The organism is Reichenbachiella agariperforans, from assembly GCF_900142205.1.
In the GTDB taxonomy this organism is placed as follows: domain Bacteria; phylum Bacteroidota; class Bacteroidia; order Cytophagales; family Cyclobacteriaceae; genus Reichenbachiella; species Reichenbachiella agariperforans.
Genome location: NZ_FRAA01000002.1, coordinates 233,296 through 348,638 on the forward strand (window position 1 = coordinate 233,296; position 115,343 = coordinate 348,638).

General features: G+C 44.1%; 98 protein-coding genes and 2 tRNA genes (2 of these 100 only partly in view). 53 read left to right on the forward strand and 47 right to left on the reverse strand.

What is annotated here, in order from left to right; translation table 11 throughout:
- The 6 genes from feoB to BUB99_RS07415 all read left to right on the forward strand — a co-directional run.
- Positions 1-1,625, forward strand: partial view of a ferrous iron transport protein B gene (feoB, locus tag BUB99_RS07390; protein ID WP_073121049.1) — the 3' portion only. The gene continues 484 nt to the left of window position 1, outside the view; the window shows 1,625 of its 2,109 coding nt (coding positions 485-2,109); its start codon lies beyond the left edge, outside the window; the stop codon is at positions 1,623-1,625.
- A complete protein-coding gene (locus tag BUB99_RS07395; protein ID WP_073121051.1) occupies positions 1,625-3,424 on the forward strand; it encodes a MutS-related protein in 1,800 nt (599 codons plus the stop codon). Before feoB ends, BUB99_RS07395 begins: the two co-directional genes overlap by 1 nt.
- A gap of 59 nt (positions 3,425-3,483) precedes the next feature.
- A complete protein-coding gene (locus BUB99_RS07400) occupies positions 3,484-4,620 on the forward strand; it encodes a 5-(carboxyamino)imidazole ribonucleotide synthase (protein WP_073121053.1) in 1,137 nt (378 codons plus the stop codon).
- A 3-nt stretch (positions 4,621-4,623) separates the two neighbouring features.
- Positions 4,624-5,106: a 5-(carboxyamino)imidazole ribonucleotide mutase gene (purE, locus tag BUB99_RS07405; RefSeq protein ID WP_073121055.1), complete on the forward strand. Its 483-nt coding sequence runs from the start codon at positions 4,624-4,626 to the stop codon at positions 5,104-5,106.
- Between the two features lie 149 nt (positions 5,107-5,255).
- Positions 5,256-6,890 (forward strand): hypothetical protein, encoded by a 1,635-nt coding sequence (locus BUB99_RS07410; RefSeq protein WP_073121057.1) that lies wholly within the window; start codon positions 5,256-5,258, stop codon positions 6,888-6,890.
- A gap of 34 nt (positions 6,891-6,924) precedes the next feature.
- Complete coding sequence (locus BUB99_RS07415) at positions 6,925-8,364, forward strand: DUF5723 family protein (RefSeq protein ID WP_139280938.1); 1,440 nt, start codon at positions 6,925-6,927, stop codon at positions 8,362-8,364.
- Between the two features lie 22 nt (positions 8,365-8,386).
- On the opposite strand, the gene BUB99_RS07420 is transcribed toward BUB99_RS07415, so the two are convergent.
- From BUB99_RS07420 to BUB99_RS07440, 5 genes are all read right to left on the reverse strand, one after another.
- The gene (locus BUB99_RS07420; RefSeq protein WP_252737294.1) at positions 8,387-9,109 is read right to left on the reverse strand and encodes a 1-(5-phosphoribosyl)-5-[(5-phosphoribosylamino)methylideneamino]imidazole-4-carboxamide isomerase; all 723 of its coding nucleotides are present in this window, start codon (positions 9,107-9,109) and stop codon (positions 8,387-8,389) included.
- A gap of 61 nt (positions 9,110-9,170) precedes the next feature.
- Positions 9,171-9,860: a response regulator transcription factor gene (locus tag BUB99_RS07425; protein WP_073121064.1), complete on the reverse strand. Its 690-nt coding sequence runs from the start codon at positions 9,858-9,860 to the stop codon at positions 9,171-9,173.
- Positions 9,857-11,467: a sensor histidine kinase gene (locus BUB99_RS07430; protein WP_073121066.1), complete on the reverse strand. Its 1,611-nt coding sequence runs from the start codon at positions 11,465-11,467 to the stop codon at positions 9,857-9,859. The genes BUB99_RS07425 and BUB99_RS07430 overlap by 4 nt, the downstream gene beginning before the upstream one ends.
- A gap of 59 nt (positions 11,468-11,526) precedes the next feature.
- Positions 11,527-12,237 carry a YjjG family noncanonical pyrimidine nucleotidase gene (locus BUB99_RS07435; RefSeq protein ID WP_073121068.1) on the reverse strand — a complete coding sequence of 237 codons (711 nt, stop codon included), beginning with the start codon at positions 12,235-12,237 and terminating at the stop codon, positions 11,527-11,529.
- Positions 12,234-12,608: an ArsR/SmtB family transcription factor gene (locus BUB99_RS07440; RefSeq protein ID WP_073121070.1), complete on the reverse strand. Its 375-nt coding sequence runs from the start codon at positions 12,606-12,608 to the stop codon at positions 12,234-12,236. Before BUB99_RS07440 ends, BUB99_RS07435 begins: the two co-directional genes overlap by 4 nt.
- A 119-nt stretch (positions 12,609-12,727) precedes the next feature.
- On the opposite strand from BUB99_RS07440, the gene BUB99_RS07445 reads away from it, so the two are divergent.
- Together BUB99_RS07445 and lipB are read left to right on the forward strand one after the other, a co-directional pair.
- Positions 12,728-13,363, forward strand: coding sequence for a carboxypeptidase-like regulatory domain-containing protein (locus tag BUB99_RS07445; RefSeq protein ID WP_170863752.1), 636 nt, complete (start codon positions 12,728-12,730; stop codon positions 13,361-13,363).
- Between the two features lie 16 nt (positions 13,364-13,379).
- Positions 13,380-14,096 carry a lipoyl(octanoyl) transferase LipB gene (gene lipB, locus BUB99_RS07450; protein WP_073121072.1) on the forward strand — a complete coding sequence of 239 codons (717 nt, stop codon included), beginning with the start codon at positions 13,380-13,382 and terminating at the stop codon, positions 14,094-14,096.
- 178 nt (positions 14,097-14,274) lie between these two features.
- Here the strand turns inward: lipB and BUB99_RS07455 are convergent, their stop codons facing one another.
- Together BUB99_RS07455 and BUB99_RS07465 are read right to left on the reverse strand one after the other, a co-directional pair.
- The gene (locus BUB99_RS07455; RefSeq protein WP_073121074.1) at positions 14,275-15,018 is read right to left on the reverse strand and encodes a hypothetical protein; all 744 of its coding nucleotides are present in this window, start codon (positions 15,016-15,018) and stop codon (positions 14,275-14,277) included.
- A gap of 417 nt (positions 15,019-15,435) precedes the next feature.
- A complete protein-coding gene (locus BUB99_RS07465) occupies positions 15,436-15,843 on the reverse strand; it encodes a hypothetical protein (protein WP_073121079.1) in 408 nt (135 codons plus the stop codon).
- A 659-nt stretch (positions 15,844-16,502) separates the two neighbouring features.
- Here BUB99_RS07465 and BUB99_RS07470 point away from each other — a divergent pair.
- Positions 16,503-19,649, forward strand: a complete 3,147-nt coding sequence (locus tag BUB99_RS07470) for a SusC/RagA family TonB-linked outer membrane protein (protein ID WP_073121083.1) — start codon at positions 16,503-16,505, stop codon at positions 19,647-19,649.
- Positions 19,650-19,676: 27 nt separating this feature from the next.
- Positions 19,677-21,152 carry a RagB/SusD family nutrient uptake outer membrane protein gene (locus BUB99_RS07475; RefSeq protein WP_073121085.1) on the forward strand — a complete coding sequence of 492 codons (1,476 nt, stop codon included), beginning with the start codon at positions 19,677-19,679 and terminating at the stop codon, positions 21,150-21,152.
- A gap of 71 nt (positions 21,153-21,223) precedes the next feature.
- On the opposite strand, the gene BUB99_RS07480 is transcribed toward BUB99_RS07475, so the two are convergent.
- The 5 genes from BUB99_RS07480 to BUB99_RS07500 form a co-directional block, all read right to left on the reverse strand.
- Entirely contained in the window at positions 21,224-21,823 is a 600-nt protein-coding gene (locus BUB99_RS07480) for a NifU family protein (RefSeq protein WP_073121087.1), read from the reverse strand.
- An 84-nt stretch (positions 21,824-21,907) separates the two neighbouring features.
- The gene (locus BUB99_RS07485; RefSeq protein ID WP_073121090.1) at positions 21,908-23,314 is read right to left on the reverse strand and encodes a dicarboxylate/amino acid:cation symporter; all 1,407 of its coding nucleotides are present in this window, start codon (positions 23,312-23,314) and stop codon (positions 21,908-21,910) included.
- 130 nt (positions 23,315-23,444) lie between these two features.
- The gene (locus BUB99_RS07490) at positions 23,445-23,843 is read right to left on the reverse strand and encodes a hypothetical protein (RefSeq protein WP_073121094.1); all 399 of its coding nucleotides are present in this window, start codon (positions 23,841-23,843) and stop codon (positions 23,445-23,447) included.
- Positions 23,844-23,924: 81 nt separating this feature from the next.
- Positions 23,925-25,001 (reverse strand): chorismate synthase, encoded by a 1,077-nt coding sequence (gene aroC, locus BUB99_RS07495; RefSeq protein WP_073121097.1) that lies wholly within the window; start codon positions 24,999-25,001, stop codon positions 23,925-23,927.
- A gap of 83 nt (positions 25,002-25,084) precedes the next feature.
- Positions 25,085-26,530 carry a BatD family protein gene (locus BUB99_RS07500; protein ID WP_073121100.1) on the reverse strand — a complete coding sequence of 482 codons (1,446 nt, stop codon included), beginning with the start codon at positions 26,528-26,530 and terminating at the stop codon, positions 25,085-25,087.
- A gap of 334 nt (positions 26,531-26,864) precedes the next feature.
- Between BUB99_RS07500 and BUB99_RS07510 the strand changes: the two genes are divergently transcribed.
- Together BUB99_RS07510 and BUB99_RS07515 are read left to right on the forward strand one after the other, a co-directional pair.
- The gene (locus BUB99_RS07510) at positions 26,865-27,776 is read left to right on the forward strand and encodes a carboxylesterase family protein (protein ID WP_073121106.1); all 912 of its coding nucleotides are present in this window, start codon (positions 26,865-26,867) and stop codon (positions 27,774-27,776) included.
- A 33-nt stretch (positions 27,777-27,809) separates the two neighbouring features.
- A complete protein-coding gene (locus BUB99_RS07515) occupies positions 27,810-29,432 on the forward strand; it encodes a mechanosensitive ion channel family protein (RefSeq protein WP_073121109.1) in 1,623 nt (540 codons plus the stop codon).
- Here BUB99_RS07515 and BUB99_RS07520 read toward each other — a convergent pair.
- The gene (locus BUB99_RS07520) at positions 29,422-30,108 is read right to left on the reverse strand and encodes a TVP38/TMEM64 family protein (protein WP_084190432.1); all 687 of its coding nucleotides are present in this window, start codon (positions 30,106-30,108) and stop codon (positions 29,422-29,424) included. The genes BUB99_RS07515 and BUB99_RS07520 overlap by 11 nt on opposite strands.
- A 113-nt stretch (positions 30,109-30,221) precedes the next feature.
- Here BUB99_RS07520 and BUB99_RS07525 point away from each other — a divergent pair, with 113 nt between their 5' ends.
- The 4 genes from BUB99_RS07525 to BUB99_RS07540 all read left to right on the forward strand — a co-directional run bounded on the left by BUB99_RS07525 (position 30,222) and on the right by BUB99_RS07540 (position 35,279).
- Complete coding sequence (locus tag BUB99_RS07525) at positions 30,222-31,364, forward strand: trans-sulfuration enzyme family protein (protein ID WP_073121115.1); 1,143 nt, start codon at positions 30,222-30,224, stop codon at positions 31,362-31,364.
- An 8-nt stretch (positions 31,365-31,372) separates the two neighbouring features.
- Positions 31,373-32,335, forward strand: a complete 963-nt coding sequence (locus BUB99_RS07530) for a methylenetetrahydrofolate reductase (protein ID WP_216011783.1) — start codon at positions 31,373-31,375, stop codon at positions 32,333-32,335.
- 127 nt (positions 32,336-32,462) lie between these two features.
- Complete coding sequence (locus BUB99_RS07535) at positions 32,463-33,236, forward strand: phenylalanine 4-monooxygenase (RefSeq protein ID WP_073121119.1); 774 nt, start codon at positions 32,463-32,465, stop codon at positions 33,234-33,236.
- A 423-nt stretch (positions 33,237-33,659) separates the two neighbouring features.
- Positions 33,660-35,279 carry a M1 family metallopeptidase gene (locus BUB99_RS07540; RefSeq protein WP_073121121.1) on the forward strand — a complete coding sequence of 540 codons (1,620 nt, stop codon included), beginning with the start codon at positions 33,660-33,662 and terminating at the stop codon, positions 35,277-35,279.
- Between the two features lie 367 nt (positions 35,280-35,646).
- Here BUB99_RS07540 and BUB99_RS07545 read toward each other — a convergent pair whose 3' ends face one another.
- The 6 genes from BUB99_RS07545 to proS form a co-directional block, all read right to left on the reverse strand.
- Positions 35,647-36,261: a response regulator transcription factor gene (locus BUB99_RS07545; RefSeq protein WP_073121123.1), complete on the reverse strand. Its 615-nt coding sequence runs from the start codon at positions 36,259-36,261 to the stop codon at positions 35,647-35,649.
- Entirely contained in the window at positions 36,258-37,052 is a 795-nt protein-coding gene (locus tag BUB99_RS07550) for a sensor histidine kinase (RefSeq protein WP_073121126.1), read from the reverse strand. Before BUB99_RS07550 ends, BUB99_RS07545 begins: the two co-directional genes overlap by 4 nt.
- Positions 37,053-37,654: 602 nt before the next feature.
- Positions 37,655-38,263 carry a hypothetical protein gene (locus BUB99_RS07560; RefSeq protein ID WP_073121130.1) on the reverse strand — a complete coding sequence of 203 codons (609 nt, stop codon included), beginning with the start codon at positions 38,261-38,263 and terminating at the stop codon, positions 37,655-37,657.
- A 181-nt stretch (positions 38,264-38,444) separates the two neighbouring features.
- Positions 38,445-39,425 (reverse strand): flotillin-like protein FloA, encoded by a 981-nt coding sequence (gene floA, locus BUB99_RS07565; protein ID WP_084190472.1) that lies wholly within the window; start codon positions 39,423-39,425, stop codon positions 38,445-38,447.
- Positions 39,426-39,438: 13 nt separating this feature from the next.
- Positions 39,439-39,906, reverse strand: a complete 468-nt coding sequence (locus BUB99_RS07570; RefSeq protein WP_158584295.1) for an NfeD family protein — start codon at positions 39,904-39,906, stop codon at positions 39,439-39,441.
- Between the two features lie 105 nt (positions 39,907-40,011).
- Positions 40,012-41,496 (reverse strand): proline--tRNA ligase, encoded by a 1,485-nt coding sequence (gene proS, locus BUB99_RS07575; protein ID WP_073121134.1) that lies wholly within the window; start codon positions 41,494-41,496, stop codon positions 40,012-40,014.
- A gap of 117 nt (positions 41,497-41,613) precedes the next feature.
- Here proS and BUB99_RS07580 point away from each other — a divergent pair, with 117 nt between their 5' ends.
- Both BUB99_RS07580 and BUB99_RS07585 read left to right on the forward strand, forming a co-directional pair.
- Entirely contained in the window at positions 41,614-43,029 is a 1,416-nt protein-coding gene (locus BUB99_RS07580; RefSeq protein WP_073121136.1) for a hypothetical protein, read from the forward strand.
- Positions 43,030-43,075: 46 nt separating this feature from the next.
- On the forward strand, positions 43,076-44,644 hold the full coding sequence (locus BUB99_RS07585) for an OmpP1/FadL family transporter (RefSeq protein ID WP_170863753.1): 1,569 nt from the start codon (positions 43,076-43,078) through the stop codon (positions 44,642-44,644).
- On the opposite strand, the gene BUB99_RS07590 is transcribed toward BUB99_RS07585, so the two are convergent.
- From BUB99_RS07590 to BUB99_RS07610, 5 genes are read right to left on the reverse strand one after another with little or no spacing between them, the layout of a single operon-like run.
- Positions 44,641-45,150 carry a shikimate kinase gene (locus tag BUB99_RS07590; protein WP_255416145.1) on the reverse strand — a complete coding sequence of 170 codons (510 nt, stop codon included), beginning with the start codon at positions 45,148-45,150 and terminating at the stop codon, positions 44,641-44,643. The genes BUB99_RS07585 and BUB99_RS07590 overlap by 4 nt on opposite strands.
- Positions 45,151-45,153: 3 nt before the next feature.
- On the reverse strand, positions 45,154-46,923 hold the full coding sequence (locus tag BUB99_RS07595) for an ABC transporter ATP-binding protein (RefSeq protein ID WP_073121142.1): 1,770 nt from the start codon (positions 46,921-46,923) through the stop codon (positions 45,154-45,156).
- 15 nt (positions 46,924-46,938) lie between these two features.
- Positions 46,939-47,682 (reverse strand): tRNA pseudouridine(38-40) synthase TruA, encoded by a 744-nt coding sequence (gene truA, locus BUB99_RS07600; protein WP_073121144.1) that lies wholly within the window; start codon positions 47,680-47,682, stop codon positions 46,939-46,941.
- Positions 47,683-48,870: a glycine C-acetyltransferase gene (gene kbl, locus BUB99_RS07605; RefSeq protein ID WP_073121147.1), complete on the reverse strand. Its 1,188-nt coding sequence runs from the start codon at positions 48,868-48,870 to the stop codon at positions 47,683-47,685.
- A gap of 1 nt (position 48,871) precedes the next feature.
- Positions 48,872-49,120, reverse strand: a complete 249-nt coding sequence (locus BUB99_RS07610; protein ID WP_073121149.1) for a hypothetical protein — start codon at positions 49,118-49,120, stop codon at positions 48,872-48,874.
- A 111-nt stretch (positions 49,121-49,231) separates the two neighbouring features.
- On the opposite strand from BUB99_RS07610, the gene BUB99_RS07615 reads away from it, so the two are divergent.
- The 7 genes from BUB99_RS07615 (at position 49,232) to gpmI (ending at position 58,023) form a co-directional block, all read left to right on the forward strand.
- Positions 49,232-50,161, forward strand: coding sequence for an NAD-dependent epimerase/dehydratase family protein (locus BUB99_RS07615; RefSeq protein ID WP_073121796.1), 930 nt, complete (start codon positions 49,232-49,234; stop codon positions 50,159-50,161).
- Between the two features lie 136 nt (positions 50,162-50,297).
- Positions 50,298-51,083, forward strand: coding sequence for an enoyl-CoA hydratase-related protein (locus BUB99_RS07620; protein ID WP_073121151.1), 786 nt, complete (start codon positions 50,298-50,300; stop codon positions 51,081-51,083).
- A 15-nt stretch (positions 51,084-51,098) separates the two neighbouring features.
- Positions 51,099-52,616, forward strand: a complete 1,518-nt coding sequence (locus BUB99_RS07625) for a lipopolysaccharide biosynthesis protein (protein ID WP_073121154.1) — start codon at positions 51,099-51,101, stop codon at positions 52,614-52,616.
- A gap of 97 nt (positions 52,617-52,713) precedes the next feature.
- Positions 52,714-54,465: a tetratricopeptide repeat protein gene (locus BUB99_RS07630; RefSeq protein WP_084190435.1), complete on the forward strand. Its 1,752-nt coding sequence runs from the start codon at positions 52,714-52,716 to the stop codon at positions 54,463-54,465.
- Entirely contained in the window at positions 54,458-55,210 is a 753-nt protein-coding gene (locus BUB99_RS07635) for a DUF4292 domain-containing protein (RefSeq protein ID WP_073121158.1), read from the forward strand. The genes BUB99_RS07630 and BUB99_RS07635 overlap by 8 nt, the downstream gene beginning before the upstream one ends.
- Positions 55,194-56,402 (forward strand): murein hydrolase activator EnvC family protein, encoded by a 1,209-nt coding sequence (locus BUB99_RS07640; RefSeq protein ID WP_073121161.1) that lies wholly within the window; start codon positions 55,194-55,196, stop codon positions 56,400-56,402. Before BUB99_RS07635 ends, BUB99_RS07640 begins: the two co-directional genes overlap by 17 nt.
- Positions 56,403-56,502: 100 nt before the next feature.
- Positions 56,503-58,023, forward strand: coding sequence for a 2,3-bisphosphoglycerate-independent phosphoglycerate mutase (gene gpmI / locus BUB99_RS07645; protein ID WP_073121163.1), 1,521 nt, complete (start codon positions 56,503-56,505; stop codon positions 58,021-58,023).
- A gap of 27 nt (positions 58,024-58,050) precedes the next feature.
- On the opposite strand, the gene BUB99_RS07650 is transcribed toward gpmI, so the two are convergent.
- Positions 58,051-60,054: an ATP-binding protein gene (locus BUB99_RS07650; protein WP_170863754.1), complete on the reverse strand. Its 2,004-nt coding sequence runs from the start codon at positions 60,052-60,054 to the stop codon at positions 58,051-58,053.
- Positions 60,055-60,202: 148 nt separating this feature from the next.
- Positions 60,203-61,609, reverse strand: coding sequence for an MATE family efflux transporter (locus BUB99_RS07655; RefSeq protein WP_073121167.1), 1,407 nt, complete (start codon positions 61,607-61,609; stop codon positions 60,203-60,205).
- A 204-nt stretch (positions 61,610-61,813) separates the two neighbouring features.
- On the opposite strand from BUB99_RS07655, the gene BUB99_RS07660 reads away from it, so the two are divergent.
- On the forward strand, positions 61,814-62,239 hold the full coding sequence (locus BUB99_RS07660; RefSeq protein WP_073121169.1) for a hypothetical protein: 426 nt from the start codon (positions 61,814-61,816) through the stop codon (positions 62,237-62,239).
- 59 nt (positions 62,240-62,298) lie between these two features.
- Here BUB99_RS07660 and BUB99_RS07665 read toward each other — a convergent pair whose 3' ends face one another.
- Positions 62,299-64,341 carry a M3 family metallopeptidase gene (locus tag BUB99_RS07665; protein ID WP_073121171.1) on the reverse strand — a complete coding sequence of 681 codons (2,043 nt, stop codon included), beginning with the start codon at positions 64,339-64,341 and terminating at the stop codon, positions 62,299-62,301.
- Between the two features lie 143 nt (positions 64,342-64,484).
- Here BUB99_RS07665 and BUB99_RS07670 point away from each other — a divergent pair, with 143 nt between their 5' ends.
- Positions 64,485-64,991, forward strand: coding sequence for an outer membrane beta-barrel protein (locus tag BUB99_RS07670; RefSeq protein ID WP_073121173.1), 507 nt, complete (start codon positions 64,485-64,487; stop codon positions 64,989-64,991).
- 34 nt (positions 64,992-65,025) lie between these two features.
- Here the strand turns inward: BUB99_RS07670 and queG are convergent, their stop codons facing one another.
- On the reverse strand, positions 65,026-65,961 hold the full coding sequence (gene queG / locus BUB99_RS07675; RefSeq protein WP_073121175.1) for a tRNA epoxyqueuosine(34) reductase QueG: 936 nt from the start codon (positions 65,959-65,961) through the stop codon (positions 65,026-65,028).
- Positions 65,958-66,986, reverse strand: coding sequence for a Holliday junction branch migration DNA helicase RuvB (gene ruvB / locus BUB99_RS07680; protein WP_073121177.1), 1,029 nt, complete (start codon positions 66,984-66,986; stop codon positions 65,958-65,960). The genes queG and ruvB overlap by 4 nt, the downstream gene beginning before the upstream one ends.
- A gap of 179 nt (positions 66,987-67,165) precedes the next feature.
- On the opposite strand from ruvB, the gene BUB99_RS07685 reads away from it, so the two are divergent.
- A complete protein-coding gene (locus BUB99_RS07685; protein WP_073121179.1) occupies positions 67,166-68,185 on the forward strand; it encodes an FAD:protein FMN transferase in 1,020 nt (339 codons plus the stop codon).
- A 5-nt stretch (positions 68,186-68,190) separates the two neighbouring features.
- Here the strand turns inward: BUB99_RS07685 and BUB99_RS07690 are convergent, their stop codons facing one another.
- Positions 68,191-68,592 carry a globin gene (locus BUB99_RS07690; protein ID WP_073121181.1) on the reverse strand — a complete coding sequence of 134 codons (402 nt, stop codon included), beginning with the start codon at positions 68,590-68,592 and terminating at the stop codon, positions 68,191-68,193.
- A 199-nt stretch (positions 68,593-68,791) separates the two neighbouring features.
- On the opposite strand from BUB99_RS07690, the gene BUB99_RS07695 reads away from it, so the two are divergent.
- From BUB99_RS07695 to hisIE, 12 genes are all read left to right on the forward strand, one after another.
- On the forward strand, positions 68,792-69,544 hold the full coding sequence (locus BUB99_RS07695) for a class I SAM-dependent methyltransferase (RefSeq protein WP_073121183.1): 753 nt from the start codon (positions 68,792-68,794) through the stop codon (positions 69,542-69,544).
- The gene (locus BUB99_RS07700; protein ID WP_073121186.1) at positions 69,541-70,287 is read left to right on the forward strand and encodes a ZIP family metal transporter; all 747 of its coding nucleotides are present in this window, start codon (positions 69,541-69,543) and stop codon (positions 70,285-70,287) included. The genes BUB99_RS07695 and BUB99_RS07700 overlap by 4 nt, the downstream gene beginning before the upstream one ends.
- A gap of 268 nt (positions 70,288-70,555) precedes the next feature.
- Positions 70,556-71,413 carry an ATP phosphoribosyltransferase gene (gene hisG / locus BUB99_RS07705; protein WP_073121800.1) on the forward strand — a complete coding sequence of 286 codons (858 nt, stop codon included), beginning with the start codon at positions 70,556-70,558 and terminating at the stop codon, positions 71,411-71,413.
- A complete protein-coding gene (hisD, locus tag BUB99_RS07710; RefSeq protein WP_073121188.1) occupies positions 71,410-72,705 on the forward strand; it encodes a histidinol dehydrogenase in 1,296 nt (431 codons plus the stop codon). The genes hisG and hisD overlap by 4 nt, the downstream gene beginning before the upstream one ends.
- A 6-nt stretch (positions 72,706-72,711) precedes the next feature.
- The gene (gene hisC / locus BUB99_RS07715; protein WP_073121190.1) at positions 72,712-73,749 is read left to right on the forward strand and encodes a histidinol-phosphate transaminase; all 1,038 of its coding nucleotides are present in this window, start codon (positions 72,712-72,714) and stop codon (positions 73,747-73,749) included.
- A gap of 38 nt (positions 73,750-73,787) precedes the next feature.
- Complete coding sequence (gene hisB / locus BUB99_RS07720; protein WP_073121192.1) at positions 73,788-74,921, forward strand: bifunctional histidinol-phosphatase/imidazoleglycerol-phosphate dehydratase HisB; 1,134 nt, start codon at positions 73,788-73,790, stop codon at positions 74,919-74,921.
- Positions 74,918-75,505, forward strand: a complete 588-nt coding sequence (hisH, locus tag BUB99_RS07725; protein WP_073121194.1) for an imidazole glycerol phosphate synthase subunit HisH — start codon at positions 74,918-74,920, stop codon at positions 75,503-75,505. Before hisB ends, hisH begins: the two co-directional genes overlap by 4 nt.
- Positions 75,506-75,585: 80 nt before the next feature.
- Positions 75,586-75,819, forward strand: a complete 234-nt coding sequence (locus BUB99_RS20220; RefSeq protein ID WP_119845356.1) for a hypothetical protein — start codon at positions 75,586-75,588, stop codon at positions 75,817-75,819.
- On the forward strand, positions 75,801-76,085 hold the full coding sequence (locus tag BUB99_RS07730) for a type II toxin-antitoxin system RelE/ParE family toxin (RefSeq protein ID WP_073121196.1): 285 nt from the start codon (positions 75,801-75,803) through the stop codon (positions 76,083-76,085). Before BUB99_RS20220 ends, BUB99_RS07730 begins: the two co-directional genes overlap by 19 nt.
- A gap of 15 nt (positions 76,086-76,100) precedes the next feature.
- Positions 76,101-76,820: a 1-(5-phosphoribosyl)-5-[(5-phosphoribosylamino)methylideneamino]imidazole-4-carboxamide isomerase gene (gene hisA / locus BUB99_RS07735; RefSeq protein WP_073121198.1), complete on the forward strand. Its 720-nt coding sequence runs from the start codon at positions 76,101-76,103 to the stop codon at positions 76,818-76,820.
- Positions 76,810-77,565, forward strand: coding sequence for an imidazole glycerol phosphate synthase subunit HisF (hisF, locus tag BUB99_RS07740; protein ID WP_073121200.1), 756 nt, complete (start codon positions 76,810-76,812; stop codon positions 77,563-77,565). Before hisA ends, hisF begins: the two co-directional genes overlap by 11 nt.
- 72 nt (positions 77,566-77,637) lie before the next feature.
- Positions 77,638-78,231: a bifunctional phosphoribosyl-AMP cyclohydrolase/phosphoribosyl-ATP diphosphatase HisIE gene (gene hisIE, locus BUB99_RS07745; protein WP_073121202.1), complete on the forward strand. Its 594-nt coding sequence runs from the start codon at positions 77,638-77,640 to the stop codon at positions 78,229-78,231.
- A 54-nt stretch (positions 78,232-78,285) separates the two neighbouring features.
- Here the strand turns inward: hisIE and BUB99_RS07750 are convergent, their stop codons facing one another.
- The 5 genes from BUB99_RS07750 to BUB99_RS07770 form a co-directional block, all read right to left on the reverse strand.
- Positions 78,286-79,017: a GIN domain-containing protein gene (locus BUB99_RS07750; RefSeq protein ID WP_170863755.1), complete on the reverse strand. Its 732-nt coding sequence runs from the start codon at positions 79,015-79,017 to the stop codon at positions 78,286-78,288.
- A gap of 307 nt (positions 79,018-79,324) precedes the next feature.
- A complete protein-coding gene (locus BUB99_RS07755; RefSeq protein WP_073121206.1) occupies positions 79,325-79,774 on the reverse strand; it encodes a hypothetical protein in 450 nt (149 codons plus the stop codon).
- Positions 79,775-79,777: 3 nt separating this feature from the next.
- Positions 79,778-80,773, reverse strand: coding sequence for a WD40/YVTN/BNR-like repeat-containing protein (locus tag BUB99_RS07760; RefSeq protein ID WP_073121207.1), 996 nt, complete (start codon positions 80,771-80,773; stop codon positions 79,778-79,780).
- 412 nt (positions 80,774-81,185) lie between these two features.
- Positions 81,186-81,260 (reverse strand) — tRNA-Val (locus BUB99_RS07765).
- A gap of 142 nt (positions 81,261-81,402) precedes the next feature.
- Entirely contained in the window at positions 81,403-82,176 is a 774-nt protein-coding gene (locus BUB99_RS07770) for a class I SAM-dependent methyltransferase (RefSeq protein ID WP_073121208.1), read from the reverse strand.
- A 57-nt stretch (positions 82,177-82,233) separates the two neighbouring features.
- Between BUB99_RS07770 and BUB99_RS07775 the strand changes: the two genes are divergently transcribed.
- Together BUB99_RS07775 and rlmB are read left to right on the forward strand one after the other, a co-directional pair.
- Positions 82,234-83,424: a GWxTD domain-containing protein gene (locus tag BUB99_RS07775; protein WP_073121209.1), complete on the forward strand. Its 1,191-nt coding sequence runs from the start codon at positions 82,234-82,236 to the stop codon at positions 83,422-83,424.
- Positions 83,403-84,185 (forward strand): 23S rRNA (guanosine(2251)-2'-O)-methyltransferase RlmB, encoded by a 783-nt coding sequence (rlmB, locus tag BUB99_RS07780; protein ID WP_073121210.1) that lies wholly within the window; start codon positions 83,403-83,405, stop codon positions 84,183-84,185. Before BUB99_RS07775 ends, rlmB begins: the two co-directional genes overlap by 22 nt.
- Before the next feature lie 38 nt (positions 84,186-84,223).
- Here the strand turns inward: rlmB and BUB99_RS07785 are convergent, their stop codons facing one another.
- Complete coding sequence (locus BUB99_RS07785; protein WP_073121211.1) at positions 84,224-85,300, reverse strand: mannose-1-phosphate guanylyltransferase; 1,077 nt, start codon at positions 85,298-85,300, stop codon at positions 84,224-84,226.
- A gap of 183 nt (positions 85,301-85,483) precedes the next feature.
- Between BUB99_RS07785 and recQ the strand changes: the two genes are divergently transcribed.
- From recQ to BUB99_RS07805, 4 genes are all read left to right on the forward strand, one after another.
- Positions 85,484-87,667, forward strand: coding sequence for a DNA helicase RecQ (recQ, locus tag BUB99_RS07790; protein ID WP_073121212.1), 2,184 nt, complete (start codon positions 85,484-85,486; stop codon positions 87,665-87,667).
- Positions 87,668-87,752: 85 nt separating this feature from the next.
- Positions 87,753-89,036 carry a phosphoribosylamine--glycine ligase gene (gene purD, locus BUB99_RS07795; RefSeq protein WP_073121213.1) on the forward strand — a complete coding sequence of 428 codons (1,284 nt, stop codon included), beginning with the start codon at positions 87,753-87,755 and terminating at the stop codon, positions 89,034-89,036.
- 80 nt (positions 89,037-89,116) lie between these two features.
- Entirely contained in the window at positions 89,117-90,406 is a 1,290-nt protein-coding gene (locus BUB99_RS07800) for a PSP1 domain-containing protein (protein ID WP_073121214.1), read from the forward strand.
- Complete coding sequence (locus BUB99_RS07805; protein ID WP_073121215.1) at positions 90,403-90,882, forward strand: gliding motility lipoprotein GldH; 480 nt, start codon at positions 90,403-90,405, stop codon at positions 90,880-90,882. Before BUB99_RS07800 ends, BUB99_RS07805 begins: the two co-directional genes overlap by 4 nt.
- Before the next feature lie 7 nt (positions 90,883-90,889).
- Here BUB99_RS07805 and BUB99_RS07810 read toward each other — a convergent pair whose 3' ends face one another.
- Genes BUB99_RS07810 through prfA form a run of 4 tightly spaced genes read right to left on the reverse strand, consistent with a single transcriptional unit; the run spans position 90,890 to position 98,457 of the window.
- Entirely contained in the window at positions 90,890-94,930 is a 4,041-nt protein-coding gene (locus BUB99_RS07810) for an AAA domain-containing protein (RefSeq protein WP_073121216.1), read from the reverse strand.
- Positions 94,931-94,988: 58 nt separating this feature from the next.
- Positions 94,989-95,945: a helix-hairpin-helix domain-containing protein gene (locus tag BUB99_RS07815; RefSeq protein WP_073121217.1), complete on the reverse strand. Its 957-nt coding sequence runs from the start codon at positions 95,943-95,945 to the stop codon at positions 94,989-94,991.
- A 31-nt stretch (positions 95,946-95,976) separates the two neighbouring features.
- Complete coding sequence (locus BUB99_RS07820) at positions 95,977-97,374, reverse strand: hypothetical protein (protein WP_139280941.1); 1,398 nt, start codon at positions 97,372-97,374, stop codon at positions 95,977-95,979.
- Positions 97,375-97,386: 12 nt separating this feature from the next.
- Positions 97,387-98,457 carry a peptide chain release factor 1 gene (prfA, locus tag BUB99_RS07825; protein WP_073121219.1) on the reverse strand — a complete coding sequence of 357 codons (1,071 nt, stop codon included), beginning with the start codon at positions 98,455-98,457 and terminating at the stop codon, positions 97,387-97,389.
- 134 nt (positions 98,458-98,591) lie between these two features.
- On the opposite strand from prfA, the gene BUB99_RS07830 reads away from it, so the two are divergent.
- On the forward strand, positions 98,592-99,152 hold the full coding sequence (locus BUB99_RS07830; RefSeq protein ID WP_119845341.1) for a hypothetical protein: 561 nt from the start codon (positions 98,592-98,594) through the stop codon (positions 99,150-99,152).
- Here BUB99_RS07830 and BUB99_RS07835 read toward each other — a convergent pair.
- Positions 99,149-100,012 (reverse strand): universal stress protein, encoded by an 864-nt coding sequence (locus tag BUB99_RS07835; RefSeq protein WP_073121223.1) that lies wholly within the window; start codon positions 100,010-100,012, stop codon positions 99,149-99,151. The genes BUB99_RS07830 and BUB99_RS07835 overlap by 4 nt on opposite strands.
- Positions 100,013-100,079: 67 nt before the next feature.
- Positions 100,080-101,951: an asparagine synthase (glutamine-hydrolyzing) gene (gene asnB, locus BUB99_RS07840; RefSeq protein WP_073121225.1), complete on the reverse strand. Its 1,872-nt coding sequence runs from the start codon at positions 101,949-101,951 to the stop codon at positions 100,080-100,082.
- Between the two features lie 144 nt (positions 101,952-102,095).
- On the opposite strand from asnB, the gene BUB99_RS07845 reads away from it, so the two are divergent.
- From BUB99_RS07845 to BUB99_RS07865, 5 genes are all read left to right on the forward strand, one after another.
- Positions 102,096-102,172: transfer RNA gene (locus BUB99_RS07845), tRNA-Ala, on the forward strand.
- A 38-nt stretch (positions 102,173-102,210) separates the two neighbouring features.
- On the forward strand, positions 102,211-102,780 hold the full coding sequence (locus BUB99_RS07850) for a uracil-DNA glycosylase family protein (protein WP_073121227.1): 570 nt from the start codon (positions 102,211-102,213) through the stop codon (positions 102,778-102,780).
- A gap of 50 nt (positions 102,781-102,830) precedes the next feature.
- The gene (locus BUB99_RS07855; protein ID WP_073121229.1) at positions 102,831-103,214 is read left to right on the forward strand and encodes a nuclear transport factor 2 family protein; all 384 of its coding nucleotides are present in this window, start codon (positions 102,831-102,833) and stop codon (positions 103,212-103,214) included.
- Between the two features lie 137 nt (positions 103,215-103,351).
- Positions 103,352-104,626: an O-acetylhomoserine aminocarboxypropyltransferase/cysteine synthase family protein gene (locus BUB99_RS07860; protein ID WP_073121230.1), complete on the forward strand. Its 1,275-nt coding sequence runs from the start codon at positions 103,352-103,354 to the stop codon at positions 104,624-104,626.
- A gap of 585 nt (positions 104,627-105,211) precedes the next feature.
- On the forward strand, positions 105,212-105,658 hold the full coding sequence (locus tag BUB99_RS07865; RefSeq protein ID WP_073121231.1) for a KTSC domain-containing protein: 447 nt from the start codon (positions 105,212-105,214) through the stop codon (positions 105,656-105,658).
- Positions 105,659-105,857: 199 nt separating this feature from the next.
- Here the strand turns inward: BUB99_RS07865 and BUB99_RS07870 are convergent, their stop codons facing one another.
- The gene (locus BUB99_RS07870) at positions 105,858-107,027 is read right to left on the reverse strand and encodes an AIR synthase related protein (protein ID WP_073121239.1); all 1,170 of its coding nucleotides are present in this window, start codon (positions 107,025-107,027) and stop codon (positions 105,858-105,860) included.
- Between the two features lie 191 nt (positions 107,028-107,218).
- On the opposite strand from BUB99_RS07870, the gene acs reads away from it, so the two are divergent.
- Entirely contained in the window at positions 107,219-109,114 is a 1,896-nt protein-coding gene (gene acs, locus BUB99_RS07875; RefSeq protein ID WP_073121241.1) for an acetate--CoA ligase, read from the forward strand.
- A gap of 47 nt (positions 109,115-109,161) precedes the next feature.
- Here acs and BUB99_RS07880 read toward each other — a convergent pair whose 3' ends face one another.
- From BUB99_RS07880 to BUB99_RS07895, 4 genes are all read right to left on the reverse strand, one after another.
- Positions 109,162-110,430 (reverse strand): hypothetical protein, encoded by a 1,269-nt coding sequence (locus tag BUB99_RS07880; protein WP_073121242.1) that lies wholly within the window; start codon positions 110,428-110,430, stop codon positions 109,162-109,164.
- A gap of 47 nt (positions 110,431-110,477) precedes the next feature.
- Positions 110,478-113,381 (reverse strand): ligand-binding sensor domain-containing protein, encoded by a 2,904-nt coding sequence (locus BUB99_RS07885; RefSeq protein ID WP_073121243.1) that lies wholly within the window; start codon positions 113,379-113,381, stop codon positions 110,478-110,480.
- A 118-nt stretch (positions 113,382-113,499) separates the two neighbouring features.
- A complete protein-coding gene (amaB, locus tag BUB99_RS07890; protein WP_073121244.1) occupies positions 113,500-115,044 on the reverse strand; it encodes an L-piperidine-6-carboxylate dehydrogenase in 1,545 nt (514 codons plus the stop codon).
- A 39-nt stretch (positions 115,045-115,083) separates the two neighbouring features.
- On the reverse strand, positions 115,084-115,343 hold the end of the coding sequence (locus tag BUB99_RS07895) for a DUF4249 family protein (RefSeq protein ID WP_084190437.1). Its footprint extends 574 nt past the window's final position; the window shows 260 of its 834 coding nt (coding positions 575-834); its start codon lies beyond the right edge, outside the window; the stop codon is at positions 115,084-115,086.

The window sequence follows — 115,343 nt, forward strand, 5'->3', positions numbered from 1 at the left end:
AAGCAATACTAGATACAAAACATCCCGAGCACGTCCCATTCTATGATGTCAATGATTTATCTCCTGAGATCATCCCTATCATCAAAGACAAATTTGAGCTACGCAATGACTATATCGCGTATCAGTATGCTCAGCAGACCTACAGCAAGTCTTTTCTCAGCATTGACGAAAAACAATTTATAGCAGATGCAAAAGTCAAATACAATTTCTGTGACCGTCAGTTTCAGACGACAGAAACGGTAGAACGGTACAAAATCATTCGTAAAAAACTACAAGAAGTAGTCATTCGATCGCAAGAAGGAGTAGTCAAAAACAGAACCAGTAAGCTGGACAAAATACTGACGCACAAAATCTATGGTTATCTCATATTCATGGCCGTGCTGCTACTTATGTTTCAGACGATATTCGAGTGGGCAAACCCATTCATGGACTGGATAGACATGGGGTTCGCCGAACTTAGCGGCTTAGCCAACGATTTGTTGCCTCCTGGAGTACTCACCGATCTATTAGCCGAAGGGATTATCCCCGGGCTAGGAGGAGTCGTGATTTTCATTCCGCAGATAGCCTTGCTCTTTTGTTTCATTGCCATCCTAGAAGAATCTGGATACATGGCACGTGTAGTCTTCCTGACAGACAAAATCATGCGTAAATTCGGCTTGAACGGTAAGAGTATTGTACCCTTAATCTCGGGCGTTGCTTGCGCTATCCCTGCCATCATGGCTACTCGAAACATCGAAAGTTGGAAAGATCGTATCATTACGATTTTCGTCACGCCATTCATGAGCTGTTCGGCCAGACTACCCGTCTATGCTATATTGATTTCTTTGGTAATCCCCGAAAAACACGTACTGGGCATCTTCAATCTGCAAGGGCTTACACTCATGTTTTTATACTTGCTGGGTTTCTTTGGAGCGATTTTCTCCGCACTCATCATGCAAAAAATACTGAAGGTCAAAGAACGCAGCTATTTCATCATGGAGCTGCCCGTCTACCGCTGGCCCAAATGGAGAAATGTATGGATTACCATCTTTAGCAAGAGCAGAACCTTTGTGTTCGAAGCGGGAAAAATCATTCTGGCCATCTCCATTATCCTATGGGTACTGGCGTCTTATGGTCCAGGAGATAAATTCGATCAGGCCACTACGACAGTTCAAGCGGAGCAGCCATCGTTAGCAGTAGATTCTCAAGCATTCGAAAATGCCGTCTCAGCCTACAAGTTAGAAAACTCCTACGCAGGTATCTTAGGCAAAAGCATAGAACCTGCGATCGCTCCACTCGGCTATGACTGGAAAATCGGTATCGCTCTCATCACCTCCTTCGCTGCACGAGAGGTATTTGTAGGTACGATCGCCACCATTTACAGTGTCGGTGCAGACGAGGAAAGCGAAACGACCATCAAAGAAAAACTGAGAGCCGAAATCAATCCGCATACTGGCGATCCGATGTACACCTTTGCACTAGGCATGTCACTAATGGTGTTCTATGCCTTTGCGATGCAGTGCATGAGTACGCTAGCGGTAGTCTATCGTGAGACCAAATCCTACAAGTGGCCGCTACTACAGTTGTTTTACATGTCTGGACTGGCTTACCTTAGCGCATTAGTCGTCTACCAAGTACTCAAATAATGCAACAAGCCAATAAAGAAGCCTTTTTTCAATCCCGAATCGAACGTTTCCAAAAGGAACAAAATGAGAAAAAGCAAACCTCAATCTTAGTCGGTTGGGTACGGATTCTTAGTTTTTTGGTTTTCGCGGCTGTTGTCTATGCTCTCTTCTCTTCACGGGAGACTGCTTGGGCGATAGGAGTAATCATCACTTACGTCCCGATCTTTGGTATTCTGGTCAATGTACATAGTCGCATCAAAGCAGAAATACAGCAGTTGAGCTTTCTCGTTGAGATCAATCAAAACGAAATACTTCGCCTCCACAGAAATATCAAATCGCTACATAATGGAGCAGAATACCTAGACACGCATCATCCCTATGCACCAGACTTAGATATATTTGGCTCACACTCGCTGTATCAGCTCATCAGTCGCAACCGGTTCCTCGGTAGTCAACGGATTCTAGCCCAATGGATGGCTGCTCCTGCAGATATCGACATGATAACACAACGACAAGCTGCTATCAAAGAGCTACGTGAAGCAACCGACTGGACACAAACCCACACGGCACACAGTCACGCCCAGATCAATCAAAAAAATAAAGCACGTCCAGTCTCAAGCTATCTCCAAGATATCGCCACAGATACACAAGTACTTAATGGATCGATCTGGAAAATTGCACAGTATGCTTTACCCACTCTTTCGATCGCTTTCCTGATTCTAATCAACTTCATGGACTGGGACTCCCGTTGGCTATTCTTAGTACTGGGAGTCAATTTCCTATTCCTTAGATTGCTATTTATTCCGCTACTTAATTTGACCAAAAGCCTCGGGGATTTCTCCAAAATCATCGGTGCTTACGAAGAAGTCATACGATCTATTGAGTCCCAAACATTCACCGCTCCGCTCCTTCAGTCCCTCAAAGCCAAAATGAGTGATGGACATAAAGCTTCTACTCAAATCAAGCAACTTAAGGGTTCACTACAGTTCTTGACCAACCGTGGCAATCTATTTTACCAGTCGCTCAACGGGCTATTCATGCTGGACCTATTCGTGCTACGACGTATCCAGACTTGGCATCAACGTCATTGTAATCACGTCGAGCATTGGTTTGACAGTGTGGATCAGATCGCAGCATTATCCGATTTAGCGGCATTCAGTTTTGCCGAGGAAAACTATTGCTTTCCTACTCCTAAGCAACAGACCTGCCATGTCCAAGCTCAGTCCATGCTCCACCCACTGATCGGAGGTTATGAGGCGATCACCAATGATTTCACACTGAGCGGTAGAGGGGAACTCGCGCTCATCACTGGTTCTAACATGTCTGGCAAGAGTACCTTTCTACGTACGATAGGCATCAATCTGGTACTGGCCCAAATGGGTGCTCCAGTCGCTGCAAAGTCGTTTTCTTTCTCTCCGCTCAAAATCTTCACCAGCATGCGCACACAGGACAATCTGGAAGAAAGCGTTAGCTCATTCTACGCCGAGATCAGTCGTATCAAACAAATGTTGGAACAGATAGACGAGGACATCCCTACCTTTTATCTCCTAGACGAAATCCTCAAAGGTACCAATACCAAAGACCGCCATGCTGGGGCGACCGCACTCATCGAACAACTCACCACTTCTAACAGTTTGGGTCTCATCTCTACCCACGACGTGGAACTGGCCGAACTAGCCATCGACCGTATGACTAACTACAGCTTTAACAGTCAATTGTCGGATGACGAAATCTCCTTTGACTATAAATTGACGGACGGACCTTGTAGAAGTTTCAACGCCAGTGCACTGATGAGAAAGATGGGGATCATCAAAAAATAGAAAAGCTTACAATCCTTATTCATAGCTGACTATTTTTGCGCCGAATACAATTTTGCACTATGACTTTTGATCCCAGTATTTCGATAGGCGTGCTTGGCGGTGGCCAGCTCGGTCGCATGATGATCCAATCTGCCATGAACCTCAACCTAGAAGTAGCATGCATCGATCCAGACCCTAATGCTCCCTGCAAGAACCTCGCAAGCCATTTCGTCAACGGCGACATCACCAACTATGACGAAGTATTAGCCTTCGGAGAAGGCTGTGATGTAATCACCGTGGAGATCGAAAATGTAAATATCGAGGCATTAGAAGAGCTGGAAAGGAGAGGAAAAAAAGTTTTTCCGCAACCCAACGTACTCAAAATCATCAAAGACAAAGGATTCCAAAAGCAGTTCTATCTTGATCACAACATCCCCACATCGGACTTTGTACTGATCTCAAAAAAAGAAGAACTAACACGACACAAAAACCTATTGCCTGCTGCCAACAAACTACGAACAGATGGCTATGACGGCAAGGGTGTACAAATCATCAAAACAGAGGCAGATTTAGACAAAGGATTTGAAGCACCCTCCCTTTTGGAAAAGTTCGTGGACTATCAAAAAGAAATATCTGTGATCGTAGCGAGGAACGAAAAGGGTGAGATGTCCACTTTCCCTGTTGTCGAACTCGAGTACCATCCAGAGCAAAATCTAGTAGAGTTTCTGTTTTCTCCCTCAGAAATAGATCTCAGCATCCGAAACAATGCCCGTGAACTGGCAAAAAAAGTCATCTCCGAATTTGATATGGTGGGACTGCTAGCCGTAGAGATGTTCGTCACCAAAGACGGTGGACTCATGGTCAACGAGTGCGCCCCACGTACACACAACAGTGGACACCACACGATAGAAGGCAACATCACCTCACAGTTCGAGCAACATATCAGAGCCATTCTGAATCTACCATTGGGCGACACATCTGTTAAAGGCAGTGCCGTAATGATCAACCTACTCGGACACCCTAACCACAGTGGTCATGCGCGCTACGAAGGCCTAGCAGAAGCCATGGAAATAACAGGAATGCACCTCCATCTCTATGGCAAAAAAATAACCAAGCCCTTTAGAAAAATGGGACACCTCACACTCGTGGGTGATGACCTCACAGCACTAAAGACTAAAGCAAGAGCACTCAAAGAAAGCATTAAAATAATCGCATAAACTATGTCAGCACAAGTAGGAATCATCATGGGTAGCCAGTCGGACTTGAAGATCATGAACCAAGCCGCAGAGGTATTAACCGAGCTCGGAGTAGAATATGATCTCACCATCGTATCAGCACACCGTACCCCACACCGCATGGTCGAATATGCAGAGAGCGCCAAGTCAAAAGGGCTGAAAGTCATCATCGCTGGAGCAGGTGGCGCGGCTCACCTACCAGGTATGGTCGCTTCACTCACTACTCTACCAGTGATCGGTGTGCCTGTCAAATCTAGCAACTCGATCGATGGGTGGGATTCTGTGCTATCTATACTACAGATGCCAGGCGGTGTACCCGTCGCTACAGTAGCGCTCGATGGTGCTAAAAATGCTGGGATACTAGCTGCGCAAATCATCGGGTCTCATGACGACACGATTGGCGACAATCTGGCAAAATACAAAGAAGAACTAAAGCGAAAAGTGGAAGATTCCATTAATCAATTGTAGTATTTGTACTTTCGACATAAGGGGAATAATAATACGCTTGGATTACGGTTAAGGATGTAATTATATTGTGATCGATTAAAATGTAAAATTTAATCGCACGCTATTTACACCTCCTGCTATTTCATTCTTAACATTCATAATAGACGAAGTTGAAACATTACGACTACCCTAAACTCATCCCCTATATCATTGGTTCTCTCTCCCTACTACTGCTTTCGAGATGTAACACGGAAGAACTGACCTTTGACGACATCAAACTACCCAATTATACTGGAGATGTCGTACTAGCCTTAGGAACTACGACTTTTACCACATCTGAACTAATCGAAGACTTAGATGATGAACAGCTAGATGTAGACACGACTCAGGCAGGCATTCTTGTACTCGTTTATAGAGACACCACGATATTTAGTGACGCGAATGAAATCATAGCTATAGATGATGTAAGTAACAATGGGCTCATTGAGTCCCCAATTGAAATCACCAATGCCAGCTCCTCAGAAGCAGGAGACTTCAAGTTCACTCAGAATCTTCAGTTCAACTATCCCATCTCGAATGGTGAAGAATTAGACTCACTGCTCTATGCGTTAGGCAGTATCTCCATTACCTATGAGTCTACTTTCAATGTAGGTATGGAGTTCGAAATGGTAATCGATGACATCATAGATCGTGCTACTGGTCTACCGCTCGTGTTAAGCGGTGCTGCAAGCGCTAACAGTGGAGGCAGCCAAACACTCAGTCTAGCCAACCACAAGACAATAGCCACTCAGAATGCGGCGAATGAAAACATCTTCACAGGCGAATTCAACGGCACACTAAAAATCACTTCAGGCAGTAGTGTCTCCAAGACAGACCAATTCAGATACCGCATAGACATTGCTGACGTAGAGTTTGAGACCATCTATGGATACTTTGGAGAGAAAGATTTTGAGATTCAATCACAAACTATCGAAATGGATTTTTTTGATGAACTAGATGGAGACATCCGTTTTGGATCACCAGAAATTCGATTAATCGTAGACAACTCATTTGGCGTCCCGATGGGTTTAAGCCTCTCTAGCATCATCTCGTCCAATACTGCAGGTGATCAAGTATCGCTCACAGGTAGTGTCACAGAGGCTCCACAGTTCATCAACGCTCCTAACATCAACTCAGTAGGTAACTCAGTCACATCAACCATTCGCATCAATAATGACGTCTCTAACCTAAGTGAGCTATTAAATATTGGTCCCAATGTGATTAATGTATCAGTAGAGGCACAATCTAACTATTCGAACACCACTAGCGTAAATCCACCAGAAGACCGGAATTTCGTAGATGCGAACAGCTCCGCCACTACGTATATGGAAATAGAGTTACCGCTGGATTTACAACTCACTAATCTCACGCGTCATATTGACTACAGCTTAGATGATTTTGATTTTGATCAGGCTGACTCCATTGCACTTCGCATCAAAACCATCAATCAGCTACCACTCAACGGCTCGATAGATCTCCAGTTTCTGGATGCTGATAGTGCAGTCATCTATCAGATAAAAAACGTAAGTGTCCTCCAATCTCCAGAAATCCCCTCTGGGGGCAAGATAACAGCTGGAAGCGAAAGCATAGACCACATTCGGTTATCTGGCGAAGGCCTAGACGCACTATACAACCAGCCTACTTTAAGGCTGATACTTAATATCAGCAGCTATGACACGGCTAACGACAGCTTTGTAAAAATATACGCTGACTATAAATTAGAAATATTTTTAGGTGTAGAAGCCACGCTTGACATAGAACTCTAAGACCTTGAATTTACGACCATATATACTACTTCTATTGACTCTCTGCCTAACGAGACTGGGCTATAGTCAGTCAGGTATTTCTCTTTATCATCTCAAGAATACTACTTTTCAGGGGAACAACATGAACCCCGCCTTCATACCAGAAGGTAAAGTGTTTTTTGGGCTTCCCGTCTTATCTGGAATCGCGATTGATATCAACTCACCATACAGCTACAATGACGCGATCAAAAAAGAAGAAGGCATAGATTCCTTAGATATAGACAAGCTTGTCCAGCTATCCAATGACAAAAACTCCGTTCTGACAGAAGCTGAGATCTCTACTTTCTACTTAGGATTCCGTACCAGTGCCAACACCGCTATTTCACTATTCGTAAGAGAGCGTATCGCGGCTAGATCTTTTTACAGTGATGACCTAGTAGATTTTGCATGGAACGGAAACAAAAACTATGCAGGGCAAACGCTCGATCTATCTACTACCATGACGGACGTTCGCTACTACCGAGAATATGGCATTGGCCTTTGGAAACGACTTCCCAAACAAAAAATAGACATTGGTATTCGTGCCAAACTAATCAACGGAATGGTCAGTGTCATCACAGATCGAGATTTTTCAGGTAGTATTTCTATTGACGATGATTACAACCATCACATTCAACTCTCCGACGCTAGAGTCAACACCTCGGGGATCAATATGTTTGAAAATGGTTCGGATGACGAAATACAATCCTATGCTACTTTCAATAACAATTTAGGGTTCGGAATGGATCTAGGGTTTAACTGGCAAATCAATAAACAATTCTCCGCTTCTCTAGCCGTCAATGATCTAGGCTTCATCAATTGGAAAGCAGATCCCAAGAACTACTGGGTTGCTGACACGTCCTTTGTCTTCGGCGGATTAGAACTAAGAGATGTTGATAACATAGCAGACGCATTTGAAGACTCACTGATCAACAAGCTGGATGATTCTACAACCTACCAGTCCTATAGGTCTGGTCTCAACACCAGCATCTATGCCAGTGGTAGCTATAATCTAACTACCAAAGATATGTTCACTGCCACTATTGCTACGCATGTCGTACAAGACCGAACCCAATTCTACTATGCACTAGGCTACACAAGAAAATTTGGACAAATATTAGCTCTCTCCGCCAACGTTATTCGAAAACCTCAGCAAGGTATAGACATGGGGCTAGGAGCGGCCGTTACACTAGGTGCTGTTCAATTATATCTAGCTAGTGATCAGATTATTCGTTCTTTCGACGTGCCAAACACCTCTTCCTTTGACTTACGCTTCGGTATCAATTTCATCTTTGGTAGAAAGAAAGTCGTAGAAGATAGACGCAATGACCTAGATCATCCATCCCCATACGGCAAAAAAGAAAAAGTAGAAAAAAGCGATGGAATATACTGGATCGTTCCAGTCAAAAAACCACGTCCTATCTACAACGAAAAGCCTGGGTTTACCGAAAAATAGTTTCGACATGAAAAGTTCTTTGCTACTTAGCAGAGAACTTTTCAATATCCTTGAGGGTAATATGGCCTTCGTAGAAAGCCTTCCCAAAAATAGCTCCGTGTACGCCCAACTTGTCTAGCTTTTCGATATCCTTCATACTTCGAATACCTCCACTAGCAAACAAAAACACACCTGGGTATTTCTCTAAAATCTGCTCGTAAAGAACGAAGGAAGGCCCTTTGAGTACGCCCTCTTTAGCTATATCAGTCGTTTTGACGTATTTCAATCCCCGCTGATAGAAGTAGTCTATATGATTGAAAATATCAAGCTCAGTATCTTTCTGCCAACCACCTATTCGGATTTTTCCATCTAGACAATCTGCCGCTAAGGCAATTTTGTCTCTGCCATAGGACATGATCCACGCCGCAAACAGGTCTCTAGAATAGGCTGCCATCGTCGCACAAGTCACACTCTCCGCTCCACACTCAAAAACCTTAGTGATATCACCATCCGTATGAACCCCTCCTGTAAAATTGACTGCCAGTTCGGTATGACCGACGACTGCTTCGAGGATATGGTAGTTAATAATTTTTCCTTTTTTCGCTCCATCTAGGTCGACCATATGGAGACGCTTGACACCATGATCCTGAAACTGCTTCGCTAGATCTATAGGATTCTGGTCATATACTGTGGGTTGAGAAAAATCGCCCTTGGTGAGACGAACCACCTTTCCATCTTTGATGGCTATGGAGGGGACAAGTTGCATAATGGTTGTTGTTTAATGTAAATCTCTTTTGGATCACAGAGATAACCAAAATATACGATATTTACTCAACTTTGACAAGCTTAAATCCCTGACCATGAACTGTCAGGATATGCACCTGCTCTTCCTCTTTGAGGTACTTGCGCAGCTTCGCAATATAGACATCCATACTACGTGCATTGAAATAGCTATCGTCCTTCCAGATCGCATTTAACGCTGCATTACGCTCCATCGTCTGGTTCATGTGATCACAGAGCATCTTTAGCAGTTCATTTTCCCTAGAGGTCAACTTGACATCTCCAGAAGGGCGTTCGAGTAGACTTCTATCATAGTGAAAAGTCAATCCTCCCAGCTCGAATCTATTGATCGTATTCGATTGATCCGACTTAGCTCCTGACCTCCGCAATATGGCTTGCACACGGAGTATCAGTTCCTCCATGCTAAACGGCTTGGTCAGATAGTCATCCGCACCGATTTTCAATCCTTCGATCGTGTCCTCTTTCATTGATTTCGCTGTGAGGAAAATCACTGGAATCGTCTTATCAATTTCTCTAATTTCCTTAGCCAACGTGAACCCATCCTTTTTGGGCATCATGACGTCTAGGATACAAAAATCATATTTCTCAGTTTTAAACTTCTCAAAGCCCTTTTCGCCATCTGTGCATAGGGTTGTCACAAAGCCCTTGAGTTGGAGGTACTCGCTAAGTATCTGTCCTAGATTAGGATCATCCTCTACTACCAATATTCTAGTCATTCTGTTTTGTTTTTAAGTTCATAAGGAAAAAACACCTCAAACTCACTCCCCTTTTTCAGCTCACTGTGCACGGATATCTGACCACCATGAGCCTCGACCATACTCTTGACATAGGACAAGCCTAACCCGAAACCTTTGACATCATGAAGGTTGCCCGTCGGTACGCGGTAAAACTTCTCAAAGACACGTTTAACACCTTCTCTAGAGATTCCTATCCCATGATCGATCACCCGAATCACAATCCCACTACGGGTATCCTTGGTCGTCACCTTAATGTCCGGCGCATCCTTAGAATACTTGTTGGCATTGTCCAACAGGTTGAAGATGATGTTGGTCAAATGTACACGGTCAGCTGTCAAGTTCTGATGAACGGCTAGTAACTCTTTCTCTATGCGCCCTTCCTTGCCTGCCACCTGTAGTGCTACTTTGTCCAATGCATTTTCGATGATTTCGTGCACGTTGACTGGTTCTAACTTCAGCTTAAAATCATTTCGATCTATCACTGCCATCTGAAGCACTTTCTCCACCTGCGCTCCTAATCGCTTATTTTCATCATCTATTATCCCGAGATATCTACCCATCAATGCGCCTGTACTCTGAATCTCTTTGTCACGGAGTGCTTCGCAGGCCAGTGCCACAGTAGAGATTGGGGTTTTGAGTTCGTGCGTCATATTATTAATGAAATCACTTTTTATCTCAGAAAGTTGCTTCTGCAAATAAATAGTTCTCACGGCATAGCCAAAACAGAACAAAACAATCAAAATAAAAAAGAGTGAAGAGAGCAGCGTAAACCAGACTTGGCTCAGTATGTACCGCTCCTGCTTAGGAAAACTCACATACAGATAACCGACCTCTCCTATCACATCATTCGGGTATAAAGTAGCCTTCAGGTCAGACACCATCACCTCTGGTGCAGCATCCCTCGGAAAAACGGCTCCCTCTACTGGATCGAACACCGCATAGTCAAACTCCAGTTCGATCCCATTGTCGGCCAAGCCACTGGTGATCAAAGAGTCTAGGTTGCTATTACTGATTCTATCGGACAATTTTTTCTTGCCCGTGAAAAGCTCTCGGAGAGCAAGCTGCACATATTCGGTTTTCTTGGCCACCTGCCGCAAGCGCTTTTCATACTGCAGCTTGACGGTAGCCGTAGAGTCGTTATCATTTCCCAGGTATACTACTTTGTTGTGATCGGGAGATATGTCTGCGGAGATAGACACTGCCGTGTTTTTCAATCCATCGGGTTCATCATTAGAGTTAAAATAAAAACTCATCCACTCTGGCCGACTACTAGAGTCCTGCACTAGGTCCTGTATCTCTACGATTTTCTTCTCGAAAGTACTTTCTATCAGCTCTACGCGATTGCTATCCACATTGGCTAAACTCTTATAGATAAAGTCTGTGTGAAAATTATCAACGGTCACTTCGAGTGCTTCCCGCTTTTCGAGTTTGGAAGCGACACTTTGCAGCGCATTTTGCACGCTATTTTTGAAGGCCTGCTCATTGGAGGATATCACATTGTCTATCCAAGAGATCTGAAACACGACCAACCCAATGAGAGAAACTCCCATCGCGAGTACTAACCAACTAATTTTAATTCTAGTCATCAATCAAAATTACCGTAACTTCTAGCAGCCCAAACGGTTTTTAACCAGTTTTAACACCCCTACAATATCTCCAGCAGCTCCCGCAGGTTTCTGATTTCGTAGGTGACTTCCTCGCTATGTAGGTTTCCGTCGGGATTAAAAAATACTTGATCCATCCCATAGTCTCTGGCTCCTTTAATATCGGCATCCAGATTGTCCCCGATCATGATGGACTCAGCAGCATTGGCACCTGTCCATTTCATCGCGTAATTAAATATGCCTGCGAAAGGTTTCTTAAACCCTGCCTTCTCAGAAGTAATCACACGATCAAAATACTTGGCAATCTTCGAGCACTCCATCTTGTGTGACTGTACTTCCTCGAACCCATTGGTGATGATGTGCATCGGGTACTTCGCATGCAGCGCCTCTAGCACCTCTATCGTACCATCCATGAGACGTGTTTGTCTTGGGCAATTGTGCAAAAATTGCTTGTTGAACTCTTTGAGGTACTCATCGGAGACCAAATTCATAATAGCCCCAGCTGCCTCGAAGATCAAACGGAAACGCTGATTTCGAAGAAAAAACTTATCGATCTGACCTACATTGTACTGTGCCCAAAGGCCTGCATTGGTCTCGAAGAAGTCCCGAATAAACGAATCCTCCGAAACGATCCCTACCCCTGCCAAATCATGCAACACATACAAATCCCGAAGCACGGCCTCTGCATTGGCATCAAAATCCCAGAGCGTATGATCTAGGTCAAAAAAAACATACTTATACGTCTTACTCAAAGCGGTTTATGAATTTTGTTGACAGCCAGTTCTCTATTGGACTTGAGCACCTGATAGATCTCATCGTCTTTTTGCAACTGGGCGTCTTTGTTTAGAAACTTAAATATCTGCGCGACCATCCCCATGACCTCCTCCTTGATCTCATAGAACACCCACTGATCTACCTTGCGATACGATAATAGACCTGCATTTTTTAGGTAAGTGATGTGTCGGGAGGTTTTGGTCTGGGTGAAGTCTAAAATATGCTCGATATCCGAGATGCATAACTCTTCGTGATTGAAAAGCAACGACATGATTCTGATTCTGGCCTCATCCGAGAAGGATTTAAAAATCTGGGAGCCATACTGAAGATTAAAATTTTTGAGCTTCATACAAGCCGACTTTTGGTTTCACACATCCTGCTGCGGCCAGTCATTTCACTAATTATTTAGTAATTTTACCGCGTAGGAAAACTTTCTCACGCAAATTAGCATTAAATAAAACAAAACCCTTGAAGCTTTTCATAGCCACGATATTGACCACACTCATTTTGATCTCAGCATCAGAAACCTGCCATGCCCAGACGGACAATAAAGTCGTTCAGTTTTCGGGAATAGTCGTGGATCAAGATGCCACGATCGGCATCCCTGGTGTTCATATCTATGCCCCCAAAAGCGGCCGTGGTACTACTACAAATCCCTATGGCTACTTCTCCATGGCGGTATTAGAAGGGGACAGCCTCATCGTCAGTGCGGTGAGTTTTGAGAAACAAAAAATCAGAGTCCCCCGACTATCCAGTGACCGAGATAGCTATACGGTCGTCATCACGCTAAAGCAAGACACCACCTATCTCGAAGAGCTAGAAGTCTACCCATTTCCCAGCGAAGAGATGTTCAAAGAAGCCATCCTAGCACTCGAACTACCTAACCAGTACGATATAGACAACATGCGCCGCAACACCAACCGCAGCAACATCAGGAACTACTCCAACGGACTATCGATGGGTGCAGAAGGCAATCACCAGTACTACATGGCACAGCAGGCATCTGCCTACAACCACAAGTTCCAGCCCAACTCCATCTCTCTACTCAATCCCTTCGCGTGGAACACCTTTATCAAGTCGCTCAAAAAACGAGAGAAAGAGTAGTCTTTTTAGCCACACCATGAACCACTTGCTCAACAAACAGACGCAGTTCGTCGACCTAGGACTGATAGACTACCAAGAGGCCTGGGACTACCAAGAAAAACTGTTCAAAGAAACGGTTGATCTCAAAATCCAAAACAGAAAACTACCTGCGACAGATCAAAACCCAACACCTAATTATCTGATCTTCTGCCAGCACCCACATGTCTATACACTCGGCAAATCAGGGCGTGAAGAAAACTTGCTTCTAGATCAAGAAGGACTGGGACAGAAACACGCCACCTTCTACAAAATCAACCGTGGGGGAGACATCACCTATCATGGCCCTGGACAGATCGTAGGCTACCCGATTTTGGACCTGGACAACTTCTTCACCGATATACACCAATACCTCCGACTACTCGAAGAAGCCGTCATCATGACCTGTACGGACTATGGTGTCACGGCAGGAAGAATAGAAGGACTAACTGGGGTATGGATAGATGGAGATGATGAAACCAAGGCAAGGAAAATCTGTGCACTAGGCGTGAAAGCCAGCCGATGGATCACGATGCACGGCTTTGCCTTCAATGTCAATACTGACCTCAACTACTTCGGCAATATTGTCCCCTGTGGAATCGATGACAAGGCCGTCACCTCTCTAGCCCAAGAACTCGGCAGACCACTCGACATCAAAGAAGTCGAGCTAAAAATAAAAGCACATTTGGCTGATTTGTTTGAGTTTGAGTGGGTGTAAGTAGCTTGCGCTTACAGCTAGTACCAGAAACTATGCTGGCCTGCAAGGACGATATGCCGTAAAATGATATAAAGGTGTACTGAATACGATACCTAAAGACAACTTTGCATAGTAAACAGGTTACTTGAAGTAACCTGTTTACTTCAAGTGATTAGCCTATGAGGCTGGCTCTCAGTTTTTATTCAGGCTCTATTGCAAGTTCGAATTTGTCGATATATTCAAGCGAAAAGCCTTGTTTAATCGGCATGAGCCAAATCGACTGGAGAGTTCTACCGACATTTCGCATGTACCCAAAACCAATAACTTCTTGTTCATCCAGCTGAAATTTGAATTTTGCCACAACTTCTTCGCTATCCATGTAGTGATCTTCAAGCAGTTCAACTTCTGTTATGCCGATGTTATTCAGCATACCTTCAAGTGACCCTCCAAATGATTCAGCCAAATTGAGAGTGTCTACCAGAATCTTCGCATTCATGAATGAAGTAGTTCTATCGTTATTCTCATCAGTGTAAACTTCAAGGGAGCCATAGAATTGTTCAGTGCCTTGCGGTATAGAAGCAGAAGCCAGTTTTAGTTTTGATGGAGATTCGAAATTGATGGTTCCTATTTTTTGATTTATCCATTCTTGTTCGATTAGTTCTTTGTCTGTTGGTTGAGCAAGTATAACCCGTATTCCAACCGCCAACATCGCAAAAAGGGCAACTAATATTGAAATTTTGATCGCAGTATTTAAATGTTTGGTAAAGAAATATAGACCGTAACCAATCATTCCCCCCATTCCACCCAAGATTGCGCTGAGTAAGGTGCTATTTAAACCTAGTGTTCTGGATAAATCTCCACCAAGGTTACCGAGCATTACGGCAGGAATGACAGTAAATACAGTCATCCATATTTGTTCCTTCTTATTTTCTTTCTTAACCATTTCGGTAATTGATGTCAACGCCTGTGTAAGACGATGTGCCCTCACAGTTTGATTAAGGCAGAAAGGTAACCGATCCGCGCACAACCTCAAAAGTCTATTTAGCCGATAGCGCAAGTTTGGAGCGACAAAATAACCACGAATGCGTTAACGGTATTCTGGAGATTCCGCGAGGAGCGGTGGTACTGATTCTAGCATTGCTTCGAAAAGCTCGCATGGGCATTCATGTCTACACCTTGTTAGCACACTTATTTTTTGACAGTCATTTGGTTATAAGAGTATACAAATTTGTCATAAGAAATATGTGCAGCCATAAGTTCTAGGATTGTCACTGATTCTGCAACGGTTTTATTTTCAAATAACCCCCATTTATAATACTTCTTTTTGGCTTCAATTGGAATGTTAAGCGAGGACTTCAAATTAAGGCTTTTCATAGTTATTTACTACGATACCAAAATGTTCCTTAGCGTTGCTTCTGAAATAGTTTTCCCCATCAAAGAAGTTCATTACTTGATTTGTGGAATGCGGGTTAAACAATTCACCATCTTCTGTTACCCCTCCTGAAGAGCTTATTAGTTCATCGAAAAGTTGTAGTAGGTTACTAACCGTGGAGTCCATTAGGACTGTTGTAGAATCTTGAAATTTAAAAAGGCTATCAGAAGCCGTTAAGACATGAATAGGTTGAAATAATGAAATGTCAGCATATGATTTTTTCAATCGTTCCTCTTCATTCACATATTCGAATAAGACAGAGTCTAATACAAAATAGTTTAACCCTAGCGATAAGAAGACTAGAGTTGCTAGTGATATTAAGATTTTTTTTGTCATTTGAAGTAAATGGGTGCTAACACGTGACACCATGTCACATATACGCAATGTATCTTTGCTAAATCTAGTAGATTTTTTATGGTTGCCAAACCTTTGACTGCTACATGGGTGTAAATTTCTGTGGCTCGTAACGAGTTGTGCCCCAGCAAGGTCGTAGAGTCCGTCCCTTCTCGTCTTAAAACAAGGGCTTTTCAATGATTTAGGGGGCAACATGCTGAACTAAGCTTACCATAATCTCCATGTAAGCTTATGTGACTCTTCAGGTAAGCTTACATGAGCCTCTAGGTAAGCTTACCTGAGCCTCCAAGTAAGCTTACTTGACACCTGATGTAAGCTTACATCGGAGAGCAAGCAAAGGCCGGCGGATAGCACGGTGATTTTGTTCATCTCTCCAGCTCATTTATCAAAACCATCCTCCCATCCATCAAATCGGTTCATTCATCCTTTATCTAAGATTGACTTCCCTCCATTGTATATCATTGACCTTTAATCCATACAAGATCAAGGAGGCATCAACTTCGTTTGTTTTCGATAAAGCAAAACAGGGCCGTGTGGGTTCAGAGAAAAATTAAAAAGCATCTACGTTATTTCAGTTCAGCTATATGGCACAAACTTTACAAAGAATTTTTACATCAATCACTCGAAGTAAGTCAAAGGGTATGCTCATAATGACCCTAGGCCTGCTCTGCCTTACCTTCTTAGGTTTCTCTTCCTATGCACAACAGTCCATTCTCTCAGGCAAGGTGATAGACGCATCCAATGATCTCCCCTTGTCCAACGTCAACATAAAGATCGAGGGCACTAGCATTGGTGCGGTGACGGACGAAAAGGGAGAATTTAGACTACCCGCTGACAAGGGGTTGCCCTTCCTCATCACGGCGAGTTATATCGGGTATCAAGAGAAGTACATTTCGATCAACTCCTTCGATCCCTTGACCATCAGCATGCAAGAATCCGCGATTCAACTGGAGGAGATATTGGTATCTAGTGGATACGATACACGAAGGAAGAGTGAGTTTTCTGGATCTGTGTCGAGGGTCTCTATGGATCAAATGCAAAATAGGCCGACCACTAGTTTTGATCAACTGTTGGGCGGGCAGGCGACAGGTGTTGACATTGTACAGTCCTCCAGTGTGCTCAACAACGCGCCCGTCATGAGAGTGAGAGGCATCAACACGATCACCTCTGGTTTGTATCCATTGGTGGTGATCGATGGGGTCACTGTTTTTGTAGGATCCATCGGTGGGTTGATTGGTAACAATCCGCTTTCGGATATCAACCCCAATGATATCGAATCGATAGACGTATTGAAAGATGCCGCTGCGGCCGCTATCTATGGCTCTAGAGCTGCCAATGGCGTCATGGTCATCACCACCAAAAAAGGCCGTGGCAAGACAAAGGTCAATTATGACACTTGGTTTAGCGTCAGCACACCCTACAACCTGCCCGAGCTCCTCAGTGCCGAAGACTATGTGATGATCAAGAATGAAGCCATGGTAAATGCGGGCAAAGAACCCGGGTTTGCACTGATGCAAAATCCCGATGGCAGCACAGTCGATACGAACTGGTATGATGTGGCCTACGAACCCGGGTTGTCACAAAGTCATCATGTAAGTATCTCTGGCGCACATGATTCTACACGGTATTACCTATCGATGGGCTATCTCAACCAAAACAGCTTTATAAAAACCAACAATTTTGAGCGCTTTTCGGCAAGAATCAACATAGATCATCAATTGAATAAAAGGATCAAGATTGGCACCAATGTCTCCATGAACAAGTCCAAAAATACTGCTCCAAATACAGGCGCTATTTCGAGTAACTCTATGTCCTCCTCTGCCTACAATACCGAGTACATCACCAACGAAGGGCTGGGTAGGATGACATACGTATTGCCGCCAAACGTACCCGTCTACAACGAAGACGGCTCGTACAGCATCCAAAATGGCAACAGCGTAGGCTATGGTGCCAATGACCCCAGCCTGGTCGGTTCGATCAATGCATACAATCTCGCCGCTACCATCTACGAAGACAAAAACACCTCTGACAACAACTCACTGATAGGCAATGTATTTGGTGAACTCGAAGTATTGAAAAATTTGACTTTTAGAACCAGCCTAGGAGCCAACTTCTTACAAGCAGAAAACAAATCATTCCTGAATCCCTTGAATGGTGGCGGTGCATCTGCCAATGGAGTGGCCACCAATTCGACAACCAAATTCTCTCGCATCGACTTTGTCAACTCCTTGATCTACCGTCTCAACATTCATGACAAACACGCCATCAACGCACTGGTAGGACATGAAAAAATTACAACGACCATCGACGGTTGGGGAGCACAACAAAGCAACCTGACCGACCCGAGCTATACGCTCTACCAAGGCGTATACAAAAACATTTCCCCCTCGGGCAACCAATATGGCGTCAATGGGCTACTGTCCTATTTCGCCTCTGTCAACTATGACTACAAAAAAAAATACCTCGTGAGTGTCAATTTCCGAAGAGACGGATTATCTGCATTAGCAGAAGACAACAAATATGGGAACTTCGGCAGTGGTTCGCTGGGATGGAATGTGGATCAGGAAAGTTTTTATAAAACGTCCGCACTGGCGACCGTCCTCAACAAACTAAAAATAAGAGGTAGTTATGGAATCGTAGGCAACAGCGAAATTGGCGACTATGCGTCCATCGGTACCTACAGCTCATCTACCTATGGTGGCTCCTCCACACTGGGCTACTCGCAGACTGCTAACCCAGATTTGAAATGGGAAAAAAGCACCAAGATGGACATTGGATTCAATGCCTCTTTGCTGAACAACAGGGTGAATATCGAATTTGATTACTATAAAAACCTCGTAGACGGACTCATACTACAAGCCCCTCAGGCATTGTCGGCGGGCTTGCCCAACAATTATATCAACGCCAATGTTGGTAGCATGTACAACAAAGGAATTGAATTGAACATCAGTGCGCTGATCATCAAGCAGTCTGATTTCGGATGGAATGCCAGTTTTAATCTATCTACCCTGGAGAACAAAGTGACCGAGCTGGTCAGCGATGTGTTCGTTCCGAGTGTATTTGGTGTGCAAAACATGACCCGTGTAGGCTATTCGGTGGGGTCATTGTTTGCTGTTCCCTGTGCTGGTGTCAACCCAGACAACGGACAAATGATGTTCGTCAACAGTGAGGGCAATACGGTACAATACAATCATATCGGCTCCCCAAAATGGACATATCTCGATGGATCAGAAGCGCCTGCGATCGACAACTATAAGGATGGCGTGATCCAAGGGCCATCATTGCCGACTGTGTATGGAGGGATCAACAATTCCTTCACCTACAAAAACTTCGATTTGAACATCAACTTCACCTTTGTCGGGGGCAACAAGCTCTACAATGGCACCAGAGCCACCAATTCTGACCAAAGGTATTTCAACAATGGCACCTTCATCAAAGACAGATGGACGACCCCTGGCCAAGTCACCGAAATCCAAAAGCTATATTATGGAGACAATGTATCAGCAGGGTTCTCCTTTAGCAGCAGTACCAAGGTAGAAAGTGGCGCCTATATGAAGTTGAAGAATCTTTCTTTGGGATACCATGTCCCTGTACACCATTCCTTTTTGAGCGGGACGATTGACAATGCTTATCTATACGTCCAGTCCTCTAACGTATTTACCATCACCAATTACAGAGGCTCAGATCCTGAAATATCCATCAATGGAAACTCCATCAACTCAGGCAAAGACCAGAATGTCCCACCCACAGCTAGAGTTTTCACAGTCGGTCTGAACGTACAATTTTGATACACTATGAGCTTAACAGATAAAACAATGAATAGTACATATAAGACAGGGTTCAATTGGAAAGTAATAGTTGTAAGCTTCATTCCCTTCTTGGGATTGTCTGCTTGCAACGATGATTTTTTGGACACTGTGCCTCAAACAGCCATTGAAGAATCCGAAGCTTTCAGTACGGAAGGAAAAATACTCGCTCAAGTCAATAACCTGTACAGACAACTGCAAAACCCGACCCTGTATGGTGGCAGATACATCGTCTTCAATGAACAGCGAGCAGATGAGTTTGGACAAAATGATGGCAATGCCGCAGCAGGATCGGCTGTCTGGAATCAAAGTGTCGCCTCTACCAATGACTTTGCCAACAACGTATGGTCGGCTGCCTATACCGCTATCAATTCCGCCAACATCCTCCTCAGTGCACTAGAAGATACGGACGTGATCACAGAAGAAACAAAGGCATTTTATATGGCAGAGGCCAAATATGTAAGAGCGTTGAGTTACTTGTGTTTGGTACAGACCTACGCTCGGCCTTATACTTATGATCCAGATGGATTGGGCGTACCGCTTCGCTTGTCGCCCATTAGAACCTCTGGACACAACAACCTCGCGCGAAGCACCGTCGCAGAAGTCTATGATCAAATCCTCCAAGACTTAGACGAAGCAGAAACGGAATTGCCAGAATCCTACCCCACAGCCTTGCTCAATACCTCTAGGGCGCACAAAGCTACCGCCATTGCTTTGAAATCTAGGGTCTACCTGCTACAAGGGGACTACCCAAATGTCGTCTCGGAATCTTCAAAACTTGTCCCTAGCACCATGCCCTATCAGTATGTGACTAGCACGATTACGCATGAGTTAGAAACCGATATCGCTACAGTGTTTGGTGGTAGCTATACAGGTCCAGAAGCCATATTCTCGATACCCTTTATTAATTCTACCACAGAAACACCCCCGACCCAGAGTTCGTTGGCTTTCAACTATCTAGGTCAACCCATCATATTCATGGCAGCCGCGGGCATAGCCAGTGATCCAGCACTCAACAGTCCAGAAGACAGTCGTTCCTTGCTCGTCACGACCAATGCCAATAACCAAAAAGTGTTAACAAAGTTCTCCATTACCGTTGCACCTTTTAGGGATTATGTACCTGTCATTCGCTACGCCGAGATTATGCTAAACTATGCCGAAGCAGCAGCCAACACGGGCGATCTGACCCTAGGCGCACAACTCCTGCAAGCGGTAAGAAACCGAGCCAACCCCAGCCATGTGTTTGCCGATGCAGCGGTCAATACTACTGACGCCTTGCTCAACACGATATGGAAAGAAAGGAGAATTGAGCTAGTCGGCGAAGGACACAGGTTGGGGGACTTACAGCGGAGAGGTCTTACGCTACCCGCAAAAGTAGGTGCGATCGGCACAGCTCCTGCTGTCAACCCAGGAGCCAGCAACTACATCTGGCCTATCCCTAGTGGAGAAAGCGCCACCAACAATCTGATCGTAGAGAACCCATGAGTCTGAGCCTTACAAAACAAAAAAGCCCTTCGACGAAGGGCTTTTTCTATTTTCTTTAAAGACAACTGATGTTATCCGTTGATCGCTTCTACTTCTTTTACCTCTGGCACCATTCTCTTTAGTAGGTTTTCGATCCCTGCTTTCAATGTCAGCGTAGACGATGGGCATCCACTGCATGACCCCTGCAAGACCACTTTCACTACACCATCTTGGTACGAATGAAAGCTGATCGCCCCCCCATCCTGCTCTACCGCTGGACGAATATACTCATCGAGGATACCTTTGATGTTCTCATCGAGTGCTGATACGGGTGCTGCTGCCTGCTCCTCCGTCTGCGCTTGTTCATACGCCTTGGATAGGTCTACAGCTGACTGTCCTGAATCCAAATAACTTTTGATGTGATCTCTGATCCCGTTTTGTACCTCTGCCCAGTCTGTCTCAGCATCCTTCGTGACAGTAACAAAATTGCTCATCACGAACACGCCCTTGACGAACGGGAAGGTAAATAGCTCCTGTGCTAGTGTAGAATTGGTCGCTGACTCCACTGTCGGATAGTCAAAATTCATTCCCTCTGGAATCAAAAAATAATTGACCACAAACTTGAGTGTGTTTGGGTTTGGGTTTGACTCTAGGTATATCGTTGCTGGTGCGTTTTTTACTCCGTCTTCCATGATTGTATCTTTTCTTCTTTTGCAAAACTAGTGGAATTGCTCCACATCACTTAGGACGTGAAGCACATAAATTGGTTGGGTTGATTAGGAATACTTTTCCAGCTCCCCTTCAGACTTAGCGATCAACGTACATACTGTAGCATCACCTGTCACATTGACGACTGTACGGCACATATCCAAAATACGATCTACTGGAAAAATAATCGCTACCCACGCAGGATTCAAACCCACCGACTGTAGCACGATGATCATCATCACCAACCCTGCACTCGGAGTAGCTGCCGCTCCTATCGAAGCAAGCGTAGCAGTGAGTACGATAGTCAACTGCTGTGCCACGGTCAAGTCCACCATGTGCAGCTGCGCCAAGAACACTACTGCCACTGCCTGATACAGGCTCGTCCCGTCCATGTTGACCGTTGCGCCGATTGGCAATACAAAGCTGGTCACGTTACGCGGTACTCCCATGTTCTCCTCCACACACTCCATCGTTACAGGCAAGGTCGCTGCACTAGAACTGGTAGAAAATGCCAAGAACTGCGCCGGGCTGATGTTTTTGAACAATTCTTTGTAACTGATCTTGTGGACGAAAATTTTAAGTAATACTGGATAAAACACAAATACCATGAATGCCAATCCTGCGAGCAATGTCAACGAATATGACCCTAATCCTAGGAAGATCTCCAATACCTCCGCAGGTGTATCTGCCATCTTAGCAATCACTCCTGCTAATAGCGCAAATACAAACACAGGCGCAGCCTGCATCACCATATCTACCATCTTGAGAAAAATAGCATTGAGCCCTTCGATGAAGTCGACAACTGGCTGAGACTTCTCTCGAGGGATGATCACGATCGTGATCCCAAAAAAGATCGAAAAGAAAATCACCTGTAGCATCAACTTATTGTTGGAGATGGACATCACGATATTCTCAGGTACTATATCTACAATGAACTGTAGCGGACTAGCATCCTTTTGTGCTTTGGCCAGAGCCATCTTTTTCTCTACTTCTTTCAGATCTTCTACAGCGATCTGATTGTTCATGCTTTCATCGATCAGATGTGAGTTCGCAGGCATATTGATATACCACTCACCATCTTTTGGACTCATAGCGTTGTCCTTGAGCCACATCTCATAAGCGATACGGTTTTTCAAACGCTGCTCATCGTCCATGAAGGCACCAGGCTTGACTATATTCACCAGTACCAAACCTATCCCTACCGCGACGATCGTCGTGACAAGATAAGCGCCTAAAGTCTTACCGCCTAACCTACCCAGCTTCGATACATCACTGAGTCCAGCGACTCCACTGATGATCGAGAATAGCACCAACGGCACTGCGATAAACTTCAACAATCGAATAAAAATCGTCCCGAACGGATCGATCCATGTAATCGTAAATTCGTTCCAACCGAGGGCACTAGAGATCAGTGCCCAAACAACACCAGCGACCAGCCCCAGTATTATTTTGACATGTAAGGGTAATTTTTTCATTTTTGGGTTATTAATTCCTAATAATCAGCATCAAGAATACTAAGAAAACAATTTTGAGGTTTGTATAAAAACAAAGCGGAAACTTAACAAATTAAGTTTCCGCTTTGATAAGCTAATTATAAAAATATTGTCAGTACCCTTTTGCAAGCTCCTTTGCTGATGCCAAATCTTTCGCTTCGAACATGTCAAATGAAAAGGGAGAACTCGTTTCAACCCACTTCTTTGAGGCCAATTTGGTAATAGCGCTTGCTGGCAAAATTGTTACTGCGACCTTTAGCCCATGCTCAGAAAACGCAGGGAACAAAACTGTCTCAAACCATTTCTGTCTTTCCTGTTTAGGAACCCCTACTGCATCTGACACATCCAAATACATTCTTATCACTCCATTTTTGACCTGCTCAATCTGAGCTAAACAACACTCTTCTATCACACTGTCATTAGATAGTTTGGCCCATTTTATATACATAGATTTGTCACTTAAATCTATGTTAGCCGTGACAAACCCTTCTTTCTCGTAAAATGAATTCATGACTTTAGTTTTGTTTAAAAAGCACAAAACTACTGATTTAACTGATATTAAGTCAATAAGTGATTAAACCTATTTTGCCCCCTAAAGCTTTGTTGTTCTCTGGAGCAAATAGAAATCTAAAATCGTCAAGGCTGCCATCGCTTCTACGATAGGTACGGCTCTAGGCACAACACATGGATCATGGCGCCCCTTGCCCGAAACAGTCACCGCTTCGCCATGGACATCAACTGAATCTTGATCACGCATAATCGTCGCTACGGGCTTGAAGGCGACATTGAAGTAAATATCCTCCCCATTCGAAATACCGCCTTGGATACCACCAGACAAGTTGGTTCGTGTGGTGACCTTTCCGTCTTTGCTATCGAACAAATCGTTGTGCTGAGAGCCTCTCATCTTGGCTCCCTCGAAACCACTACCGTACTCAAAGCCCTTAACGGCATTGATGCCTAGCATTGCTGCACCCAATCGAGCGTGCAACTTGTCAAACACTGGTTCGCCTAGCCCTACTGGCGTGCCTTTGATCACACAGCTCACCACTCCTCCTATGGTGTCTCCATCCTTTCTCACGCTATCAATGAGGGAGATCATATCATCAGCCACCTCTAGATCTGGGCATCTCACGATATTAGACTCAGTGAGCGAAAAATCTAACTCAGTATGAGACTTGCTGGTTTTGATATCCCCTGCCTGAGACACATAGCCATGGATTTGGATTCCCAATTGACGCAATGCCAGTTTGGCAACAGCTCCTGCTGCTACACGCGCGGCAGTCTCTCTCGCCGAGCTGCGTCCACCTCCACGATAGTCACGGATTCCATACTTCTCTTGGTAGGTAAAGTCTGCATGAGAAGGTCGGTAAGAATCCGCGATGTGCGAGTAATCTTTGCTTTTCTGATCCGTATTAAAAATCACCATCGCCAAAGGCGTACCCGTCGTTTTCCCTTCGAACACACCGCTCAATATCTCAAACGAATCTGGCTCTTTACGCTGTGTCGTGATCTTAGACTGCCCTGGCTTTCTTCTCGCCAGTTCGTCTTGGATAAAATCCATATCCAATGTGATACCTGCTGGACAACCATCAATGGTGACACCTAAAGCTCTGCCGTGTGATTCTCCGAATGTTGTGATCTTAAAAACTGATCCAAATGAATTGCTCATCTACTATATTTTTTGTCTCACGATCGATTATCAGCCTCCGTGAAGAATATTTAAAGTGGGGTGTTGTTTTCGGTCCGAAAACGCTACTTTTTGAACATCAGCGCTACGACCAGACCTATCATCGCAAAAATAATAACATTGATGACAGTTCGTAGGTTTTTGCGACTATCTAGCGATACGAGCTTATTATTCTCTATATCCATCGCATCGTAGAATGACCCCATATCGTTGGAGAGGATGGATTCATTCTTCTTGCTCTCCCCTGTCACGACGAGGGTCACATCAGACTTTAAAGTATCATACTTCTCCGTTCGGGTATTAAAATAAATCCAACTGAAGTAATCTCCCATGTCGAAAGTTCCAGGCTCATTAGGGATGCCATAAAAACTAAAAGACTTACGCCCCCTTACTTTCCCATTGTTTCGGTTGATACTTTGCTTGGTATTGGGAGGGAAAAGGTCAAAATTCTCATCGCTCTTCAACTGCAACTCATTGATTCCTGAGATATTTCCTTCTCCCACGATAGAGAACTCATAGTTGAAGCTATTGCCCGTATGGACTGACCTGTCACTGATTTTCTCCTCCAGTTTGTAATTCCCCACTGACACGCTCTCCTTTAGCGGATGCTCAGGCATTTCTTTGATCGTGACTGTTTTTGGTTTGGAGTAGAACTTGACCAGTTCTTCCTTTTTGTTCTGCCCAAAGAAAGTCCTGTTCTTGGCTATCTGATACTTGATCAATTCTAGCCCTATTTTTGGAATCTCTATAGGGTCGTTATTGAGCGGGTAGTAAGTCGCCTGATAGATTTTGAACTGGTTGAACTGCTCGCCATTAATGGTCACAGGTTCACCAGAAATACTTTCGATATTAAAATTCTCCTCCCAACAATTCGCTGGTTTTATCTTCTTGATAATTTTCTCTAGCTGCTCACCCAGCTGATGAAAACGCATCTCGGCTCTGTTGTTTTGGGATACATAAAAAGCCAAGGTCATCGTGAAACCCTCGCCAGGATAGACCGCAGACTTGTCCGTCGTGAGAGCCAAAAATGCATCCGCTTCTATATTAACAAACTCCTGTGGCTGGGCTTGATTTCGCTGCCCAAAGAAATCCTGAAAAGGGTCTCCAAAAGGATCTTGTCTACGAGATTGCTGCTGTATCGCTGGCCCTACCCGCACAGTCGTACCTTCCGATCTCACATCTTCTCCGTTGACCCGAATCGTAAAAGGAGCCACTTTGAAAGTCCCCTCTGCGGTGGGTAGATAGTTTTGGGTGATGCTCTGGGTCGAACTGCGAACTCCGTTGATGAAGTTAGTTGACGATGATGAGGATGTACCTCGCTTTTGGAATCCCGATATTTCAGGGAAACCGCTGTAACTCTGCAAGCGAGCGTTCTGTACTTCTAGAGTGATCGTAAAGAGCTGGTTGAGCGCGATATCGTTACGCCCCATCTCTATGTTCACCTTTTGAGCTTGTAGCCCAAATGACATTAACACTGATAAAATAATGAAGGAAAAACCTACTTTACTCATAGCCCGTATTTAAGTGACAAAATTGCAAATCTAATTGATAATTATTATATTCATCGCCCGATAAAAAACAGTTAGACGAACTGCCTTTTTAATCAGCACTAAACCGAAAGTTAAATGTTAGAGTATTCAAAAACGATTCTGTCGAAAGTAAGTTTTGACAGATCATTATTCGAAAAAGAGCTTTTAAAAGCAATAACATCAGTAGGCGAACAAATCGAAGCATTAAGAGCATGGTGCTACGAAAAGTTCGGAAACCAGTACCCCAAAATTCTTGATCGACATTTCAAATTATCCCACTAAATTGAGCCACTTAATTGTGGCTTTTTTATTTATCATGAAATCTTACTTTACTATCCTACTGGCTGCTATCACCCTGTTGGCCTGCCAAAGCAAAGCGCCGAGTACCGAGCGATTAGAAACCATCCCCTACACGAGTCAAACAGACCAAAGCGATCGCAACTACTACCTGTATGTACCCAAAGGATACGACGATACGCAAGCCGACTGGCCACTCATGATGTTCCTCCATGGTCACGGCGAGCGAGGGAATGGCCAGGAAGAACTAGCCTATACCATGGCGCATGGCCCAGTCTATGAGGCATGGGTACAGCGCAGAGACCTTCCATTTTTGATCATCATGCCGCAGCTACACATGTTCGGGTTCGATACATTGGGTGTTTCTTACCTACTGAATAGAAAAGTGGAAAATGCCCCCAAAAGACTCCAAGAAGGAACACCAGGCCGTGAGCCTTTCTTTCCGACCCAAATAGAGATGTCTGGATCAGTAGCCAATGACTCGCTCCCTTATGAAAACTATGGCCCTATGCGCGGTTGGGAAATGGTAGAAGAAGACTTGGTCGCAATGATTGAACACGTCCAAAACAACTATCGCGTAGATACCCAACGCATTTATCTCACAGGATTAAGCTACGGAGGATTTGGGACGTGGTACATGGGTAGCAAACACACCGATCTGTTCGCTGCGATCAGCCCTATCGTCGGCTGGGGACACCCTGATCTGATGCCCACACTCGCTGGTGCGCAAACTCCCATATGGTGCGTAGTAGGGGGACGAGATGAGGTAGTCAAGTCAGAATACTTCTACCCTGGCATGAATGCACTAGAAGCAGCGGGGCACAAGAACTTTCGCTTTTCTACGGAAGAAGACCTAGGTCACGACACTTGGAAACGTGTCTATGCAGGGGAGGACATTTACAACTGGATGCTGAAGCAGAAAAAACAATAATTCATACTTTTGCAGCCAAATCAAGATATGTATATGCGACATCTTTTCACACTGCTATTCCTTTTTCTTTCGCTCTCCACGCTGGCTCATGTCCAAAAGGACACCATCACGAGCAGGCTAGAGTCTCCATACGAGACCCTAAAGACCTTCTCGACCAACATCAAATCAGGGAGCAGAAATCTACCCGCTGCTTCTATCGTTTTTAACAACCCATCACTCAAACAAGAAGAGAAAGAAAAATATGCTGTCAAACTAGAGCAAATTTTAGAAGGAGCAGGCATATTCATATTTTTCGACGAAGTGCCAAAGAGCAAAGACTACTATGACTCGCTGACCAACGAGTACCGCTATGTCATCAATAAGAACTACCCCGAAATTTTCATAGAGAAGCGTCGGGGACGATGGCAGTTCCAACCTCCTGAAATCGCTCAAATCGATTCGGTACATAAAGAAATATTCAAATTCGGGACAGATTTTCTCATCAGCGAAGAAATAAAAGAAAGTGTCCTAGGCATGAAAATCCTAGGGCTTAAACTGTGGCAAATCATAGGGATCGCAGCGATTTTGTTCGCCAGTTTTTTAATAAAACATATCTTTGCCCTCCTATTCGAGCGTGTTTTCATATCCCTTCTCGACCGTTTCAAACAGAAAAATATTGGCAGCAAATATTTACTTCCTGTCACCAAGCCGATCGGCATGGTCTGCGTGTTTATATTCATCAGCATGGTCTATCCACTCCTACAGCTCCCACAGATCGTCGGGTACTATGTAGTCATGGCACTCAAGGGACTTATCCCTCTCTACGGAATGATCTCGCTTTACCGACTGGTCAATATTCTAGAGGTCTACTTGACCCGTCTTGTCAACCGTACAGAAAGCAAACTGGACGACCAGCTCGTACCGTTACTCAAGAAGATTCTACGCGCCATGGTCATCGTGGCAGGTGTACTTATCATCTTGCAAAACATGAATGTCCCCATCCTTCCGCTCCTGACAGGGCTTTCTATTGGCGGTCTGGCATTCGCTTTGGCAGCTCAGGATACCATCAAAAACTTTTTCGGTTCGATGATGATCTTCATAGATAAGCCTTTCCAGATCGGAGATTGGATCACAGCAGGTGATGACATAGACGGCATGGTCGAGGAGGTCGGATTTCGATCGACTAGAATCCGGACATTTAGGAACTCTGTGATCTCTGTCCCGAACGGTCAGTTAGCAGACAGCACCATCGACAACAATGGCCTCAGACAGTACCGAAGGTTTCGTACGATGCTGGCGATCACCTATGATACACCTCCAGAACGCATCGAGGTATTTGTGCAGGGGCTAGAACAAATCCTCCTACATCACCCAAACACCAACAAGGACAACTATGAGATTCACCTCAGTGAGATGGGCTCGCACTCGCTTGACATTCTGTTCTATATCTTTTTCTCAGCACCTACTTGGTCAGACGAGTTAAAATTCAAGCAAGAGATTATTTTGGAAATCCTAAAATTAGGAAGAGAGCTGAGTGTTCATTTTGCGTTCCCAACACAGACACTACACGTTGAAAATCTACCAGGGCAAGCCAGCCTTTCGCCAGAATACACGCTAACCAAGGAGGACCTTCAGGCTAGGCTTAACAAATATTTCAATATGGAAGCTAAGGCTTAGGTTTGATCATCAAAAACGTCGCATAGATCGCCGCTATAGTCAATACTATACTGGCGATCATGCCATGATCATAGTGCACAGCATCTCGCAGCTGGTGCGCTTGACTACCCACCCATACAAAGAACAAAGTCCGAGGCAACATCCCAATCAGTCCACCCCAAAAGAAACTAGCCAATCGGATTTTAGCAGCTGAGAGCACCACGTTCATGAGAGCGAAAGGCAAAGCGGGTGACAACCGTGCCAACAATGTCGTCATCACCTGCTTGTCGAGTACGTTATCAAAATAGCCCGCAGATTTGGGATAGTAACTGATGATTTGGTCGACAAACCCGCGGTTGATCCCTCGTGCCAGTATGTAGCCCAAAAGGGATGCGCCTTGGTAAGCAACTACCACACCGATCAGACTTTCCATCCCAATAAAATACCCACTGAGCAAAGCAATGTAAGTTGTCGGAGTGATGGCCAGTGCCATCGTCAGCATGGTGCATGCGTAGAACAATAGCCACTGCCATGTCACCATATTAGCGATCAGTTCCTCCGCTCCGAGCAAAAAATATCCACTCACCAACGAAGTACCTATCGGCACAATCGCCATCCAAGCCATCAATACGGCCATGCGTCGGTTTTCCCTAAAAAGTCTAAATATTCGTAGCTGAGTCAATCTTCCAAATGTCATGATGAATTATAATTGCGAATATCTGATATTGATTACTTTTGTCAATCACGAATCCTCAAAACAATTGATATTATTCGATCGGTTAGAGGGTAGAAATCCAAAATCCAACTCTTATGAAATTTGGTACCAAGGTCATACATGCGGGAATAGAGCCAGATCCCACCACTGGCGCGATCATGACTCCCGTCTATCAAACGTCTACCTTCGCTCAACCCTCTCCTGGCAAGCACAAAGGCTATGAATACGCACGCACTCAAAACCCAACACGCGACGTATTACAAAACAACCTCGCAGCACTAGAGAATGCAGCCCACGGGTTGGTCTTTGCTTCAGGTATGAGTGCCATAGACGCAGTGCTCAAACTACTCAAACCTGGGGATGAAGTTCTCACCTCTACTCATCTCTACGGTGGCACTTACAGATTATTCACCCAGACTTATCAAGATTTTGGGATTAAGTTCAAGTTCGTCGATATGCAGGAACTGAACCGTATATCCGAGCACTTCAATGAGCATACCAAACTCGTTTGGATAGAAACACCATCCAACCCAATGATGAACATCATAGACATCAAAGGGTTAGCTGGCGTTTGCAAAAAATTCAACGCGCTATTTTGCGTAGACAACACCTTTGCTACACCCTATCTCCAAAACCCCGTGACATTGGGTGCTGATATCGTGATGCACTCGGTGACCAAATACATCTCAGGACACTCGGACGTGATCATGGGCGCACTCATGACCAATCACCACGACCTCTACGAAAAGCTCGCTTTCAACCAAAACTCTACTGGGGCAGTACCCGGACCACAGGACTGCTTTCTAGCACTGAGAGGAGTCAAAACCCTCCACATCCGGATGCAGAGACATTGTGAAAACGGTCGAAGAATTGCACATTTCCTCAAGTCTCATCCCAAAGTGAGTAAAGTCTACTGGCCTGGGTTCGAAGAGCACCAAAACCACATGGTAGCCAAAAGGCAAATGAGTGATTTTGGTGGTATGATTGCCTTTGTACTCAAGGATGACAAAATCGAACCCGCCATCCAAGTGATGGAAAAACTAAAGCTATTTACCCTTGCCGAATCCCTCGGAGGAGTGGAGTCGCTGGTCGGTCATCCAGCCAGCATGACCCACGCAAGTATCCCGAGAGAAGAACGCATCAAGTCGGGACTAAAAGATTCGCTCATTCGTCTGAGTGTAGGAATAGAAGATGCTGAAGACCTAGTCACAGACCTAGAACAAGCCCTCGGCAAATAGCTGATTACATGATTGATTGCATGCTGAAAGACAAACTACTACAAAACAAAGGGCAGTACTTATTCTACGGACTGACTCCTCCCAAATACACCACTGACAAAGAGAAGATACAAGCGATCGCTGACAAGCAGATCGCTCGACTCAGGGACATCAAACTAGATGCACTGGTATTGTACGACATACAAGATGAGTCCTCTCGCACCGATGTGCCTAGACCATTTCCCTACATGCAGACCCTGGATCCAGGCGTGTATAGTGCACAATACCTCACCGCACTCGACATCCCAAAGATCGTCTACAAGAGTGTCGGCAAATTCACCCCGGACAGCTTTCAGGATTGGCTCAAAGAGAACCCCAATAAAATAGAATACTCTGTTTTTGTAGGGTCTCCGTCTGCGCAAGAGAATGGACTCACTCTACAGGAAGCCTATGCTGCACGTCTCGCCTCTGCCTCCGAAGTGCTCATCGGTGGTGTCACCATCCCAGAGCGTCATTTCAAAAAGGAAGACGAACACCTGCGGGTGACCCGAAAAATCGAAAATGGCTGTAGTTTTTTCATCTCCCAGTGCGTCTACAGTATAGACAATGCCAAAGACTTTCTATCAGACTACTACTACCACTGCCTAGAGACCAAGACTCCTTTGGCTCCTATTATTTTCACCCTCACGCCCTGTGGCTCGCTCAAGACCCTACAGTTCATGGAGTGGCTGGGGATTTACATCCCTAAGTGGCTCAGAAATGACCTCAAGCACTCCGAAAACATTCTCTTTCGCTCGGTGGATATCTGCAAGACTGTCGCCAAAGAACTGCTGGAGTACAGTCGTGTCAAAGGCATCCCGATAGGATTCAACATCGAAAGCGTCGCGATTCGCAAAGCAGAAATAGATGCCTCGATAGAACTCCTCCGAGAGATCGAAATGATGCAGCGTGCATCAGCATTGAAGAATGAGCTGCTCGCTGGCAACTCCTGATCGACACGCCCAACCACGACTCCTTTCATTTTGAGAAGAATAAAAATTGCGCTACTCCGCGCTTTTTTGTAAATTTCATAAAAAACTAACAACTGTTAGTCCTTTACTGCCCCAAAATGATACCCCTATGTTGGAAAACAAAACACCCTATGATTTCCCAACCGAGCCCATGCATCAGGCTTATGACGAGTATACACCTGAGCATTTCGAGGTTTGGAAATCTCTCTACCAAAAGCAACTCCTCCTCCTCAAGAGCAGAGCTTCCTCTGCCTATCTAGATGGGCTAGACATCTGTGGTTTCACTGCGGACAAAATCCCTCGACTGGAAGAAACCAACGCCTACCTGAAACAAGCGACAGGTTGGCACCTCTACATCGTCCCTGGCCTGATCGCTGACCGACCCTTTTTCGAGTTCTTGCACAACAAACATTTCCCAGTCACCACCTGGCTAAGAGATCTATCCCAACTAGAGTATCTCGAAGAACCAGACATGTTTCACGACGTGTTTGGACACGTCCCCTTGCTCAGCAACCCACATTTCAGTGCGTTCATGAAGGGACTGGCCGCCATCGCGCTCAAACACATCGATAGTCCACAAGCGATCGAACTGATGAGCAGACTGTATTGGTTTACAGTAGAGTTTGGATTGATCAGAGAGGATGGGGAAATCAAAATCTATGGCGCAGGCATCGTGTCCTCTCCTGGCGAATCGCTCTATGCCCTAGAAGACCCCAACGTGCCACGCATCCCCTATGATGTATCGACTGTACTCGACACGCCCTTTTACAAACACGACTTCCAAAAGCAATACTTCGTCATCGACAGCTACCAAACTCTCTTTGATAGCCTGCCCGAACTAGAAGTCTGTATAGCTGCAAGAGCTCATTCCTCTTCTCGGTAACCCAATTATTTAGAGTAATCAGGTTACTCAAGCTCGACACAGTAAAAAACAATTCTTACAATAACCAACAGAACCACTTGATACTACCTTGAGTAATCACTTGCCTAGATTTAGTCTAACAATGCCCTCTTGGCTCGAAACCATCTCTAGGAATCGTTCAACGCTGACTATTTGCCATGTTTTTGATTGTCTTATCAGCTAAAAACAAGCTCTCGAAGGAGAAAATCAACTCGATATGAAAATTAGCCAATTACAATTGTCTCAGACCACATAGCTATCAAGACATATTGACAATAAATTTTGCTCCTTAGTTCTACCACGCAGATGCCCAAACCTTCACCTGCTCAAATCTGACCACTCATATAAGTCCCCTGACTTATTGCTGACAAATTTGCGATATTAGCACACATAGATTCTACTATTATGCGCTACGTACTCCTTTCTTTATTGCTCTTCACTGCTCAACTGAGCACAGCACAAACCTACGACAGACAAGACAGCCTACGTGGCACGATCACGCCGGAGCGTGTCTGGTGGGACCTGACCTACTACCACCTGACCGTGGAGGTACTGCCAGAGCGCAAAAGCCTCGTGGGTAGCAACCTGATCCAGTACGAAGTGTTAGAACCACATCAGGTCATACAGATCGATCTACAGCCTCCACTGAAGATCACCCAGGTGACACAAGATGGAAAAGTGCTTGATTTCAAATCCGAAGGCAATGCACATTTCATTTCACTCCAAAAAGAACAAAAAAAGGGTGCTACAGAGTCCATCGTCGTGACCTATAGCGGCCAACCGAGAGAAGCAGTCCACGCGCCGTGGGATGGCGGCATCAGTTGGAAGAAGGACGAAAAAGGCAAACACTTCATCGCCAGCTCTTGCCAAGGGCTGGGCGCATCGGTCTGGTGGCCATGCAAGGATCACATGTACGACGAAGTGGACAGCATGCTGATCAGTGTAGAGGTGCCCAAAGGCCTCATCGACGTATCCAACGGACGCCTCGTCAAGACAGAGGAAAACAAAAAGAAAAAAACGAAGACCTATCACTGGGCAGTCTCCAACCCCATCAACAACTATGGCGTCAATATCAACATCGGCAACTACACCGACTGGCACGAGACCTATGCGGGAGAAAAAGGGACGCTGGACATAGACAACTGGGTACTCCGATACAACGAAAAAAAGGCGCGTGCGCAGTTCAAAGAAAACCACCGCATGCTAGAAGCCTTCGAGCACTGGTTCGGTCCCTACCCCTTCTACGAGGATGGATTCAAACTCGTAGAAGCGCCCTATCTAGGCATGGAGCACCAAAGCTCCGTTACCTATGGCAATAAATTTGCAAATGGCTATCTGGGCAGGGATCTGAGTGGTACAGGCTGGGGACTCAAATTTGATTTCATCATCATCCACGAGTCAGGACACGAGTGGTTTGCCAACAACATCACCCATCGTGATGCGGCTGACATGTGGATACACGAGAGTTTCACGGCCTACTCCGAGGGGATATTTGTAGAGTACTTCTACGGCACAGATGCGGGTAGGGAGTATGTGCGCGGCACCAGAATGAACATCGCCAATGCCTACCCCGTCATCGGAGACTATGGCATCAACGCCGAGCATCACGATTCGGATGTGTACTACAAAGGCTCCAACATGCTCAACACCCTACGCAGCTGGATCAATGATGACGTACTATGGCGTGAGATTCTGCGCGGACTGGGGGAGGAGTTTTACCATCAGACGGTCACCAGTCAGCAGATAGAAAACTACATCAGTCAAAAAGCGGACTTAGACTTAGCCGCGTTCTTTGACCAATACCTGCGAGATACACGCCTACCGATTTTGGAATACTACAGCAAAGACGAAATCCTAAACTACCGCTGGACCAATACGGTGGATGGGTTTAACATGCCGATCCAAGTGACGATAGATGGCGTAGCGCGAACCCTAACCCCGCAGGCGGGGACATGGCAACAGGAGATGGGGACGGCATTAGTCGTCGACCCGAACTACTACATCGCGGAGATGAAGATAAAATAAACGACGATAATGATGATCGTTCGGGTATGACGAGAGGGGAAATATTTGAGGCGCTCTAGGTTTGTTTGCTCTACTCTGCACTGTCCTTTTGTCTAGGTACTAAAATCTAAATGCTACTAATCTAAGTTTGATTTTAACTTTCATTAAAACCGTCTCTGAAATGCATCAATCGTACTATGTCTTCAAGCCAGACAGGCTCTTCCTTTTTTCATTGCCAAAAAAGAAAGCAAAAAGACTAGAAAATTTCAAACCTCGCTTCGCTCAAACAGTGAAATTTTCGAAATAATCTTTCCTCTCGATTGATCAAACCTCAGTTTATGAAGTGCTAAATATCAGACCATTGATCTAGGTTCTAAAATCTAAAAAGCTATATCAATCCATTTTCTTTGGCGTACTGCACGACCTGTACGCCTTTGTTCATGTCGAGTTTGCGCATGAGATTGCGGCGATGCGTCTGCACGGTGAGGTCTGAGATGAACAACTTCTCACCAATCTCTGTACTGGTCAGCCCCTCTGCCATAAGTCGTATCACATCGATTTCTCGTGCGCTCAACTTGTGTTGTTTGATCTCCTCATCAGATTTAAACTCCCTGAGCCTGTCATAATAGGGCTGTCCACTCATGACCCGATTGATCGCTCCAATCAGTTCTTTACCCGTGTTGTTTTTGAGTAAACATCCATCGATTCCTATTTTGAGTATCTCATCTACAAATGACTTTTGCGCAAACATGGTCAAGATGATGATTTTGAGAGCGGGGTACTTCTTTTTCAGTTTCCGTGCACACGTGATTCCGTCCATGACGGGCATGTTGATATCGAGAATCACCATATCCACTTCATTCGCTGCGACGAATGCCAGTACCTCTTCGCCATTGGCAGCTGTACCGACTACCTGCACCTGCTCGTCCGAACTCAGGATCACTTCTAACCCTTCCATGACGATGGCATGATCGTCCGCTAACAACACTTTGATTTCGCTCATAATGGTATATCTATTATACAAGTGGTACCTCTTCCCAGGCCTGATTCCATCGTGATCTGCCCCTCTAGCTTCGCTACTCGAGATTTAATATTTTTCAGCCCCAGTCCTCGCTCATACTCCTCGACATTGACCATCCCAATCCCATCGTCCTCAAAGATGACGTTGAGATGCCCCTTGGCCTCTGATACATCGATGTTTAGATTCTTGGCCTTGGCATGTTTGAGGGTATTGTTCACCAGCTCCTGAATGATACGGTAGAGATTCAGACTCACATGTCCCTCTAATTCGGTCGTGATCTGAACTTCTACATGGACCGAGATCGTGTGCGACTCATTGAGTGCCCCAGCCAGTTCGTGAATCGCAGAGGCCAAGCCAAAATGCATCAGTGCCTCCGAATGTAGACTATGCGAAATCTGACGTGTCGCCTCGGTGGCTTTCGTAGCGACCTCCGATATCTTCTTGGCGATCAGGTTCAGCGACGCTGGGTCAGTCTTTTGGGGAATAGTGTCCGAGAGCATATTGAGCGTCACGAGCATACTACCAAGATTGTCATGTAGCTCCTCGGCTACTTCTCTGTAGGCCTTGTCCTTGCCTGCCAGCATCGCGTAGGCAGATTTCAACTCTTGCTTTTTGAGTAAATCCTCGATCTCCTGATACTCTAGCTTCTTCTTGATCAGCTTGCGTTGATAGAGATAGATAAACAAGACGATGGAGGTGACCAAAAACAACATCCCACTCGTCCCCAAGATGAGCACCATCTCCACATTCAATTGACTACTCTGGCTTTCCATAGACCTAAGGCAAAAAGGATGTTTTTTAGAATGTTACCGAGGTGCACTATTAGCATTGAATATTTCGGATTGTTCACTATTTCAGAACTCATCAGCCACAGGAAGAAAGACCCTGCTGTATAGAAAATAAAACCTATGACTATCCAAAACAGTGGTGTGTTCTCCAAAAAAATTTCTGTATCACTTTGAAACACTTGCAAAAAGTACAAGACACAAAGTCCCATTACCAGTATGTTTTTCATTGACAGTACTTCGCCCCAAATAACATGAACACCAACAGAATAACAATAATATCCCGACATGACCAGTATAATTCCAAGCATAAAATAGGATACCAACCTGTGATTCAAAATCCTACTAAAAAAGAAAAAAACTAAAATTGTATCGAGTAAGTTATAGGTATTGACAATCCAATAGGTAGAATGTCCAGTGAGATGATAATAGCCAAACGAACCAACATCCGACAAGAATGAAAGTCCTATAATCACACTCAAAACTTTCAAGTTGAAATTGAACGAGCGAAACATTAATCCCATTATGAATAATGGGATTAATGGGGAGCTAATCGACCCATAAAGGAATAGCTTAGTCATTTAGAATAATTAGCAATCATCTGGGCAAATGGCACTGTTATTAAAAGCTGTACCGTCTTCTTCTTTGTTCAGTTTACCTGGCAATCCCTCACAAAAATCCTCAAGGACTTTGTTCTTCTCATTAACAGGAAACATTGTGCAATCAATATAGCTAATCATACCTCCCATTGAACCCGCTCTCTTGTTTAGAAATAGACCAACACCTGCAATATTAGCATCACAATTTTCATTCAAGCTGTCGTAGAGCGTAACCATCTCCCGCATTGTACCCAGAGTGTAGTAAAAACTTCTAGAAAATGACAGGTCCAGCGGTATCCGATCCTCTACATATTTAAACACCTTATCTAATTTCTTTACTTCGCCTTTCACCTCTCCTTCTCGCTTCTTAGATAGCCGTTTACCTCTTGGCCCCATGAGGAACTCTTCACGAAGCTTCTCTTTCAACTGAGCTTTTTGCTCTTTAAGCTCTTCAAGCTCCTCTACAGACAGAATTGGCAGATCCAAAGCTCTATAATAGTCCAACTCTTCTTCTAGGGACGTAAAGCCCCCTTCTGGTTGGATCTGATTGCATGATATCAAGCAAAAAACAACAACTCCAAAAAAAATTAAATTTCTCATTTCATTCTAAGTTTAATTATAGTTAATTATTGAAAGTACAGCTATGACCGTAGAAATCAAAATTGTCTACGTTGATCCAGAAAGTAAATACCCTAAACACAGTATTCGTAGAAGACGAAAACCAAAAGAGCCCTGAATGTGTATTCGGGGCTCTTTGAATATTATCTAACAAGGAGATCAATTACTTATCGTCCTTCTTTTTAGTCGGAGTAGACTTTGGTTTAGCGATTGACTCACGCATCTCGGTGTCTGCTTTGATGTTGTCCATCTTATAGTAATCCATGATACCCAAGTTACCTTCTCTAAATGCCTCAGCCATCGCCTTTGGAATCTCAGCTTCTGCCTCGATCACCTTCGCACGGGCTTCTTGTGCTTTGGCTTTCATTTCTTGCTCGACCGCTACTGCCATCGCTCTTCTTTCTTCTGCCTTAGCCTCTGCTACTTTCAAGTCTGCCGCTGCTTGGTCTGTTTGCAGATCTGCACCGATGTTCTTTCCTACATCCACATCTGCGATATCAATAGATAGGATCTCAAACGCCGTACCCGCATCCAGTCCTCTTGACAGTACCAATTTCGAAATTTTATCTGGGTTCTCTAACACATCTTTGTGCGTCACTGCCGAACCAATAGAGGTCACAATACCTTCCCCAACTCTCGCTAGGATCGTATCTTCACCTGCTCCGCCGACGAGTTGCGTCAGGTTGGCACGTACCGTCACTCTCGCTACAGCGATCAATTGAATACCATCAGACGCTACTGCTGCTACTCGTGGAGTAGTGATTACTTTAGGGTTAACAGAAATCTGAACCGCCTCGAAGACGTCTCTACCCGCTAGGTCGATCGCTGCTGCTTGGTTAAACTCCAACTCGATGTTGGCCTTATCGGCAGAAATCAATGCCTTGATCACTGAAGGCACATGCCCTCCTGCGAGATGGTGTGTCTCTAGTTCGCTAGAGGTCACTTGCAAACCTGCTTTGGTCGCCGTGATCAGTGAATTAACAACCAATGATGGCGGCACCTTTCGGATTCTCATGAATACCAGCTCGAACAAGCCGACTTTCACTCCCGAAAACTGCGCTGTAATCCACAGCCCTAGTGGCACAAAGTACAAGAAAACGAAAAATCCTACGACCGCTATAATGGCGTAGATAGCATAATACATCATGTCTATTCAGTTAAATTAGTTCTACGTATATTTTGTTTTGTTCCATCTTGATAATCTTGATGGCCTTTTGTTGTTCTATAAAATTGCCCAAAGATCGTACCTCATACACGATCCCGTCAAACTCTCCTTTCCCGATCGGCTTGAGCGAAGAAACGGTCATTCCTTCCAGCCCTACCGTTAGGGAAATATTTCTATTCTCATTCACCTTAGACTGAATACTACCCTTGAGTGCAAACCGCTTCCAAGTGTTCGATTTGAAACTCACGATAATAGCTGCAAACCCAGCAACAACAGATACAGCTAGTACCCAATGCCCCGTTTCAGCCCCAAACAACTCATAGCTGTGATAGATGCCATATCCTCCTACGAGAAAACCACCAATCCCAACTATAGTCGTCCCCGGTACGAAGATAATCTCCAGAATAATCAGGGCAATGCCTGTTAAGATTAGTAAACAAATGATAATCCAGTCTATCAAAGTAAAGGTCTTTTTTTGGTTGCCTAATATACAGCTATATCTCACGTACATTACGTGTCTATACTAGAAAAATCGCCAATCTCTTGACGACTTTTCTACATTTATCTAATACGCTTTCGCAAAAACGACTCTCCCCTTAGAAGGAGCTCCAGAATAGACGCATTTCCCTTCTTCCTCTACTTGATCGATAGGAATACAACGTATGGTCGCTTTGGTTTCGTTTTTGATTTTCTCTTCGGTCTCCGCCGTGCCATCCCAGTGCGCATAAACAAACCCGCCCGCTTCACTAGAGATGATTTTCTTAAACTCATCGTAGCTATCCGCCTTGAACGAGTGCTCTTCGCGGTATTTCAGCGCTTTCTGATAGATCGTGTCTTGGATATTATCGAGCAGTACTGAAATATTCTGCGCAAAGTCATCATCCATCGGCATGACATTTTTCTCCAAGAGGTCTCTTCTAGCTACCTCTACCGTACCGTTCTCCAAATCCTTCGGCCCAATTGCGATCCGCACAGGTGTGCCTTTCAGTTCATACTCGGCAAATTTCCATCCCGGCTTATGAGTATCTCTATCGTCATATTTGACACTAATACCGAACTTCTTCAGATCTGCTTTGATCTTATTGGCTACCTCAGATATCTCTGCCAGTTGTTCTTCACTTCTAAATATAGGTACAATCACCACTTGGAATGGTGCCAACTTAGGCGGCAATACTAACCCATTGTCATCCGAATGCGCCATGATCAATGCGCCCATGAGTCGCGTACTCACTCCCCATGATGTTCCCCAGACGTACTCCATCGCTCCACCTTCTTTATTCGCGAACTTTACATCGAAAGCCTTCGCAAAATTCTGTCCCAAGAAATGCGACGTACCTGCTTGCAGTGCTTTGCCATCCTGCATCAGAGCCTCTATACAGTAGGTGTCCTCCGCACCAGCAAATCGCTCACTCTCCGTCTTCACACCCTTCAGTACAGGTAGCGCCAAGTACTCCTCAGCAAATGTCGCATAGACATTCATCATCTGTACCGTCTCGTCGATGGCTTCTTGTCTGGTGGCATGGGCGGTATGCCCTTCTTGCCATAGAAACTCAGCAGTTCTTAAAAACAAACGAGTTCTCATCTCCCAACGTACTACGTTAGCCCATTGGTTGATCAACAAAGGCAGGTCACGGTATGACTGAATCCAATTTTTGTAAGAGTTCCAAATCACCGTCTCAGATGTAGGTCTGACAATCAGCTCCTCCTCCAGTTTGGCATCTGGATCGACAACTACGCCATTTCCATTTTCATCATTTTTCAATCGATAGTGTGTCACTACGGCACACTCTTTAGCAAACCCTTCTACATGATCAGCCTCTTTGCTCAAGTATGATTTGGGGATGAAAAGCGGAAAATATGCATTGCTATGTCCTGTATCCTTGAACATCTCATCGAGTGTCGCTTGCATTTTTTCCCATATAGCATAACCATAGGGCTTGATCACCATGCAACCACGGACCGCTGAGTTTTCTGCTAGATCTGCTCTTTTCACTAATTCATTATACCACAGCGAATAATCCTCGCTTCTTTTTGGTAATCCTTTGCTCATCTTGATTTTGTATTCTTTGGTATGAAAATTGCTAATTTCTTGATGAAATTACGTGACAAATATAATTGTTTGCCGTATAATATAACCGAAAGTATCATCATTTAGCAGGAGGTCACTATGAAACGAATCTACTTTAACATCGCCAACCTATCATTAGGTGTTTTACTACTGGGAAGTCAAATTCCCGTCATGGCACAAGAGTACGACGACATGTACTTCACTGCTGCGGATAGAGAAAAAAAGGAAAAACAAGAAGAAGCCCAAGCCAAAGACTCGCAAGAGACAATCAGTGCTTATAATACCAATACCTATTCTAACACCTATGCGGACAAGCAAGTCAACCCCGACTACATCCAAAAATACAAGGATGAGACAAATACGGTCGCATCAGAGGCCTATGCAAATGCGCCCATCTACTCAGATCAAGACTACTATGTAGAAGAATATGACAACAACTACTCTGGTGCAGACTACAGCTACAGTGCACAGCAGCAGCCGACCACAGTCGTCAACAACTACTATGGTGGTAATGGGTATGGTGGTGGATACCCAGCCTACGGTGGGTACGGAGGATATGGACCCTCATGGGGTATCGGCTATGGATCAGGCTTTGGCTGGTCCATGAGCATGAGCTACGGATGGGGATTTGGCGGTGGATTTGGTGGCGGATACGGCTACTACGATCCGTTCTACTATGACCCGTTCTACTGTCCAGTATACAGCTACAACAGATATAGATGGTATTCTCCCTACTATGGTGGTGGATACTATGCCTACAACAATGGGTATTACAACGGTTTCTATGATGGCTATTACTCTTCTCGTAACGTCTCTAGAGGTGCGAGATACAGCCGTGGGTCGAATGTTTCTAGCGACAATGGCCGTATTAGTAGACTTTCATCTGTAGAGCCTACCCGCTCATCAGCTAGCAGAACATCGAGAACCAGTAAATCATCCAATGCCAGAGTGGCTTCATCCTCTACGAGGACTCGCACATCCAATAGCAGTGTGCGATCTGCCAGCAGTGCAGCGAGAAGCCGTTCATCACAAAACGAATACGTAGCAAACAGCAGAACGTCTAGTTCGTCAAGAGGGCGCACGACAGCTAGCCAGAGTACAACTAATACTAGAAGAAATAGTGCTACAAGACCTGCACCGAGCAGCAGTCAATCAAACTCATACCAGAGAGCAAGCAGAACCTCTACGAGTACCAGCAGTAATAGTAGAAACACCAGCACTCGCACACGTACGCAACCTACAAGCACGCAGACACAGACGCGCACCAGAACGTCTAACAGTAGTTATTCTTCTCCTGCTCCGTCAAGAAACACCCAACAGCGTAGTAGTTCACAGTCGAGCAGTGGATCGAGAAGCTCCTACAGCAGTAGCCCATCTAGATCAAGTAGTAGCTACTCTAGTGGCTCTAGGTCGTCTGGCAGTTCATCGGGTTCTAGAACCTCGTCAGGGTCAAGAAGTTCATCAGGATCGAGAAGCAGCGGGTCTAGTTCTTCATCGAGCCGAAGCAGACGCTAGTACATAACACATTAACTCAAATTCACACTGCATGAAGTCCATGACAATGTCAAAAGCTATCTTGTCATCAGTTATTCTGATGCTTTGCATCACACAAATCCGTATCGCGCAAGCGCAAGAAGGGTCATACGGATATTACAATGATGCGCTGCTGTTTAGCAGAACCTACTATGGAGGTACTGCGCGTATGCAATCCATCGGTGGCGCACAAGTATCTCTGGGAGGAGACATGAATGCCGCCTATGTTAACCCTGCGGGGCTAGGCTCTATCCGCCAATCTGGCATCACAGTGACGCCATCTCTGGACTTCAACAATACCGATGCACAGTATTTTGGCAACAATACGCATGATTTCAAAGCCAATTTTAATTTCGCCAACCTAGGGATTGCCTTTAGCATGCCTAATGAAGATGAAAACTCACCCTTCAAGGGCGGGACATTTGCCATCACCATGACCCGTACCAACAACTTTCATGGTCAGTATAACTATGATGGGTTTAACACGACGGAAGTCGGGAAATCCTCTATCATAGACTCCTACATCGATGGAGCATGGGGAATAGAAGAAGACAATCTAGGAGGAATAGAATATGATGCTTACCAGAGCTATCTTATCAATCCAGAAACATTAACTGATGATGCTACAGGCTCGTCCTTTACAGGTTACTACAAGCTAATCGGTGATCAACCTAGACAAGTCGAAAAAATCAGAAACACTGGCGCACAATACGAATGGAACTTCGCAGGCGGTGCTAATATTAATGATATTTTTTACTTTGGCGGTGGACTAGGCATCACCACCATCAATTACTTTTCTGAACAAACCTTTACCGAATCTGAATACTTCTACGATGGAAGCATAGATCCGGCCATTAACTCACATCGTCTTATTAATACACTGCGAATTGACGGCACTGGTCTCAATGGTACACTCGGCATAATAGTTCGTCCCATTCCTATTCTACGTGTAGGTGCCTCATTTAAGACACCAACTATCTACGGCATGTACGACACTAGCTCTGAAGATTTTTTAGTCGATTGGAACAACAACTTCGTCTTTAATATCGATGGAAATGACATGACACTGGATGATTATGCACCTGAAGGTGGACCTTATTATTCTGAATCCAAGTACAGCTTATCTACTCCTTGGAAATTCTCTACGGGAGCTTCTATATTTCTGGGAAAATCAGGTTTCTTGTCAGCTGATGTAGAATTCACGGACTATTCTAGTGCTAACTTGTCGTCAAACGATTTCTCTACCACTGCGGACAATAATGAAATTCAATCACGTTATCAAAACGCTATGAATATTCGTATAGGAGGCGAGTTTAGAATCACCAACCAATTCATGGTACGTGCGGGATATGCCCATGATGGTGATCCATACCGATATAGCTCAATAGACAATAGCATACAGAGAATATCTGGAGGCTTAGGCTATAGAACCAAAGACATGTTCATCGATCTATCTATAGTACACACGCAGTATGAGACTTTAAGAAGTCCTTACACGATATACAGCTTTGACGATCCGAATGAAGACATCAGTCCCACCGCTCATATTGATCACAAAAATCTGAATGCATCGGTAACCTTTGGGTTTAACTTCTAGAGAGCGTCGAGATAGGCGATCACCTCGTCTATCTGAGAGTCTGTAGTGAAGTCAGCTTGCTCGTAGAAAGTGATGCGCTTCTCAAAAAGCACCTTCATATCTTCTACTATTTTCTCATCAGGAATAGCATTGACCAAGGGTCGAGAGGCTTTGTCCTCCATCACACGTGCTGCGATCGTTTCTACTGGCGTATTGAGAAATATAGTGGTACCAGACTGTTTCATCATATCCATATTCCCATTGAAGCAAGGCGCGCCACCTCCAGTAGCGATGAGCGATGGTTCATTGAGCTGAGTGATCATACCTAACGCGTAAGTCTCGAACATACGAAACTGATCTTCACCTGCATCAGCAAAAATCTCAGGGATAGTCATGCCAGACATTTTTACGATTTGCTCGTCCAAGTCAAAAAACTGACGACCAATCTTTTCTGCGAGGATCTTACCAAAAGTACTTTTGCCAGATCCCGGCATACCAACTATAAATATTTTTTTAGGATAAGCCAATGGTCATTCTCTGATTAATACTTCCTTGTATTGCATTTTGTGAAGCTGCGAATAATAACTGTCTTTCGCAAGTAATTTGTCATGAGTTCCACTCTCTTTTATCTCTCCATTGTCGAGTACGAGTATCTTATCCGCATGCTGTATCGTAGATAGTCTGTGTGCTATCACGATAGAGGTACGTCCTTTCATCATCTTATTGATGGCATTTTGGATCAACTCTTCGGTCTCTGTATCCACACTAGAAGTTGCCTCATCCAGTACGATAATCTTTGGATCATAGACCATCGCCCGTACAAACGAGATCAACTGACGCTGACCTACCGAGAGTGTGGCGCCTCGTTCCATCACATTGTACTCGAACCCTCCAGGCAGACGATCGATAAACTCCCTAGCCCCCACCAAATCAGCTGCTTCGATAATTTTCTCCAGCGGAATATCGGGATTACCCAAAGAGATATTGTCACGGATAGATCCCGAAAACAAGAACACATCCTGCAACACCACGCCTATATGCTGACGCAATGCACTCAGGTCATACTCCTTGATACCGACCCCATCAATCGCAATACTTCCCCGATTGATATCATAGAAACGACTCAGCAGATTGATCACCGACGACTTCCCTGCACCCGTAGCTCCCACCAAAGCAATCGTCTGACCAGACTCTACCTCGAAGTTGATATCTTTCAGTACATAATTCTCATCCTTGTAGGCAAACCAAACATCCTTGAATGAAACACTACCCTGAAAATTATCCGGCACATAGTTCCCTTCATCTGGAATGTGTTCTTGGCTATCGAGCAATTTCATAATACGGTTGGAGCTCACGATCCCCATCTGTAGCGTATTGAACTTATCAGCGATCATTCGGATGGGACGAAAAAACATCATAATGTACATAATGAACGCAATTAGTTCTCCAGGTTTGAAGGCACTATCGATCATGTTGATCGCTCCATACCAAACCACCAGTCCAATACCTATCGCCTGTATCACCTCCGCTACTGGAAAGTACACCGAATAGTATAGCACAGACTTGATATTTGCGCGCCTGTGCTCTTGATTGATTTCTTTAAATTTTTTAAACTCCTCATCTTCGCTATTGAAAATCTGGACGATATTCATCCCCGTGATGTGTTCTTGGACGAATGAGTTGAGATTCGCCACAGCTGTTCTGACGTGGTTGAAGGACACTTTGATTTTCTCTTTGAAAATATAAGTTGCAAAAATCAATACAGGCAACGTAGACAAACTCACCAACGTCAGCTGCCAGTTGGTATAGAACATGAAACCCAAAATGAAAATCAGCTGCAGCAGATCTCCAATCATCATGGCGATCCCCTGGCTAAACACGTCTGCTAGCGTCTCTATGTCTGACACATTTCGCGTCACAAGTCGTCCAATCGGCGTGTTGTCAAAAAATTTAAGTTTGAGTCGCTGTACATGAGCATAGAGCGTCGTGCGAATATCTCGAATGATATGCTGTCCCAGCCAACTCGACAAATAGGTGTGGTAGTATTGCACAAAGGCCTGCACGACCAGCAACCCGACCAGTAGCCAAACCATTCGGATCAATCCATCATAGTCTCCATTGGCTACTTCTGTATCTATAGCGTACTGAATCAGATAAGGTCTAATCGGTACCAATACTGCTAGCGCAATGGTCAAAAATATCAGAAAATTGAACTGAACGATGTAAGGCTTAACAAACACAAATAGTCGTTTGAGCACCTGAATGTCTAAGATGTTGCCGCTGGGTGTTTCCTTCTTCAAAACCGAATGTTGATGTTATATATAAATATCCTCAGGGTAGATGATGTCTTTGAGGTAGAGTCCATGCGCTGGCACACTACGTCCAGCCTTAGTTCGATCTCTACTCGCCAATATTTCCTCAAAAGTATCCAAATTAATGTTGCCCTCACCGACTAGCAGCATAGTTCCTACCATGGCACGGATCATCCCTCTTAAAAATCTATTGGCACTAACGTGAAAATGGATTTCATCGTTGTACCGCTCCCATCTTGCATCGAATATTTGGCAATTAAAGTGGTTAACATCCGTCTGTACTTTGCTGAGACTTTCAAAGTCTGTCCAGTTTTTAATAACCTCACAACTGGCATTCATCAAATCTATATCCAATGATCGATAATGGTGATAAGACCGCAACTCTAAAAATGGGTTTTTGTGCTGATGGATACGATATAGATATGATCTCGATATCGCAGCAAAGCGTGCACTCGCTTCGTCGGTCACAACTCTCAACTCCAGCGCAGCTATATCACGTGGTAAGAGTCGGTTCAGCTTGTGACACAGCTCATCGGTATTTACCTCATCACTCAAATCAAAATGCACTACTTGATTCAAGGCATGAACACCTGCATCGGTCCTTCCACTACCAATAGTAGAGATTTCGCATCTGAGAATGGTAGACAGTGCCTCATTGAGCGTTTGCTGCACGGTCGAGGCATTGTTCTGCACCTGCCAGCCATGGTAGGCCGTCCCATCATACGAAATCTCTAAAAAATATCTCATCTAGATAACCCCGAGTTCCTTTCCTACTTTAGTGAATGCTGCTATGGCTTGATCCAAATGACTGATCTCATGTACGGCTGACAACTGGACTCTGATACGTGCCTGTCCCTGTGGTACAACTGGGTAATAAAACCCAATAACATAAATCCCTTCTTCTAACAATCGTGCTGCAAACTGCTGAGAAAGCACCGCCTCATACAACATGATCGGCACAATTGCCGAGTCTCCTGGTTTGATATCAAAGCCAGCGGCTATCATACCTTTTCTGAAATATGCTGTATTGCGCTCCAACTTGTCACGCAGTGTAGTCGTCTTGCTCAACATATCGATTACCTTGATAGAAGCTCCCACAATAGATGGTGCTACAGTATTCGAAAAGAGATAAGGTCTAGATTTTTGCCTCAGCATCTCTATGATTTCTTTGGGACCCGAAGTGAAACCGCCTGATGCTCCACCCAGTGCCTTTCCTAGTGTGCCCGTGATGATATCCACTCTACCCATCACGTCACGGTATTCATGTACCCCTCGACCAGTCTTGCCCATAAACCCCGTCGAGTGACACTCATCTGACATGACAACTGCATCATATTTGTCTGCTAGGTCACAGATTTTGTCCAACTGTGCAATCGTACCGTCCATAGAAAACACACCGTCAGTGACAATTATTTTGCACCGGGCATCCTTCGCCTCGATCAACTTGGCTTCTAAATCGGCCATGTCATTGTGCGCATAGCGGTAGCGCTCTGCTTTACATAGACGGACTCCATCTATGATAGAGGCATGGTTGAGCGCATCGGATATGATCGCATCCTCTGGCCCAAACAACGGCTCAAACACTCCACCATTCGCATCAAAAGCCGCCGCATACAATATCGTGTCCTCCATCCCGAGAAACTCCGAAATCTTATGCTCCAGTTCCTTGTGAATATCCTGTGTCCCACAGATGAACCGAACCGAAGACATCCCATAACCATGCGTATCAATGGCTTCTTTGGCAGCTGCCAATACTTCAGGGTTAGAAGATAGCCCGAGGTAGTTGTTTGCGCAGAAGTTAATCACCTCTTTGCCCTCAGTGGTTTTGATGTCCGCTCCCTGTGGCGTGGTGATAATTCGTTCTTTTTTGAACAGCCCTGCCGCTTCGATCTCTGCTAGATCCGCAGTTAGCTTGTTTTTTAGTGATTGATACATATCATTTTTGGATTTTGGGTTTGAAAACTGTTTTCGGTTTGGCTACAGAGAGTGCTGCAGTCGTATCGAGTAAATATTTCCGTCTCAGGGGATTGATGAGAAATAGTTTCTGTTGCGTAAAACTATTAGCATTCATCTGATCAAAGTCCGATTGGAGCGCATCATAGAGCGATTTTTCTTCCAATTTAAATTTCGATGAATCAATTTTTTTCGAAATTAAATATGCCTCAAAGCTTTGATCGTTTTCCATGTCGACAGATATATAATGTTAGAATGTGGGCAATTTATGGCTTTTATAGAGCAAAATCGCACTTTCAGCACTGGAAATCTCACTACCTTTGACGAACAACATTTTACCCTTATGAATCATATATTAGTCATCGGTGCGTGCGGCCAGCTGGGTGCAGAGCTCACCGTACAACTCCGCCAAATCTATGGCACCGAAAACGTCATAGCAGCGGACAAAAGAGAGCCCGTAGCGGCACTACAAGACGGTATCTTCGAAGTGCTAGACGTCATGGATATCAACCGTGTCAAAGAGGTTCTCAAGAAATACCAGATCACCGAAGTGTACCATCTCGTAGCACTCCTTTCTGCCACCGCAGAAGCCAGTCCGCGCTTCGCATGGGAGCTCAACATGAACAGCCTTGTCAACTTACTAGATTTGGCAAAGGAAGGGCATTTCAAAAGATTATATTGGCCCAGTTCTATCGCAGTATTTGGACCTAACACGCCCAAGGTCAACACACCGCAACAGACCTTTATGGACCCAAACACCATCTATGGCATTAGCAAATTGGCTGGTGAGCGATGGTGTGACTACTACTTCGAAAAGCATCACGTCGACGTACGCAGCCTGCGCTATCCAGGCTTGATAGGCTACAAATCTCTCCCTGGCGGTGGTACCACAGACTATGCGGTAGACATCTATCACAAAGCCAAAGCAATGCAGGACTTTAGCTGTTTTCTCAAAGAAAACACCCGTCTCCCCATGATGTATATGGATGATGCTGTACGTGCCACCATAGATATCATGAATGCACCCGCCGAGCAAATCACGATACGATCGAGTTACAACATCTCCGCCATGAGTTTCACGCCGAAAGAAATCTACGAAGAGATCAAAAAACACTACCCTGATTTTAAAATCAGCTATGCGCCAGACTTTAGACAGGGGATCGCAGAATCATGGTCTGAGAGCATAGATGACAGCACTGCACAGCGAGACTGGGGATGGGAACCTGAATTTGACTTACCAAAAATGACAGAAGTAATCCTAGAAAACCTTTAAATCAAAAAAAGCGTACTTGCTTCTAAAAAGAGCAAGCACGCTTTTCTCCAATCCATACTCTCCTTCTCATATTTAGCAGTATCATTAGTAATTATTCACAGCTTTAAATACATTTGGCAAGGCCTTTTGAACAAAAATGGAGGAACTGAAAAATCTAATAGTTAAAAACAAGGACGAAATCTTAATCGTCACGATCAATAGAGAAAACGCACTCAATGCGCTCAACGATGCAACACTCACCGAACTCGGTCAGGTATTTGAAAAAATAGATGATGACAAAGGTGTAAAAGGGGTAATCATCACAGGCGCAGGAGACAAAGCCTTCGTAGCAGGCGCCGACATCAAAGAACTGGCACTAGTCACTGAGGTCAATGGCCGAAGCATGGCAGAAAAAGGCCAAGAGCTCTTTGGGAAAATCGAAAGGTTATCTAAGCCCGTCATTGCTGTTGTCCATGGATTCGCGCTGGGTGGAGGGTGTGAACTAGCGATGGCCTGCCACATACGTATCGCCAGCAATACGGCCAAATTTGGTCAACCCGAAATTAACCTTGGTATTATCCCAGGATACGGCGGCACACAGCGCATGACCCGCCTCGTAGGCAAAGGCAAAGCCATGGAACTACTCATGACTGGAGACATGATCGCTGCGTCAGAAGCACTCGACCTAAGACTAGTCAACTATGTTATGGATAGTAAAGAAGCCTCTATGGACAAGGCTTTTGAGATCCTCAATAAAATCAAAGAGAAAGCACCCGTAGCTATCGGCCTCATGATCGACAGCATCAATGCCGTACACACCACAGGAGAAAATGGTTTCCAGACAGAAGCCAATTCTTTCGGGATATGCTGTGGCACAGAGGACTTCATAGAAGGCACCAGAGCCTTTATCGAAAAGCGTAAGCCCAATTTCATTGGCGAATAAAGCAAGCAAACCATCATGGCGGGATTAAAAGCACTAGCAGGTGATACTGTCTGGTATGGACTCAGCAGTATCATCGGGCGCATGATTACCTATTTTTTGGTACCGCTCTATACGGGTGTTTTTGCTACCGCGGAATACGGTATCGTCACTGAGCTATATGCCTATGTTGCCTTTCTGCTAGCCCTCTATACCTATGGGATGGAAACGGCTTACTTTCGCTATGCCTCCAAAGCAGAAAACCGAGCAGAAATCTACAATTTATCACTGAGTGCTATCATTGCATCCAGTTTGATTTTATCTGGAACGGCTGCTTTGTTTGCCGATGAGATCGCAAATCTACTGGGCTATGAAGGGCATGCTACGGTCATTTATTTACTCGCACTCATCATCGCCATAGATGCCATCGTTGCGATACCTTACGCGAAATTACGATTAGAAAAAAAAGCCAAAAAATTCGCATTCATTCGACTTTTCAATGTCGCCCTCACCGTAGTACTCAACCTTTTCTTCTTCGTGTTTTGCTACCAGATATCAGAGGGAAATATGCTCCCTGAGTTACAAAGCTTGGTTGCAAAATATTACGACGCAGCCTTCAAGGTCAAGTACGTGTTTTGGGCAAACTTCTTAGCGAATGCAGCAGTGCTTTTTCTACTCTGGAAGGAGTTTAAAGTCCTAAAGTTTCGACTCGATCTAGAAAAATTAAAACCCATTTTAATCTATGCCTTTCCGTTGCTCATCATGAGTCTAGCAGTCGTAACCAATGAGATGCTCTCACGCTCAATGCTCAAATACTGGTTACCCGAAGGCTTCTATCCCGGCAAAAGCAATCAAGCTGTACTTGGGATATTTGGCGCCTGCTATAAGCTCTCCGTATTTATGTTGCTCGGTATTCAGGCTTTTCGCTACGCTGCAGAACCTTTCTTCTTCTCCAGTGCGGGCGACAAGAATTCTCCGAAACTGTTTACTCAGTTGATGAGTGGTTTTATCATCTTCAACGCCCTCGTGTTCTTTGCGATATCCGTCAATCTCCAGCCCATCAGTGTGGTATTCCTGACCAATCCAGAATACCGAGAAGCACTTTACATCGTGCCTTTCTTACTACTGGGCTACCTATTTAGCGGGATCAACTACAACCTCTCCGTGTGGTACAAAGTCTCAGACAAAACTCGCTATGGGGCATGGATCACAGGCACAGGTGCATTGATCACCTTTGTCCTCAACTACCTGCTAATCCCAGTCTACGGCTACTTCGGGAGTGCAATAGCGACACTGGCTACCTTTGTCAGCATGACGCTATTGAGCTATTTCGCTGGGCAAAAGCACTACCCGATTCCTTACGACTGGCGCAAAGCACTAGAGTACCTGACCATATCATCCGTAGGCGTGGCTTTACTATTTAATCTCGACCTAGGACACTGGATGATTGATTTTCTGATCAAAAACTCAGCGGTAGTGTTGTTCATTGCGTACATCTATTTTAGAGAAAGAAAACACATTTCAGGCCGCATTATTTTCGGTTTTAGGATTCCCTAAAAAGCCTAAATTAGTCACAGACAAGGTATAAAGGCACTGAATTTGATAAGGAACTCTTCTTTTTAGTTAATTTTGTTTTTCGTTTCAATTCGATACAATGATTTTTCGCGCATACATCCATCACTACATTCAATTAAGCTTTATCGCTCTAGCACTTTTCATGGTGACTGAGACTGGCTATGCTCAGAAGAAAAATCGAAAAAGAGACAAGTCTGCCAAAAGCGAACTAAGTGAAGAGAAAAAAACAGAGCTTGATCATTATTTTTTAGAAGGAGAAAAATTTTTCATCCTCAAAGACTATGTGAAGGCTTTTACTTTTTTTGAGCGAGTACTAGAAATAGACCCAGACAATGCCACCGCCAATTTCAAAATTGCAGAGGTTTATAACGCCGAGAATGACATCCCAAAAGCCGTCCCCTATGCAGAAAGAGCCAAAGATTTAGCGCCAGAAAACAAATTCTACTACCTCCTATTGGCCAATCTCCAAACCAGCCAAGGAGAACTCGACAAAGCAGAAGAGACCTATATTGATCTAACCGACAATGTCCCTAATTCAGAACAGTACCTCTTCGATTTGGCAGCCATACAGATCTACCAACAAAAATTCACAGAAGCACTAGTGACTTACGAAAAAGCCCAATCCAAGCTAGGGCCTATGGAAGAAATATCTGTACAAAAACAACAAGTCTACCTCAAACAGAATGACTTAGATGGTGCCATTCGTGAAGGACATGAACTGATTCGCATCAACCCTGACGATGAGTCCTATATCATGACGCTCGCTCGTATCCTCATCTCAAACGAAAGAATCGCAGAAGCTAAAGAGTTTTTGACTACTCAAATAGAGGCACACCCGCAAAACGAAACACTATACATACTACTGTCAGAGGTCTACAGAAAAGAAGGAAATACAATTCTTGCACTAGAGTCATTGAAAGTTCCATTCGCTAGCCACACGGTCGATGTAACTGCCAAAATACGAACCCTAGCGGGCTACCTCGGTATGCTACCCAACGAGTCTCTAAACGAGCCGCTACTGGAGCTGTCTGTATTGCTCGTTGATACACATCCAGATTCCTATCAAGCGCTTGCGATGACTGGAGATTTGTATTTCAACCTGGGGCAGGTAGAAGAGGCTAGAGAGTACTACCTACGCACGATAGCCGTAGATGCATCCAATTTCAACGTGTGGCAAAACATCCTCAACCTAGACATGGATATGCAGGACTATCAAGCAGTCATCAAACATACCAACGAAGCACTAGAGATATTTCCTAACCAAGCCTCTCTATACTACTACAATGGCACAGCACACTTGATCAGCAAAAACTACGAAGCAGCCATCAAGTCTTTCAATGCAGGCAAAGTCTACGCTGCTAGAGACGCCAACATGAACAGCCTGTTTAACGGTCAACTTGGAGACGCATACAATAGCATCGGTGATCACAAAAACTCTGACGCATCCTATGAGGCAGCCCTCAAAGCAAAACCAGACAATGACCATGTACTAAACAACTATTCTTACTTTCTTTCCCTCCGAAAAAAAGATCTAGAGAAAGCCAAAACCATGTCTTCTAAACTAGTAAAAGACTATCCTGGAAACCCTACTTACTTAGACACTCATGCCTGGGTGCTCTATATGATGGAAGACTATGACGGAGCGGTTCGTTACCTCAAAGAAGCCATGAAATATGATGCAAGTGGCGTCATCATCGAACACTATGGTGATGCGCTTTTTCAGTCTGGGGATATAGACGAAGCAGTCACACAATGGAAAAGGGCACGAGATTTGGTAGACGACACCAGTACATTGGACAAGAAAATAGCGGATAGACAGCTCTATGAATAAAATACTCACATGCATCATTTGCATCCTTCTACTTACCTCCTGTAACAAGAAGTTCCCACTCTTTAATAACGGCAACAACGAGCGCTTTCACCTCAACGATTTGTCCTATGACAACATAGCCATCAAATCTAAGATGAAATACAAAGGCGATGACAACCTCAAATTCACCGCTAACATCCGAATGAAAAAAGATAGCGCGGTTTGGTTCTCACTATCCCCAGGGTTTGGTATAGAAGCTGCCCGAGGAGTAGTTGACAAAGACTCGCTTCTAATTCTGGATAAAATCCACAAAGAATACTCCGTTCGTAGCATGCAAGAGCTTTTCAAAGGCTTCAATTTTAATTTCGAATTGAGCATGATCGAATCGATAGTCATTGGCAACCTAGTCTGGCACATCGAACACAAAGACCGAGCGGTCAAGCAAAACGGATATTATCAGATCGTACAAGAAAAAGGAGATCTACGACTAACCAGTTACATAGGAGCTAATTCTATGAAACTGGAAAAACTATTAGCAGAGAGTATCAATACTGACAACCAAGTCATGGTGACCTATGGAGATTTTCAAAAGGAAGAAAAAGCCATCTACCCCACCTCTATAGAAATCGAAGCAACCTACTATGATACAAAGTACAAAAAAGAAAAAAGTGCTAACATTACAATGGATCATCTCAAAGTAGAGATTGACAAAAAGGACTACAATTATCATATCGGCATTCCTTCTAAATATGCACTTAAAAACTAAACTCCTGCTCCTGTGTGTTTTTGCGCTGCTCTCTACGAGTCTACTCGCTCAAAAGAGCAAAGCACAGTTGGAAAAAGAAAAGAAGGAAAACCTCAAAAAAATCAATGAAACTGAAAAAATCCTAAAGGAAACAGCTTCAGAAAAAAATTCATCCCTCGGGCAACTCAAGGCCATCAATCACCAGATTGATATCCAACAAGACGTCATGTCGACCATCAACCAAGAAATCTCCATGCTCAATGGAGAAATCAGTGACCTTAGTATCGTGACCAACGCCTTGGAATCCGATCTAGCACAACTCAAAAAAGAGTATGCTGACATGATCTATAGTGCATATAAAGCCAACCAAGGCTATAGTCAACTGACTTTTCTGTTTTCGGCGAGCACATTTAATCAACTCTTTCTCCGACTCAAATACCTCGAACAATACGCCAAAGCGCGCCAAAGACAGGTGACTCAGATAGAAAAAGTCCGTGATGCACTCAACGGTCAAAAATCTAATCTGGTAAGCAAAAAAGAAGAGCAAGGGGAATTATTGAATTCTAAAATTGCCGAAAATCGAAACCTAATCAATCTGAAAAGTAAGCAAAACCAGATCGTCCAAGATCTCAGTAAGCGTGAAAAAGAACTAAAAAGAGAATTAGCCAGCAGAAAACGATCTATCGAGCAACTCGACAACTTGCTAGCAGATATCATCAAGAAAGAAATCGCAGCATCCAACAAAGGTAAAAACACAAGTGCCAACACCATCTCTCTCTCGGCAGAAGGAGCAGTACTCTCCGCCTCCTTCGAGGACAACAAGAACAAACTGCCTTGGCCAGTCGCATCAGGTTTTGTTTCCGAAAAATTCGGAAAACATGCCCACCCTGTACTAAAAAACATCACTGTCGAAAACCAAGGCGTAGACATCCAAACACAAAAAGACGCCAATGTACAAGCCGTCTTCTCTGGCAAAGTAGCTACCACAGCATTCGTACCTGGCATGAACAGCGTCGTGATCATTCAGCACGGTGACTACTACACACTATACGCTAAGCTAAAAACAGTCAATGTCAAAAAGGGGCAAGTCATCACCGCCAAACAAAGTATCGGCTCAGTCTTCACCAACAAAGATGGCATCACAGAACTACAGTTTCAAGTCTGGAAAAATAACGTGAAACTTGATCCAGAAAAATGGCTCTTTAAAAAGTAGGCCTACCCCACACGAAACATCTATGGCAAATTGTCTGTTTTAGGGACTCTTTTGCTAGTAAACCTTCGATAGGAGCAAAGCAAATTCTATATTTGCGCCTATGAACAAGAAGGTAATATTAATGATACTAGACGGCTGGGGAATAGGTACAAATCCCGAGGTGTCAGCGATTAACAGCGCAAAAACTCCTTTCGTAGACGCTATGTATAGCAAATATGCCAACAGCACATTGGAGGCATCTGGACTAGCAGTAGGTCTACCCGAAGGGCAAATGGGTAACTCCGAAGTAGGACACATGAACATCGGTGCAGGACGAGTAGTCTATCAAGATCTCGTTAGACTAAACAAAGCAGCAGCAGATGGTTCATTGGCCAAAAACGAAACACTACTAGAAGCTTTTGCTTATGCAAAAGAGAATAAGAAAAAAGTCCACTTTATAGGTCTCGTATCTAATGGTGGAATCCACGCCCACATCGACCATGTCAAAGCACTCAGCGATGGCGCAGCAGCTTATGGTCTAAAAGATGTGTTTGTTCATGCCTTTACTGATGGTCGTGATACGGACCCAAAAAGCGGAAAAAACTTCCTAACAGACCTACAAAAGCATCTAGATGCTACGACTGGCCAAATCGCCTCTGTAACTGGACGATACTATGCCATGGATAGAGACAAAAGATGGGAAAGAGTCAAACTCGCCTATGACGCCATGGTCAACGGTGAGGGAGAAAAAACCAATGACGTGATCGCTACCGTAGAAAAATCTTATACAGATGGCGTAACTGACGAGTTCATCAAACCTATCATACACGTAGACGAAGAAGGTAAGCCTCTAGCAACTATCGAAGAAGATGATGTAGTGATCTGCTTTAACTTCCGTACGGATAGAGGTCGTCAAATCACCGAAGCACTGACTCAAGTAGACTTTCCAGAAGCTGGAATGAAAAAGCTGTCTCTGAAGTATTACACTATGACCAACTATGACAACACCTTCAAAGGTGTGACGGTCATGTATGACAAAGACAACCTCGTCAACACCCTCGGTGAAGTACTCGCTGCTGCTGGAAAAAAGCAAATCCGTATCGCAGAGACTGAAAAGTACCCTCACGTAACGTTCTTTTTCTCTGGTGGTAGAGAAGAAGCCTTCGATGGAGAAACTAGACTTTTGTGTCCTTCTCCTAAAGTAGCGACCTACGATCTACAACCAGAAATGAGTGCTGCAGATATCCGTGACAAAATCAATCCAGAGTTGGAAAAAGGAGATGCAGACTTCATCTGTCTCAACTTTGCCAATGCGGACATGGTAGGTCATACGGGCGTATTCGAGGCAGCAGTCAAAGCCTGTGAGACAGTAGATGCATGTGCTAAATCAGTAGCGGAAACCGCTCAGGCTAACGGTTACTCTGCGATCATCATCGCTGATCATGGCAATTCTGATATCATGGTCAATGCTGACGGCTCTCCGAACACCGCACACACGACTAACTTGGTGCCGTGTATCTTTGTCGATGACGACATAAAAGAACCCGTAAAGAATGGAAAACTTGGTGATCTAGCACCTACAATTCTAAAGATGATAGGTGTAGATATTCCAAAAGAAATGACCGGAGATATATTAATCTAATATCATCCAGCTTTATACAAATTCTTATCAAACCGAAGCGATACCGCTTCGGTTTTTTTCGTTTAAGCTTTGTTTGTTCCCTTTTGAGTGGGCAAGTCTCATATGAAATGTCGTACCAACACCCAACTGTGATTCGATAGTAATCGTACCCCCTAGTTTTTCCACGAGCGTCTTCACAATCGATAGGCCTAGACCTGTAGAGTTCTCTCCACCCGTAGGTCTAGCAGACAGCTTTTTGAATCGTTGAAACGCGTTCGTCACATCCTCATCGGTCATGCCAGGTCCTTGATCTGTGACGCTGATTGTCACATCATCACCCGTATCTTGTAACATGACCAATACTCGTTTCGAAGGGTTAGAAAATTTAATGGCATTGGACAACAAATTATCCATAATACGTGTCAAACTCTCTTTGTCTGTCACTAGGTAGATTTCATCCGTACTAGCATGCATCTCAAAAGAGATGTTCTTCTGCTCTGCATAAGCCGCATGAATCTCTATCTCTTCTGCCATCCAACTGTTCAAATGCAGCTGCTCAAAACTAACCTCTGCTACATTTTCCATGCGCGTGAGATTCACTATATCGTTGATCAGAGATTCTCCCCCTTCTATCACCTGTAGTGACTTATCATGAAGCTCATGTTGCTCCGGATTTAAAGACCCGGACATCTTCACAAGGCTATTGAGTGCTTTCAGATTGTTAAGTGGGGTACGAAGATCATGTGCAACCACTGCAGTCAAATTATTCAGTTCATTATAAGACTCGGTGAGTTGTGCGTTTTGCTGCGCAATGAGCAAATTGCTCTTCTTCAATTGAGCTGATTTCTGCGCAAGTTCAATATTGAGCTTTTTTTCTTTCTGGCCTTTTTTCCAGAAGAAAAACATCATCAACATTAAAGCAATCATCAAAATTGCCCCAGATACGATCACTATTTTTTGCTTTTTGTTCTCCAGTTCACTTAATGCCAAATCATGATCTCTTCTGTTCATCGCATAGGCGACTTCTAGTTCATCTATAGTAGCCTGCTTAGATTCGGAGAGGATCTGATCATTGAGTTCGTCGTACTGATGATGATAGGAAAGGGCTTTTTCAAAGTCTCCCAATTGAACATACAGTGAGCTAAACTGACCATAAACATTTCGAGTATCAATCTTACTTTCTAAGACACGAGATAAGTCGAGGCTCTTCTCCAAGTAAAACAATGCGCTATCGTAGAGCCCCATTTTTTGATAAATCTTATTGAAATGATTGTAGGCAGATACCAGATACACCGTATAGTTCATGCGCTCAAAATAGGCCATTGCCGCTTGCATACTCTGTTTAGACGCATCCAGCTCATACATTTCTTCCTGCAAAATCGCTAGGTTACCATAAGCCAAAGCGACTCCTCTTTCGTACTCCGCTTGTTTAAAATAACCAATAGCTTTATGAATATGTGGCACAGCCTTTTCGAAATAATTCATCTGCGCTACGGTATCGTTTTTCACCTCTATGCTATTCCAGCCTATATTGATATATAAAGAAGCCTTATCATTGTGTGCATTACCCATTAGGCGATGATCTCCTAACCGCTTGGCAATAGCGTACTCTTTACTGTAATAGCTTTCTGCATTCTCAAAACTACCTCGCTGCACATGTACATGCCCGAGGTTTTGATAGATTTTGAATAAAGATTGCTGATCGTCCTTCTTCTCGTAGTACCGGAGCGCCTTCAACATAAAAATTTCAGCCGAATCTAAAATCCCTTTATCTAGATAAATCACTCCTAATAGGTCATACGCATCATACAACCCGTCATCAAAAGAAATACGTTTCGCCAAAGCAATAGATTGATAAACTCTCGGCAATGCCTCATACTTGTCCCCATATGACAGCTCGTGTACCAATTCATTGAGTAGGCGCACTTTACTACTATCCTCTTTGGCAGTGGACAGTGATTTTTTAATCCCCTCAACGCGCAGTGACTGAGAGTAACTGTAAGAAGATAACAACAGGAGGAAGGATAATAAAACAAGTATGTATCTCTTCATATCGAAAAGATACATATTTTTCAAAACTGAAGCATATCAAAATAAATGGTTTTCTATTCAATATAGAATTTTGACCCACGTTCCCGTCACGGTCTCAGTAATCACCACTTTTCTTCACCTCCTCGATAGCGAAAAGGCGTTAGATCAATCACACCTCAATTAATTTCCATTTACCTTTTCTGAACCAGTAAATGCATGCCAAAGCATGTAGCGCAAAGGCCACTGCAACAGAAGAAATTGCTCCTTTGAATCCAAGTTCGAACACAAAAGCAAGTACATAAGCCAGTGGAATCTGAACCAGCCAAAAGAATATGATGTTCATAATCGTCGGTGTCTTCGTGTCTCCCGCACCATTGAAGCCCTGACTGATCACCATGCCATAGGCAAAGGTGATATATCCCACACAGATGATCCGCAAAGCGGTAGCTCCATATTCTGTCGCAACCAAATCATCGGTAAAAATCATCACAAAATCTGGCGCCATGATGAAAAACAAAATAGAGACCGCAAAAAGGAAAGCAGTATTAAGGTGCGCTGTGAACCAAACAGACTTCTCTGCCCGATCAGGCTTGTTCGCGCCTAAGTTCTGCCCTACTAGAGTCGCAGCAGCATTGGCCATCCCCCAAGAGGGCAAAATCGTAAAGACGATAATACGAAACGCTATCGTATAACCAGCCAAAGCAGCAGAGCCAAACTCCGAAATAATCCTCACTAAAAATAACCAGCTGGCCGACTCGATCAGAAACTGCCCCATGCCTCCAAGCCCTATATTGAAAATCCGTTTGATGGTTTTCCATCGCAGGTTAATGTTTTCTAACCCTAGTTTGATAATACGGCTACCTGACAGTAGCCCAAAGACTTGATAAAACACACCCATCGAACGACCAATAGTCGTCGCAATAGCTGCTCCTTCCACACCATAAGCTGGGATAGGTCCCCATCCAAATATGAACAAAGGATCTAGCACGATATTCAGCCCATTAGCTATCCATAGCGAACGCATCGCCATGGATGCGTCACCTGCTCCACGATAGATGGCGTTAATCAGGAACAACAGCATGATGCAAAGATTCCCCCCCAGCATGACACGCGTATACCCGAACCCCTTGGAGACAAGCGCTTCAGACCCGCCCATCAACCTTAGTATATCCTCGGCATAGATGATCCCAAAAAAGGAAATGACCACCGAAAAAATGGCTGCAATCAAAATCGCTTGAAATGCGGCATCCCCTGCTCGTTTATAATCTTTCTCTCCTACACGACGAGAAACTACTGCAGTAGCAGCCATACTTAGTCCGATAGCAATAGCGTATACCATCATCATCACAGACTCAGTGAGCCCCACAGTCGCTACAGCATCTACGCTGACTTTTCCGACAAAGTAGACATCCACCACAGCGAATAGGGCCTCCATCACCATCTCCAACACCATCGGTACGGACAGTAAAAAAATAGCCTTATTAATACTACCAGTGGTAAACTCCGTTTCCTCTCCACGCAGTGCGAGCAGAAAATATTTATATATTTTATTGATTTTATTAAATAGAGATGTCATCAGAATATGGTTATAAGTAAATAAAAGAAGCTGATCTGGCGTCTAGGTTAGACGCACATGAGGGCGGGGCAATTCTTTCTTACTATTAACATGACAATACTATTTTTTTTGGTGATGCAAGGTACGTAGTTTTTAAATCTTGATACACATGTATCCATATAAAAAACTTTCCAACTATACGGCTTTCTATCGGGTCTTATGAATATGAAGAAAAAAACCACCCTAATCATAGGCACACTCGTCGCTATCCTGCTAGTGGCGCTACTGCTACAGCGCTGTAAGTCCTCCGATACTGAAAAATATATCTACTTGGGCGAAACATTCTCTATCTCTGACGGAGAAACACTGACCATTCGTGATACAGACGTTCCTATCTACTTCGAATCAGTCCTAGAAAACTCACTATGCCCTGAAGATGTGGTTTGCATTCGCTGGGGGAGCTTCACGATGCGTGGCTACCTAAATCACAAGCCTTTCGAGCTTTCAGTAGGTGACTCTGACAAACCCGATGTGGCAAAAATAGATTCCTATCAGATCAAGCTCACACAAATACTGTATCCCGTTAAACATAATGATCCTATAAATGATCAACATCCCACACACATAGAAATGATTATAGATAGACCATGACTGGTAGTTTGACCATCGAGAGAACTGTAAAACATCCTCTCGATAGCACAAGTCTATTTTTATTTGAGCCCACTTCGCTCCAATAAAGCATCCACCGTAGGCTCTTGCCCTCTGAATCTCTTGTACAGCTCCATCGGATGCTCACTACCGCCTCGCGAAAGAATGTTCTCTTTGAAGGAGGTGGCAACTTCTTTGTTGAAGATCCCTTTTTCCTTGAAGACAGAAAAAGCATCTGCATCGAGCACCTCTGCCCACTTGTAGCTGTAGTAGCCTGCGGCATAGCCCCCTTGGAATATGTGACTAAACTGCGTGCTCATGCACGCTCCTTCAATCGCACCAAACAACTCCGTCTGCGCCATAGCTTTTTGCTCAAATGCTCTCACGTCATCTACCTGAATCTCATCCGCTTTGAGCGAATGCCAAGCCATATCCATGAGTCCAAAACTCAACTGACGCATGGTCTGGTAGCCCTCATTGAAGTTAGACGAATCCTTAATCTTCTGGATATAATCCTCTGGGATCGGTTCTCCTGTCTCATAGTGCTTTGCAAATAAATCAAGACACTCCTTCTCCTGTAGCCAGTTTTCCAAAATCTGTGAGGGTAGTTCCACAAAATCCCAGTAGACACTCGTGCCACTCAGTGACGAATACTTGCTATCGGCGAGCATACCATGTAGCGCATGACCAAACTCGTGAAAAAGCGTTTCGACTTCATTGTATGTCAATAGTGATGGCTTATCGCCTGTCGCTGGTGTGAAATTGCACACAATAGACACGATAGGTCGATGATCTATTCCGTCTTTGTATTGACTCTTGTAAGAAGTCATCCATGCACCACCTCTTTTCCCCTCACGAGGAAAATAATCTTCGAAGAATACTGACACGTGTTCTCCTTTTTCATTCAATACCTCGTAGGCCTTGACATCTGGATGATACACCGGTATCTCAGGGTTATGTTTGAATGTCAACCCATACAACTTGTTGGCTACATCGAAGATGCCTTTTACTGCATTGTCCAGTTTAAAATAAGGACGAAGCATTTCGTCATTGATCTGAAATTTTTCATTTTTAAGCTTCTGCGAGTAATATGACCAGTCCCATCGCTCCAGCTCACCTTCGAACCCTTGACCTTTAGCAAAAGCCTTCACAGCCTCTACTTCCGCTTTGGCCTTTGGGGTAGCTTTGGTCAGTAGATCGTTCAAGAATGCCTCGACCTTGTCAGCAGACTCAGCCATGCGCTCTTCCAGTACATAGTCCGAATAGCTCTCATAGCCTAGCAGTGCTACTTTCTCTTGACGCAGCGCGACTATTTTCTTTACATTCTCTTGATTGTCAAACTTGTCGCCCTTGAATGCCTTGGACATATAGGCTCGGAACATTTTTTCTCGGAGCGCACGATTGTCTGCATACTCCATGAAAGGCACAAAGCTCGGTGCCTGTAGTGTAAACATCCATTTACCTTTATGCCCTTTGGCCTCTGCGGTCGCAGCAGCTCCTTCTTTGATCCCTTCTGGCAATCCTGCCAGATCCTTTTCATCCTCGATAATCATCTCGTAGGCATTCGTCTCTGCCAACACGTTTTCCCCAAATTTGAGTTGAAGTTGAGCCAGCTCTTTTGATATCTCAGCGTATTTCTTTTTATCCTCATCACTCAGGTTAGCACCACTTCGGATAAAGCCCTTGTAGGTTTTCTCTAGCAACATGCTATCTTCTGCATCAAGGAGCGATTGATCGGTAGCAGTATACACAGTTTTCACACGGTCAAACAAAATCGCATTTTGCATAATCGCATTGCTGAAATCTGTCAAGATTGGAGACAGGTCAGAAGCCAATGCTTGCATTTCCTCAGAAGTCTCCGCAGAATTAAGATTAAAAAACACCTCTGCTACCTGCGAGAGCTGCTTGCCACTGCGATCTAACGCCACTATGGTGTTGTCATAAGTCGGCGCATCTACAGACGCAGCGATTTTATCAATCTCTAACAGTGATGATTCTATGAGCTTTTCGATCGCGGGCTTGTAATGTTCTAGTCGGATGGACGAAAACGGAGCTACTTCAAATGGGCTATCAAATGGCAATAACAAGGGATTATTCTCTAACATATCTATCTATTTATTCAGATTCACTTACTGGTATGAGACGCAATTTTGCTCAGAACGATTTCAATTAACAAATTATTTACAACCCGAGGTTGCATACCAACTGGTTTTTGACAAATTTTAACTAGAACATAAATTTAATACACATGAAAAAATTATTATTCCTAGTAGTGATCCTATTCGCTGCAAACACGATGTATGCACAGCAAGGCAGTATGTACGTCGGGGGCGGCATCATGTTTTACAATGATGACTGGAAAGTAGCTCCTGAGGCCGGTTATTGGTTATCGGATGAGCTACAGCTCGGTGCTGTACTGTCTTTTTCTGGTACTGATAATTCTAACACAATCGCTCCACATGTTTACCTCAGAAAATGGTGGTCAGTTGGCGAAAAATTTGGTCTATACATTGGTGCGAATGGTCGATTGGTCAATAGTCATGTTGATGCACTAGATGGTGGAGGAAGTGACACCTCAGACACCTATTTTGATGCTTTCTTAGATGCTGGCTTTGCTTTGAGCGTTGCACCGAGATGGGGCATGGTGGGTCGAGTAGCCACTGTAGGCCTGATTCAAGAAGATTTCAAATTTGAGCTAGAGATGTCCCCTCAATCCATGTTCAACGTCGGTATATACTACACCTTCAAAGAGTAACAAAACCAACCTAACACTTCTGCTCGTAGAGGTGTTAGGCATTCTTTTTTGCGAAAGAAATATTTCGCTTCAGTCCTTCTAGCTTAGTCCGCTTCACCGCCGACCCTTTGAATACCTCCCGAAACATCTCCTCGGTGATCTCCTCCCAATCAGACGTTGACATTCCCTCCAGTTTATCGTGAGGTACAAAAGCCTCCTCCTGATGCTTTTTTGAGAAACGATTCCAAGGACATACGTCCTGACAGATATCACAGCCGAACACCCAATTTTCCATCTTGCCCCGAAACTCCTCAGGAATCTGATCTCTCAGCTCTATGGTGAGGTAAGAAATACAGCGACTCCCATCCACCACATAAGGCTCAGGTATCGCATCAGTCGGACAAGCATCCATGCACTTGGAGCAGGTACCACAGTAGTCCTTGACTGGCCCATCATAGTCTAGATCCACATCGAGGATGATTTCTGCCAAGAAGAAAAAAGAGCCACTCTGCTTATTAAGCAACAGGGAGTTTTTACCTACCCAGCCTTGCCCCGCTTTAGCAGCCCAGGCACGCTCATGGACAGGTGCAGAATCCACGAAGACACGTGCATTTACATCCCCTACGTGCTCGATGATCTCGTTGAGAATAGTCTTCAATTTAGGCTTGATGATGTAATGGTAATCTTTGCCATAGGCGTACTTGGCAATCTTGTAATTGTCCTCCTCTGCCAAGTTCTTCTCAGGGTAGTAATTATACAGCAGAGAGATCACCGATTTGGCACCATCGACAAGTTTTCTTGGATCAAGACGCTTGTCAAAATGATTGGCCATGTAGGCCATCTCCCCATGCATGCCTTGGTTAAGCCACTTTTCTAACTTGGGCGCTTCCTCCTCCAAGAATTCCGCTTTTGCGATCCCACAAGACAAAAAGCCTTCTTCGGTCGCTTTTTGTTTGATGAAATATGTGAGCTTAGTCTGATCCAAAATCAATCAAACAAAGTTCCTGTACGAGATGGAGGTACGATATTCAAATGCTTATAGGCCAGCTCCGTACACTCTCGTCCACGACTGGTTCGTTTGATATAGCCTTCTTTGATCAAAAACGGCTCGTAAACCTCCTCTATCGTATCGGCCTCCTCGCTACATGCCGTGGCGATCGTGGACAGTCCCACAGGCCCGCCTTTGAATTTTTCAATGATCGTGGATAGAATACGGTTGTCCATTTCGTCCAAGCCATTGGCATCCACATCCAATGCCTCCAGTGTCATATCCGTGATGGGTTTGGTGATCGTGCCATTTCCCTTGATCTGAGCAAAATCCCTCGTGCGACGCAGTAGGTTGTTGGCAATACGAGGAGTCCCGCGGCTCCTTCGCGCCAGCTCTAACGCTGCATTTTCTTCTATCGGCGTATTCAGTATAGCAGATGAACGTTTGACAATCCCAGACAGCAACTCCGCATCATAGTACTCCAGTCGGGCATTGATACCAAACCGGGCACGGAGCGGAGAGGTCAATAACCCCGATCGAGTAGTCGCGCCTATGAGCGTAAATGGGTTCAAGCCGATCTGTACAGAGCGTGCATTTGGGCCTGAATCCAACATGATATCGATCCGATAATCCTCCATCGCAGAGTAGAGGTACTCTTCCACAACAGCATTGAGCCGGTGTATTTCGTCAATGAATAAAACGTCATTTGGCTCCAGATTAGTCAATAGCCCCGCTAGGTCACCTGGTTTATCGAGTACAGGCCCTGAGGTGATTTTGATGCTAGCATCCAGTTCATTGGCGATGATATGAGATAGCGTCGTCTTTCCCAACCCTGGAGGGCCATGCAGTAGCACATGATCCAATGGCTCGGAACGTTGCTTGGCTGCCTGTACAAACACCTTGATGTTGTCCACTACCTTTTGTTGTCCTGCGAAATCATCGAATGACAAAGGCCTCAGTGCCTTTTCGAACTCAATTTCTTCAGGAACCATATCCTCACCCTCTGGATTCAAATAATCTTCTCTCATATTAGATTCTACCTATTGATGGCTAAATTACAAGGAAAGCCCATCAATCCTATGCCAATACCCTACCGATGGTGGCAAAAATAATGATTATGACAGGAATCATTTCCACTAGCCAAGCCATACATTTCGCTTTCTAGTCTTTCTTCGATTTCTTTGCGCTCCCATATCGACACGATCACATGCAAAAAAGAAGAATACTCCTCATCGTACTAGCCCTCGGCATCCTCATTGTTTGGAGGCAAATGCACAAGGAAGATGAGCCCAAGACCATACACATCACAGGTACGACGATGGGTGTAGTACCCTATTCGATCAAGTATATGGATCTAGCTGGGCGGGATCTCCAAAACGACATTGACTCCCTACTCGTGGACTTTAATAACTCACTATCTACCTACATCCCCAACTCTGAAATCTCGACGTTTAACACAACAGATACCGCGACTTATTTGACGCCTTACCTATACCCGATGTTGATGACCAGCCGAGAAATCTATGACAAAAGCAACGGCGCATTTGACCCTACCATCGGCCCATTAGTCAACGCTTGGGGTTTTGGACCAGAGAAGAAAATATCACTAGATAGCAGTCTGATCGATTCTTTGATCGTCAATATCGGCTTTGATAAGGTAACCTTCGATGCGACGAGCGCAAAAAAGAACAAAGGCGTAGTACTGGATTTCAGTGCCACAGCCAAGGGCTATGCCGTAGATGTGATCGCAGACTACATCCTCGCCAATGGCATCAAAAATTTCATGGTAGAGATCGGTGGCGAAGTAGTTTGCCGAGGGAAAAACGAAAATGGAACTTATTGGAAAATTGGAATCGAAAAACCTGAAATGACTCCAGAAGTGGGCAATCTATTTGCAACTACTTTCATAAAAAACACCGCGCTGGCGACCTCCGGCAACTACCGCAACTACTACCAAGAAGAAGGGCGAATTATCTCGCACACGATTAGCCCATATACGGGATACTCTGTGAGGCATCATCTACTTAGCGCATCCATTTACGCTCCCAACTGCGCACTCGCAGACGGCTATGCCACAGCCTGCATGGTATTAGGCGTAGAAAAATCCATTAAGCTCTTAGAAGCGACCCCAGAGATCGATGGATTTTTGATCTTCTCTAAAGAAGACGGTAGCCTAGACACCTACATTTCGCTAGGTGTTCAACCCGTAGTAGAGATTATAAAGTAATAAACCTAATGAGCAGAAATCATTTTATCTACACCCATCTGAATCATTTCCTTCCATACTGACAACAATTGCGCATTAGCTTTTTTGTCATGACGAGGGACGGTTCTAATCAGTGATTCAATCCAGTGATCATACATCCAAGGTTGGATATCCAACTTTCCTTTGGCATGAGAGTCCGCTAGCCGGTCTACTTTCATGCCTGCAGCATGACTCCCTGCTGCATACATGATGAGGTGAGACAACCCGTGCCTCAGCAGCGCTCTTTGTGCCTCCATGTCAGTATTTTCAAACCGTGCCCGAATCAAAGGTGACGAGTCCATAAAATCATCATAGAAATCTTCAAAAAACTTAGGTGAAACAGCACAGCGACCATAGCTAAGCTTTACTTGCGTTACTTTTTCTGTCATAATACATCAACTGATTTAGCACACAAAACTAGGGCACTCTTTGACGTGCCTTGAGCCAAGCCACATGATGTGAATCATCTAATCAGGTGATTATATTCTCATCAACACCACCATATGACAAGCTTTCAGCAGCTTTTCGACACGCCGATCCTTAGCAAGACTAGGTCTTCTTAGCCCCGCGCATTAATATTGCGCTCGAATGGAGAAACAAGCGCAGAAAAAAGAATGGTTTGATGAATGGTTTGACACCATCTATTACCACATTTTATACAAAAACAGAGATTATACTGAAGCAGGTCGTTTCCTAGACAACCTCATCACATACTTTGACCTTTCGGCCAATGCCAAAATCCTAGACCTAGCCTGTGGCAAAGGCCGTCATTCGATCTATCTCAACGAAAAGGGTTTTGATGTGACTGGAGTCGATCTCTCCGAGCAAAATATAACCTTTGCCAAGACAAAGGAGAACAACACGCTGCACTTCGATATCCACGACATGCGAGACATCTATCGACCAGAGGCCTTTGATTATGTCTTCAATCTGTTCACATCCTTTGGGTATTTTGACTCGATCGACGAAAACTTGGACGTGATCCGTGCCACGGTTGCTTCACTCAAGCCTGGGGGGAAACTGCTGATCGACTTCCTGAATCCCTATGTGGTGGTCAATCACCTCGTCGAGGCAGAAGATAAAACCATCGACAACATACACTTCAAGATCAGCCGCGAATACACCGACGATCAATACATCGTCAAAAACATCTCCGTGGATGATCACGGCCAGCACTTTGATTACATGGAAAAGGTAAAAGCCATTCGCCGCACAGATTTTTTGAACTATTTCGACGCAAATGGGCTTAAGGTGTTAGATTTATTCGGAGACTATAGTTTGGCTCCTTACGAAAAAGAAAAATCCGATCGTCTCATCTTTGTGATACAAAAACCCGCATGATCAAAAGCGCCGTAATCCTATTCTTGTCCGCCTTCCTCGGAGGTATCCTTGCGATCAACTCCATAGACATCATCAGCAAAAACATCAAGCACTTGCTCGTGTTTGCGGGCTCGTTTCTATTTTCGGTCACCATCATCCACATCTTACCTGAGATATTCGAAGCAGGAGAAGACCACCTGCACGTAGGCGGGTTCATACTCCTAGGGTTCTTTTTTCAACAAGTACTAGAATACTTCACCGATGGCGTAGAGCACGGGCACATGCACCATCATCACAAAGGGGAAGAAGGGCATACGACCCTCAAAAGCATCTCGCTCATGGTCGCACTCAGCGTCCACGGTTTTCTCGAGGGTACGCTACTCGCTCATCCCGGGAGCGTACATACCGATCATACCGAAGGCACTCTACTAGCAGGCATCATCTTTCACAAAATCCCTGCAGCTCTGGCGCTGATCTCGGTACTCGCTTGCCAATACAAGTCTCGCAAGACACAACTGATCTTGCTGACGATCTTTGCTTTGGCCTCACCAATCGGGGTATTTACGGGGCATTTTCTAGGAGATTTCGGATTGCTCGACTCGACAGGCATGGTCCTATTGTTTGCATTCGTTTCGGGAAACTTCCTCCATATCTCTACGACGATATTCTTGGAATCGAGCCCCGGACACCGCTGGAGTTCACGCAAACTCATCATCAGCCTTTTTGGTGCAGGCTTGGCTGTCCTTTCAGAAATGATCTTTTAAAACCATATAATGGCAATCCAAAACATATCCTTGCTCGACAAACTCTCTGAAATAATTCACGATCGAGCCGTTTGCAAACCCGTTATTTTTCCTACATTTGCGGCAATAGTTATGACAACAAACAGACAACATCATCACCATACAATGAAACGCTCAGGCGAGGTGATATAGTTGTGTCTAAAAAATACTTTTATCAATCCCGTCTGATTAATTTTGGACGGGATTTTTTTTGCCCTTTCCAGAACACCCAGACTTTAAAAACAGAAACATGAGTACATTAAAAATCGCAGTTCAGAAATCCGGAAGATTAAACGACGACTCTATTGGTCTATTGAAGAACTGCGGCATTCACATTGACAATGGCAAAGATCAATTGAAGGCCAGCGCGTCTAACTTCCCGATGGATGTATTGTATTTGAGAAATGGTGATATCCCCCAATATGTAGAAGATGGTGTGGCAGACATTGCTATCGTCGGCGAAAACCTCCTGGTCGAGGCAGGCAACGATATAGAAGTAGTGAGAAAACTCGGTTTCTCCAAATGTAAGCTATCTCTTGCTGTACCCAAAGAACTGGACTATGAAGGCGTACAATACTTCGACGGCAAACGTATCGCTACCTCCTACCCCAACACCCTTCAGCAATACCTTGACCAACACAACGTGAAAGCCGACATCCACGTCATCAAAGGATCCGTAGAGATCGCTCCCAACATCGGCTTGGCCGAAGGGATTTGTGACTTGGTCAGCTCAGGCAGTACTTTGTTTAAAAACGGCCTCAAGGAAGCGGATCAAATCTTGATATCTGAAGCCGTTTTGGTAAAAAGCAAAAAATTGACCCCAGAGCAAGAAGAACTACTGGACACCCTTCTATTCAGACTAGATGCGGTACAAAAAGGTAAAAAATCGAAGTATGTCCTCATGAACGTACCCAATGACAAAATCGATGGTGTGATCAACATGCTCCCAGGGATGAGAAGCCCTACGGTACTGCCCTTGGCAGAAGCAGGATGGAGCTCAGTACACACCGTGATCGAGGAAGGAAAATTCTGGGAAGTCATCGACCAACTGAAAGCTGCCGGTGCAGAAGGAATACTCATCGTCCCAATCGAAAAAATGGTACTATGATCGTCTCTCTCTATCCCAAAAAATCAGAATGGGCAGCACTGACACAGCGCCCTGTACTCGAGCAGCAAAACTTGCAGTCCACGGTTGATGGTGTATTTGATGCGATCAAGACAAATGGCGACCAAGCTGTCTTGTCGTTTACCGAGCGGTTCGACAAGGCACAGTTGTCTTCATCTGTTGTCTCGGATCAAGAAATCAAAGCGGCCCAGCAGCGCATCTCTGACGAACTCAAAGCGGCCATTCAATTGGCTGCCCAAAACATCGAGACCTTTCATGCCGCCCAAAAACCTGGACGTGTAGAAGTCGAAACGGCTCCTGGCGTAGTGTGCTGGCAAGAAGCCAAAGGCATCCAAAAAGTAGGAATATACATCCCTGGTGGGACAGCCCCTTTGTTTTCGACCGTACTGATGCTTGCCATCCCTGCTACAATAGCAGGATGCGACGAAATCGTACTCTGCACCCCCCCAGGATCCGACGGGTCGGTCAACCCAGCGATTCTCTTCGCCGCGCAATACGCGGGCGTCAAGCAAGTGTACAAAGTCGGCGGCATCCAAGCCATCGGCGCGATGACTTTCGGCACTGAGAGTATCCCAAAAGTGGACAAGATTTTCGGGCCAGGCAACCAATACGTCACAGCTGCCAAACAGCGAGCCGCACAACTAGGTGTCGCAATAGACATGCCTGCAGGTCCATCAGAACTGCTCGTCATGGCAGATGAAACCGCTGTACCGGCTTTCGTCGTATCTGATTTGCTATCCCAAGCCGAGCATGGGATCGATAGTCAAGTGATTTGTGTAATCAAAAGTGAGAGCCAAGTCAGAGCGATCCAATCCGAATTGGAAGCGCAACTCGCCGTACTGCCCCGCAAAGAGATCGCCCAAAAAGCCATCGCCAACTCCAAAATCATCTGCATCGCAGAGGATCAGGACTGTGTGGACTTCATCAACGAATATGCACCAGAGCACTACATCCTTTGTGTCCAAAACGAGGACTTCTACCTTGATCAGGTTCGGAACGCAGGGTCGGTATTCATCGGCAACTACACCCCGGAGAGCGCGGGAGATTATGCTTCGGGCACCAATCATACCCTACCAACCAATGGCTATGCCAAGTCATACAGCGGCGTGAATTTGGATTCGTTCATGAAGAAAATCACCTTCCAGAGAATCACGGCCACAGGCATACAAAATATAGGCCCTGCCATCGAACACATGGCGGCAGCCGAACTGCTAGACGCACACAAAAATGCCGTCACCGTACGGTTAGATTATTTAAAAACACGAGGCGAATAAAAAGCCATGAACATAAGAAGTCTTTTACGAAAGAACATACAGTCGCTGACGCCTTACAGCTCGGCACGTGACGAATTTGATAGCGTAGCAGAGGTCTATCTAGATGCCAACGAAAACCCGTTTGACAATGGCGTCAATCGCTACCCTGACCCCTATCAAAAACCCGTCAAGGCACGCCTAAGTGAGATCAAAAACATCGCACCAGAGAAAATCCTACTCGGAAATGGGAGCGATGAAGTGCTGGATCTCATCTATCGCGCATTCTGCGAACCCAAAGTGGACAATGTCATCTCACACAACCCGAGCTACGGCATGTACCCCGTCTTGTCAGAGATCAATGACGTGGAACTTCGAAAAGTCAATTTGGATGCAGGATTTTCGCTTGACGCAAAAAAAATGATCGCTGCGTCAGACGAGCATACCAAGCTGTTCTTCATCTGCTCGCCTAACAACCCATCGGGCAATCTGCTCAACAAAGAGGAGATTCGTCAGATTCTGGATTTGAAAAAGGGAATCGTCGTGATTGATGAGGCATATATAGATTTTGCAGAGACGGATTCTTGGCTCACCGAGCTAGACCGCTACCCCAACCTCATCGTATGCCAGACCCTGTCCAAAGCTTGGGGGTTGGCAGGCCTGAGAGTAGGTATGTGTTTTGCGGCCGAAGAAATCGTCCGTGTACTCAACGCCATCAAACCTCCCTACAACGTCAATGTGCTATCCCAAGAAGCGGCACTGAAGGCGCTAAACCAAGAGGACGAATTCAAAAAGCAACTGGCGATTATCCTGGACGAAAAGAAGAAAGTAGAAGCGGCACTGGCTCAGTCGCCTTGTGTCCAAGAGTTGTTCCCATCGGACTCCAACTTTGTACTCGCTCGGGTCGAAAATGCCAACGCTTTGTATGATTTCTTACTAGAGAGAAAGGTGATCGTAAGAAATCGCTCCAAAGAACATTTGTGTGCCAACTGCCTTCGTTTCACCATCGGTACACCCGAGGAAAACCAGCGATTGCTGGACGGAATAACAGACTACGAAAAGAAATAAAGAAACCGTTGACTACCTAAGTTGACCAAATATCTATTATGAAAAAAGTACTATTCATCGACAGAGACGGCACCCTCGTATTGGAGCCTCCAGTGGACTACCAACTAGACTCTCTGGAAAAACTGGAATTCTACCCTGGGGCATTCCAGTGGATGGCCAAAATCGCCAAGCTCGGTTATGAACTCGTCATGGTCACCAACCAAGACGGTTTGGGCACGGACTCTTTTCCAGAAGACACCTTTTGGCCAGCGCACAACAAGTGCATGCAGGCATTTGAAAACGAAGGAGTAAAGTTCGATGCAGTCAAAATCGACCGCAGCTTCCCTGCTGACAATGCTCCGACACGCAAGCCGCGCACCGGCATGCTCACCGAGTACATGGATGGCAGTTATGACTTGACCAATTCATACGTGATCGGTGACCGTATCACAGACGTAGAATTGGCAAAAAACTTGGGTGCAAAGGCGATTTTCATCCAACAAGAAGAAGGGCTGGGCGCTGAGGAAATATCTACCAAGGTAGAAGAATTGCAACCCTCCATCGCGCTGACAACCACTGATTGGGAAGATATCTACAACCTCGTCAGTCGCGGTTCACGCAAGGGTACCGTCAAGCGTACCACCAAAGAAACTGATATCGATATCGAAGTGGAACTAGACGGCACAGGCCAAGCCGATATCGACACGGGCATCAAGTTCTTTGATCACATGCTGGATCAGATCGCCAAACACGGACTATTGGATCTCAAAATCCAAGTCAAAGGTGATCTCGAAGTAGACGAACACCACACGATCGAAGACACTGGCATAGCCCTCGGCGAGGCGATCGCCGAAGCGCTAGGCAACAAAAAAGGAATCGAAAGGTACGGCTTCTGCCTGCCGATGGATGATTGCCTCTGTCAGGTAGCCTTAGATTTCGGAGGACGAAACTGGATCGAATGGGATGCGGAGTTCAAACGCGAAATGGTCGGCAAGATGCCTACCGAGATGTTCTTCCACTTCTTCAAATCCTTCTCTGATGCAGCCAAGTGCAACCTCAACATCAAAGCAGAAGGAGACAACGAACACCACAAGATCGAAGGCATTTTCAAGGCTTTTGCGAAAGCCATCAAAATGTCCGTCAAACAAGACAAAGACAAAATGATCCTGCCATCAACCAAAGGGATGCTATGAGTAAAGTAGTAATAATAGATTACGGAGCTGGCAATGTTCGCTCGGTCAAGTTTGCGCTGGAGCGCATGGGCATCACACCGATGCTAAGCCGAGATGCCCCAGAGATCCAATCCGCAGACAAAATCATCTTCCCTGGCGTAGGTGAGGCAAGTAGCTCGATGAAAGCACTGGAAAACTACGGATTGATCGAGGTGATCCAAAATGCCAAGCAGCCCTTCCTAGGCATCTGTCTCGGCATGCAGATGATGTGTGAGTCATCCGAAGAAAATAACACCCAAGGGCTCGGCATATTTCCTTTGCCTGTGAAGTTGTTCGCTGGAGGAGCAGTGAAAGTGCCACACATGGGATGGAACCAAATCGAAGCGTTGAAAACACCGATTTTCAACGGACTGGAAGAGAAAGAGTACATGTATTTTGTGCACTCCTACTACGTACCGGATTCGGAATGGACGATTGCCAAAGCGAGCTATCCAACCCCCTTCAGTGCGGCACTTCACAAAGACAACTTCTATGGCTGCCAGTTTCACCCCGAAAAGAGTGGGACATTTGGCCAGCAGATTTTGAAGAATTTTATTGAGATGTAGATTAGTCGGAAATGGATAGTTGGGAGTCAAGGATCGAAGTTGAAATTGAAAATCATCGATAGATTAGGTATTTTTACACCATGAGTACCTTAGAACAGATAACAGAAAAATTAAAACTGATCAAAGAAGAAACCATTTTAAACCAAATTTTGGAGATGGTAACCCTTGAACTCGAAATGAGTCAGAAGATCATGACACTAAGTGATGCTCAAAAAGCAGCTATTCAAGAAGGAATTGATGACATTGAAGCAGGGCGAACATTCAGCCATACAGAAGTCAACCATCAAATTGAAGGATGGCTGAAAGAAAAATAATTTGGACAGCCAAAGCGGCTTTTGATCTTCAAAGGATTGTTGAATACTGGGTAGATAAAACAGGAAATAGCCAGTACAGTGCCAAGCTATTCAAACTCGTTAATAAGTCAGTCTTAACCCTCAAAGTATTCCCTAATACAGGTAGAGTTTCTGATTTTGATGATGTACGAGTAAAACCAGTCCTCAACTATTTGATTTTCTATCAGACAACCCCCAAAAGAAATAAGAATTTTGAGAGTATGGGACTCTCGCAGAAACCCCGATAAACTGAAGATATAATTATGCGTATCATTCCCGCAATAGATCTAATAGATGGCAAGTGTGTCCGACTCACCAAGGGTGACTATGACCAGAAAAAAATATACAACGAAAATCCACTCGAAGTGGCTAAGGAATTCGAAGCGGCGGGTATCAAACACCTCCACCTCGTAGATCTGGATGGGTCGAAAGCTCGTGAAATCAAAAATGCAGCAGTACTTGAAAGCATCACTGCTCACACAGGGCTGATCGTCGATTTTGGGGGAGGTATTCGTTCGGACAGAGACATCAACATCGCTTTTGATGCGGGTGCTGCTCAGGTCAACCTCGGCAGTGTAGCCTTAGAAAACAAAAACTTGTTCGGTGAGTGGCTCCAGAAGTTCGGGAGTGAAAAAATCATCCTCAGTGCCGACTCCACCAATCGCAAGATCGCCATCAACGGCTGGCAAGAAGAATCTCAAGTAGACCTTTTTGACCTGATCAAAGAATACGAAGCAATGGGCAACCAGTATATGGTCTGTACAGACATCAGCAAAGACGGTATGTTGCAAGGAATCGCCGTAGATTTGTACGAAGACCTGATGCGTGAATTTCCAAAACAAAAGATAGTCGCTAGCGGTGGCGTCAAAGACATCACAGATGTAAAGGCCGCAGCTGCACTAAAAATGGACGGCATCATCATCGGCAAAGCCATCTACGAAAACAAGATCTCACTGAAACAACTCGAAGCATATGCTGACTAAAAGAATCGTCCCATGTCTGGACATCAAAGATGGCCGTACCGTCAAGGGCGTCAACTTCGTCAACCTACGTGATGCCGGAGACCCTGTCGAACTTGCTGCAATCTACTCGGAGCAAGGGGCCGACGAACTCGTCTTCCTCGATATCACCGCCACTGGAGATGGCCGAAAAACCACCGCAGAGCTCGTGGAGAAAGTCGCCGAGAAAGTCAACATCCCATTCACCGTCGGTGGTGGGATCAAATCTGTGGAAGATGTCTACACTTTGTTGCATCGTGGCGCAGACAAGATATCGATCAACTCCTGGGCGGTCAAAGAACCCAAAGTACTCGACGAACTCGCGGCACAGTTTGGGAGTCAGTGCGTCGTACTCGCGGTGGATGCCAAGCAGATAGATGGCAACTGGAAGGTGCATTTGGTAGGAGGGAAAGTCCCTACCGAGATTGATTTATTTGACTGGGTGCGCGAAGCAGAAAGCCGTGGTGCAGGCGAGATATTGTTCACCTCGATGGATCACGATGGGTCGAAAGCCGGCTTTGCCAACGAAGCACTGGCTAAAATGTCCGACATGGTCAACATCCCGATCATCGCTTCGGGCGGAGCGGGGAGTATTCAAGATTTTGCGGATACCTTTGTGCATGGCAAAGCAGATGCAGCACTGGCCGCCAGCGTATTTCATTTCAAAGAAATTGAAATCCCAACACTAAAACAGGAACTAAAATCGCAAGGAATAGCGATGAGAATATAAATCAGTCTGGAAACAATAGACAAAAACCCAAAGGGCAATTGACTACACACTCCGACTAACGACTACATACTTATGAATATAGATTTCGAAAAAACTGATGGACTAGTACCTGCGATCATTCAAGACGCTAAGACAAAGAACGTCCTGATGCTAGGCTACATGAATCAAGAAGCACTGACTAAAACCCAAGAAACGGGCAAGGTAACCTTCTACAGCCGTAGCAAACAAAGGCTCTGGACCAAAGGCGAAGAAAGTGGCAACTTCCTAGAGCTAAAAGACATCAAACTAGACTGTGACAATGACACGCTGTTGATAGCTGTCAATCCCGTAGGACCTACCTGTCACAAAGGAACAGACACGTGCTGGGGCGAAGAAAACAAAGCAAGCTATGGTTTTCTCTCTCAACTAGAAGCAGTCATCAAAGACCGTCACGACAACCCAGACGAAAAATCATACACCTCCTCTCTGTTCAAAAAAGGCATCAATAAGGTGGCTCAGAAAGTAGGAGAAGAAGCTGTAGAAGTCGTCATCGAGGCAAAAGACAATGACGAAGGCTTGTTCCTCAACGAGTCGGCAGATTTGATGTACCACTACCTGATACTCCTCAGAGCCAAAGGCTACTCGCTAGAGGATGTCGTAAAGGTATTGGACGAACGACACAAATAAAAAAAGGTGGTGAGGACATGTCCTCACCACCTTTTTTTATTCATCATTAATCTCTTAATTGATCTTTTCTATTGTTGATCCACTCGTCAAATCTATTGTTTTGATACGAGCATCTCCTGCGTAACGTAGCACGCTTGCCCCACTAGCGTTTAGTCGAATCTCATCTGTGATTACTATTTCGGCACTACTCGCCCCAGAGAGTTTGACATCTGCCATACTGACCTCCATGTCTGCGTCTTGCATTCTACTAGACCCTCCGATCTCTAATTGAATCGAAGTGGCACTACCTCTAAGTTCCAGATTAGATGCGCCTTGTATATTCGCAATGATGTTCTCTGTAGCAATTTGGGTTCTCAAAAAACTCGCCCCCGTCAAATCAAACGTCACATCCTCTTTGTATATCACATCAGTGGCCGTCAGTCTTGACGCTCCCCTTACAGAAATGTACCCTATTGGGTTATTGGTATATACCCGAGCTTTCAAGATGGTTCTACCACTGATATCAATCCCTCCTTCTACACCTATAACCAATTCTCCTTCTTTTTGGTACGCTTCTATAAATTCATGAAGATTTTCATTGGATTCAATCAAGACATATTGCTCATCCGAGTAAAACACTTCTACATCGAATGCATCCGATACGCTGATACTACTAAAATCCTCAATCGCTATCTCCTCCGTAGTGACCGTCGAAGATGGGCTAATCGTGGCATCATCACAAGACGCAAACATGATCACTACTGCGAGCAACCCTAGCTGCCAGATTTTTTTATGCTTACTATTCATATCCTTCATTTTTTCTCTATTCAAAATGTAAGAATGGATTAGCCAATAAGTGTGCCATTTCTAAACTCTCCAATCAAAACAGAAAAAAATGACCCATATGCCCTTTTCAAAAACACGATATATGCTAAATAGAGCGGGGTAAATGACAATATACCTGAATATAGGTATTGAATACAGCGAGAGAGATGTGCATCTTTGAATTGTAATCAGACAACACCTAGATCAACCTAGACTAGCTCTTGATTAAAGATAATTTTTCTCGAATAAATGCTGCTGACGGTACCATAACTATGGTGCCGTTATTTTTTTATTCGATTTCCAAAATCGTTTGCGTTTGGTTCATCCATGAGAAATCATCTCCCTTTATCTTTCCCAAAATCAACTGGGCAATAGGAGATAGCGGTGATATGGCCATCACGAACTCTGAGCCAACCTTGATTTGACCCAAACTGATTGATATAAAGAACTTTCCCTTCTCGGTACGCAACAGTGCTCCCGACTCTACCTTGTCAGATATCTTTTTGGGATTGATCCCCTTGAGCATTTTCTGCTGATGCACGAGTTCTGTTAGTTTTTTGGCGTACATATCGCGCTCGTTTTGACTCATGGCTCGACCCGTCTCATATTTGTCACCAGCCGATGACTTGGTCTCATTATTCGCAGAGGCCTGTGCAGCCTCCATACCAGACTTGGCGATATATATCTTCTCTACTAAAACTGCCTCGCAAGCTTTGTAGACCTTTTCTTTCTTTGTCACTGGTTACAAAATTATCTTCATCACTCTACCTCCACTTCCTGCTGCCCAAATACTACCATCTGGAGCGACATCTAAAGTATGGTATCCTTCGTAAGTGGTCTTTTGCCAAGTATAACCTCCATCATTAGACACGTAGGTTCCTCCAGGACCCGTCGATACGACTTGATCACAACTCACAAAACGAACAGATGACTGGTAAACTGGAAAATTATCTGCAGGAACCCATGACTCCCCACCATCTTCAGTAATCATTACATTATCACTACCTTGGTTTTCTTTGGTGTAATCCCCACCAACAGCCACGCCATGTTTCTCATCACAAAAGTCCAGAGAAAATATCCCCTGACTGGATTCTCCTTGAATAAACGGGACATATATAGCACTCCATACAGAAAAAGAACTGTTGGCTTTCAATATGCGAGCCATACGCCCCCCTGTCCCATTCATAAAAAAATTATCCCCTAAGTAAAGATGACTGCCACTTGCTGCAAATCCTCCTGCTTCATTTTCTGCCATCATGGGTAGTTTGTTAGGGTTGACACGCTTCCAAGATGCACCTCCATTTTTAGTCTTGAGTACAAAAAGTTTATTCGCTATAGGATCTCCCGTCAAGACACCCGTTTTTGAGTCAGAAAAAGAAATCCCGTTAAAAAATCCTTCAGGATAGTTGTTGGCAAACACGGACTTCCACGTAACTCCCGCGTCTATCGTTCGGTAGACATTGGACTTGTTCCCTAGACCTGCGCTCATCACGACGACTTCTGTAGGGCTAAGTACTTCTACGTCTCTGAAGTCTAATGAATCTGTGCCTGGGATTTTCACAGTCGCCCATGTTATTCCCCCATCTTCTGTTTTCGCAAGCGCTCCATGGCTGCCGCTCACCCATATAATCTTCTGATCGTAAACAGATATACCACGCAAAGACGCCTCAGTATTGACATCTATCTGCGCGTGGGCAATAGTGGCAGCAAACGAGAATAAAAGCAGGAGTTGTTTCATACTACAAATTACATGGAATGTATGAGATAATTATACAAGCAAACGCATCTATATGCACTGAAGGTTATAAATCCCCTGCCATACAGGGTCAATCGGTATTTCTGGGGAGAGATCTAGGATTACTTCGTGATTCAAGATTCATTGTTCGAAATTCATTATTGTTTTTCGTGAATAACCATCTCTTATAAGCCTTGAGCTTAATTTGAATGACTGGAATAAAAAATATCGAATCTGTCTACCGAGTTTACCCCCCCAACTTTACAGAGTGATCCGCCATACAGAGCAAATTTATTTAATGAGTGCAAAACGACATACTAGACAAAGGCTTTTGAACAAAAACAGCAGTCAGTATTGATAAGATTTATATCGAGTCTATACCGTTGAAAAAAATCGAAACGGTAAGGGAATGGAGTGGGACATACTGGATTCGAACCAGTGACCTCTGCCCTGTCAAGGCAGCGCTCTAAACCAGCTGAGCTAATACCCCATTTAGTTTCGTTAACCGAGGCGCAAATATCACCCAAACAATTTGAATAACAAATATGGCAGCCCCAAAATAATAATTAATAGAATAAGTCCCCAAAACTTATTCTTACGCTCACTTTCTGGTTCCAACTGATTGTAATAACTCACTTAGTCAAGATACAAAATAAATCTAGGTTTTGGTCAGACTCATCAGCTAGATAAAAATCATCATGATGAATCTCCGCTACCAAACCTGCGTCTTGATCTTGGAGTTTATTCCGGTTGAGTCGGTTCAGTATTTCATAGGGAATCCTCAATATAGGAGCAGGCAACTTGTGCTGTAGGTTGAAAATATCGAAGCGCATAATTTTATTGACAGAAGTTCTGTTCTGCTCGTGGTAGGTCATTACTTTTTCATTGCCCGCGATCCCTTTCATCTCTACTTTGGAAAAGATTCCTTGAGCTAGTGCTTTTAATTCGCTGCTCGTGTATTCACGGATGTGCCAAGGGTTTCGTGATAGAGACATTTTGATATTAGGAGTTGTAATGATAGCCGTTCCTCCTGGTTTGAGGACACGGTGAATCTCTTCGAGAAAAAGCTTATCGTTCTGGATATGCTCTATCACTTGAAAACTGATAACTACATCAAAACTATCTGTAGGAATACCATCAAAAGGAGGGAAAACTGCTTGGCGAAATTCCACACCCGTGTGTTTTTCCTTGAGCGCATCGATCACTTCCTGAATCTTGTCTAATGCCAGATACTCCTCTGCCACTGGGGACAGCAATTCTATACCTCTACCCTCACCACAGCCAGGCTCGAGAACCTTGCCAGAGACGAATGGTTTAGCTTCATAATAGGCCTTTAGCAACCGTTGGTGTATGGGGTTGTCTGAGACGATTTTATCAGAAGCGATTTCAGTTGTAAATGTCGACATGTAGCAAAACTAAAGTATTAATGATCTCAAAACCCGAAAATAATCTATATTTAGAACATGCCGTGGAACAAAACTCTCCTGATCACTCTATGTCTATACTGCCTATGCTTTCAAGTCAAATCCATAGATCTATCCAAGCTAGATTTTAGCCAAAACTACAAGAAGAATGGGGTACGACTGAACTACAGTCTTTCTCAGTCAGATACAACATACAGATTGCTATTGTCGATTGACTATACTCGCTACTCATCTACGGATCAAATCGAAAATCTGACGCTGCTATCACAAGAAAAATTCTCGTCCTCCAAGGATCAAAAAGTGACGCCTAGTTACCAAAACACTAAAAGATTAGTTCCTGGAGAACATTTTGAGTTTCGGTTTTCCGTCCCAAACGAACACAACTATCTTGTCATTCAATTTAACTACCAGAACACTACCTATTACTATGACATAGCGGTCAATGAGTCTCTGGCCTTTCCGTTGGCTACATTCTCTTGTATGAGACTAGAGGACTCGGCGATTGGCCCGCTCTTCTACCTTGGGGACAGCGTGCACCTATCATCTTTAGGTGTTGTTGACCAGACCTACTACCTGTACCAATACACTACGCCTTTCAAGCACGCACTGCCTCCTATGGTCACCTCCAACTTCGATACAACCAACCAGATCTTGGATATTCAGAAGTCGGCGATACCACAAAACGCCTTTAAGCTTGACACCATCAAATCCCTCTATTTTATCCAAACAGACACGACTACCAACACCGGCACCATGTGCATGAGCCAGTCAAGCAGCTACCCCAAACTCACCCAAATAGAAGAAGTCATTGCTCCATTGGTTTACATCAGCACAAGTGAAGAGTATCAAACCATGTTAGAGGCAGAAGACCCAAAAGCGGCCTTTGAAGATTTTTGGTTAAAAATCATTCCCGCCAAGAATATGGCCGCAGGTACGATCAAGGCTTTCTACAGGAACGTTCAAGATGCCAACGAGCTATTCACCTCCTACAAAGAAGGCTGGAAAATGGATAGAGGGATGATCTACCTCATCTTCGGGCCACCAGAGCGCGTAGAACGAGAGGAGGACAAAGAAATATGGAAGTATTCACGCTACGAGGGGGAGATTAAGTTTACTTTTGTCAAACAAATCAATTTGTTCACCCAGTTCCACTACGTACTCGAACGAGAAAAGAGCTACTCAGGAATATGGTTTAGCGAAATAAAAAAATGGAGACAAGGAAATATATAAACTATAAAAAACCTAAATCGGTCACTTACGACAACATGGTATTTGGTACACGTGCAGTCATAGAAACGATCAAATCAGGCAAAACAATAGATAAGATTTTTCTCCAAAAAGGTCTCGACAATGAGCTCACCAAAGAACTCACCGAGACATTACGCAATGGAGGAGCCATGCTCAGTGTTTCTCGCGTACCTTCCGAAAAGCTAGACCGCTTCACCAAAAAAAATCATCAAGGGGTAGTAGCCTTCGTTTCACCCATCGATTTTGTACCCTTACACAACATCGTAGCAACTAGTTACGAAAACGGCTTTGCTCCACTCATACTCATACTTGATCGAATCACGGATATTCGGAATTTCGGAGCGATCTGTCGTACTGCAGAGTGTGTAGGGGTCAACGGAGTAGTCATCCCTACCAACGGTGCTGCCATGATCAATAGTGATGCAGTAAAAACCTCAGCAGGAGCACTCAACTATCTATCCATAGCAAAAGAACCTCGGCTAACAGAATCCGTCAAATACCTAAAAGACAGTGGTTTTCAGGTCATTGCATGTACCGAAAAGTCTGATGAGATCGTCTATAGCGCGGATTTGAGTATTCCTACAGCTATTATTATGGGATCCGAAGAAGACGGTGTCTCTGATGAGTTATTGGCGGTAGCAGATCACAAATTAAAGATTCCAATACTGGGAAGTATTCAGTCACTCAACGTCTCCGTCGCAGCAGGTATCATCCTCTACGAAAGTATGCGCCAAAGAAGCTAAAAAAGAAAGCCTGTCATCTAAGGTGACAGGCTTTCTTTTTATATGTACTTTTCTCCTCGTTCTAATTTTACTTTAGCGACATAGTCTCTAAATTTTGCTTCATTATCCTTCTTACAGACAATAAGCACATCCTTAAAATCACCAACGAGATACCCATCTAGATCATCCAGTATTACTACCCGGTTCGATTCTACTTTGACAATACTATTTTTACAATCGAACATAAGCGCGTCACCATCTACCACATTTTGGTCATCATCTTTGTCACGTAGATCATGTAGAGAATCCCACGAGCCTAAATCTGACCAGTCAAAGTCACCCTCAATCACGTGAACATTAGGTGATTTTTCGAGTATACCATAGTCAATTGATATGCTTTCGCAAGCGGGGTAGATTTTATCAATAAAAACCTGTTCTTCATTTGTATAATATAAATCCTCCCCCTCAGCAAATGACTCAGCTATATCAGGCAAAAATTCTTTAAAAGCATTGGTAATGGCTTTTGTAGACCATACAAATATTCCTGCATTCCATACAAAGTCACCGCTTTCTAAAAATGTCTTGGCCAATTCCAATTCTGGCTTTTCAGTAAACGTCTTTACTTTTTTCACGACACCTTTTTCTTTCTCCATGTATTGGATATAACCATATCCAGTTTCGGGTCTCGTAGGCTTGATGCCAATAGTCACGATCTTATCCGTGCCATTCGCAGCATCAATAGCCTGTTGTGCGACATTAGCAAACTTTTCATACTGAAAAACCACATGATCCGCAGGCGTCACGACCATTATAGCATTGGGGTCTTTAGCATGAATTTTATACGCTGCATAAGCGATACAAGGCGCTGTATTTCTTCTACTTGGCTCACAAAGAATCTGATGATCCGAAAGGTCGGGAAGTTGCTCTTTTACTAAGCCTGCATAGTCATGGTTTGTAACTACTATTACATTATCTTTGTTGGAGACCGAAAGGAATCTTTCATAGGTCAACTGTAGTAGTGACTTTCCGACACCCAATACATCAATAAACTGTTTGGGTTTGGCGTTTCTACTGTAGGGCCAAAATCTACTTCCAACCCCACCTGCCATTATTACTATATGTACGTTTGAGTCCATGACTTATTCGTTTTCTTTCGTGCAAATATATACATCGGTTGCATAGAGGAAGGAGAAAGTCAACTTAATTCGTGGCATTTAAAGAAATAGATTTAATATATCAATTGGAATACATAAGCAAGCTGCTTGTTCCTAATTAGTCTGAATTTAGCTAACTTATGTATCACACAAAAATTTGAGAAAATGGTTGTAAAACAGGTCGACCAACTCCGTGAACAACTGAAGAAAACCTTCGGGTTCAGTAATTTTCGGGGCAATCAGGCTGATATCATACAAAATATCATGTCTGGTAAAAATACTTTTGTACTGATGCCTACTGGTGCAGGCAAATCCCTTTGCTATCAGTTGCCAGCAATCATACAAGACGGGACAGCGATTGTGATCTCTCCCCTGATCGCTCTGATGAAAAATCAAGTAGATCAGCTTAACGCTTTTGGTGTCAACGCACAGTTTCTCAACTCGACACTCAATAAGACTGAGATCAAAAGAGTCAAAAAAGAAGTGCTAGCGGGGGAAGTCAAACTTTTATATGTAGCTCCAGAATCTTTAACTAAGGAAGACAATGTAGCCTTTTTGAGTGAGGCAAAAATCTCCTTTGTCGCTATTGATGAAGCGCATTGTATCTCCGAATGGGGGCATGATTTCCGTCCCGAATACCGGCGTATCAAATCCATTGTAGAACAACTCGGTTCGATTCCGATTATTGCGCTAACCGCGACTGCCACACCCAAAGTACAGCTGGACATCCAGAAAAACCTGCAGATGGAAGATGCTGACGTTTTCAAGTCTTCATTCAACCGCCAGAATCTTTACTATGAAATCAGACCCAAAGTAGACGTCAACAAACAGCTGATTCGCTTTGTCAGAGAACACAAAGGGAAATCTGGTGTCATCTACTGCCTAAGCAGAAAAAAAGTAACGGAGATTGCGGAACTACTCAAGGTGAATGATGTCAAAGCAGCTCCTTATCATGCAGGATTAGACTCCTCTGTCAGGATGAAAAACCAAGACGACTTCCTCAACGAGGATGTAGATGTAATCGTCGCAACGATAGCCTTTGGGATGGGGATCGACAAACCTGACGTCCGTTTTGTGATTCACTATGACACGCCTAAATCCCTAGAAGGCTACTATCAAGAGACAGGGCGTGCAGGGCGTGATGGTCTAGAAGGCAAGTGCGTCATGTTTTACAGTCTAGATGATATCATCAAACTAGAGAAATTCAACAAAGACAAGCCCGTCACTGAGCGTGAAAACGCCAAGTTGCTTTTAGAGGAAATGTCGTCCTATGCTGAATCTTCAGTATGCCGAAGACGCCAACTGCTCCATTATTTTGGGCAAGAGTACACAGACACAGATTGCTCAGAAAATGGCATGTGTGACAACTGTGCACATCCTAAGGAAATATTCGAAGGAAAGGAGTATATCCGTCACACGATTGATATCGCGATCAAAACCGAAGAGCGCTTTGGAATTAAACATTTAGTCAACGTAGCTAGAGGAATAGAGAGTCAGTACGTCAAAAGCTATGAGCACAATAAACTCGACGTATACGGCATAGGAAATCAAGACACGGAAGTGTTTTGGAGATCCGTGGTAAGACAAACGCTCCTCAACGAATTTTTGTCCAAAGACATAGAAAATTTGGGCGTACTAAAGGTCACCCAAAAGGGTAGAGACTTCCTGAAAAAACCGTACTCTGTAGAGCTATCCAAAGACCATGACTATATCAGCGAAGAGCTAGAGGCAGAAAAACCTCCCGTAGAAAAGGCTCATGACGAAGAGTTATTCGAATTATTAAAGAACCTTAGAAAAAAGGTCGCAAAGCAAAAAAGTCTTCCTCCGTATGTTATCTTTCAGGATCCCTCTTTAGAAGAAATGGCGACTAGCTATCCTACCAATAACGAAGATTTAGCTCAAGTCAATGGGGTAGGGATGGGCAAGGTCATGAAGTTTGGGAAGCCCTTCATTGATCTAATCAGCCAATACATCAAAGAAAACGACCTTACTACTGCATCTGATGTAGTTATCAAATCGGCGATCAATAAGTCCAAGATCAAAATATTTCTGATACAACAAATAGACAGAAAAGTTGACTTAGAAGAAATTGCTGAAATGAAAAGCATGACCTTTGACGCCATCATTGATGAAATCGAGCATATTTGTTTTTCAGGTACTAAACTAAATTTAGACTACTATATTGATTCGTTCATTGACGAGGATAGACAAGACGATCTACTAGACTATTTTCTAACCGCCGAAACAGATGATCTCGATGTAGCAATGGATGAATTAGAATATGACGGGTATTCACTCGAAGAAGTCAGATTGATGAGGATCAAATTCATGTCCGAATACGCCAACTAATTCTTTGGGTATTATTACCTATAGGTGACGACTGATAAGTTATTTCCGTTAATTTTGCTCGTCGTAAAACAAAGCGAAATTGAAAATGAATGTACTTGTCATAGGATCTGGAGGGAGAGAGCATACCCTTATTTGGAAAATCAAGCAAAGCGCACTTTGTGATACCGTATATGCCGCACCTGGCAATGCTGGAACAGCAGATATCGCCACAAATTTAGATTTGGGGGTCAATGATTTTGAACAGATCGGACAAGCAGTTCTTGATAACAATATCGAACTAGTGATTGTAGGCCCTGAAGAGCCATTGGTCAAAGGAATTCGAAACTATTTTGCAAGTACAGACACACTCAAAGACATTTTACTCGTAGGTCCAGACGAAACGGGCGCGAGACTAGAGGGCAGTAAGGATTTCTCTAAAGATTTCATGCAACGTCACGGAGTCCCGACTGCTGGTTCTAAAACAATCACCAAAGACAATATTGCAGAAGGAAAAGCTTTTCTCAAGCAAGTAGAAGCCCCTTATGTTCTCAAAGCTGACGGTCTCGCAGCTGGCAAAGGGGTGATTATCACAGAAGACATTCAAGAAGCTGAAGACACGCTCGACGAAATGCTCGCGGGCAAATTCGGAGATGCAAGTAGCAAAGTCCTGATCGAAGAATACCTCCACGGAATCGAACTTTCTGTTTTTGTTCTCACAGATGGTAAAGATTACCTTATCCTGCCAGAAGCCAAAGATTACAAAAGAATAGGAGAGGGAGATACAGGTCCTAACACAGGCGGAATGGGTGCCGTGTCTCCCGTACCATTCGCTGATGCGGCGTTTATGAAAAACGTCGAAGAGAAAGTTATCATTCCGACCGTCAAAGGACTTGAAAAAGACAACATTGATTACGTAGGGTTTATTTTTATCGGCCTCATGAATAAGGACAGCGAGCCAAGCGTAATCGAATATAACGTAAGAATGGGGGATCCAGAAACAGAAGTAGTTCTTCCTCGTATCAAATCAGACCTACTACAACACCTCATCGCAGCAGCTAAAAAGGATTTAAAATCCGAAACCATAGAAGTCGGTCCAGAAACTGCTACGACAGTAGTAGCGGTATCTGCAGGTTACCCTGGTTCTTACCCGAAAGGATTACCAATGACAGGTTTTGAGGAAGTATCCGAAGGTATTGTCTTTCATGCGGGTACTAAGCAGGACGGCCAAACCATCGTCACCAACGGCGGTCGTGTTCTAGCCTCTACGGCATTGGCCAGTTCGATACAGGGAGCACTAGACCTATCTTATGCCAATCTCAAAAAGATCACTTGGGAAGGAATGACCTACCGAAAAGATATCGGCCAAGACCTGCTCAATTACAAATCATAACATCCCCTATGATCAATATCTTTTCCTCTCTATATCGTAGTAATTCTTGATTATATTTAGGGCTTTCTAAACAAAATTATATGTCAGGATGTAGTTCGTGCGGAGTACTCACAGCGGCGGATGGCCAAGTCAAAGGCTGTCAAAGCAATGGTGGGTGCAGTAGTGGTGGATGTAATAAGATGAACGTATTTGACTGGTTGTCGAACATGGATCAACCCGTCACTGACACTTTTGATATAGCTGAAATTCGATTCAAAAACGGAAGGAAAGAATTTCTTCGCAATGTAAATGATCTTGAACTCTATCCCGGAGATGCTGTCGTAGTAGATGTACCTAATGGACACCACGTCGGCTATGTGTCTCTACAAGGAGAACTGGTGCGTCTACAGATGCAAAAGAAAAAGGTCAAAAACGATGACGAAATTCGTAGTATCTATCGCATCGCAACTGACAAGGATTTAGAGAAGTTTGAATCCGTTAAGAAGCGAGAGAACCCAACGTTGTTTAGAACAAGAGAAATCATCGATCAGCTCAAGCTGAAGATGAAACTCACAGATATAGAATATCAAGCAGACAACTCCAAAGCTACATTTTATTACTCAGCTGACGAACGAGTGGATTTTAGAGAGCTGATCAAACAACTCGCTGCGGAATTTAAAATCCGTGTCGAAATGCGTCAAATTAGTCTGCGACAAGAAGCTAGCCGCCTTGGCGGGATAGGTTCTTGCGGTCGCGAATTATGCTGCTCTACTTGGCTATCCGAGTTCAAAAGTGTGTCGACCTCAGCGGCTCGGTACCAAAACCTCTCCTTGAACCCTAGCAAGTTATCTGGCCAGTGTGGCCGACTCAAATGCTGTCTCAACTACGAGCTAGAGACTTACATGGAGGCGCTAGAACATATCCCAAAAGTGGAAAAAGGACTAGTCACTGAAAAAGGGGAAGCAAGACTTCAAAAAACAGACATCTTTAGAAAGATAATGTGGTTTGGCTACAAAAATGACAATGCGTGGATCGCACTATCTACTGAACGTGTCAAAGAAATACAAAAGCAAAACGAGGAGGGAAAAATACCTGAAACACTCCTAGAGGACACCAAGGGAGGTCCATCTACCGAGTTTCAATCACTCAATAGTGATCTGGAGCAAATGGATAAAAAGTTCAAAAGCAAAAACAAGCCCAATTCGAACAAGAAACGCCGAAACAAGAACAAAAAGAATTTCAATCCAGCCAACAAACAAGGAGGGGAGAATAAGAGTGCAGATCCCGTGAAAAAGGCCACTCCTTCCAACGATGCTAAACCAACGCAAAATCGTAAGAAAAAACGCAGACCAAAAAAGCCTAACAATAATAAGAATTCAAATCAATCATGAGAAGACATCTCCTAGTTCTGGCTAGTGTCATAGCATCACTAACCTTTTATTCCTGTTCTAATGACATGGTCATCGATCAGAATCATGATATCACAGCAGGCGTTTGGCACGTCGATTCTTTGGCTGCTTTTACCTTTGATGTCATCGATACAACGAGTACTTATGACCTCTCCTATAACGTTCGGTACGCCGTAGACTACCCCTTTTACAATTTGTACGTCACTTACTATCTAGAAGACTCCACCACAGAGATACTAGATACGAAACTCCAAGAACTCATACTCTTTGATAGGAAAACAGGAAAGCCCCTTGGGACAGGTATTGGTGATTTATTTGATAGAGAAATCTTAATATTCGAAGAGCTGAAATTTGACAGAGTAGGTGAACACACTTTTAAAATCAAGCAGTTTATGCGCATGGAAGAACTGCCAGGTATCATGTCCTTCGGTCTCAAAGTTAAGCCTAGCAAAGATTAACCTAACCCTATTTACCCTCCTTTATATTCCTGGATATCAAACGATTGACTCGCTCTCTGACGTGCTCAGAATCGACCCATAACTGGCGGCTATATACCCGTGTAAATGGCCATTTTTTCTGTCTGAGCGTAAAATCTCTGTACACATGCGCATCCTTCACAGAGACAGATTGATGATAGTATACATCGTCTGTCAGTACCGCTCCCGCATAATCATCACCACCTTTGATCGTCAAATCAATATTGGGAAATCGCTGAACTAAATCTACATGATCAAAATGCTGATAGCCCAGCTCAGCAATACGGTTTTTGAGATACCACCCCTGCTCATGTCCAGCATCAGTAGATTCATAGGCGACTTCCTCACCATTCGACACCTGATAAGCAAACGCTAGATACTTCTTCAGTAATTTGGGGCCTTCATTTTTGGTATCATCTACACGTAGCTGCTGAGGCATAATACTCGAGACCAGATATATTTTTTCACGTGCACGAGTCACTGCCACATTCAGTCGGTTTTCTCCTCCTTCTGCATTCAAACTTCCAAAATGCATGGTAAGTTTTCCGTTGATATCTGGCGCATATACTGTTGAAAAAATGATCACATCCTTCTCATCTCCCTGAATATTCTCAATATTCTTAACAATCAAAGTCTCAGGAATTAAAAAACCTTGAGACACTGCATACTGCTCTAGATACTCGATGATGAACATCTGCTGTCGAGAGTTGAAAGTAACCACGCCTATCTCAATAGCAGGTCTCTCGGCTAGGAGTTGCTTTACCAATTGCGCTACTTTCTCAGCCTCCACTTCATTGTAGTTTTTCTCCCACACTCCATCAACTTTGACATAATCTATAGCTGGCTGGTGCAGGTTAACCTCCTCAAAATCAGGCAACATCTTTAATCTATTGTCATAGAAGTGTTCATTGGAGAAACGAATCAAATCTAAGCTCTTGCTACGATAGTGACCGTTGAGCTGTACCTGCATAATATGCTTAGAAGCTAAATGCAAAAAAGAGTCGAATTCCAACTCTGGTATATCATCCTCATTTTCTTCTTCCCACCGGATTTGATAGAGGTCGTTGGGTTTTAGTTGCTTGTCATCGCCAGCGACCACTACCTGTTTGCCACGGTACATAGCTGGCAAGCCTTTCTCTACGAAACACTGTGAGGCTTCATCAAATATGACGAGATCAAACATTTTTTCCATCGGGAATATAGCAGACACAGACTCAGGCGATGCGAGCCAGCACGGCATCAGGTCAAATATCTCTCTCGGAAAATTAGCAATCAACTTACGTACTGGCCATATACGCCTCTTTTTGGTTACTTGATGAAATAAATCCCGGTAGGTCACCATGTTATTGAGACGATTGTATTCAGCATTTTTATAGACACGCTCACGCGCTTTGATCAGCAGAATCTCATTGCTAATGCGTAGTTTCTCACGCACACACTCCTGTAGCTCAGACTGCATATCTTCCAGTTTGTTTGAACTCACCGCCCGTAGTATTGGATACTTAAGTTCGATGTGATCGATCCATGCTAGCTTCAGCGAGTTCAAAAAGATCCCCTGCCACACCTCTGCTTCTACTTCTGGAGCTTCGTCTTTAAGTTTTTCTATGACACTCTTTTCTTCTGCAGTCAACGCTTCGTCGAGTGCATCAAATTCACAAAGGGCATCAAAGTCCTTTTTCAGCGTAGAGAGCAAAAAATGTGCTTCGACTTGCTTAGAGAAAATTTCACGCATCTGCGGGATAGAAAAATACTCTAACCAATTACCCAATTTATCCGCGATAGGTTCTAGTGCTGTTACCAGTTTTTTGAGCTTATCAGTATAGGTTTCTTCGTTGTGTGATTCTATAGCGATATAATCCCTCAACGGCCGTATCTCGTTCAATAGATCTCGTGCCTCTATCGTCTGTTTTTGATAGAAAAACCAGTTCATCACATTGACCTTATTGTACACATCAGGTAAGCGGTTTAGGTCATTTCGCCCCTTGAACTGCGACAGGTTATGCTCTAGGTTTAGACGGCTATCCACCATGTCCACCAAAGTGGAAAAATCCTCTTTGTTGTTTTTCATCTGATTGGCCACCAAAACACGCGTGATGAATATCTTATCTTTAGAGAAAAACCGCCAAAAAAACCATTTGAATATATTTTCTCTGGCACTAATACCTCGCTCTAGCACCTCTTGAAAACGCCCCAACTCACCACTTCCTAGCGAGAGTTCTGGCCCTCGTCCTTTGAAGAACTGCATGACAATTTTTTCGATCTCTACAACCTCTGTCTTGCTTATTGGGCGAATCGCATTTTTCTGAATTTTGAGTACCCCGAGATAAACTTGTTGCTCACGTAGCAGCTCGGACAAATGAGCGATATCTTCTCGTTTATCGATAATCTCTACTGCATCCTCGAACATTAGTTTTTTACCCACAGCCTTTTCAGTCACAGTCTCTAGCACGTGAATGTAGCTATCCATTTCATCTAGATGCTTGACGATTATGCTCAAGTCACTCACGCCGAGACGGGCAAATGACTTGCGTTTGAACCAAGCATATCTTTCGTGCAAAAAAGAGGCGGCGTACTGACTATAACTTTTGATCTTCTTTAGCAAACCATCCACTTTGTCAAAAGTCATATCGCGATATTCCTGATTCAGAGCGAAAGCAGGCTTGTGCAGATTAGAAGTCAGATACAATTCCTTGACCGACACCCCACACTCTGTCTCATCAAAAAGTGCCATTTTGAACTCTTCGAGTTCTTCCTCCAATTGGTCGATTCTCCTACTGGTCTTTAGAAAATTTCTTTCTATCTGTATCGCATCTAGGGAATTATTCATTCCCATAAAATCATTGAGTCTATTGACTTGCCCCTCTAGTTGCTCATAGATTGGCTTTCTGTCATTCTTAAAATCATGCAGTAACCCAATAAAATCATTGAGCTGCTTCTCTTTTAGCCGTTGAAAAACCACATCAAGAGCTGCTTTTTTTTGACTCACCACTAGTACACTTTTGCCTCTGGCGATGTAGTCTGCTACTAGGTTACAGATCAACTGGGACTTACCAGTACCTGGAGGCCCTTGCACAACTGCCGAATTCCCTTTTTTGATGGCTTTGATAGCATTTTCCTGATAGGCATCCATCTTGAATGGCGTAAAGGTTTGGTCCTCCTTGACACGTTTGAGAAATCTGTAATAGGACGCAGAGTCCAGTTTTTCTTCCTCAGATTCATCGAGATTTCGCTCTAAAAAAAACTCCTCTACCGAAGCATACTTGTCCTGCTCCATGAGCGTCAAGTAGTCTGGCACGAGATAAGACCCTGCTTGAGGAAATATGCCCAGTACAGCTTCAGGAAAAAGTTTGAGCTCTCCTTCAGATTCAAACTGATCCAAATCTGATTTTTTGTATTCTTGAAACGACTTTAAATTATCTTGAAAGTTGTCTTGATTGAAATGAACCTCTAAACCGTGAGACTTGATCAAGTCAAAAAGATCTGTCTTAAAACCAGTACTCTCTCTATCAAAATCATCAAATACTCGCTCCAGCAACCCTTCGTCTACAGGTAAAGCGTTGTAAAAAGCATAGGCTAAAATGAAGGACTTGTTGAGTGTAATGTTAACGTCCTTTCGAAACTGCAGATTCCATTCCTTACCATCCGCATCCAGCGATACAGGAAAGAACATTAGCGGACACCGTACGAGTGTACCATCATTAAATTTACCTTTGACGAAAGGCCATCCCACATACATATCACGAGCACCCTGCTCTTCATATACCAAATGATCCACACGTTTGAGCTTTTTGAGACGCATGGAGAGCTTATTGCTATCTTCATCACGGCTATCCTGCACACTACAAAGCGGGATTTTAGACTTGCGTGCCATCACACCTTCCATGATTTTGAAAGAAGGTTCGTTCAGTGCAAAGTCAAACTCATGGAGATCGATAAATTGCTCTTTGAGTAGCTTTAGCAAGAGTAATGATCGATTGTTGCCTGATAGGTTGGTCAATCGGCGTAGGTATGATTTTAAAATCTCTTGCATAAATTTCCTTCAGTTTCTAAAATAAGAAAGCCCTATCACAATACGCCAATATCCAGATTTAATCTGAAATTATTAAGTAAGGAAAGATTTTTTGATACACGGAGTCTTTTAAAATCACAATTTTCTTTAGGTCTTCTATTTCTTCATATTCACCATGCTGCTTTCGGTATTTCACGATCGCATTGGCAAGTTTGTAGTTGATGTAGGGGTGTTTTCGCAATTGATCGATTTCTAATGTATTGATATTCAACTGCCGAATCGCCGAAGGCTCAAAAGTCGTATGGTCTATGATCAAATCTGCGACACTGTCTGGCATATAGTTGATTTCGTAAACCTGCATTCGATCCACAAAACCTCCTAACTCCTCACGGGAAGTCACCACACTTTTGGCCCAGAAAGAACCGATACCACGGATCGTCTTTAGCTCAGTAGTATCTGCAGTATTAAGTTCATAGGTCTCTGGCTCAACCCGAAGGACTGTGGGAGGTTGTGAGATTGTCTCTACTGGAGCGGGTGCTGGCGCGGCATAGGTGACCGTCGGTTTATAAACTTGTCTTATTCTTCTTTTCTCGGGAGGTAAAAAGTACATGTAGTCGAAATAAGCCTTCACTAGACGCCTATTGATCCCGTAAATTTTCAATACATCTTCCTTCTTCTTAAACACCCCTCCTTTGGTCAAGTACTTTTTGATACGCTCGGCTATAGATCCTGTAAAACCCATTTTGATCCACTGGTCAGTACGTATCAGGTTAGGATCAAAATGCTTGGCATAGATTGGGAATTCCTCCACCTCCTGCGTCACCACGATCTGATTGCGAAGTTCATCCGCCCAAACCCGCAATTGCTCTTCATCTTGCGCGGCACCATGCTCGGTATTAGCGAGAAGATAGGACTTATAAATTTGAGGAATAAAAAGAGCAAATAGCATCGTAGGTACGAGCACAAAAAGTCCTCGAATCTCGGTACTGGAAAAACCAAAATACCGACGAAAGTAATTTGAAAAACGGTTGGTCACTCATTAAAAATAGAAAATCCTCGTCAATAATCTATGGCAAAGAATCTTTTCTTTCATAAGCTCCTAGATCGGGCATGGTGTCTCTCAGTGTACCTATGAGATCTAACGATATCTCTGACGCGATAGCTTTCCCTCTAGCAGGAGACAAGGAATCAATCTGATAATCATAAAAAGCAGGCACATGAAACTCAGGGTAGTTCCTTTCTTGGCTGATATCATTGCCTAGGGTCACCCAGTCCTCATTGGCTGACCGAATGATGTTGTCATGGAGGGCTATTGTGACATTGGATGCCCCAGACGAGTAAATACTAAGCTCTTCATCCTCTTCACCCCAAATGATCGAGTTGATCAACTCCACCGACAAATCCTCTGACAAGGTAGACCCATCACCGAGGGAGATGTAATCCGACAAGACGACCGAAGTGACCTCCCTTGTGTACAAACTGGGAGCATTAGAAAAAGTGCAATGCTCGTACTTATAATTTCCCCCTAAATAATTCCCCACCAATTCGGATTGACAATTGAAAACCTCAGTATTGAATACATAAATATCAGACGTAAAAGCCAGAATACCAGCAGATGACATGTGTCCTATACTCGTATTAGATACAATGAGATCATAGTCCACATCGTCATCAGGACTACCTACTCTCAACCCTATCACTCCATTTTTAATATCCGCATGGTCGATGATATTGTCTTTGCTGCCCTCTAAAAACAATATGGAGTTCCACTGCCCTGGAGCGACATCATAGCCTGCGTCAAATCGGGTATTTCGGATGATTACTTTATCTTCTGCTGTTCCTTGAATTTTGAGGGTTCCACCGATGGCTAAAGCGGAGTTGTTGTCAATGAAAATACGTGCCCCTGGCTCGACAGTCAACTGACATCCTGCAGCAACCAATACCGTATCATAGAGCACATAGGGCTTACCAGCAGTCCAGGTCACATCACATTCGACCACCTCTCGATCCAGAAAATAGGCATCTTGCCCCCATGCCACGAGTTTCACATCCGAAGCATTTTGGTTGTACTCGACCTGAACCGAATCCTTCACCAAATATGGCATATCTTCATCTGTCGGATCAATAAACACCTCTACCAAAACCATCAAACTATCCTTCCCGAAAATTATCTCCTTTTCAAAAGTCTTTCCTTTGACGCCATTGACGGTGAGCGTATAAGGCGAAGCATTCGTCTGACCCAAAGCCAAGCGATCTATCTCTATAGCATTTTTGTGTGGATTATAAATCCGAAATCGGCGAGTAATACTCCCCACGCTACTCAGTAGGGTGTCGAAGCGCACAGTATCTGACGAAAAGATCAACTGATGTGCAGGATTGGTCGAGACCTCTTCCTCCACAGGGTCACAAGACTGGATCAAAACCCAGCCCGATAACATCACCAAAAAGAATAGTGTCTTTTTCAATACCATGAAAGCCTAAGCCTCGCCATCTTTCATTTTTTCAGCATTCTCTGCGATACGTAGCTCTTCGATGAAGTTGCCTATTTCCCCATCCATGACAGTGGGCAGATTGTGCTGAGAGTAACCGATACGGTGATCAGTCACACGACCTTGCGCATAATTGTAGGTACGAATCTTATCAGAGCGATCTCCGCTGCCTACCATTGATTTTCGCTGAGCACCTACTTCGTCGTTATGCTTTTTGAGTTCAATGTCATAGATTCTTCCTCGCAATACCTTAAGTGCTTTTTCCAAGTTCTTGAGCTGGCTTTTCTCATCCTGACATGATACCACGAGCCCAGTCGGAATATGTGTCAATCGAATCGCCGAATAGGTCGTGTTCACCGACTGCCCACCTGGTCCACTAGAACAGAAAGTGTCCTTACGCACATCATTCATATCGATCTGTACATCTACCTCCTCCATCTCTGGCAAAACGGCTACTGTAGCTGCCGAGGTGTGTACACGCCCCTGCGTCTCGGTCGCTGGCACACGCTGTACACGGTGCACGCCAGACTCGAATTTCATCTTGCCATAGACATCCTCTCCGGTCACCATGCTGATGATTTCTTTGTACCCGCCAGACGACCCTTCGGTCAAATCCATGACATTGAGCTTCCAGCCTTGCTTCTCGGCATAGCGCTGGTACATTCTAAACAAGTCTCCAGCGAATATGGCCGCTTCGTCTCCACCTGCCCCTGCTCTAATCTCCAAGATGGAGTTCTTGTCATCATTGGGGTCTTTGGGGATCAACATTTCTTTGAGGTCCTCTTCGAGTTGGATTTTTTGAGGATCTAGTTCCTCTAGCTCCATTTTGGCCAGTTCTCTAAACTCTGGATCCTTTTCTGTTTCTAGGATTTCCTTAGAATTCTTGAGGTTTTCGAGCACAGTGCTGTACTCGTCATACTTCTTGACAATTTTTTCCAAGTCCTTATACTCCTTGCTCAGCTTTGAATAACTACTCATGTCATTCATAGCCTCTGGCTGAACGATCAGCTGTCCGACCTCTTCGAACCTGTGTTTAATTTCTTCTAACTTGTCAATCATGTATTACGTATTTGCTACAAAACTAATGAATGGAGTTGGTCTAAAAAATCTAAAATTCGTACTGTTAGTGCAAGGTTAATTTTGCGACCTTCCGAAAAGAAGAAAACCACTTGATTGCCATCAAATTAATCCCTATGAATCTACGTCTAATTTTCATCAGTCTCTCCTGTATTTTGTCTCTGGGATCATGTATCTCTGAAGACGAAATCATCCTTAAATCTGATCCGCTCTTAGCACAAATAGACAGTATACTTTCAGCGCAAAAAACAGGACTACTCAAAAAGCCTATCACCAAAACTGCCACCATCAACCAAAAGACCGAAAAAGAAACGCTCACGATAGATTCAGCTTTTATACAATCGGAGTTCAAAACTGTTCTAAGTAAAAAGTACGAGCAAGTGTTTACCAACGGAGGATACATCAAGAATACCTCAAAAAACAAAGCATCCTATACGAGAAAGAAGAGTGAAAATGCAGGTCCGATTTCACTAGAAATCATCATGAACCAATCGATCATTCAGCAGATTTCCCTCGTAGAGAAAAGAGATAACTTCCTATATGAGACCGAAACGCTAATTAGTCTTCATCTTGACTCTAGCAACCAACTCATAGAAAGTTATGAGATCGCTGGACATCAAAAAATCATCACACTAGACGAAAGCTCCTACGAGATCACAGGGAAAATCACAAATTAGATTTTCAACAATGCATCAAAAAAGCCCATGCTCTCATCCTTGTCTTTGACCACCAGGCAGGGAATATCTTGATCATAGTGAACTAGGCTCACCGCTGTACTACCGACCAGCATAGAAGCTGCTTTGGTTCGTCCCTTAGAACCAATGATAATGAGGTCAACATCTCTCTCCTGTGCCAGTTCATAGATGTTGTCAGAAGGTTTTTGATCCTCGTCTAACGTAAAAATCACTTCGAATTGACTATCATCCAACGCATTGGTTTTCTTAAACACGTCATACTCTTTTTGCTTGTTTTTGAGCATGATCTCAGCAAATTCATCATACGTTTTACCTGTACTACTGTACCCTGTTGGTACGAAGTAGACATGCTGTAGTATCACCTCGATATCGGTGTACTCTTTGATTCTCAGTGCCGTGTTGAGTGATTTGAGAGAGTTTTCTGAAAAGTCCAAGGGAATCAAAACTCTAGACACATCATACTTTTCGGTCACGGGTACCAGCATCACCGAACACAAAGATCCATTGAGAACTTTGGTCGCATTGATACCGCTAGAAACCGACCGGGGTTTGATTCCCATCACGACTACATCAATATCTTTGAGCCCACTCCATCCCAGGATATGTTGTGCTCCTGTGCCTTGAACCATCTCAATGTGCTTTTCACAGTCATTGGTAAACAAACGATCTATCTTATCCTGCAGATACTTTTTCATGGCCATATCAGTATTCGATGGTGCCACGTGAATGAAAGTCGTCTTGGTGTTCTTAAAAAAACGAGCCATCATCGAACTATATTCTAATAAATGGTCGTCCAAATTGGTACCATCGAGACAGACGAGCAGGTTGTTGAGATTGAGCATCAGGTATTGATTTTTATTCGAAATAAAATTAAAGCAAATTCAATGGATAACAAGTTTGGGGCAAACTTTAAAAGTACTTTTCATACCATTTCTGAAAAATATACAAGGCCCATACTTGTGCATGACTGTCCTCTGGATTGGTAGAAAATAATTTGGTTCGGAGCTTCTCGACCGCATCCCAATTAAACTGCCCTCCTGCCTCTATCTTGTCGCGATTAAAAACAGTCTGATCTAGCTCTTCTAGAAGAGCTGTTTTGAGCCAATCTAACAGCGGCATCTCAAAACCTTTTTTGGGTCGCTGATAGAGCTCCGCAGGTAGTATATCTCTATAGGTGTCTTGTAAAATTCGTTTTCGCATCTTGCTATTGATCTTATATTCCACGGGCAAGCTGTGCACCCACTCGACCAACTCATGGTCCAAGAATGGGACGCGCACCTCTAGACTAGAAGCCATCGACATGAGGTCGACTTTCTTGAGCATGTCATTGGGCAAGACAAACTTCGTGTCTCCCATCAGCATGTCATTGATATTTTGATAATCAGCCAATGGACTCATCCACTGTGTGTAATAGTCATCCTGTTGCTGGGGGGCTTTCATCATGCGCTGTGCATATCCTTGATCTGCAAGTGCAGCCAAAAACCAGTAGCGTTCTTGCGGAGCGATCTTTTTGGCCTTGTCGAAACGAATGACCTGGCGCATCAAGTTAGACCACTTGCCCGACCGGGACTGAGGCATCCGGTCAGCGATAGGTCGGATCGCAGTGGTCAGTTTACCAAAATATCGGTCTTGATCCATTTTGAGCCAAGCAGCGTGCTTGTTGTAGCCCGAAAAAATCTCATCTGCCCCGTCTCCAGACAGGGAGACCGTGACATGCTCTCTGGTCTTTTTGCTCAAAATATACACTGGCAGAGCCGATGAATCCGCAAAAGGCTCATCGATATGCTCCACAAAATCTGCCATATAGGACAGCATGTCTTCATTGCTAAGTTTGAATGTGGTGTGATTCGTTCCACATTTTTTGGCTACTAGTTCCGCATAGCTTGTTTCGTCAAAGAAAGGATTGTCCGAAAAACCTATGGAGAAAGTTGACAGTTGAGCGGTGTGTCGCGCAGCTATACTCGTGATGACACTGCTATCAATCCCTCCACTAAGGAAAGTCCCCAGCGGAACATCGGCAATCATTCGTTTTTTTACCGATGCCTCCAATCGCTCAGCCAATTCCTTTTTGGCCTCCTCATAACTCAAATCCTGACGCACTTTAGAGCGAAGCAACTCATAATAAGTACTGATCTCAGCTACTCCGTTTCGGATTTCAATACACTCTCCTGGCATGAGTTTTTTGATTCCCTTGACCATCGTCAAAGGTGCAGGAGTATAGTTGAGTTGTAGGTAATAGTGGAGTGCCTGTTGGTCGACTTGCTTATCAATCGCAAAGGCTAGCAGAGACTGCATCTCAGAAGCGAACAGCAATTTGGACTCGTCCTGCCAATACAGCAGCGGCTTAATGCCCATCCGATCCCTAGCGACAAAAAGAGACTGCTCATGCGTATCATAAATCGCCAGTGCAAAAAAACCATTGAGACGGTTAAGACAAGATTTGCCTTCCCGTGCATAGAGATGCATAATCACCTCGGTATCGGTATGAGAGTGGAAGTGAATTCCTTTAGCGATGAGCTCTTGACGTAGTTCTAGAAAGTTGAAAATCTCCCCATTGAACACCATCACATAGCGTCCATCCATAATCTGCATCGGCTGATGTCCGTGATCACTCGTGTCCAAAATAGACAAGCGACGATGCCCTAGCCCAACATTTTGATCCCTCCATGTTGCATGATGATCCGGTCCACGGTGTGCTATTCGCTCGGTGGCCTCTTCCAAATGCTCCATCTGAGCCTGCTCTGATTCTTTGAAAGCCCATATTCCTGTAATCCCACACATAATAGATCAAATGGTAAGCTGCAATAATAATGAATCACCAAAGATCGACATCTCTCGCTAGTGGGATTTTAGAACCAAATAGAATGAATAGTAGCGAAATAGTAGAAATTGGAAAATAAGAATATATTTGCGACCTGCTAACAAGGGGAATTAGCTCAGTTGGCTAGAGCGCTACGCTGGCAGCGTAGAGGTCATCGGTTCGAATCCGATATTCTCCACCAAAGGAAGTCTATATGGCTTCCTTTTTTTATCTTCGGTCATGGACGCACTTCTCACCGATATCAAGAATTGCACACTGTGTGAACCACACTTATCTACAGGGGTACGTCCCGTGCTGAGTGCTCATTCTCAAAGTAAAATTGTCATCATCGGGCAAGCGCCAGGTAGAGCCGTACATCAATCAGGCATACCATGGGACGACCCAAGTGGAGATAACCTTAGGCAATGGCTGGGGATAGACAAAACTATTTTCTACGAACCAGAGCAGATTGCATTGGTCCCTATGGGTTTTTGTTATCCTGGGACAGGAAAATCAGGTGATCTTCCTCCTCGAAAGGAATGTGCTCCACTATGGCATCAGTCCCTCTGGGAACAGATGAGTAAGGTAAAACTCACATTGCTCATCGGACAGTATGCCCAAAAATACTACTTGGGAAAAGGCACTTACAGTACCCTGACCGAAACGGTCAAGAACTATCAAGAGTACTTGCCGAAGTATTTTGTCTTGCCACACCCTTCACCACGCAACAATATCTGGAGGGCGAAGAACCCATGGTTTGACCAACAAGTCTTACCCGTTCTCAGAGAAAAAATTCATGAAATCGTGTAAGCAGGGGAACCAAAATACTACTATAAAACTTTATCCTTCTAAAAAAACACATGCCCAACACCCTAGAAACTAACAAGTCCAATGCCATCGCTTTTTATCAAATGGCCTATGAAGGCAATCCTCGCAAGGCCACAGAATTATATACAGGAGCGCATTATATTCAACACAACCCAGCTGTAGGAGACGGCAAAGAGGCCTTCATCTCCTACTTCGAAAAAATGCACGCCGAATATCCAGACAAATCCATCCAGTTCGTCCGAGCGATCGCAGAGGGAGATCTTGTATCACTTCATACCCATCAAGTCTGGCCTGATGACGACCAATATGTCACCATGGACTTTTTTCGCTTTGACGAGCATGGCAAAATCGTCGAACACTGGGACGCAATCCAACAAATCCCTAGAGTCTCTGCAAATGGGAATACGATGTACTAGTTAATTCGAAAATGAATATTTTTTTCCGACTTTATAATCTGAATTACGTAGTTTTCACAGACACTTTATAAAGTGTCTGTTTATTATCATCAAATAATTTCGACCTGAGCACTATCGACTCAGCAAATCAAACAAGCATGAAAAAAGAAACCATCAGTATCCATGGAGGGTATGAAACCGAGCCCACTACAAAATCTGTCGCTGTACCGATTTACCAAACTGTAGCATACGAATTTGACAATGCCCAGCACGGGGCAGATTTATTTAACCTAGAAGTACCTGGCAATATCTACAGCCGTATCATGAATCCAACTGTGGACGTACTAGAGCAGCGCATGGCTGCTTTAGAAGGAGGCGTGGCTGCCTTGTGCGTTAGTTCGGGCAGTGCAGCAGCCAACTACGCCATTCTAAATATCGCCGAAGCAGGAGATAATATCATTTCTACTCCACAGCTATATGGAGGAACCTATACGCTTTTTGCACACATGCTACCCAAACAAGGAATCGACGTGCGCTTCGCTGAGTCATCTGATGCTGCAGATATCGTCAAACTGATCGATGACAAAACCAAAGCAGTATACTGTGAGTCTATCGGAAATCCAGCGGGAAATATCACAGACATTGAAGCTATTGCAAAAGCAGCTCATGCCAAGGGTGTCCCTGTGATCGTCGACAATACAGTCGCTTCGCCAGCAATCATCAACCCTATCGAATATGGTGCAGACGTGGTTGTTCACTCACTGACCAAGTATGTCGGAGGACATGGTACTACGCTCGGTGGTGTAATCGTAGATAGTGGCAAGTTTCCATGGGATCAGCACACTAATCGCTTCCCGATGTTTAGCAATCCTGAGCCGGCATATCATGGCGTAGTGTACAACGAAACTTTCGGTCCAGCGGCATTTATCGCTCGCACACGAACGGTCGCACTGCGCAACACTGGATCAGCACTATCAGCCATGGCCGCTTTTCAGCTAATGCAGGGATTAGAAACCCTCAGTCTACGGATGGAGCGCCATTGTCAAAATGCTATGGCTGTCGCTCAGTACCTAGAAAAACACGACCAAGTATCTTGGGTGAGATATGGCGGCTTACCCTCTAGTGAGTATCACGACTTGGCAAAAAAATACTGTGATGGCAAACCCTCATCACTGATGACCTTTGGGATCAAAGGAGGATATGAAAAAGCAGAGAAGTTCTACGATGCATTGAACCTGTTCAAACGTCTCGTCAACATTGGTGATACCAAATCTCTGGCTTGCCATCCTTCATCCACCACACACCGACAGATGTCTGTCGAGGAACAAGCGAAGGCTGGCGTGACACAGGACTTGCTAAGGCTATGTATAGGAATCGAGCATATAGACGATATACTCGCTGATCTAGATCAGGCCTTTGCGACAGTCAAATAATCCCCCTAATAACTGCCTTCCTCTGTGTCGAAAATGTATTTCGGCACAGAGGTTTTCTTTTTTAAAAAGTTCTAGCTTCCCCCAATGGTTTTGAAAGCTTGCACAACAAATAGGTAAACGTTGTACAACAACACCTCTGAGCTTGCGCAAGCTTTGGTGCGAGGTAAGGGTACTTCATGAAAACAGCCCTTTACTCACGTGAAATATCTTATTCACCCCTTTTATGGATCAGTTGGTATGTCTGGAAATAAAAATCAATATTTGATATTGAGCATTCGATATTCATTATTCCAATCATTTAAATATTACCTCAAAGACTCATAATAGGTGATTATTTTATAAAAAAAACAATAACGGATTTCGAACAACGAATCGTTGAATAACGAAGTGATCCCTTTTCTTTCAAGACCTGAGCTGAAAACATTAATAGATTTGTTTCTTTATAAGAGACATGAATAGAGTTTATGATGCTAATTCTAGCAATAAAAGAACTGATTCAAAGGTATTTAGGTTGGATTTAGATTTTCTGATGCATTATGAGGGTTTAATCACTAGCTTTGCGGCTGGATAGAAAAAAAGCCCCATATGAAGCGCGTCAACGAGTATCGAAAACTGTATAATGTAGCTCCAGACACTGATCTGAAGCAACTCAAAACGACCTATAGAAATCTGGTCAAAGAATGGCACCCAGACAAGTTCCAAGATGAAACTGAAAAGGCTGCTGCTGAGCTCAAAAGTCAGCAAATCATCGACGCGTACCACTTTCTCGTGAGCATCGCGCCAGAGACCAAAGAGGCCAATCTCGCCGAATACACGGTCACGACTACCGAATCTGGTATAGCAGACTTCAAGCACAAAGGGCTGTTGCTAGAGGTCTCGTTCATGGATGGCACGACCTACGAATACTTTGGGGTCAACAAAAACATGTATGCCAAGCTAGTCAACGCAGACAAGCCCTACCGCTTTGCCAAACGAAACATCTTCAATGCCTACCTCTACAGAAAGTCTAAAAAAGACCAAGTACAGGACTAAGCCGTTCTTCTAGAGATCGAAAACATCAAATCCCATGGGCTCAGGCTGATGGGATTTTTTGTTGGTAGAAAGGGTCTGTGTATCACAGACCAACACCAAACATGAGGGCACTAACCTTTTCGCTACCCATCTGAAAGTTCTCCATACAGCAAAGTGGGGCTTTTCTAAACCCTTGGAGTACGCACAGTTCACCCATGTCTTATTTCAAATACTCGAACTCGCCGTTCACCGTTTTGATGGTGGCTTTGGTGGTTTCGGAGGATTCTACGCGACCGATGATTTGAGCAGGTACGCCGAAGGATTCCGAAATGGCGATGATCTCTGCCGCTAGCTCTTCTGGTACATAGAGTTCCATACGGTGCCCCATGTTGAAGACTTTGTACATTTCTTTCCAGTCCGTACCACTCTCCTCATGAATCAGCTTGAACAGCGGAGGAATCTCGAAGAGATTGTCTTTGATCACATGTACATCATTGACGAAGTGTAGTACTTTGGTCTGGGCGCCACCGCTACAGTGTACCATACCATGGATTTGTGATCTATAGCCCTCCAGTATCTTTTTGATGATAGGCGCGTAGGTTCTGGTCGGTGACAAGACGAGTTTACCTGTGTCTAGCGGTGAGCCTTCTACTTTGTCTAGCAAATCTTTGCTCCCTGAGTAGATAAGCTCAGCTGGTACAGATGGGTCAAAACACTCTGGATACTTCTCCATGTACTTCTTGGCGAAGACATCATGGCGCGCAGAAGTCAATCCGTTGCTACCCATACCGCCGTTGTACTCGGTCTCATAGTTGGCCTGTCCATACGAGGCTAGTCCGACGATGACGTCACCGCCTGTGATTTTCTCATTGCTGATCACATCGGCTCTTTTCATGCGGCCGATGACGGTACTGTCTACTACGACGGTACGTACGAGATCACCCAAATCAGCTGTTTCACCACCCGTAGATTTGATATCCACACCATTGTCACGGAGCATCTGGAGGACTTCTTCTGTGCCTTCGATCAGTGCGGTGAGCACTTCGCCCGGAATCAAATTTTTGTTCCTACCTATCGTGGACGAGAGCAAGATGTTGTCGACTGCACCTACACACAGCAGATCGTCGGTGTTCATGATGACCGCATCCTGCGCGATCCCTTTCCAGACCGACAGATCACCCGTTTCTTTCCAATACATATAGGCCAAAGACGACTTGGTCCCTGCACCATCGGCATGCATGATGTTGCAGTAGTCCTCGCTACCACCGAGCATATCAGGGACGATTTTACAAAAGGCATTTGGGAATACGCCTTTGTCTATGTTTTTGATGGCGTTGTGTACGTCTTCTTTAGAGGCCGACACGCCTCGCTGCATATATCTTTCGTCCATGGTATCGAGCTATGAATAATGCCGCAAAGCTAATAAACTATCTCTTTTGCTCTCTGATTCTAGCGAGTTCATTATCAATCTAATCTTAGACATTAAGCATCATTTTGACCCTTCCTAGCTAATACTTCTTAGGTTTTGATGGAAAAGAAAGTATATTTATTTTCTTAAAAAACGAGACTAAATTATTATACATGTTAAGCAAAGTAGAAAACCTCAGTGAATACTTTTTGGCCTACGAAAAGAGTGTTGCCAATACCGACACCTTTTGGGAGAGAGTAGCCAATCAGTTTTACTGGAGAAAAAGATGGGACAAAGTAGTAGAATCAGATTTTGAGAAGGGCAAAGCAGAATGGTTCATCAACGGAAAACTCAACATCACCGAAAACATCCTTGAGCGCCACCTATTCACCATAGGAGACAAGCCCGCCATCATCTGGGAACCCAACAACCCCAAGGAGGACAACATCACACTCACCTATAAGCAGCTCCACCAGAAGGTGTGTGAATTTGCCAACGTCCTGCTCAATAACAACATCCAAAAAGGCGATCGCGTTATCATCTACATGCCGATGATCCCAGAGGCGGCCATTGCGATGCTGGCCTGTGCCCGTATCGGTGCGGTACACTCTGTAGTATTTGCTGGTTTTTCATCGTCAGCACTCGCAGACCGTATCATCGACTGTGAGGCCAAAATGGTCTTAACTTCAGACGGCAACTTCAGAGGAGCCAAATCCATCGGCGTAAAATCAGTCGTGGACGAAGCACTAGAAAAAACAACAACAGTCGAAAAAGTCATCGTCGTAGAGCGCACCAAGACGCCTGTCACCATGAAGGCAGACAGAGACCTATGGTGGCATAACGAAGTGGCCAAAGTAGACGCCAACAATAAGGCCGAAGAAATGGACTCAGAGGACATGCTCTTCATCCTGTACACATCTGGCTCGACGGGACAGCCCAAAGGAGTCGTACACACTACAGGAGGTTACATGGTCTACACCCAGTATTCGTTCCAAAACGTGTTTCAATACAACACCGATGATGTGTACTGGTGTACCGCAGATGTCGGCTGGATTACAGGACACTCCTATATCGTATATGGCCCCTTACTCACAGGAGCTACTACGATCATGTTCGAGGGGGTACCAACCTATCCCGATGCAGGTAGATTTTGGGAGATCGTTGACAAGTACAAGGTCAATCAGTTCTACACTGCGCCTACAGCCATCCGTGCCCTACAGGCATATGGACTAGAAGCGGTCACACCCTACAAACTGGACTCGCTCAAAGTACTCGGTACGGTAGGTGAACCCATCAACGAAGAAGCATGGCACTGGTACCACGATCATATCGGCAAGGGCAAATGTCCAATCGTCGATACGTGGTGGCAGACAGAAACAGGAGGAATTATGATCTCTCCACTAGCGGGACTCACTCCTACCAAACCCGGCTATGCAACTCTACCGCTACCGGGCATCCGTCCAGTGATCGTAGACCCTGATGGCAACATACTGAAAGGTAACGGCGTACAAGGCAACCTGTGCATCAGTCACCCTTGGCCCTCAATGATACGCACGACCTACGGCGATCATGAGCGCTGCATCAACACCTACTTTTCCACGTATAAGGGGATGTATTTCACTGGAGATGGAGTTAAAAGAGACGAGGACGGATACTACCGCATCCTAGGCCGTGTCGATGATGTCATCAATGTCTCTGGACACAGAATGGGCACAGCCGAAGTAGAAAATGCCATCAACGAGCACCCAAAAGTCATCGAATCGGCAGTGGTCGGTTTCCCACACAACATCAAGGGGCAAGGTATCTACGCCTATGTGATCTGTGATATGGAAGGACGCACGGAAGCGAATCTCAAAGAGGAAATTCGTGCTACGGTCAGCAAAATCATCGGACCAATCGCCAAGCCAGACCAGGTGCAGATCGTATCAGGGTTGCCAAAAACCAGATCTGGTAAGATCATGCGTAGAATCCTGAGAAAGGTTGCCGAAAAGGACACTTCAAACCTAGGTGACACCTCCACACTACTCAACCCAGAAGTAGTCGATGAGATCATCAAGGGTGCGCAGTAAAAATCAACACATGCTAAACCACTGCCAGACATCAAGGCAGTGGTTTTTTATTTCCTCTTTATCAAACCATACCCGAGAGTGAACAATAATTGGTGAGAACTCATCTTTCCAAAGTAACCGAGTCCCAGCTGATATTTTAGATCCATATGAATCTCTCGTTTTTTCGCGGTTTGGTACACTAAGCCTGATCCAAAAGCAATACCAGAATTAACCCCGACATTAGATGAACTCAGTTCATATCTACCCGTTGGGTAATAAAATACCTCCCCGTCATAGGGACCTCCATCATGATAGTGAATAGTCTGATCGCGGTATCCATCTTGGTCAACTATAAAATCCATAAAGACACCTGCCGCTAGTATCGGTCTAAGTTTTTTGTTTGGAAAATGAAACCGCCATACCAACGAATTGCTAACCATCTGGTTATCGAAGACAATATAATTACGACGATCAATATCATAAATTTCGAGATGTTCAACATTAAGACTAGAAGCAGTCCATCTCTGATAACTAATCTCATATTGAAAATATACTCTTTCATCTAAGTTAGGCAGATTGATCCTAACAAATAGACCCGCTAGGCCGTAAGGGTTTGAAGAGTAGGTATTTCCGTTTAAGTAACGTGACGCGTCTCGATAGGCATTTTCACCACTCCTTAACCAAACCAGCTGCCCACCTATGAGCGGACCAAAATTGACTGTAGCTGCGGGTAATTTCTTCTCGTACACTATGCATGATTCGTCAGCACAGACCTCTGCATGGTATTGACTCCCTAGGTTAATTAAATTCTTGTGATTTAGAGGTTTAGAACCTGCCTTTCGCATCAACGTAGGGCTATCTCTAAAGGCGTATCTCAATAATCCAACATATTCCTTGCTCTCACTTTTGTAAGTATGATGATTTTCATAGGTTTCTACCTCCTCATTATTTAAAGGTCTCAATTCCCCATCACAATCAATCAAATAATGCCCACCCTCTGAGTCAAAATAATAGTAGAAATCTACAATCCCGTCTATTAAATACTCTGTAAACACCATCTTCGAACCCTCTTTGGTTTCGAAACGCTGAGCAACATAATATTTACTGTCTATAAAACGATAGGACTGGATCTCTTGGGGCGTATAGGTAATCTTATCTTCTGAGTCTAGCTCTGATTTAAAAAAGCATTTCTCAGAGTTTGTTTTGTTGCCTCGATAATCTATATATCCTGAAATAGTGTCTTGTTGGTGATTGATTATAAAACCTGCTCTAAAATCATTTTGTGAAACGGCACTTAGACTAGACAGCAAACAAAATAACCCTAAGAAACGGCGCATGATATAATAGTTGGTAAAAATAAGAGGCAATACTAATCAAAACTCAACTACTCCTCTTTGAGGTGCGAGTCAATTTCACTTCCCATATCTCTGGTGATATCGTCCATTTCCTTTGATGCTTCGGCTACTTTTTCAATCCAAAATTCACGCTGGTCGAATTCTGATTCTTTTTTGATCAGACTCATAAGTCCCATAATCCGAGTCAATGGCCCTCGTACCCGATGTGCATTGTCAAAAGCAAACTTGGTCAGCTTGCTATTCTTATCTCTAATCTCTTGCGTACGTATCTCGACCAGCTCTTCTAGCTTTTCATTCATTTCATTGAGGGCGTCGTTGTATGCCTTTAACTCCTCAGCTTGATCAGTAATCGCTAAATTAAGGTCTTTCAACTCTTTATTTTTCTCGCTAAGCTGTGCTGTTCTCTCTTTCACCATTACCTTGAGCTGCTGCTCTCTGATGGAAATCTTAAATATTCTCCATCTAATAAAAGCATAAATAATCAACCCCGCCAAAATCACTACTGCCGAAATGGCCCACCATGTCAACCACCACGGAGGTAAAATAATGATACGTATCGACGCTGGAGATTCTTGCCATACCCCATCGTTATTAGCGGCTTTTACTTTAAAAACATATTGACCGAAAGGCAAATGCGAGTAGGTTACTTCTTTCTGATTTCCTACATAATTCCAATCCGTGTCCAACCCCTCTAGCATAAATGCATAAGCATTATACTCTGGACTTGTATAGTTCAGCCCAATGTAGGACAGAGTAAAACGCCACTGCTCATTGTCAAAAGTAATTTCATCAACCGTACTAATGTGCTCCTGTATCAGCCCTGTAGAATCATTAGGCTCAACCACTTTGTTAAATAATTTTAGACCTGTAATATGTACCTGTGGTGGACATTCATTAAAAGGGATATTTTCTGAATCAAAATAATTCACCCCCTGAGTTCCTCCCAGATAAATCACCCCATCTTGACAGATATAAGCGGCATTTTTTGTAAATTCATCATTTTGTAAACCGTCTCTATAAGTGTAGCTAATAACACTATCTGCCAACGGGTCGTACTGACTCAGCTTATTTACAGAGGCTATCCAAAATCTACCCCTTTTATCTTGTAATATGGAACGAATATCATGACTTGGCAGCTTACCTTTAATTACATTTTCAAAAAGCATCGTCTCCGGATCAACTTTTATGAGTCCTGATGAAGTAGCACAGTAAATGTTCTGATCATTGCCTTCATATATTTGAGCTACCCAATCATTCGCTATATCTAATGGCCTACCAGTCTTGAATTGAAGTTGTTCAAACTTTCCACTCCCCTTGTTTTCATGTCTTAATATATAGAGTCCGCTAGTCGCTCCTCCTACCCAAATATTGCCCTGACTATCCTCAAAAAGAGCAAATGTCAAGTTGCTCTTTAGACTATTTGGATCTTTTCTATCATGTAGATAGCTTTTCACTTGTCCAGTAGTTGGATCAATACGCTGTACTCCTTGACCAAAACTAGTCGCCCAGATCATCCCTTCTTTATCCTGAATTAGTTCGAAAACACTCTTTAGTGCGCCATTTTCTGGCTGAAAGAAAGAAACCTCTAATGTCTTTTCATCTATGATATTAATTCCCCCCTTCCAAGTTCCTACCCAAACCTCTCCCTCTTCCACTTCCAGCATTGTAAGGACAGCATCCGAAGACAAGCTATGGTTTTTTCCTTCTTCCCACTTCAATACTTCAACGGTCTTATCTATCGGATCAAAAATATTAACACCACCTCCATCTGTAGCAATCCACATACGCCCTTCGCTATCTTCGTGAAAATATCGAATAATATTGTTACTCAAATTAACCTTCTGGGAATAGGTCTTTTGAAGGTGCTGGAATTTATACAATAGCGGGTCTACTATATCGACCCCTTCTAATGCCGTTCCTACCCATAGACGGTTTTGCTGATCTTGGTAAACACAGCGAATAGATATATTGGTAATAGAATTAGGACTACTATCGGGAATGTAGCTATGGAACCCATCTATCTGTGCATCGTATAGATGTAACCCTCCATTATCATTACATACCCAAATCCTTTTCTCTTTGTCCAAGTATATCTGGGTAACAAAATTGTTTCTGAGCGAAAAGGGATCACCACGATCGTGATAATAATGATGGAGTACCACTGGCTTTTTTTTACTAATGTCAATAACAAATACTCCTTTTTCTAATGTGCCTACCCAGAGATTATTTTCATTCACAATCTCTAATGAGACAATATCTTCTACTACATGCCCATTTTCATCTAGTAGGCCTATTTTACCCACCTCATCCGTTTCTAGATCTAGGTAGTTTAAGTACTTAGCACTGCTTCCAACCCAAAGTCTTTGGTGTTTATGATCAAGAGCCAGTGCACGTAGTTCTAAACTACTAAAAGCATAATTAAACAATGGAGCCTCATTCCCTGCTTCAAAATAGGGATAAAAACGATCTGATCGATAGTCATAGACTAACAATCCTTCGGTAAAAGAGGCTACCAACAAGCGCTCTCTCTCAGGATCTTCTACAAAATCTAGAATAATATTAGGGGATTGTAAATCTGGAAAATAACGCTGTTCTACTTCTATGGTCTCAATCCTATCCTGCGTTAGTACATAACGGGACAGGCCATCCATAGATCCTACCCAGAGGGTCTTTCGGGAATCTTCCAACAAACACTTTATACGACTAGATTTGAGAGCACTCGAATCTCCGTTATGCAAGAAAAGACGATAATTTTGTCCATCATATCGATGTAGGCCATTATAGGTTCCTATCCACATGTAACCATCATGATCTTGACAAAACGCCGTAATCTTATTATTATTCAACCCATCGATATGATGAAAATTCAACCGAGGTGCTTGTATAGACAGGGAATCCAATTTAGCCACAGCCATTTGCACCCCTAAAAACATTAGGACGCATATGTTAAAAACTCGTCGAATGTACAGCTGCTGTAGATACATAGGGCTTAAGTGTTTCCTAATTTAATTAAAAAGCACCTAAGCCCTAGAGTATTAGTGAAAATCGCTATTAAAACTCAAATTTAATCCCTTGAGCTAATGGCAGATTGTTGGTATAATTAATCGTATTAGTTTGTCTACGCATATAGACTTTCCAGGCGTCTGAACCAGACTCTCGACCTCCTCCTGTTTCCTTTTCTCCTCCGAATGCACCACCTATTTCAGCACCTGAGGTTCCTATATTGACATTGGCAATCCCACAATCAGAACCTGCATAGGACAAAAATTGCTCGGACTCACGCATATCGCGTGTCATTATCGCCGACGAAAGCCCTTGTGGCACATCGTTTTGAATAGCAATCGCTTCATCTAGGTCTTTGTAGCGAATCAAATAAAGTATCGGCGCAAAGGTTTCATGCTGCACGATCTCATAATCATTTTTAACTTCAAAAATCGCAGGTTTCACATAGCATCCTGAAGCATAGTCGTCTCCTGTCAACACTTCTCCGTCCACTATCATTTTGGCTCCCTCAGCCTTTGCTTTTGCAATAGACTGCTCATACATATCGACCGCTAACGTATCGATCAAGGGACCGACATGGTTCTTCTCATCAAGTGGATTCCCAATTTTGAGTTGAGCATAGGCACTCTTCAGTTTGCTAGCTACCTCATCAAATATATCCTCATGAATGATCAATCTACGGGTCGAAGTACAACGCTGACCACAAGTGCCAACTGCTCCGAATACCGCCCCGATGAGTGACATATCCAAGTCCGCATTTGGTGTAATAATGATGGCATTGTTACCACCCAACTCTAGCAATGCACGTCCAAGACGCTTGCCTACTGTCTCTCCCACAGCTTTGCCCATTCGGGTAGAACCTGTTGCCGACACGAGTGGCACGTGACTATCGGCACTCAGCAACTGGCCAATCTGCGCATCACCAATCACGAGGTTGCTTACCCCTTCGGGTACGTCATTCTCAGCAAATACCTTTGCAGTAATTTTTTGGCACGCAATGGCCGTGAGTGGAGTCTTTTCACTTGGCTTCCATATGGCCACATCACCACACACCCAAGCTAAAGCTGTGTTCCAAGCCCAAACAGCTACTGGGAAGTTAAATGCCGAAATGATCCCAACAATCCCTAACGGATGATACTGCTCGTACATTCTATGACCTGGTCGCTCAGAGTGCATGGTTAATCCATAGAGCTGTCGAGAAAGACCCACCGCAAAATCGCAGATATCGATCATCTCCTGTACTTCTCCGAGTCCCTCTTGATAGGATTTTCCCATCTCGTAAGACACCAATTTGCCAAGTGCTTCTTTCTTTTCTCTCAAGGCATCACCTAGCTGGCGCACTACATCGCCCCTCTTAGGTGCTGGCACTTGTCGCCAAGCTTTAAAAGCCGTTTGAGCTGTCTCTCTGATTTGAAGATAGGTCTTCTCATCAGAAGCCTGAACTTTCCCTATCAGGAGACCGTCTGCTGGAGAATGAGATGATATTTCACTGCCAGTACTCTTGATCCAAGTGCTACCAGTACTGCTACCTAGTTCGGCAGGTGATAATCCGAGGCTATCGATGGCCTCTTTTATTCCGTATTGATTTGACATAATTTGGGTTTTTATGTTTTAACAAATCTATCAAAACATTTAGAATGGCAAGCTGTTTCCTGAGACATTCTCATGCGCAACGAGTCGACGTATATCCTCTGTATAGCAGGTGAAAATCCCCACTCCATTCTCTATATTTCCTTCCAGTGGTGCTGGATAGGTTACATTGTCTTTACTAGCATTTTTCGCATCCTGTAGGGACCTCTGGTAGAGAAAATTCTCGCGTGTCACTCGCATCAACGTTACCTGCACCTCATCCGCATAATCTAACGAATCTCCTGACAAAGAAGACTGCTTTA

Coding starts and splice junctions, on each gene's coding strand:
- truA (WP_073121144.1), bottom strand. CDS start 47,682: ATGAGATATTTTTTAGAGATTTCGTATGATGGGACGGCCTACCATGGC.
- ruvB (WP_073121177.1), bottom strand. CDS start 66,986: ATGAGAGAAGATTATTTGAATCCAGAGGGTGAGGATATGGTTCCTGAA.
- BUB99_RS07685 (WP_073121179.1), top strand. CDS start 67,166: ATGCAAAAAAGAAGAATACTCCTCATCGTACTAGCCCTCGGCATCCTC.
- floA (WP_084190472.1), bottom strand. CDS start 39,425: ATGTATTATGCTATCTACGCCATTATAGCGGTCGTAGGATTTTTCGTT.
- BUB99_RS07475 (WP_073121085.1), top strand. CDS start 19,677: ATGAATAGTACATATAAGACAGGGTTCAATTGGAAAGTAATAGTTGTA.
- BUB99_RS07550 (WP_073121126.1), bottom strand. CDS start 37,052: ATGGAAAGCCAGAGTAGTCAATTGAATGTGGAGATGGTGCTCATCTTG.
- BUB99_RS07525 (WP_073121115.1), top strand. CDS start 30,222: ATGAAATTTGGTACCAAGGTCATACATGCGGGAATAGAGCCAGATCCC.
- BUB99_RS20220 (WP_119845356.1), top strand. CDS start 75,586: ATGAGTACCTTAGAACAGATAACAGAAAAATTAAAACTGATCAAAGAA.
- BUB99_RS07535 (WP_073121119.1), top strand. CDS start 32,463: ATGTTGGAAAACAAAACACCCTATGATTTCCCAACCGAGCCCATGCAT.
- BUB99_RS07690 (WP_073121181.1), bottom strand. CDS start 68,592: ATGACAGAAAAAGTAACGCAAGTAAAGCTTAGCTATGGTCGCTGTGCT.
- BUB99_RS07860 (WP_073121230.1), top strand. CDS start 103,352: ATGAAAAAAGAAACCATCAGTATCCATGGAGGGTATGAAACCGAGCCC.
- acs (WP_073121241.1), top strand. CDS start 107,219: ATGTTAAGCAAAGTAGAAAACCTCAGTGAATACTTTTTGGCCTACGAA.
- BUB99_RS07510 (WP_073121106.1), top strand. CDS start 26,865: ATGAAATCTTACTTTACTATCCTACTGGCTGCTATCACCCTGTTGGCC.
- BUB99_RS07750 (WP_170863755.1), bottom strand. CDS start 79,017: ATGAATAGTAAGCATAAAAAAATCTGGCAGCTAGGGTTGCTCGCAGTA.
- BUB99_RS07470 (WP_073121083.1), top strand. CDS start 16,503: ATGCTCATAATGACCCTAGGCCTGCTCTGCCTTACCTTCTTAGGTTTC.
- aroC (WP_073121097.1), bottom strand. CDS start 25,001: ATGAGCAATTCATTTGGATCAGTTTTTAAGATCACAACATTCGGAGAA.
- BUB99_RS07490 (WP_073121094.1), bottom strand. CDS start 23,843: ATGAATTCATTTTACGAGAAAGAAGGGTTTGTCACGGCTAACATAGAT.
- BUB99_RS07440 (WP_073121070.1), bottom strand. CDS start 12,608: ATGAAGCTCAAAAATTTTAATCTTCAGTATGGCTCCCAGATTTTTAAA.
- BUB99_RS07850 (WP_073121227.1), top strand. CDS start 102,211: ATGGACGCACTTCTCACCGATATCAAGAATTGCACACTGTGTGAACCA.
- BUB99_RS07630 (WP_084190435.1), top strand. CDS start 52,714: ATGATTTTTCGCGCATACATCCATCACTACATTCAATTAAGCTTTATC.
- BUB99_RS07420 (WP_252737294.1), bottom strand. CDS start 9,109: ATGCAACTTGTCCCCTCCATAGCCATCAAAGATGGAAAGGTGGTTCGT.
- hisB (WP_073121192.1), top strand. CDS start 73,788: ATGAAAAAAGTACTATTCATCGACAGAGACGGCACCCTCGTATTGGAG.
- BUB99_RS07835 (WP_073121223.1), bottom strand. CDS start 100,012: ATGCTCAATCTCAACAACCTGCTCGTCTGTCTCGATGGTACCAATTTG.
- BUB99_RS07560 (WP_073121130.1), bottom strand. CDS start 38,263: ATGAGAAATTTAATTTTTTTTGGAGTTGTTGTTTTTTGCTTGATATCA.
- hisF (WP_073121200.1), top strand. CDS start 76,810: ATGCTGACTAAAAGAATCGTCCCATGTCTGGACATCAAAGATGGCCGT.
- purE (WP_073121055.1), top strand. CDS start 4,624: ATGTCAGCACAAGTAGGAATCATCATGGGTAGCCAGTCGGACTTGAAG.
- BUB99_RS07730 (WP_073121196.1), top strand. CDS start 75,801: ATGGCTGAAAGAAAAATAATTTGGACAGCCAAAGCGGCTTTTGATCTT.
- BUB99_RS07635 (WP_073121158.1), top strand. CDS start 54,458: ATGAATAAAATACTCACATGCATCATTTGCATCCTTCTACTTACCTCC.
- asnB (WP_073121225.1), bottom strand. CDS start 101,951: ATGTGTGGGATTACAGGAATATGGGCTTTCAAAGAATCAGAGCAGGCT.
- proS (WP_073121134.1), bottom strand. CDS start 41,496: ATGAGCAAAGGATTACCAAAAAGAAGCGAGGATTATTCGCTGTGGTAT.
- BUB99_RS07880 (WP_073121242.1), bottom strand. CDS start 110,430: ATGCGCCGTTTCTTAGGGTTATTTTGTTTGCTGTCTAGTCTAAGTGCC.
- BUB99_RS07855 (WP_073121229.1), top strand. CDS start 102,831: ATGCCCAACACCCTAGAAACTAACAAGTCCAATGCCATCGCTTTTTAT.
- BUB99_RS07610 (WP_073121149.1), bottom strand. CDS start 49,120: ATGGAAAACGATCAAAGCTTTGAGGCATATTTAATTTCGAAAAAAATT.
- kbl (WP_073121147.1), bottom strand. CDS start 48,870: ATGTATCAATCACTAAAAAACAAGCTAACTGCGGATCTAGCAGAGATC.
- BUB99_RS07775 (WP_073121209.1), top strand. CDS start 82,234: ATGCCGTGGAACAAAACTCTCCTGATCACTCTATGTCTATACTGCCTA.
- BUB99_RS07785 (WP_073121211.1), bottom strand. CDS start 85,300: ATGGACTCAAACGTACATATAGTAATAATGGCAGGTGGGGTTGGAAGT.
- BUB99_RS07545 (WP_073121123.1), bottom strand. CDS start 36,261: ATGAGCGAAATCAAAGTGTTGTTAGCGGACGATCATGCCATCGTCATG.
- BUB99_RS07400 (WP_073121053.1), top strand. CDS start 3,484: ATGACTTTTGATCCCAGTATTTCGATAGGCGTGCTTGGCGGTGGCCAG.
- hisC (WP_073121190.1), top strand. CDS start 72,712: ATGAACATAAGAAGTCTTTTACGAAAGAACATACAGTCGCTGACGCCT.
- prfA (WP_073121219.1), bottom strand. CDS start 98,457: ATGATTGACAAGTTAGAAGAAATTAAACACAGGTTCGAAGAGGTCGGA.
- BUB99_RS07500 (WP_073121100.1), bottom strand. CDS start 26,530: ATGAGTAAAGTAGGTTTTTCCTTCATTATTTTATCAGTGTTAATGTCA.
- BUB99_RS07650 (WP_170863754.1), bottom strand. CDS start 60,054: ATGAAGAGATACATACTTGTTTTATTATCCTTCCTCCTGTTGTTATCT.
- BUB99_RS07615 (WP_073121796.1), top strand. CDS start 49,232: ATGAATCATATATTAGTCATCGGTGCGTGCGGCCAGCTGGGTGCAGAG.
- BUB99_RS07810 (WP_073121216.1), bottom strand. CDS start 94,930: ATGCAAGAGATTTTAAAATCATACCTACGCCGATTGACCAACCTATCA.
- BUB99_RS07430 (WP_073121066.1), bottom strand. CDS start 11,467: ATGACTAGAATTAAAATTAGTTGGTTAGTACTCGCGATGGGAGTTTCT.
- BUB99_RS07805 (WP_073121215.1), top strand. CDS start 90,403: ATGAGAAGACATCTCCTAGTTCTGGCTAGTGTCATAGCATCACTAACC.
- BUB99_RS07865 (WP_073121231.1), top strand. CDS start 105,212: ATGAAGCGCGTCAACGAGTATCGAAAACTGTATAATGTAGCTCCAGAC.
- BUB99_RS07670 (WP_073121173.1), top strand. CDS start 64,485: ATGAAAAAATTATTATTCCTAGTAGTGATCCTATTCGCTGCAAACACG.
- BUB99_RS07760 (WP_073121207.1), bottom strand. CDS start 80,773: ATGAAACAACTCCTGCTTTTATTCTCGTTTGCTGCCACTATTGCCCAC.
- BUB99_RS07655 (WP_073121167.1), bottom strand. CDS start 61,609: ATGACATCTCTATTTAATAAAATCAATAAAATATATAAATATTTTCTG.
- BUB99_RS07480 (WP_073121087.1), bottom strand. CDS start 21,823: ATGGAAGACGGAGTAAAAAACGCACCAGCAACGATATACCTAGAGTCA.
- BUB99_RS07580 (WP_073121136.1), top strand. CDS start 41,614: ATGAAACGAATCTACTTTAACATCGCCAACCTATCATTAGGTGTTTTA.
- BUB99_RS07625 (WP_073121154.1), top strand. CDS start 51,099: ATGGCGGGATTAAAAGCACTAGCAGGTGATACTGTCTGGTATGGACTC.
- BUB99_RS07640 (WP_073121161.1), top strand. CDS start 55,194: ATGCACTTAAAAACTAAACTCCTGCTCCTGTGTGTTTTTGCGCTGCTC.
- BUB99_RS07695 (WP_073121183.1), top strand. CDS start 68,792: ATGGAGAAACAAGCGCAGAAAAAAGAATGGTTTGATGAATGGTTTGAC.
- BUB99_RS07620 (WP_073121151.1), top strand. CDS start 50,298: ATGGAGGAACTGAAAAATCTAATAGTTAAAAACAAGGACGAAATCTTA.
- gpmI (WP_073121163.1), top strand. CDS start 56,503: ATGAACAAGAAGGTAATATTAATGATACTAGACGGCTGGGGAATAGGT.
- BUB99_RS07425 (WP_073121064.1), bottom strand. CDS start 9,860: ATGACTAGAATATTGGTAGTAGAGGATGATCCTAATCTAGGACAGATA.
- hisG (WP_073121800.1), top strand. CDS start 70,556: ATGAGTACATTAAAAATCGCAGTTCAGAAATCCGGAAGATTAAACGAC.
- lipB (WP_073121072.1), top strand. CDS start 13,380: ATGAACCACTTGCTCAACAAACAGACGCAGTTCGTCGACCTAGGACTG.
- BUB99_RS07540 (WP_073121121.1), top strand. CDS start 33,660: ATGCGCTACGTACTCCTTTCTTTATTGCTCTTCACTGCTCAACTGAGC.
- BUB99_RS07520 (WP_084190432.1), bottom strand. CDS start 30,108: ATGACATTTGGAAGATTGACTCAGCTACGAATATTTAGACTTTTTAGG.
- purD (WP_073121213.1), top strand. CDS start 87,753: ATGAATGTACTTGTCATAGGATCTGGAGGGAGAGAGCATACCCTTATT.
- BUB99_RS07585 (WP_170863753.1), top strand. CDS start 43,076: ATGTCAAAAGCTATCTTGTCATCAGTTATTCTGATGCTTTGCATCACA.
- hisA (WP_073121198.1), top strand. CDS start 76,101: ATGCGTATCATTCCCGCAATAGATCTAATAGATGGCAAGTGTGTCCGA.
- BUB99_RS07885 (WP_073121243.1), bottom strand. CDS start 113,381: ATGTTTTTAGGGGTGCAAATGGCTGTGGCTAAATTGGATTCCCTGTCT.
- hisD (WP_073121188.1), top strand. CDS start 71,410: ATGATCGTCTCTCTCTATCCCAAAAAATCAGAATGGGCAGCACTGACA.
- hisH (WP_073121194.1), top strand. CDS start 74,918: ATGAGTAAAGTAGTAATAATAGATTACGGAGCTGGCAATGTTCGCTCG.
- BUB99_RS07395 (WP_073121051.1), top strand. CDS start 1,625: ATGCAACAAGCCAATAAAGAAGCCTTTTTTCAATCCCGAATCGAACGT.
- amaB (WP_073121244.1), bottom strand. CDS start 115,044: ATGTCAAATCAATACGGAATAAAAGAGGCCATCGATAGCCTCGGATTA.
- BUB99_RS07455 (WP_073121074.1), bottom strand. CDS start 15,018: ATGGTTAAGAAAGAAAATAAGAAGGAACAAATATGGATGACTGTATTT.
- BUB99_RS07465 (WP_073121079.1), bottom strand. CDS start 15,843: ATGACAAAAAAAATCTTAATATCACTAGCAACTCTAGTCTTCTTATCG.
- BUB99_RS07700 (WP_073121186.1), top strand. CDS start 69,541: ATGATCAAAAGCGCCGTAATCCTATTCTTGTCCGCCTTCCTCGGAGGT.
- BUB99_RS07485 (WP_073121090.1), bottom strand. CDS start 23,314: ATGAAAAAATTACCCTTACATGTCAAAATAATACTGGGGCTGGTCGCT.
- rlmB (WP_073121210.1), top strand. CDS start 83,403: ATGGAGACAAGGAAATATATAAACTATAAAAAACCTAAATCGGTCACT.
- hisIE (WP_073121202.1), top strand. CDS start 77,638: ATGAATATAGATTTCGAAAAAACTGATGGACTAGTACCTGCGATCATT.
- BUB99_RS07770 (WP_073121208.1), bottom strand. CDS start 82,176: ATGTCGACATTTACAACTGAAATCGCTTCTGATAAAATCGTCTCAGAC.
- BUB99_RS07530 (WP_216011783.1), top strand. CDS start 31,373: ATGATTGATTGCATGCTGAAAGACAAACTACTACAAAACAAAGGGCAG.
- BUB99_RS07800 (WP_073121214.1), top strand. CDS start 89,117: ATGTCAGGATGTAGTTCGTGCGGAGTACTCACAGCGGCGGATGGCCAA.
- recQ (WP_073121212.1), top strand. CDS start 85,484: ATGGTTGTAAAACAGGTCGACCAACTCCGTGAACAACTGAAGAAAACC.
- BUB99_RS07660 (WP_073121169.1), top strand. CDS start 61,814: ATGAAGAAAAAAACCACCCTAATCATAGGCACACTCGTCGCTATCCTG.
- BUB99_RS07665 (WP_073121171.1), bottom strand. CDS start 64,341: ATGTTAGAGAATAATCCCTTGTTATTGCCATTTGATAGCCCATTTGAA.
- BUB99_RS07830 (WP_119845341.1), top strand. CDS start 98,592: ATGAATCTACGTCTAATTTTCATCAGTCTCTCCTGTATTTTGTCTCTG.
- BUB99_RS07515 (WP_073121109.1), top strand. CDS start 27,810: ATGCGACATCTTTTCACACTGCTATTCCTTTTTCTTTCGCTCTCCACG.
- BUB99_RS07870 (WP_073121239.1), bottom strand. CDS start 107,027: ATGGACGAAAGATATATGCAGCGAGGCGTGTCGGCCTCTAAAGAAGAC.